The sequence below is a fragment of the Mycobacterium triplex genome (genome assembly GCF_000689255.1).
In the GTDB taxonomy this organism is placed as follows: Bacteria; Actinomycetota; Actinomycetes; order Mycobacteriales; family Mycobacteriaceae; genus Mycobacterium; species Mycobacterium triplex.
In genome coordinates this window covers 3,307,119-3,392,688 of sequence record NZ_HG964446.1, presented here as the reverse complement: position 1 = coordinate 3,392,688, position 85,570 = coordinate 3,307,119, and the positions used below count along the sequence as shown (strand labels likewise).

The following is an 85,570-nucleotide window of genomic DNA, read 5'->3' as shown; positions in this document are numbered from 1 at the left end:
TTGTGCATGCTCGCCAGCAAGCCTATCGATGCCGCGATCGCCATGCGCGGGGCGCGCGAGTTGTTCAAGGCGGGTCTGCGCACCCCGAAGGCGGTGCTGGCAGCCGATAGGCAAGCGATGATCAGCGCCTTCGGGCGCGCCCACTACGTGCGCTACGACGAAAGCTCGGCGACCCGCCTGACCGAGATGGCGCGGCGGGTGAGCGACGAGTATTTCGGCGATCTGCGCGAAATCGCCGAGCGCAGTCATCACGACACCGTGCACGCGAGGCGAATGCTGAAGGAATTCAAGGGCATTGGCGATACCGGCGTCGACATCTATCTGCGCGAGGTCCAAGACGTGTGGACGTGGGTGCGTCCGTACTTCGACGCCCGGGCCATGGGAATGGCCAAGAAGCTGGGGCTGCCCGCCGAACCGGCCAAGCTGGGCGCACTGGCACCGCGAGCCAACGCGCGGTTGGCCGCCGCGCTCGTCCGCGCGTCGCTGGACGAGGATCTGCGTCAGCGGATGGCCGGTTGACCGTCCGAATCGGAACCTCCGGGTGGTCCTACGACCACTGGGTCGACGTGCTCTATCCGCCCGGCACGCCGTCCGCGCGCCGGCTGGCCCGCTACACGGAGGTTTTTCGACACCGTCGAGCTCAACGCCAGCTTCTACCGGTGGCCGAAGGATTCGACCTTCACCGGATGGCGCGGCCGGCTTCCGCCGGGGTTCACGATGTCGGTCAAGGCGCATCGCGGTTTGACCCACTATCGGCGGCTGGGGTCCCCCGAACCCTGGGTCGAGCGTTTCGAACGGTGTTGGCAGCTGCTGGGCGATCGACATGGCGTGCTGCTCGTCCAGGTGCATCCAGAGTTGCAGCGCGACAAGTCCTCTCAGGCCCGCCTGGATTCGTTCTTGGATCGGGTGCCGGCATCGATCCGGGTGGCCGTCGAGTTGCGCCACCCATCGTGGAACGACCCTGATGTCTACCGGTTGCTGGAACGCCGCCGCGCCGCGTACGTGGTGATGAGCGGCGCGGGGCTGGCGTGCATACCGCGCGCCACCACCGATCTGGTTTACATCCGCATGCACGGACCGGATCCGCATCCGGTCTATGCCGGCTGTTATCCGGACCACGAGTTGCGGTGCTGGGCCGACCGAATCGCCGAATGGGACCGCGACGGCAGGGACGTGTGGATGTACTTCAACAACGACCTGGGTGGCCATGCCGTCCGCAATGCGCTCGCGCTGCGGGATCTGGTGAGCTAGCGCGGCGCGAGTAGGCTGGTAAACGCGACACGAACGGAGCGGCGATCATGGCCAGTTCGACTACATTCGTCATCGTCGGCGGCGGACTTGCCGGAGCAAAAGCAGTAGAAGCTTTGCGCGACAATGGCTTTGAAGGGCAAATCATTCTGTTCGCAGAAGAGGCGCGGCTGCCCTACGAGCGGCCTCCGCTTTCCAAGGAGTATCTCGCCGGCAAGAAGTCGCTGACCGACTTCACCGTGCAGAACTCCGACTGGTACCTGGACCACCAGGTCGACTTGAGACTCGGATCGCCGGTGTCCAGTCTGGACAGCGGCGCCCACACCGTCGGGCTTCCCGACGGCACCACAACGCGCTACGACAAGCTGCTGCTGGCGACCGGATCGGCCTCGCGGCGGCCCCCGATCCCCGGATCGGATGCCGACGGAGTCCACTACCTGCGCAGCTACGACGACGCCGAGCTGTTGAATTCCGTTCTGACCGAGGGGTCTTCGCTCGCGGTGCTGGGCGCCGGATGGATCGGGCTCGAAGTGACCGCGGCCGCTCGGCAACGCGGCGCGGAGGTGACCGTCGTCGAGGCCGCCAAGCAACCGTTGCTGGCCGCGCTCGGCGAGACGGTCGGCGAGATCTTCGCCAACCTGCATCGCGACCACGGCGTGCGGCTGCGGCTGCAAACACAGGTCGAGGAGATTTCCGCGACCGGCCTACGGATGCGCGACGGATCGACGGTGGCCGCCGATGCCGTATTGGTGGCCGTCGGCGCCAAGCCGAACGTCGAACTCGCCGAGCAGGGCGGGCTGTCGATGGGTGACGGCGGCGTGCTCGTCGATGCCTCGCTGCGCACCAGCGACCCGGACATCTTCGCCGTCGGCGATATCGCGGCCGCCGAACACCCGCTGTACCGCACCCGCATCCGCACCGAACACTGGGCCAACGCGCTCAAGCAGCCCGCGGTGGCAGCGGCCGGAATGCTGGGCAAGCCAGCAGAATACGCGGAGCTGCCCTATTTCTTCACCGACCAATACGACCTCGGCATGGAGTACGTCGGGCATGCACCCAACTTCGAGCGGGTGGTCTTCCGCGGCGACGTCGCGGGGCGCGAGTTCGTCGCGTTCTGGCTCGATGGCGACAACCGGGTGCTGGCCGGGATGAACGTCAACATCTGGGATGTGCTCGACGACGTCAAAGCGCTGATCCGGTCCAAGTCCTCCGTCGACCCCGACAAACTCGCCGACCCGTCCTCACCCCTCGCCGATCTCCTGAGCTGAAGCCGGCTCGAGTGGCACCCAGCCGTGGTCGATGACCTCCGGCGGGTGCTGTGCCTGCAGGCGTTCCCGTTCGGCGCGGCGGCGTTTGATCCGCAGCCGCGCATCGGCGGGCATGGTGACCAATTCATCGCAGGTCAGGTAGTACACGTCGTCGACAACATCGATCAGGTCAGCCGCGACCCGGCGAGATCCGAGCTCGCGCAACGTCATTCGAAGTTCATGTGTGAACCGCAGCGTGGTGTCGTGGGCAAGCTCGCGCGAAACCCGGGCGTTGGTGGCGATGCGCCGGCCCAGCGTCGCGGGCGGATCCGGCTCGCAGCGCTCGGCGGCCGCCTCGGCGGCGGCGGTCAGCAGCATCGCCGGGTCGTCGCTGAAGACGCGGCTGGCGAGCTCGCCGTCCCCGGGCCCGCGATGCCCGACCTTGGCGATCGCCGCATCCAGCAGGGCTGCGGTGGGGGGCGACAGCGCGCGGATGCTGGCGAGGTTGCCTTCCCGAGCCATCGCCTGCAGTGGTGGGTCGGCGCGTAGTGCGGCGCTGAGTTCGGCGATCTCGTCGGCGACGCGCTCGCTTTCCATGATCGCGCCCACTCCGGGTACCCGAGATCCCGGCGCGGTGTGCTCCAATGCCGCCGCGGTGATCCCGGAGTCGATCAACCACAGCGCCGTGAGAATCCAGCCTTGGTGAATACGGTCGCGCAGCAACCGGACTCGGACCCCAAGGCCCGCATCGGGCAACAGACTCAGCTGCGCGGCATCCCAATGCTCGGCATTCGCGGCGGCGCTGTAGGCCCGCGTATCTGCCTTGAGATGACGCATCAGACGCAGCGATCGGATCGTCGCGACCGCCTTGGCAACCGATCCGAGCGCTCCGTCCGCCAGCCGGGGCTGGCCGAACGGCAGCACGTCGCCGACCTGCGGCTGATCGACCAGCGCGCGCTGAACCAGCGCCTGGTCATCCCAGCCGAGCAACTGATGGGCGGCGACGACGTTCGCCGACACCCCGACGTAGGGCCGGTGGCCGAACACCGCGATGGCCCTGCTGCCCCATTCGTCGTCGATCACACCGCCCAGCGTCAACGCCTGGCCCATCACCCGGCTGGCGGTGCGCAGTCCGCTCAACTGAACATCCAGGGTTATCGGGGTCAGCGGCCCGGGCAGCGCTTCGCTGAGGCCGTCGGTGGCGAACACCGGGAACCGGGGGTCGATGCGGTCGTCGAACTCGCCCTCGACGCCATCCGGTGCGGCGCTGCGCAACTCGTCGGACGGCGCGGGGCGCGGCAGAACTTCCACCGGAAGCGCCATCTGTGCGCCGTGGTTCGTCGCGCCGGCGGCACCGAGTCTGCGGCCGACCAGCCCCCGCGCGGTGTCGGTGAGGGCATCGAATGCCGGCCAGCCGAACTCGAACTGCCAATCCTCTTGTGCGGCAACAGTGTCCATTGTCGGAATCGGTGTCGGCCAGCCGCGGATTCGATGGTTCCGGGACCGGGGGTCGACGGCGCGCAACAGCCGCCACGCGGTCACCACGTTGGTGGTGTCCGGCGTGGCCAGATCCACCACGCCGGTGCGGTCGGTGTCGAGCGCCAAGACCAGGAAGCGCACCAGATCGTCGAGGTGCAGCACCCGCATCGGCTGCGCAGAGACCTTGGTACGCAGCACGGTGGCCACCGTGCGACACACCATCCAGTCGAGCTGGCGGCCCACCGGCGGTGCGACCCGGATGATCAGGCTTGGCCCCAGGCTGGTGGACACCAGGTCCTCCGCCGGCTCGTAGACCTTCGGGGCGCCCGCGGCTTGCGACACGAACAGCAGCCGGGCACCCGCGCGTCCGGCCGCATGCGTCACATAAGCCAGGCCGTTGATGCCGGCGCTGTGGGGTGCGTCGGGCTCGACCGGGGCCAGATGAATCACCGCGTCGGCTTCATCGGCGAACTCTTGCAGGATCGGGTCGCTCAGTGATGCGCGGACGAACCCGACCGCCGGGTCCAGACGGGCGTCGGGGTACTCACTAATGCCGGTGACCGAATGTCCGGCAGCAATGAGCTGCCGTGCAACCAGCCGCCCGATTGTGCTGGTGGCGTCGGTAACCAGGATGTGCACCTGGGCTCACCTCCCCCAACGTCCCCTTCGACAATATGCGCGCCGGTATCGCTACGCGACTGTAACGGCGATAACAGTGCTGTTGGCCTGGTCTTTTATTCCCGCCCGGCTCACCGCAGCGTGGCGTTGCCGTCCGCGGTGACGGCAACCTTGGCGCCGCCGATGTCTTCACCAACGGTTGCCGAGGCCGAGTCGGGATCGGCGATGACCGCCAGTGCCCGCGACCCGTCGGGTGTGCGCACAGCAACGAAAGCCTTCTCCGGCTGACCGTTGCGGTCGAACGGTGTCGTCCACGCTTCGACGGTGCCGACGCCTTCCCACTGCACCAACCCCTCCCGGGTCGGTTCCCGCTCCACCACGGATTGCGAATTCTCCCAACGGAATTCGGCCGGTGGTTCGGTGCTGTAGACGCCGAAGCTGTGCTTGGTCAGGTAGCCGCCGTTGGCGGTGATCAGGGCCCGCCGCCCGGGATTAGCCACCAGCAGTTCGGCCACGGTGGCAATCGAGTGCATCACGTAATTGCTCCACGGGCCGCCGGCGAACGTCAGGCCACCGGTGACGGTCAGCGGACGGGCGGGGTCGTCGGTGGGTAACCCCAATTCGGCGGCCGCCACCTGCACCGCGGACGGAAAGCAGGAGTACAGATCGACATAGTCGACGTCGTCGATGCCCAGGCCGGCCAGCTCCAGCGCACGGGCGCCGGCGATCCGGATGGCCGCCGACCGGTGCAGTTCGTGGCGCTCGGCGATCGAGGGCGTGTCGTACGCGTCGGTGCCGGCGTGCGGGTAAACCCACTGATCTTCCGGGACGCCGAGGCGCTCGGCCTGCTCGACCGACGTCAGGATCAGCGCGGCGCCCTGATCGACCATGTTGTTGGAGTTCATCAGCTTCGGATAGGGCCAGCTGATCATCCGGTTGCGCGGGCCGGGCTGCGAGATCTCCGCGGCGGTCGCCGGCTCGCGGATCCACGCGTGCGGATTACCGACCGCGACGGCGTTGAAGCGCGCCCACAGCTCCCCGATCCGGTTGCGGTGGGCGGAGACCGACTCGCCGTTGGCGATGCGCAGGGACTGCTCGAACAGCGGATAGACGTACGCCGGGCGGTCCAGCCGGATTTTGATCTCGGCGTCGCCGGCCATCGGCACGTCCTCGCCGCTGACTTGCGCCATCGGCACGGATTCGTCCTGGGCCGTCCACTCCAGCCGGGCGCCCTTGGCCCTCAGGCCGCGCCGGGTGCGCCAGGTTTCCGCGCCGGTGAGCAGCACCACGCCGGCGCGCCCCCGCTGGATGTCCAGGCAGGCCTGATTGAGCAGCGTCTGCGGCACGTTGCCGCCGACCGGGCTGTAGAGCGTCGTGAACTCCCTCGCGCCGATGCTGTTGCCGACCAGGAGTCCGGCGTCGCGGTAGGTCGCGGACAGCACGTTGACCACCCGGACGGAGTCGACGGCCTCGAGCACCCGGGCGTTCGCGGCTTGTCGGGCCGCGGCGACCATCAGGTCGACGGGCTCGACCGAACGTGTTTCCGGGTCGATCTCGTCCCGGTGGTTGACCTGGCCATAGCCGATCAGCACCGGTGTTGTGGGGTCGACGGGCATGGGAACGAACTTATCGTGGCGGTGCCGCGGCCTCGAACAGCACGTGCTCACAGAGCAGCCGGTCGATCTCCTCGGTGCCCATCCCGAGCAGCTTCACGCAGAGTTCGCGGGTGTCCTGACCGGGCAGCGGCGCCGGACGTTGTGGGGCCGGGGGGATGTGGTGGAACGGCGCCGGTCCGGTCTCGGCCGGCAGCGGCCGCTCGACCAGCGGATGCACCATGTCGCTGAGCAGCTTGCGCTCGACCAGCTGCGGGTCCTGCAGGACGTCCGGTGGTCGGTTCATCGGGCCGGCCGGAATGCCGGCCGCCTGCAGCGCCGCGACGGCTTGTGCCGGGTGCTGCGCGCTGGTCCAGGCCGAGACCGCCTCCACCAACTCCGCGCGATGGGCCGTCCGCGACTCCCCGGTCGCGAACCGCGGATCCTCGGCCAGCTCAGGCTGCCCCAAAAGATCTGTGAGACACCGCCATTCGCTATCCGCTCGGATGGAGATGACACACCATTCGTCGTCGCCGGCGCTCGGGTAGACCGCGTGCACGCTGGTGTCGTCGCAGACCTCGGCGACGCCGGCCCCCACCGCCGCCTGCGCGACGTACAGGGTGTCCAGCTGATTCATGACGACCTCGGCCTGCGAGATGTGCACGTGAGCCGGCGCGCCGGTCCGATCGCGCCGGATCAGGGCGGCCAGCGCGGCGATCGCGGTGACCCGCCCCACGATGTGGTCGGGGAAGATCGTCGTCGCGTCGTAAAACGCGTGCCGGGCGCCGGCGGCGCGCGCCTCTTCGGACGCTTCTTCGGAGGTCCAGAGACTGGTCACGCCGGTGGTCGCGCGGACCAGCGGGCCGTAGCCCATTCGCCTGCTCCACGGCCCCCGGTTCCCGAATGCGCTGCTACCCGCGAGCACGATCCGGGGGTTGATCTCCCGCAGGGTGTCGAACGAAAACCCAAGCGAGGTAAGGGTTCCCGGCTTGAAGTTGGCGAACACCGCGTCGGCTTCGGCGACCAGTCGGCGGAAGATCTGTTTGCCCTGCTCGCTGCGCAGGTCCAGACCCAACGCCAGGTGGTTGCGGTGCGTCCAGGCGAACGACTCGCTCATCACGGCGCCGGCCCGCGATTGCCGCAGCCCGTCGGGATAGTCGGCGCTTTCGACCTTGATGACCTGGGCACCCAGGTCGCCGTACAGCCGGCTCAGCTCGCCGCCGGCGACGATCACGCCCAGGTCGAGAATCCGCAATTTCTGGAACGGATACTCGCCGGCCCGGCCCGACGGTGCGGCCGTCACCGGGTCGGCCAGCCAGCGCGGCTGGTCGGCGCCGGCGGCCGGGGCGGGCGTGCGGAAGCCGCAGCGTTCGTCGTCGACCACGAAGTATCCGGTGGGCACGTCGGTGCGCACCCCGGGAACCAGCTCGGCATGGGTGATCGCGCCGACGGCCTGGAAGTGCTCGGAAGCCAGGATGCGCGACGGCGTCAGCACCGCCGAGATCGGCACTCCGTGCGCCTGTCCCTCGGCGACCAGCTCCTTCATGGTCTTGTCGGCGAACAGCGCGTCGACCAGCACGCTGAGCTGCGGCCACGCGGCGAACCGGGCGCCGAGCGTGTCGAACTTCGGGTCCTGGAAATCCTGCGGCTCCCCCAGCCAGCGGCGCAGGCCGCGCCACTGCCGCGGCGCCATCACGCAGAGCCGGACATAGCCGTCCCGGCACGGACAGATCGGGTAAGGGTCCTGATTTTTCGGGCGTCCCCGCCACGCGCTGGTGCGCTGCCCGGCGGTGGCCTGCCCGTGCGCGCCGAACGCCGGGTCCAGCGCCATGACCACCGCGTCGAACCGGGAGAAGTCGATGTAATCGCCTGTGCCGCAACGTAATTTGTTGTAGTACGCGACGAGTGCGGCCCAGGCGGCCTGCACGGCGGCGGTGGCCGAGGCGATGCCGTCGGGCGGCAACACCGGGGTGCCGACGGTGGGTCCGGACCGCGACAGCGCACCCGACATCGCGAACAGCACCGGGTCGGTGGCGCGCCACGACGAGCGCGGACCGCTCGCCCCGAAGTCGGTGATCGACAGCACGACCAGGTGCGGGTAGCGCTCGGCCAACTCGGCGGGCGCGGTCCCGAACGCGACTGCCCCGCCGGCGGCGTCGACGACGATGTCGGCGCCCTCGGCGAGGTCGAAGAAGGTGCGCCGGTCGTCGTCGTCGCGCGAATCCAGCACCACGCTGCGCTTGTTCGCGTTGTGCACGGCGAACGGGATGCTGGCACCGGCCAGCGTCGGCCGGTGGTGGCGAGCCGCGCTGCCGCCCGGCGGCTCCACCTTGACGACGTCGGCGCCCAGGTCCGCGAACAGGCGGGTCACCGTGTCGCTCACGCCGGCGGACAAGTCGAGAACGCGCACCCCGGCGAGCAGCCTGTCAGCCATGCGCCCACCGTACCGCCGCCAAAAGCATGGCTGCTCAACCTGGTTCGGATACCGGACGCCGACCGGCTACGCTGCGGAGTTTGTTGTCGGACATACGGGAAGCGAGATATCGGGTTCGTGAGTGCGCACTTGAGTTACGTCGAAGCCCTCTTGGTCGGCGCGGCGCAGGGTGTGACCGAACTGTTTCCGGTCTCCAGCCTCGGCCACTCGATCTTGGTGCCGGCGCTGATCGGCGGCCAATGGGCCCGCGACTTGGACGTCTCGGCACCCAAGTCGCCGTACCTGGCATTCCTGGTGGGCCTGCACGTCGCCACCGCCGCGGCACTGCTGGTGTTCTTCCGGCGCGACTGGCTGCGGGTGCTGGCCGGATTCGTTTCCTCGGCGCGGCACCGCCGCATCCGGACGCCCAACGAGCGGTTGGCCTGGCTGCTTGTGGCCGCCACCATCCCGGTGGCCCTGGCGGGCCTGTTCGGAGAAAAGCTGTTCCGCACCACGCTGGGCAAACCGATTCCCGCAGCGGCCTTCTTGCTGCTCAATGGAATCGCTCTGTACGCCGCCGAAGTGCTGCGCCGCCGCGCCGACTCGCCGGCGATCGCCGATGACGAGCACGGCGGAAAAGCCGTGGACAACCGGCTCGCGCAGCTGCCGTTGGGCCGTGGTGTGCTGATCGGCTCCGCACAGATCCTGGCGCTGCTACCCGGCATCAGCCGATCCGGCATCACCATCGTGGCGGGCCTGTGGCGCGGCCTGTCCCACGAAGACGCTGCCCGCTTCTCCTTTCTGCTGGCCACGCCGATCATCCTGGCCGCCGGCGTCTACAAGATCCCCGAGCTGTTCGGCCCGCTGGGCGCCGGGATCGCCGGCCAGGTGCTGGCCGGCAGCCTCGCCTCGTTCGTCTGCGCCTACCTCGCGGTCCGCTACCTCACCCGGTACTTCGAGACCCGCACCCTGATCCCGTTCGCGATCTACTGCGCGCTGTTCGGTGCCGGCAGCCTGGCCTGGCTGACCCTGGGCTAGCCTGCCCGCTCGGCTTCGGCTGAACGGCATCCGTCATTGTCGTTGCGTCGCCGGAAGCCGAGTGCTGTGCTGAGGAGATGGCAGACACCGCATCCATCGGCCGCAAAGTCCGGGGCAAGGTCATCGTGATCACCGGCGGCGCACGGGGAATCGGCCTGGCCACCGCGACCGCTTTGCACAACCTGGGCGCCAAGGTCGCGATCGGCGACATCGACGAGGTGAAGGTGAAGGAGTCCGGCGCGGCGATCGGCCTCGACGTGTACGGAAAACTCGATGTGACAGAACGGAATTCGTTTTCGGAATTCCTCGATGCGGTGGAGCGTCAACTGGGCCCGATCGACGTGCTGGTCAACAACGCGGGCATCATGCCGCTCGGCCGGGTCGGCGATGAGCCGGATTCGGTTACCCGCCGCGTGCTCGACATCAACGTCTACGGCGTGATCCTGGGCACCAAGCTGGCCATCGAGCGCATGGCCCCCCGCAAGCGCGGACACGTCATCAACGTCGCTTCCCTGGCTGGCGAGTCCTACGTCCCCGGGGCGGCGACCTACTGCGCCAGCAAGCACGCCGTGGTCGGCTTCACCGACGCCGCGCGCATCGAATACCGCTCGACGGGCATGAAGTTCTCACTGGTGATGCCGACGTTCGTGAACACCGAACTCATCGCCGGGACCTCCGGGGTCAAGGGCGTCGAAAACGCCGAGCCCTCCGACGTGGCCGATGCGATCGTCAGGCTGGTCGGTCGCCCGAAACCGCGGGTGCGCGTCACCAAGCTGGCCGGCGCGATCATCGCCTCACAGAAATTCATGCCGCGCTCGGTCTCGGAGGGCATCAGCCGCCTCCTCGGCGGCGAGCACGTCTTCACCGACGACGTCGATTTCGCGAAACGCAAGGCCTACGAGTCCCGCGCTCGCGGCCAGGAGTGACTTTCGCTCCTAGCGACGCTGCGCGGCGGCGCGGAGAATCGGGCAGGTGAGCCGGCAAACCCCGACAATAGCGCCCGAAGCACTCTCCGACGACGAACTCACCCTGATCGACAAGTATTGGCGCGCCGCCAATTATCTGTCGGTCGGGCAGATCTATCTGCTGGACAATCCCCTGCTCAAAGAGCCGCTGGTGGCCGAGCACGTCAAACCGCGGCTGCTGGGGCACTGGGGCACCACGCCCGGGCTCAACCTGATCTACGCGCACCTGAACCGGATCATCCGCAACCGCGACGCCAACGTCATCTACATCACCGGGCCCGGACACGGCGGCCCGGGCCTGGTCGCCAACGCTTACCTGGAAGGTACCTACACCGAGATCTACAGCGGCATCGGTGAGGACACCGAGGGGCTGCGAAAGTTGTTCCGTCAGTTCTCCTTTCCCGGCGGCATCCCCAGCCACGTCGCCGCGCAGACCCCGGGATCGATCCACGAAGGCGGCGAACTCGGCTACGCGCTGGTGCACGCGTTCGGCGCGGCGTTCGACAACCCCGATCTGGTGGTCGCGTGCGTGATCGGCGACGGCGAGGCCGAGACCGGTCCACTGGCGGCCGGCTGGCACTCGAACAAATTCCTCAACCCGGCCGTCGACGGCGCGGTGCTGCCGATCCTGCACCTCAACGGCTACAAAATCGCCAACCCGACCGTGCTGGCCCGCATCCCGCACACCGAACTCGAATCGCTGTTGCGCGGCTACGGATACCGGCCGATCACGGTCGCCGGTGACGATCCGGCCGCCGTGCACCGGGAGCTGGCCGCCGCGTTCGACGACGCGTTCGACGACATCGCCGCCATTCAGCGCGCGGCACGCGACGGCGATCAGACCGACCGCCCGGTATGGCCGATGATCGTGTTGCGCACTCCGAAGGGCTGGACCGGGCCCAAGGAGGTCGACGGCAAGCGCGTCGAGGGCACCTGGCGCGCACACCAGGTGCCGCTTGCCGAGACCCACGACAACCCCGCGCACCGCGCGCAGCTGGAAGAGTGGCTGCGCAGCTATCGGCCCGACGAGCTGTTCGACGGCGACGGCGCGCTGCGCCCGGAGCTGCGCGAGCTGGCGCCGAGGGGCCCGCGGCGGATGAGCGCCAATCCGCACGCGAACGGCGGCGTGCTGCTGCGCGAGCTGGACCTGCCGGATTTCCGCGACTACGCGGTGCCGGTCGAGAACCCGGGCGCGTCGATGCACGAAGCCACCCGTGTGCTGGGCACCTTCCTGCGCGACGTGATCACCCGCAACCCGGACCGCTTCCGGCTGATGGGGCCCGACGAAACCGCCTCCAACCGGCTGTCGGCCGTGTTCGAGTCCACCGACAAGGTGTGGCTGTCGGAAACCGAGCCCGACGACGAGGGGCTCGCGGCGGACGGCCGCGTGATGGAGGTGCTCTCCGAGCACCTGTGCCAGGGCTGGCTGGAGGGCTACCTGCTGACCGGGCGGCACGGGTTGTTCAACTGCTACGAGGCGTTCGTGCACATCGTCGACTCCATGCTCAACCAGCACGCGAAGTGGCTGTCCACCAGCCGCGAGCTGCCCTGGCGGCAGCCGATCGCGTCGCTGAACTACCTGCTGAGCTCGCACGTGTGGCGCCAGGACCACAACGGCGCCTCGCATCAGGACCCCGGCTTCATCGACCTGGTCGCCAACAAGCGCGCCGAGATCGTGCGGGTCTACCTGCCGCCGGACGGCAACACCCTGCTGTCGGTGGCCGACCACTGCCTGCGCAGCCGCGACTACATCAACGTCATCGTCGCCGGCAAGCAACCCGCCCTGGCCTACCTCGACATGGACGACGCGGTCGCGCACTGCACCCGCGGCCTGGGGATCTGGGAGTGGGCCAGCACCGCCAAAGGCGAACCCGACGTAGTGCTGGCGTGTGCCGGCGACATCCCGACCCAAGAGGCGTTGGCCGCCGCCGACATCCTGCGTCGCGAGCTGCCCGACCTGGCCGTGCGGCTGGTCAACGTCGTCGACCTGATGCGCCTGCAGCCGGACTCCGAGCATCCACATGGGTTGCCGGACCGGGAATTCGACGCGTTGTTCACCCGCGACAAGCCGGTCATCTTCGCCTATCACGGCTATCCGTGGCTGATCCACCGGCTGAGCTATCGCCGCGCCAACCACGCGAACATCCACGTGCGCGGGTTCAAGGAGCGCGGCACCACGACGACGCCGTTCGACATGGTGATGCTCAACGATCTCGACCGCTTCCATTTGGTGATGGACGTCATCGACCGGGTGGACGGCCTGGCCGGCCGGGCGGCGCTGCTGCGCCAGCGGATGGTCGACGCGCGGCTGGACGCCCGCCGCTACACCCGCGTGCACGGCGAGGACGACCCGCGGATCGCGCACTGGAAGTGGGAGTCGATCTGACCTGGGCGGCAACCACGCGCAGGTAAACTCGGCGGCGATGTCTGAGCCCGTTGCAACCGCTTTCGATGCCGTTGACCTCCACCCGGTGGTGTCGCAGTTGTCGGCGCTGCACCGGCTGCGACTGTATTTCGACATCGGCGTGGTCGTCGCCGTGCTGGTGGGAACGAACCTGATCGCGCACTTCACCACGCCGTGGGCGAGCGTCGCGACGGTGCCGGTGGCCGCCGTCGGGTTGGTGGTCTTGATGCGCGCGACCGGTCTCGATTGGGTCGACCTCGGGCTGGGCCGCGAGCACTGGCGCTCCGGGCTGGGTTACGCGCTGGCCGCCGTGGCCGTCGTGGCGTCGGTGATCGGCGTCGGAGTGCTGCTGCCGATCACGCGGCCGATGTTCCTGAACCACCACTACGCGACGGTCTCGGGCGCGCTGATCGCCTCGATGGTCATCATTCCGCTGCAGACCGTGATCCCCGAGGAGCTGGCCTTCCGGGGCGTGCTGCACGGCGCGCTGCATCGGGCGTGGGGATTTCGCGGCGTGGCGCTGGTCGGTTCGTTGCTGTTCGGCTTGTGGCACGTCGCGACCTCGCTGGGGCTGACCAGCAACAACGTCGGGTTCACCCGGCTGTTCGGCGGCGGGTTCGTCGGGATGGTCGCCGGGGTGACGCTGGCGGTGCTGGCGACGGGCAGCGCGGGGTTCGTGTTCAGCTGGTTGCGCCGGCGCAGTGGCAGCCTGATCGCGCCGATCGCGCTGCACTGGTCATTGAACGGGTTGGGCGCGTTGGCCGCGGCCCTGGTCTGGCATCTGTCGACCTAACCGCTAGGCCAGCAGCACCGCGGCGCCCGCGATGCGCCCGGCGGCCAGATCGCTGAGCGCCTGATCGGCTTGATCGAGTGCGTATTCCGGCGTCGTCACCTCGACGCGATGGCGTCCCACGAAGTCGAGAAATTCCCGCGCGTCGGCCCGGGTGTTCGAGGTGACCGAGCGAATCTGGCGCTCCTGGAACAGGTGACGCTGATAGTTCAGCGCCGGGATATCCGACAGATGAATCCCGGCGATCGCCAGCGTGCCGCCGCGATCCAGCGCTTCGCAGGCGGGCGGCACCAGCTCGCCGACGGGGGCGAACAGGATCGCGGCGTCCAGCGGGACCGGTGGCGGATCCGCGGCCCCCTGCGCCGAGGCCGCACCAAGTTCGAGCGCCAGTTCCCGGGCCCGCTCACCGCGGGTCATCACGTGCAGCTCGGCCCCTTGGGCCAACGCGACCTGCGCGGTGATGTGCGCGCTGCCGCCGAAGCCGTAGATGCCCAGCCGGCCACCCGGCGGTAGCTCGGCGCGCAGCAGCGAGCGGTATCCGATAATGCCGGCGCACAACAACGGCGCGAGCTCGCTGTCGCTGTAACCGCCCGGCAGACGGTGAGCGAAAGCCGCTGGCACCGTTGCGAATTCGGCGTATCCACCGTCGGCATCCCAGCCGGTGTAGCGGGACTGGGGGCACAGGTTCTCGTCGCCACGCCGGCAGTACTTGCACACCCCGCAGGTGTGGCGCAGCCAGGCGATGCCGACCCGGTCGCCTACTTTGAATTCGTCACCGGCGTCCGTGCCGACCTCTGAGCCGACCTCGACGACTTCCCCGACGACTTCGTGGCCGGGGGTGACGTGCTCGCGATGCACCGGCAGGTCGCCCTCGGTGACGTGCAGGTCGGTGCGACACACCCCGCAGGCAAGCACAGCCACCAGCAATTCCGAGGGCGCCGGTCGCGGCACCTCGGTGGTCACCCGCTGCAGCGGGTCGGTGTTCATCGGGCCGGGCCGGCGCACCCGCCACGCGTTCATCGTCGCCGCCGAAGCCATCACCCCATCATGCCGCTGCGCCTCGTCGATGCGCAGGGGCCCAAAGACCTTGTCTCTACAACGTCTTGGTGCGGGAGGTGGCGAACTTGTAGATCAGCAACAGGATCACCGCGCCGACCAGCGCACCCAAGAATGCGTGGTTGATCGGAGGGGTGATCTTGAAATGGTGAGGCGGGAAAACCACGCTTCCGAGCGTGCCGCCGACGTACGAGCCGACGATGCCGAGCAGCGCGGTTGCGACCCAGCCCATCGGCCTGCTTGCCCGGCACCAACAGCCGCGCAACCAGGCCGACGATCAGACCCAGGACGATCAGCCAGATGATGTGCATGACCATGACCGGCTTCTTCTAACTGGCAGAGGGACGTGGCCGTATACCCCGTCGGAGCCGACTCGACCGTCTCGGCGAAATAGCGTTTCTGCTGCCGGAATTCGGCTCAAGCCGGAGACCAGCAGCCTGCCCGCGGACCACCGCTCGTCATTTGCCACAGGCGGCTTCAGCTCTTGCGCACCATCCCGACGATCCAGAGCAGGATCACCGAGCCCAGCAGCGCGGTGAAGAAGGTGAAGATCCAGCCGCCGGCCGCGGTGTCGAAGAAGAAGCTCAGCAAGAAGCCCCCGATCAGTGCGCCGACGACACCGATCACGATGTTCATCAAGATTCCGGACCCGGACCCTTTCATCAGCTTGCCCGCGGCCCACCCTGCCAGGCCGCCGATGATGATGTAACCAATCACGCCGACGCTCGTCGTTGTGGTCGATCGGGCCAGATACTCGGCTGTTGCCATGACATCCATGCGAGTCTCCTTGCGATTCGGCTGCCAGAGCTCAGCCTAGAATTCCGGGCTGTCGTAGCGGTATACCCCGTTTGTGGCTAGGCAGTAAACGATGTCTGCTGCGGTGCCGGGCTCGGAGTCGGAGTGACCTCGCTCGCGGGCGCCTGGGCCGGCGCGGGGGCTCCCGGAGCCGGTGGCGGAGCGCCTGGAGCCGGCGCGGGAGCACCCGGAGCCGGCGCCGCCGGCGGCGCGGTGAAGGGCAGGATCGACTCGGCCAGCGCCTTGGCCCCGACCTTGTCCACCGGGTTGTTACCGGTCCCCAGCCACACCACGAACCAGCGCTGGGGCGGTCCGGCGGTCGCCGCATTCGGAGCGCTGACGACGCCCGTCCAGATCTGGCCGTTGGGCTTGCTGGCATCGCTGAACTTGACCTCGTAGAACGACGAGCTGCCGGTGATCCCGTTGGCACCGGTGAGCGGGCCGGATTCCTGATTGATCCGCGTGCCCGGATACGGCATGAAGAACTCACCCATGTCCGAGCCCAGCCGGACGGCGGCCTTGGCGTCATTGGCTTCTGCACTGGCATAAAGCTTTTGGTCCAGGCGACCCATCACAATGCGCGTGTCGTTGGCGACCGGCGCAGGCTGACCGGGCTGCGGCGGCGGACCGATCATCTTGCTGAGCAGCGCCGAGCCGTAGTCGAGGTGCGACGCGTCCGACTCGGCCCAGCCGCCGGGTAGCAGGTAGCTGAACCCGCCGACGGCGTTGGTGATCCGGGCGGCGTTGGGGTCGACGGGCGGTGGCGCAGGCGGCGCGTTCGGATCGACCGGCGGGGGCGGCGGCGGAACCGGCGCGTTCGGGTCACCCGGTGCCGGTTGCCCCGCGGGTGCCGGTGCGCCGGGCGCGGGCGCGGCGGTGGTCGGCGCGGGTGCCCCGGCCGGGGGCGGCGCGGTGGTCGTTGCCGGAACCGGAGTCGGGACCTCGGGATCGGCGTTCGCGGGGGCCGGCAACGCGAAGGTGACGGCACTGGCACTGGTCACCGTGGCGATCGCCAGCGTCGCCCACAAACCTTTGCGACGTGTCGAGTTGGAGTCCACCTGATCCATGGCGACGAACCTACCGTGTTACCGCTGTGACGCAAGGGTGCCGTGCGGGCGATGCGAGGCGGTTTTCCCGATGTTGCCGGAGCGCAACCTGCGCGGAGTCCACGCAGTTCACCGCCGGTCGGGGTGTCGGGGTGCGGCCGGATACAGCGCCACTTCGAGCGCTTTGACCGAGAACCACACCCGCTCCCCGGGTGTCAGCCGCAGCTCGGCGGCGGCGTCGACGGTGATCTCGGCGGCCAGACCCGGGGCTCCGTCCGGCTGCTGTGCACCGCGTACCACGACGGCGGGTCCGCGAATGTCGAGTTCCGCGACGGTGAGGTCGACGCAGTTGCGGGGGCTGCCATGCGGCAGGTCTCGGTACACGGACACCACCGTCGGCGGGAACACCGCGATCGCTTCTTGGCCGCTGGTCAGCTCCGCGCCGAGATGCTCGGCCGGGGTTCCGTACCAGCGAGCACCGGAGCGGGTCCGCAGTGCGCCGTCCGGCCCGATGGTTCCGTTGACGAGGTTGACGCCGGCGATGCGGGCCCCGAAATGGCTGCGCGGCGCGGTGAGCACCTCGGGCACCGGCCCGACTTCGGAGATCTTCCCCGCCTCGAGCACCAGCGCCCGATCCGCCAGGGTGAACACATCCAGCAGGTCGTGGGTGATCAGGACGACCGCGCAGCCGCTGCGGGCGACCACCGTTCGCAACACCGCCCGGATGGCCGCTGCGGCACCGACGTCCAGGCCGGTCAGTGGCTCGTCGAGCAGCAGCACATCGGGTTCGGCGGCCAGCGCCCGCGCGATCGCCACCCGCTGCGCCTGACCGCCGGACAGCTGCCGTGGTTTGCGGTCGGCGAACTGCTCGGCGTCCACTTCGCCCAGCCAGCGCAGGGCCGTCTGCTTCTGCGTGGAGGAGCGGAGAAAGCCGCGACGACTATTCGGCCCGAACGCCACGTTGGCCGCGACGCTCATGTGCGGGAACAGCAACGGATCCTGCAGCAGCAGCCCGACCCGGCGGTCGTGCGTCGCCACGTCCACCCCGGCAGCGGTGTCGGTCAACACCCGATCCCCCAGCCGCACCACGCCCTCATCGGGGCGAACCAGCCCGGCGATCACGTGCAGGGCGGTCGACTTGCCCGCCCCGTTGGGCCCCAGCACCGCCAGCACCTCGCCGGCAGACACCGAGAACTCCACATCCAGCTGGCGGTCAGCCACGACCGCGCGAAGCTGCAACTCGCTCACCGGCTACCTCGCGTCTGTCCCGGTCAGCCGGCGCGCACCCAGGCCGAGTACCACCAGCGCGGCCACCGCGACCAGCAGAATCGACAGTGCCACAGCGGCATTCGCGTCGCTCACCCGTTGCAGGTAGATCTCCAGCGGCAAGGTGCGGGTGACGCCCTGCCGGGAACCCGCGAAGGTCAGCGTCGCGCCGAACTCCCCCAGCGAACGGGCGAACGCCAGCACCGCGCCGGACATCAGGCCCGGTAGCAGCAGCGGCAGGGTGACCCGCCACCACACCGTGCTGGGTCGTGCCCCGAGCGTGGCCGCAACTACCTCGTAGTTGGATCCCGCGGTGCGGGCAGCGCCCTCGAGGGAGATCACCAGGAACGGCAACGAGACGAAGGTCTGCGCCAGCACCACGGCGGTGGTGCTGAAGGCGATGCTGACTCCGGCCGCCTCCAGGTACTGCCCGATCAGTCCGAGGCGGCCGAACGCGTAGAGCAACGCGATGCCGCCCACCACCGGCGGCAGCACCAGCGGCAGCAGGATCAGCGGCCGCAGCAGCCGCACCAGCGGCGTCGTGCTGCGGGCCAATACCAGCGCCATCGGCACGCCCAGCAGCACGCACAGCACCGTGCTCGCGGCCGCGGTCTTGAGACTGAGCAGCAGCGCCGTCCTCGACGACGAACTGGTGATCAGCGACCAGAAGTTCGGCCAATCAACTTTGATCGCGATCGCCAGCAGCGGCAACACCACGAAGGCGGCGCCGGTGGCGGCGGGAACAAACACCCACCGGGGCAGATTCGTGGGTCGGCGCACGGTCAGGGTTTGGCGAAGCCGAACTGCGCCAGGATCTGCCGACCCGCGTCGGACGTCACCAGGGTCACGAACTTCTGCGCCGTCGCCGCTTGCGGCGCCTTCTTCAACACCCCGAGCGGATAGACGTTGACGGCGCCCGCGGCCTCGGGAAAGTTGACCGTCGCCACCTTGTCTTTTGCGCTCTTGGCGTCGGTGACGTAGACCAGCGCGGCGTCGGCCTGACCGGTGGTGACCTTGTTGAGGACGTCGGTCACGCTGAGTTCCTCGCTGACCGGGTTGAGGTGCACGCCGGTGCTGTCTTCGATGCGTTGGGTCGCCGCCCCGCAGGGCACCGGCCGCTGGCAGATCACCACGCTGATGCCCGGCTTGGCCAGATCGGCGAAGGAGCCGATGTGCTTCGGATTGCCCGGCGCCGTGACGATGACCAGGGTGTTGGCTGCGAAATTCGTCGGGTTCCCGGCCAGCAACCCGGCCTTGACGACGGTGTCCATCTGAGCGGTGTCCGCCGACGCAAAGACATCGGCGGTCGCCCCCTGAGTCAGCTGCGTGGCGAGTTCGGAGGAGCCGGCGAACTCGAATTCCACGCCGCTTCCCGGATTGTCGGCCTTGAACTGCTGACTGAGCTGGGTGAACGCGGGCTTGAGCGAGGCCGCGGCGAACACCATGATCGAACCCGGCGCGGACGACGACTGAGCGGGAGAAGACGACGGCGCCTTCGAACTACACGCCCCCACACCCGCGACGAGCAACGTGGATACCAACCCGGCCAGGACCCCGATCCGACGCATGGTCAGACCCTAGCCTGCGGTGGGTTAAGCAGTGACGACCAAACAGTTATCGAAAATTGTCCGCGCGTCGCGGCGTCCTTAGTTTCCCCTTAGAGCTACTGTCCAGTAACATTCGACGTAGATTGACGCCATACGCGCTGAGATCCCAGGCATCGGCCCTGCGGCGTGACACCATCGGAACCACGTTCACATCGCCGAGCAGAGCGTTACCGCTGGTGATTGCCAGGGTCTGGGTTCGATGTCGAACACGAGGAGGTCATGGCAGTGGAGGTGCTGGTCACCGGCGGCGACACGGATCTGGGGCGCACAGTAGCCGAGGGATTTCGCGATGGCGGTCACAGGGTGACCCTCGTGGGTGCGCGACGCAGCGACCTCGAGGTCGCCGCCAAAGAACTGGACGTCGACGCGATCGTCTGCGACACCACCGACCCGGCCAGCCTCGAAGAGGCTCGTGGGTTGTTCCCCCACCACCTCGACACCATCGTCAACGTGCCCGACAGCGGCTGGAGCGACGGCGACCCGCGCACCTACTCGCTGTCCGACACCGCAGCGGTGTGGCGCAGCTCCCTCGAGGCGACCGTGCTGTCGGCGGTGCTGACGGTGCAAGCCGTCGGTGACCACCTGCGCTCCGGTGGTTCCATCATCAGCGTCGTGCCGGAAAACCCGCCCGCGGCCAGCGTCGACGCCGCGATCAAAGCCACGCTGTCGAGCTGGATCTCCGGACAGGCCGGCGTTTTCGGGACCCGCGGGATCACGGTCAACGCGCTGGCCAGCGGCCGCAGCGCCCAGGCCGGATACGACGGCCTTTCGCGCACACCGCCGTCCGTCGCCGACGAGGTCGCCCGGTTGGCGCTGTTCCTGACGACCCCGGCGGCCCGGCACATCACCGGCCAGACGCTGCATGTCAGCCACGGCGCGCTCGCGCGTTTCGCCTAGAGCGTACGTTCTCGACGTCGGGGTCGGCGGTGTGATCATTAGTCTCGCCGCACATGGGTACACACCAGGTGTCATCACCACCGCCGCCGAAGCGCTGCGGCCGCTGTTCGGTATGTAACCGAGGTCGCAGTCAGCGTCGGACATGACGCGAATCACGTTGGTGCGACCAGCGGTAACGGCTTGGTGTGGTTGATTGCACAGGCTTACTACCTGGGTTTCGCGGCGGCGGGATGACTAGCGTTATAGCTAACTGAAACCGCGCACCACGACGCCCCACCAGGAGCATCCAAAGTAATGAGCCCTCAGCAGGAAGCTACAGCTGAACCGAAGCGACGACACCGAGTTGTCATCATCGGATCGGGATTCGGCGGACTCAACGCGGCAAAGAAACTCAAACGGGCCGACGTCGACATCAAGTTGATCGCCCGCACCACGCATCACCTGTTCCAGCCGTTGCTGTACCAAGTCGCCACCGGGATCATCTCCGAGGGTGAAATCGCCCCTCCGACCCGGGTGGTGCTGCGCAATCAGCGCAACGTCCAGGTGCTGCTGGGCAATGTCACCCACATCGATCTGGCCAACCAAACCGTGGTCTCGGAGTTGCTCGGCCACAGCTACGAAACTCCCTACGACAGCCTGATCGTCGCCGCCGGTGCCGGCCAGTCGTACTTCGGCAACGACCACTTCGCCGAATTCGCGCCCGGGATGAAGTCGATCGATGACGCACTCGAGTTGCGCGGCCGCATCCTGAGCGCCTTCGAGCAGGCGGAGCGGTCCAGCGATCCCGAGCGCCGCAAGAAGCTGCTGACTTTCACCGTTGTCGGCGCCGGTCCGACCGGCGTCGAAATGGCAGGGCAGATAGCCGAATTGGCCGAGTACACCTTGAAAGGCGCCTTCCGGCATATCGATTCGACGAAGGCACGGGTGATCCTGCTCGACGCCGCCCCGGCGGTGCTTCCGCCGATGGGCGAGAAGCTTGGCGAGCGGGCCAAGGCGCGGCTGGAGAAGATGGGCGTCGAGATCCAGCTGGGCGCCATGGTCACCGACGTGGACCGCAATGGCATCACGGTCAAGGATGCCGATGGCACCATCCGGCGTATCGAATCCGCGTGCAAAGTCTGGTCGGCCGGCGTGCAGGCCAGCCGGCTCGGTCGCGACATCGCAGAGCAGTCCCCCGCCGAACTCGACCGGGCCGGGCGCGTCAAGGTGCTGCCCGACCTGTCCGTCCCCGGGTACCCGAACGTGTTCGTCGTCGGTGACATGGCCGCCGTCGAGGGCGTGCCGGGTGTCGCGCAGGGCGCGATCCAGGGCGCCAAGTACGTCGCCAACGCGATCAAGGCAGAACTCGCCGGGGCCGACCCCACCCAGCGTGAGCCGTTCCAGTACTTCGACAAGGGTTCGATGGCCACGGTGTCGCGATTTTCCGCGGTGGCCAAGATCGGCCCGCTGGAGTTCAGCGGCTTCATCGCCTGGCTGATGTGGTTGGTGCTGCACCTGGTGTACCTGATCGGGTTCAAGACCAAGATCACCACGATGCTTTCGTGGACGGTGACGTTCCTGAGCACCCGGCGTGGTCAGCTGACCATCACCGACCAGCAGGCCTTTGCCCGAACTCGGCTCGAACAGCTGGCCGAGTTGGCGGCCGAGGCCCGCGAGGCCGAGACGACCCGGGCCGCCAGCTAGCCGACCAGCCGCTCCGCTTGCCACGTGCTCAGCGTCCCGCCACCGGCCAACGCCAGAACGGTTGATTCGCTCGGTGCCACCGTGGATTCTGTTGCTGGGTAGCATAATTCGCTGATCGTTGCCCGCGGTGCGGCAATGCCGTCGTCGGCGATCGACCCGGCGCCCAATTCCAGCCGGTGCCGCAAGAGCGGGCGATCCTGCCGGTCGGCCCATAGCGATCCCGACCAGAACCCGTCGCGCTCACCGCATCTGCCGATCTGTACCCGCTCGCGGAAGCGCACCCGGCCGTCGTCGCGCAGGACCAACACCACCGTCGACACATGCCGCGCATCGGCGGCCACGACCGTGGGCTCAAGATCGACGTCGAGACTTCCACTCACCTCGATGTCCCAATCGGCATGTGACGTCGACGTTTTCAACCCGGGCAGGGCTATGGTGGCGGCGGCGCTACGCAGCTTCAACACCGCGCCGGCCTCGACGACGATCCGGACGCTGATGGTGTCGCCGCCCAACGGGATGGCGGCCGCCGATACCAGGTGTACCGTATCGGGCGCGGTGCAACGGGCCTGGATGCCGCCGCTGCACTCGATGCGCGGAAACCGCTGACGCGACGCGACCAGCAAGACCTCAGAATGCATCGGCGCTCAGCTGGGTGCGCACCCAGGCCAGTACGCCAGTGGCGGCTGGGTCCTCGGTCAGCGACTGCAATACCGTCGGGCGCCCGTCGCGCACCGCGTCGGCGTCGCGTGCCATCACGTCGAGGTCGGCGCCCACCAGCGGAGCAAGATCAATCTTGTTGATTACCAACAGGTCCGAGTATGTCACCCCCGGGCCACCCTTGCGCGGCACCTTATCGCCCCCGGCGACGTCGATGACGAAGATCTGGACGTCCACCAGGCCGGAGGAGAAGGTCGCGGTCAGGTTGTCGCCGCCGGACTCGACCAGGATCAGGTCCAGCGCATCGTGGGCGGCGATCAGGTCGTCGATCGCATCGAGGTTCGCGGTGATGTCGTCGCGAATCGCGGTGTGCGGGCAACCGCCCGTCTGCACGGCCGCGATCCGGTCGTTCGGCAGCACCGCGTGCTTGCGCAAGAAGTCCGCGTCCTCGGTGGTATAGATGTCGTTGGTCAGCACCGCCAGCGACAGCTCGTCACGCAACTGCCGGCACAACGCGGCGACCAGCGCGGTCTTTCCGGAGCCGACCGGGCCGCCGACTCCGATGCGCAGCGGCTCCCCCGGCTGCCTGGTGCGCTTCGGCCGCTCGGCGTGCGGATGCGGATGGCTGTGGGAATGTGCTGGCATGTCATGTCTTTCAGGAGGCGAATAGGGGTCGCTCGCGTTCGGTGTGGCGCTGGGCCAAGGTGTCGAGCAACGGGTCCGACAAATCAGCCAGGCCGAGGCACGCCTGGGCGGCGGTGTGTTCGCACAGCGCCGCCAGCCGGAACGTCAGCGCCGCCACATCGGCCGGATCAAGGGCGAGCAGCCGCTGGGCCGCCCTAGCCGAGCCCGTCATCGTGGTGTAGACGATCGCCAGCGCGCTCTGCTCGGGGGTCAGGCCGCTCACGGCACCGATCCGCCCGGCCGCGACGGCAAGGTGCGGCTGTGGGCCGAGGTCGTCCCAGCTGGCATCGGGCCAGACGCGTCGGGCCAGCCTGGCCAACCCGCGGCCCTGGCTGCGCGACGCCTGTCGGGCCGCGGGTGCCGGGGTGCGCGCATCGGTCTCCTGATCGGCCTGCTCGGCGTCGAGCTGACCGCGGTGGACCGCCGCTGCGACCGATGCCGTCACCAACCCGTGGCTGCGAATCCTGCGGTGCAAGAACGCTTCTAACGTGTCCAGATTGCGCACCAGGCCGCTGGTGACGGCCTCCTCCACGCCACCGGAATGCACGTGGGAGCCGGCCGGCAGTCGCGAATCGGACAGGGTGAGCAGCGTCGCCAGTGCGGACATTTTCAGAACAGGAAATAGCGTTGTGCCATCGGCAGCGCGGCGGGCGGCTGCTCGTGCCAGACCTCGCCGTCGACGCGCACGGTGAAGGTATCCGGATCGACTTGAATGTCGGGCAGCGCATCGTTGAGCGGCAACGCCGTCTTGCCGATCCCGCTGGTGTTGCGTACTGCGACCAACCGCCGGTTGACCGCGATCCTGTCGGCCAGCCCAGCCTCGATCGCTTGTGGCGCAACGAAATGCACCGACGTGGCCGCTGCTGCCGCCGGCGCGGCGGCGAACATCGGACGCGGCAGCACCGGCTGCGGGGTGGGGATGGACGCGTTGGCGTCGCCCATCGCCGCCCAGGCGATCATGCCGCCCTTGAGCACCGCGTGCGGGCGGACACCGAAGAATTGCGGCTCCCACAGCACCAGATCGGCGAGCTTGCCCGGTTCCACCGAGCCGATCTCGCCGTCGAGCCCGTGCGCGATGGCCGGGCAGATGGTGTATTTGGCGATGTAGCGCCGCACTCGCAGATTGTCGGCGGCTCGAGGACCAGAGGGGTCGCCGGGCAGCGCCCCGCGACGGCGCTTCATCACATGCGCGGTCTGCCAGGTGCGCAGCACCACCTCTCCGATGCGGCCCATCGCCTGCGAGTCGCTTCCGATCATCGAGATCGCGCCGAGGTCGTGCAGCAGGTCCTCGGCGGCCATCGTCGACGGCCGAATCCGGCTCTCGGCGAAGGCCAAATCCTCGGGCACCTGTGGGTTGAGGTGATGGCAGACCATCAACATGTCCAGATGCTCGTCGAGGGTGTTGACCGTGTGCGGGCGGGTCGGGTTGGTGGAACTGGGTAGCACGTTGGGCTGGCCGGCGACCCGGATGATGTCGGGAGCGTGGCCGCCACCGGCGCCCTCGGTGTGATAGGTGTGGATCGAGCGGCCGGCGATCGCGGCCAGCGTGTCTTCCACGAAGCCCATCTCGTTGAGGGTGTCGGTGTGCAACGCCACCTGTACCCCGGCGGCGGCGGCGACCGTCAGGCAGGCGTCGATCGCGGTCGGAGTGGCGCCCCAGTCCTCGTGCAGCTTGAAACCCGAAGCGCCGCCGCGCAATTGCTCCCACAGCGCCTCTTGGTTGACGGTGTTACCCTTGCCCAGCAACGCGAAGTTCACCGGCCAACCGTCGAGCGCCTCGAGCATCCGGGCCAGGTGCCAGGAGCCCGGCGTCACGGTGGTGGCCTTGCTGCCCTCGGCGGGACCCGTGCCGCCGCCCAGGATCGTCGTGATCCCGGCCCCGAGGGCCTCGGACATCAGTTGCGGGCAGATCAAATGCACATGGCAGTCGACGGCGCCCGCGGTGACGATGCGGCCGTTTCCCCCGATGACTTCGGTGCTGGGCCCGACCACCAGATCCGGATGCACACCCGCCATCGTGTCGGGGTTGCCGGCCTTGCCGAGTGCGACGATCCGGCCGTCGCGAATACCAATGTCGGCCTTGATGATTCCCCAGTGATCGATGATCACCGCGCCGGTGATCACGGTGTCGGGTGCGCCTTCCGCGCGCGACACCCTCCCCTGGCCCATCGACTCGCGCAATACTTTGCCGCCGCCGAACACCGCCTCGTTCCCGGCCAATCCCGGTCCGCCGCTGCGGTCTTCGGTGATTTCGACCAGTAAGTCGGTGTCCGCCAGCCGGATTCGATCGCCGGTGGTGGGGCCGTACAGCTGGGCGTACTGTTGCCGAGACAGCTGCGTCATCAGCGGTCCAGCCGTCCGGGCGGGTTCAGGCTGAGCCCGTACACCTCGCGGCTCCCCTGCAGTGGCACTAGCTGAACATGTTGGGCCACACCGGGTTCGAAGCGAACCGCGGTGGCGGCGGGCACATCCAGCCGGTAGCCGTGGGCCGCGCCGCGATCGAACGACAGCGCCGAGTTGGCTTGTGGAAGATGGACGTGGCTACCCACCTGCACTGGGCGGTCGCCGGTGTTGAGGATTTGCATGTCCAGGCGCGGGGCATCCGCGTTGATCTCGATATCGCCGCTGCCGTACAGGATTTCGCCGGGAATCATGCGATCGGGTGGTGTACGGTGACAAGCTTCGTGCCGTCCGGGAACGTTGCTTCGACCTGCACGTCGGCCAGCATTTCCGGCACCCCCTCCATCACGTCGTCACGGGCGAGCACGTCGCGTCCGCTGGCCATCAGCTCGGCAACCGAGCGGCCGTCGCGTGCGCCTTCGAGAATGTGGTCGGTGATGACGGCGACGGCTTCGGGGTGGTTGAGCCGCAGGCCGCGGGCGCGGCGACGGCGAGCCAATTCGGCGGCATAGGACAGTAGGAGCCGCTCCTGCTCGTGTGGCGTCAGGCGCATGGTCTGAAATCCTGCCATGCCGTTGGGGGAACCGCCTGGCTCCGCTCAGCGTTGGCGAGGCTCGAGATTCTGCAGCCGCACCTGCCCGCGGGCGACGACCTTCTCGTCGTCGTCGGTGATGGTGACCAACCACAACTGCTGGCGCCGGCCGCGGTGAATCGGTTCGGTGACGCCGTGGACCGTTCCCGAGCCGATCGACCGCAGGAAGTCTGTGTTGTTGTTCACACCCACCACCTCGCCGCCGCCCTGGCTGGCCAGCCAGGTGTAGGCGGACACGCTGGCCATGCTCTCGACCATCGCGCAGTAGACACCGCCGTGGACCAGGCCCATCGGCTGCAGCAATTTGGGGGTGACCTCGAGCTGGGCGCGGGCGCCGTCGGGGCTGAGTTCGGTGAATCGCAGGCCCAGCTCGGTATCGAATGGTGCGGTGAAACCCGGTGGGATCACCGCGTCTGGCGACGTTGGCACGCTCTGTTGTCTACACCATCGCCAACGGTCGGTCGCGTAGAGCCGACAAAGAACAGGCGAGCCCCGTGCCCGGAGGCACGGGGCTCGCCGATCGAGTAGACCGGGGGTCACTGCAGCCCTCAGGACACTCCGGCGGTCTGTTTGGCTCGACCTCCTTGAGTATAGGCAAGGCTGTCCTAACTTTGCAAGGGGTAGTGTGTGAACCACGCAGACCGGGTGCACGTGTATCCACGGTCGGATGCCGATTTGGCCGGCTGTCTTTACGACTGCCGGTAGTAAGCCGGAGTACGCTGGTTTCAACGCTGATGGAGATGAACGAACTATGGCCAAGCTGACACGGCTGGGGGACCTGGAACGCGCAGTGATGGACCACCTGTGGTCCACACCCGAACCGCAGACGGTCCGCCAGGTGCATGAGGCCTTGTCGGCGCGCCGCGACCTCGCCTACACGACGGTGATGACCGTGCTGCAGCGGTTGGCCAAGAAGAACCTCGTATCGCAGATCCGCGACGACCGGGCGCACCGCTACGCACCCGTGCAGGCCCGCGACGAGCTGGTCGCCGGCCTGATGGTGGACGCGCTGTCCCAGGCCGAGGACTCCGGCGGCAGGCAGGCCGCGCTGGTGCATTTCGTCGAGCGTGTCGGCGCTGACGAGGCCGAGGCCCTGCGGCGCGCGCTCGCCGAACTGGAAGCAAATCAACGCAATACGCCATGAGCTGGCGCTAGACCGGCGCCCTGAGGGACACTAGTGAGGTGTCCGCGTTGGCCTTTACCTTCCTCGCGGTGCTGCTGATTGGTCCCACGCCAGCCCTGTTAGCCCGGGCGTCCTGGCCATTGCGCGCCCCGCGAGCAGCGATGGTGCTGTGGCAAGCCATCGCCGTGGCCGCCGTGCTCTCGGCGTTCAGCGCCGGTATCGCGATCGCCACCCGAATCCTCATGCCCGGCCCCGACGGCCGGCCCACGGCCAGCATCGTCGGGGCGGCCGGGCGGCTCGGTTGGCCGTTGTGGACGGCCTACATCGCCGCCTTCGCGCTGACCGTGCTGGTGGGTGTGCGCCTGGTGGTCGCGGTCTTGCGGGTCGCCATCGCCAATCGGCGCCGGCGGGCACACCACCGGATGGTGGTCGACCTGGTCGGGGTCGGGCACGACGCGGCCCTCGCGCAACCCTGTGCTCGCGCCCGTGACCTGCGCGTCTTGGATGTGGCCGAACCGCTGGCCTACTGCCTGCCCGGAGTGCGCAGCCGGGTCGTGGTCAGCGAAGGCACGCTGACCACGCTCAACAACGACGAGGTCTCGGCCATCCTGACTCACGAGCGGGCGCACCTGCGCGCCCGGCACGACCTGGTTCTGGAAGCGTTCACCGCCGTGCACGCCGCGTTCCCGCGGCTGGTCCGCAGCTCCAATGCGCTGGGCGCGGTGCAGCTGCTGGTGGAGCTGCTCGCCGACGACGCCGCGGTGCGTGCGGCCGGGCGCACTCCCCTGGCCCGCGCGCTGGTCGCCTGTGCGGGCGGGCGGGCGCCGTCGGGTGCGCTGGCCGCGGGTGGTCCCAGCACCGTGGTGCGGGTGCGCCGACTGTCGGGGCGCGGCAACAGCGTGATGCTGTCCGCGGCCGCTTACCTGGCCGCGGCCGCGGTTCTGGTGGTGCCCACCATCGCGCTGGCGGTGCCGTGGCTCACCGAGCTCAAGCGACTGTTCAACCTCTAGCGCGGCGCACGGCGAATCCCTTTGGCGGACCGGAACTCCGCTGTGCCACAGTGTGACGGAAAACGTTGCCCAACCTGAGAGGCGAAGACATGAGTTCGTCGAATTCCAAGACCGGCACCGCGCAGATCGGCGTTACGGGCCTGGCCGTGATGGGCTCGAATCTCGCCCGCAACTTCGCCCGCCACGGCTACACCGTGGCGCTGCACAACCGCTCGATCGCCAAGACCGATGCCCTGCTCAAAGAGCACGGCGACGAGGGCAACTTCGTCCGCTCGGAGACCATCGCGGAATTCCTGGATGCGCTGGAGAAGCCGCGCCGGGTGATCATCATGGTCAAGGCGGGTGACCCCACCGACGCGGTGATCAACGAGCTCGCCGATGCCATGGAAGAAGGCGACATCATCATCGACGGCGGCAACGCCCTCTACACCGACACCATCCGCCGCGAAAAGGCGATTCGGGAACGCGGGCTGCACTTCGTCGGCGCCGGGATCTCCGGCGGCGAGGAGGGCGCGCTGAACGGACCGTCGATCATGCCCGGCGGGCCGGCCGAGTCGTACAAGTCGCTGGGCCCGCTGCTCGAGGAGATCTCCGCGCACGTCGACGGCGTGCCGTGCTGCACCCACATCGGCCCGGACGGCGCCGGTCACTTCGTCAAGATGGTCCACAACGGCATCGAGTACTCCGACATGCAGCTGATCGGCGAGGCCTATCAGCTGCTGCGCGACGGGCTGGGCAGGTCGGCACCCGAGATCGCCGACGTGTTCGCCGAGTGGAACTCCGGCGACCTGGACAGCTACCTGATCGAGATCACCGCCGAGGTGCTCAAACAGACCGACGCGAAGACGGGCAAGCCGCTGGTGGATCTGATCCTGGACGAGGCCGAGCAGAAGGGTACCGGCCGCTGGACGGTGAAATCCGCCCTCGACCTCGGAGTGCCGGTGACCGGTATCGCCGAGGCGGTCTTCGCCCGCGCCCTGTCCGGGTCGGTGGCCCAGCGCAAGGCCACTACCGGGCTGGCCTCCGGCGATCTCGGCGAAAAGCCATCCGATGCAACACAGTTCACCGAGGATGTGCGCCGCGCGTTGTACGCATCGAAGATCATCGCCTACGCCCAGGGCTTCAATCAGATCCAGGCCGGCAGCATCGAGTACGACTGGAACATCACCCCCGGCGATATGGCCACCATCTGGCGCGGCGGCTGCATCATCCGCGCCAAGTTCCTCAACCGCATCAAAGACGCCTTCGACGAGAACCCCGACCTGCCGTCGCTGATCGTCGCGCCGTACTTCCGCGAGGCGATCGAGGCCTCGATCGACAGCTGGCGCCGCGTCGTGGTGACCGCCACGCGGCTGGGCATTCCGATCCCCGGATTCGCCTCGGCGCTGTCGTACTACGACGCCCTGCGCACCGAACGGCTGCCCGCCGCGCTGACCCAGGGCCTGCGCGACTTCTTCGGCGCCCACACCTACGGGCGCATCGACGAGGACCCGGGCAAACGGTTCCATACACTCTGGAGTGGCGACCGCAGCGAAGTGCCGGTCTAGCCAAAGGGGGCTCAGCAAGTGCGATGAAGTTTCTGAACGGCGACCGGCGGCCCGGTTACGACCTGACCTATAACGATGTCTTCATCGTGCCGAACCGGTCCGACATCACGTCGCGGTTCGACGTCGACCTGTCCACCAGCGACGGCTCCGGCACGACGATTCCGGTGGTCGTCGCCAACATGACGGCGGTGGCGGGACGCCGGATGGCCGAGACGGTCGCGCGGCGTGGGGGCCTCGTGATCCTGCCGCAGGACCTCCCGATCACGGCCGTCCGCCAGACGGTGGAGTTCGTCAAAAGCCGAGACCTGGTGCTCGACACCCCGGTCGTGCTGTCCCCCGACGACTCCGTGTCCGACGCGATGGCGCTGATCCACAAGCGGGCGCACGGTGCCGCGGTGGTGGTCTTCGAGGGCCGCCCCATCGGATTGGTCACCGAGGCGTCCTGCGTGGGAGTGGACCGCTTCACCCGGGTTCGCGACGTGGCCGTGTCGGACTTCGTCAGCGCCCCGCTGGGCACCGAGCCGCGCAAGATTTTCGACCTACTCGATCACGCCCCGATCGAGGTCGCCGTCGTCACCGCCGCCGACGGCAAGCTCGCCGGCGTGCTGACCCGCACGGGTGCGGTGCGCGCCGGCCTGTACACCCCGGCCACCGACGCGGTGGGCCGGCTGCGCGTCGGCGCGGCCGTGGGCATCAGCGGCGACGTCGGGGCCAAGGCCCGGTCGCTGGCCGAGGCCGGCGTCGACATGCTCGTCATCGACACCGCGCACGGGCATCAACAACGGATGCTGGACGCGATCAGCTGCGTGGCGTCGCTGGAGCTGGGTCTGCCGCTGGCGGCGGGCAACGTGGTGTCGGCCGACGGCACCCGGGACCTGTTGGGCGCCGGGGCCAGCATCGTCAAGGTCGGCGTCGGGCCCGGCGCTATGTGTACCACCCGGATGATGACCGGCGTCGGGCGCCCGCAGTTCTCTGCGGTACTCGAATGTTCCGCTGCCGCAAGGGAACTCGGTGGACACGTCTGGGCCGACGGCGGGATCCGCCATCCCCGCGACGTCGCGCTGGCGCTGGTCGCCGGGGCCTCGAACGTGATGATCGGGTCGTGGTTCGCCGGCACCTACGAGTCGCCCGGCGACCTGATGCGCGACCGCGACGACCGGCCGTTCAAGGAGAGCTACGGCATGGCGTCCAAGCGGGCCGTGGTGGCCCGCACCGCCGCCGACAGCGCGTTCGACCGCGCCCGCAAGGCGCTGTTCGAGGAGGGCATTTCCAAGTCGAAGATGGAGCTGGACCCCGACCGGGGCGGCGTCGAGGACCTGATCGACCACATCACCTCGGGCCTGCGCAGCACCTGCACCTACCTCGGTGCCTCGACCCTGGCGGAATTGCACGAGCAAGCCGTCGTCGGGGTGCAGTCGGCCGCGGGCTTCGCCGAGGGCCACCCGTTGCCGCTGGGCTGGTGATACCGGTCCTGCGGAAGGCACGCCGTAGCCCTTGAGCCAGATGTGTTCGCTACCATGTGAATCTCTGGTTCTGCCCGCCCGCAGCAATGCGCTGCGCGGCATCAAGCGAAAGGGATGACGTGCCGCAGGCACCCGTCCAGCCCGTCGGCTTCCGGGCGAAGCGGACACCCGCTCGACCGCCGTCTCCCGGGCCATCGCGATAGCCACGCCCTCATGAACCTCACCGTCGCCCTCGTCAGCGTGCTCGCCATCGCGGTGCTCATCTTCGGCAATGCGGTATTCGTGGCGGCCGAGTTCTCGCTGACCGCACTGGACCGCAGCACCGTCGAGGCCAACGCCCGCAAGGGCGGTCGACGCGACCGCTACATCCAGCGCGCCCAGGACCGGCTGTCATTTCAGCTGTCGGGCGCACAACTGGGCATCTCGATCACCACGCTGATCACCGGCTACCTGACCGAACCGATGGTCGCCGACCTGCCGCACCCGTGGCTGGATGCCCTTGGCGTGTCAGATTCGATGGCCGACGGGATCACGGCGTTCATGGTGATGGTGATCGTGACGTCGGTGTCGATGGTCTTCGGCGAGTTGGTGCCGAAGTACCTGGCCGTGGCGCGGCCGCTGTCGACCGGGCGTGCCGTCGCCGGGTTTCAGCTGATGTTCTCGCTGCTGTTCACTCCGGTGATCCGGCTGACGAACGGCGCGGCGAACTGGATCGTGCGGAAGATGGGCATCGAGCCGGCCGAGGAACTGCGGTCGGCGCGCTCACCGCAGGAGTTGCTCTCGCTGGTGCGCAGCTCGGCGCGCGCCGGTGCGCTGGATCCCGCCACGGCCGCGCTGGTCCGGCGGTCGCTGCAGTTCGGCGCCCGGACCGCCGAGGAGTTGATGACGCCGCGGTCGAAAATCGTGGCGTTGCAGACCGACGACACCGTTGCCGACCTGATCGCCACGGCCGCCGAATCGGGGTTCTCCCGCTTCCCCATCGTCGACGGCGATCTCGATGAAACCATCGGCATCGTGCACGTCAAGCAGGTGTTCAACGTTCCTCGGGCCGAGCGCGCCTCGACGCTGCTGACCACGCTCGTGCAGACGGTGCCGGTGGTGCCGTCGACCCTGGACGGTGACGCGGTGATGGCCGAGATCCGGGCCAACCCACTGCAGACCGCGATGGTCGTCGACGAATACGGCGGCACCGCGGGGATCGTGACGGTCGAGGACCTGATCGAAGAGATCGTCGGCGACGTCCGCGACGAACACGACGACGCCACACCGGATGTCGTGGCGGCGGGCAACGGCTGGCAGGTGTCGGGGTTGCTGCGCACCGACGAGGTGGCCGCCGCCACCGGCTACCGGGCGCCGGAAGGACCGTACGAAACGATCGGCGGCCTGGTGCTGCGCGAGCTCGGCCACATCCCGGTGGTCGGCGAAACCGTCGAGCTGACGGCGCTCGACGGAGACGGCCTGTTGGACAATGCAATTCGCTGGCAGGCGACGGTGGTTCGGATGGACGGCCGGCGGATCGATCTGCTCGAGCTGACCGAACTGAGCACCCGTCCGGAAACATCCGCGGAGCGCGGTCAACGATGAACGACGCGCTCGGAGTGCTGCTGGCGATCCTGCTGATCGCAACGAACGCCTTCTTCGTCGGCGCGGAGTTCTCGCTGATCTCGGCGCGGCGCGACCGGCTCGAAGCGCTGGCCGAACAAGGCAAGAAGCGAGCGGTCACCGTGATCCGTGCCGGTGAGCAGCTGGCTTCGATGCTGGCCGGCTCGCAGCTGGGCGTCACGGTCGCCTCGCTGCTGCTCGGGCGCATCGGCGAGTCGGCCGTCGCCAACCTGCTGCATTCGGCGTTCGGGCTGACCGGGATACCGCTGGCGGTGCGGCACACGTTGTCGTTCGTGATCGCGCTGGCCTTGGTGGTGACATTGCACGTGCTGCTGGGCGAGATGGTGCCGAAGAACATCGCGCTGGCCGGCCCGGAGCGCACCGCGATGCTGCTGGTGCCGCCGTACCTGGCCTACGTGCGGGTGGCCCGGCCGTTCATCGTCTTCTACAACAAGTGCGCGAACGCGATCCTGCACCTGGTGCGGGTGGAACCCAAAGACGAACTCGACATCACGGTCTCACCGGACGAGCTGAGCGCGATGATCGCCGAATCGGTCTCCGAAGGCCTGCTGGACCCCGAGGAACACACCCGGCTGACCCGGGCGTTGCAGATCGGCAGCCGGGTGGTCGGCGATGTGGCCGTCGCGCTCGACGACGTGCGGGCGGTGCCGGTGGCGGCCCCGGGGTCCGGGCCGACGATCGGCGACGTCGAAGCCGCCCTCGCGCAGACCGGCTACTCGCGCTTCCCGGTCGCGGCCGCCGACGGCCGGTTCATCGGATACCTGCACATCAAGGACATGTTGCCGCTCGGCGACGATCCGCAGACGGTCATCGATCTGTCGCTGGTGCGCCCGCTGCCGCGGGTGAGCATCACGTTGCCGCTGGCCGATGCCCTGTCACGGATGCGTCGCACCAACAGCCATCTGGCGCTCGTCACCGACGGCCACGGCGTGGTGGCGATGGTGGCGATGGAGGACCTGATGGAGGATCTGGTCGGCAGCATGCGCGACGCGCAGTGACGGCATCGGCCGGGCCCGCGCGGAAAAGAGGGCCCCGTCCAGCCCGTATGATTGAACGGCGCCGGTCCACTATGGGGCGAAGGGCAGGGTGCGGCGGCGGAACATGCGTTGCCAGAAGGCGCTCCCCAGGGCCCGTCGGGAAGCCCACGGCGAAGCCCGTCAACCGCACCGTGACCTGCTATTGCCGGTCCGGCGTAGGCGTTCGTTCGGGCCGTCGGCCGGTAGGCTGACGGCGTAGCTAGTTGGGGCCAGTCGGGAGACGAGTGGGACCAATGAGGCAACTATGGAGGAGAAAGATGACTGACCGCGTGTCAGCGGGGAATTTGCGCGTTGGCCGAGTGCTCTACGACTTCGTGAACAACGAGGCCCTGCCCGGCACCGATATCGACCCGGACAGCTTCTGGGCCGGCGTCGACAAGGTGGTCACCGACCTCACCCCGCAGAACCAAAGTTTGTTGAAGACACGCGACGAGCTGCAGGCCCAGATCGACAAGTGGCACCGGCAGCGCGTCATCGAACCGCTGGACCCCGAGGCCTACCGGCAGTTCCTCATCGACATCGGGTATCTGCTGCCCGAACCCGACGACTTCACCATCACCACGTCCGGGGTGGACGACGAGATCACCACGACCGCCGGCCCGCAGCTGGTGGTGCCGGTGCTCAACGCGCGCTTCGCGCTGAACGCGGCCAACGCCCGCTGGGGCTCCCTGTACGACGCCCTGTACGGCACCGACGTCATCCCGGAAACCGACGGCGCCGAAAAGGGCAGTAGCTACAACAGGATTCGCGGCGACAAGGTGATCGCCTACGCACGCAAATTCCTGGACCAGGCGGCGCCGCTGGCGTCGGGCTCGTGGGCGGACGCGACGGGCGTCAGCATCGAAGACGGCCAGCTGAAGATCGCACTCGGCGCGGAGACCACCGGGTTGGCCAGCCCGGAGAAGTTCGTCGGCTACAGCGGCGAGCTCGGCTCCCCCGACTGGTCGGTGCTGCTGGTCAATCACGGGCTGCACATCGAGATCCAGATCGACCCGTCCTCGCCGGTCGGCAAGACCGACGCGGCCGGCATCAAGGACGTGGTCCTGGAATCCGCGGTCACCACGATCATGGACTTCGAGGATTCCGTCGCCGCCGTCGACGCCGACGACAAGGTGCTGGGCTATCGCAACTGGCTGGGCCTGAACAAGGGTGACCTGGCCGAAGAGGTCAGCAAGGACGGCAAGAGCTTCACCCGCGTGCTCAACGCCGACCGCACCTACACCACGCCCGACGGCAAGGGCGAGCTGACCCTGCCCGGACGCAGCCTGCTCTTCGTCCGCAATGTCGGGCACCTGATGACCAACGACGCGATCGTCGACGCGGACGGCAACGAGGTGTTCGAGGGCATCATGGACGCGCTGTTCACCGGTCTGACCGCGATCCACGGCCTGCGGTCCGGCGACGCCAACGGGCCGCTGACCAACAGCCGCACCGGCTCCATCTACATCGTCAAGCCGAAGATGCACGGGCCCGCGGAGGTCGCGTTCACCTGCGAGCTGTTCAGCCGCGTCGAGGATGTGCTGGGCCTGCCGCAAGGCACGATGAAGGTCGGCATCATGGACGAGGAGCGGCGCACCACGGTCAACCTCAAGGCGTGCATCAAGGCCGCCGCCGACCGGGTGGTGTTCATCAACACCGGGTTCCTGGACCGCACCGGCGACGAGATTCACACCTCGATGGAGGCCGGTCCGATGATCCGCAAGGGTGCGATGAAGAACACCACCTGGATCAAGGCCTACGAGGACGCCAACGTCGACATCGGGCTGGCCGCCGGTTTCTCCGGCAAGGCCCAGATCGGCAAGGGCATGTGGGCGATGACCGAGCTGATGGCCGACATGGTCGAGCAGAAGATCGGCCAGCCCAAGGCCGGCGCCACCACCGCGTGGGTGCCTTCCCCGACGGCGGCCACCCTGCACGCGATGCACTACCACCAGGTGGATGTGTTTGCCGTGCAGAAGGAGCTGCAGGGCAAGAAGCGCACCACGGTCGACGAGTTGCTGACCATCCCGCTGGCCAAGGAACTGGCTTGGGCTCCCGAAGAGATTCGCGAAGAGGTCGACAACAACTGCCAGTCCATCCTGGGCTACGTGGTGCGCTGGATCGATGCGGGCGTCGGCTGCTCGAAGGTGCCCGACATCCACAACGTCGCCCTGATGGAGGACCGTGCCACGCTGCGGATCTCCAGCCAGCTGCTGGCGAACTGGCTGCGCCACGGCATCATCACCAGCGAGGATGTCCGCGCCAGCCTGGAACGGATGGCCCCGCTGGTCGACGAGCAGAACGCCGGCGACTCGGCGTATCACCCGATGGCGCCCGACTTCGACGACAGCATCGCGTTCTTGGCGGCCCAGGAGCTGATCCTGTCCGGTGCGCAGCAGCCCAGCGGCTACACCGAGCCGATCCTGCATCGGCGACGGCGTGAGCTCAAGGCCCGCGCCGGTGCCTGATACCGGTTGCCGGTATGGGTAGGCACAGCATGCCCGGGAAGTCGGCCGACGAGCCTTCCGACGACCCGACGACCAAGTTCACCGCCCGCGACCTGGTTTCCCGCTATCAAGAGGAACGCGACAAGCCCGATCCGCGCGACCTCGACGAGGACGACGACTACGGCGACTACCCGGACCCGGACGAGGATGACGACGCCGACGAGGACCTCGGGGACGACGACTACGCCGACGAGAACGGCTACGCCGCGCAGGGCCTCGACGACGAATACCCCGAATTTCCGTCTCGGCCGAAGAGTTCCGCGCCGCCGGAGGCCACGCCGGGTGACTTCGAGTCCGGTCACCGCGTGCTCGGCGATTGGCGGGGCGGTCACCGCAGCGCCGGCGGGCGACGGGGGGTGAGCATCGGTGTGATCGTGGCCCTGGTCGCGGTCATCGTCGTGGTCGGCACCGTCATCCTGTGGAGTTTCTTCGGCGACGTGTTGTCCCATCGCTCGCACACGGCCGCCGCGCGCTGTGTGGGGGGCAAGGAATCCGTCGCCGTCGTGGTCGATCCGTCGATCGTCGACCAGGTGCGGCCGTTCGCCGAAAGCTACAACTCCTCGGCCGGCCCGGTCGGTGACCACTGCATGGTGGTGGACGTCAGACCGGCCGGCTCCGACGCCGTCATCGCCGGTTTCGTTGGCAAGTGGCCGGCGGAGTTGGGTTCGCAGCCGGCGCTGTGGATTCCGGGCAGCTCGGTCTCGGCGGCGCGGCTGTCCGCGGCCGCGGGCCAGAAAACGATCAGCGACAGCCGTTCACTGGTGACATCGCCGGTGCTACTCGCCGTTCGGCCCGAACTGGCGCCGGCGCTGTCGAACCAAAACTGGGGCGCGCTGCCCGGCCTGCAGACCAATCCAAACTCGTTGGCGGCGTTGAAGTTACCGGCGTGGGGATCGCTGCGACTGGCGTTGCCGACGAACGGCAACAGCGACGCGTCCTACCTGGCCGGCGAAGCGGTCGCGGCGGCGTCCGTCCCGCCTGGCGCGCCGCTCACTCAGGGCGCCGCCTTACTGCGGTCGCTGACCAGCGGCCAGCCCAAACTGGCCGACAACTCGCTGACCGAGGCGATGAACGCGCTGCTGAAACCCGGTGACCCGGCAACCGCCCCGGTGCACGCGGTGATCACCACCGAACAGCAGGTTTTCCAGCGCGGTCAGTCGCTGCCGGACGCCAAGAACACGTTGGCTTCCTGGCTGCCGCCGGGGCCGGCGCCGGTCGCGGACTATCCCACCGTGCTGCTCAACGGGTCGTGGCTGTCGAAGGAGCAGACGTCGGCGGCCAGCGAGTTTGCCCACTTCATCCGCAAGCCCGAACAACTCGCGAAGCTGGCCAAGGCCGGTTTTCGCGTCAACGGCGTCACACCGCCGAGCAGCCCGGTGACGAGTTTCGCGGCCCTGCCGTCGACCCTCTCGGTGGGCGATGACGCCATGCGCGCCACCCTGGCCGATGCGATGGCTGCGCCGTCCAGCGGGCTGGCCGCGACGATCATGTTGGACCAGTCGATGCCCGGCGACGAAGGCGGAAAAACCCGGCTCGCCAATGTGATCGCGGCGCTACAGGACAGGATCAAAGCGCTGCCGCCGACCGCGATTCTGGGATTGTGGACGTTCGACGGCCATGAGGGCCGCTCGGAGGTCGCGACCGGCCCGCTGTCCGACCCGGTCAACGGCCAGCCCCGCCCGGCGGCCCTGGCGGCCGCGCTGGACAAGCAGTATTCGTCGGCCGGCGGTGCGGTCTCGTTCACCACGCTGCGCATGATCTACCAGGACATGCAGACGAATTACCGTGCCGGACAATCGAATTCGATTCTGCTGATCACCGCCGGACCGCATACGGACCAATCCCTGGACGGGCCGGGGCTGCAGAACTTCATCCGCACCAGCGCGGACCCGGCCAAGCCGATCGCCGTCAACGTCATCGACTTCGGCGCTGATCCCGACCGGGCCACCTGGGAGGCGGTCGCCCAGCTCAGCGGCGGCAGCTACCAGAACCTCGCGACGTCGGCCTCCCCCGATCTGGCCACGGCAATCAGCACATTTTTGAGCTGACGCTGCGGGTCTGCCGGCAATGAACGACGAGGGCGGCGACGACCTGGGCGTGCTGGCCGGTCGTCTGCTGTTCGCGGTGGAGGCCGAGCTGTTCCGCCGGCTGCGCGACGAAGGCTTCGACGACATCGTCCACCGCCATGGCGCGGTGCTGGCCTACCTGCGTCCCGAGGGTGTGCGTGCGACCGACCTGGCGCGGCTATCCGGCCAGGTGAAACAGGTGATCGGGGTGATCATCGACGACCTCGAAGCCCTGGGTTACGTCGTACGCAAGCCGGATCCGGGCGATCGTCGAGCCAAGCTCGTGGTACCCACCGCTCGCGGCCGCCGCCAGATGGCTGCTGCCGACGCGATCATGACCGACATCATGAACCGGCACGCCCGAAATCTCGGCGCCGCCAACTTCCACAGATTCCTTGACGACTTTCGGGCCGTCATCGACCACCAGCGCGCGACCGCCGGATAGTCAGGAATACTTACTAATCGTGACGGCGTTGTCTTAGTCACGATGCTCGGGGCGTGGGCATCGGAACGCGAGGGAGACGACACCGATGAACGAGTCCACCGGGATCCAACGCCGGCTCCAGCTCATGGATGGCAGCGAAGGCTCGCAGCGCGATCAGCCCAACGGCGAGCGGGCGCGGAAAGTCTCGGCGCTCGCCCAATTCCTGCGCAATCGTCGCGAACACCTTCAGCCGGCCGACGTGGGTCTGCCCAGTGGGGGCCGCCGGCGAGTCGCCGGACTGCGGCGCGAGGAAGTTGCCGCGTTGGCCGGTGTCAGCGTCGACTACTACCTGCGAATCGAGCAGGGACGCGAAAAAAGACCTTCTGATCAGGTGTTGGACGGTATTGCGCGGGCATTGAAGCTCGACGACGGTGATGCGGCTTATCTGCGGGACTTGGTGCGGCGCCCGCTCTCTGGAAACGGGTGTCCGAAAGATCTTGAACCGGAGATCTATTCGCTGATCAACGGTTGGCCCCTTACGCCGGTGCATATTCACGATTGCTCATTGAATTTGGTTGCGGCTAATCCCATTGCACGCGCTGTCTTTCCACATCGGGAACTGGGAGACAACACGCTGCGATCGCTGTTTCTGGACCCGTATACGCCGAACTTCTATCGGAATTGGGACAAATTGACGATGCGGGCCGTGTGCTGGCTTCGCGTTTACGCGGTGCGCAATCCGGACCCGGGTTTGACCGCGGTCATCGAGGAACTCCTGAAGAAAAGCGCGCGATTCCGGATGCTGTGGTCGCGCCCGGATGTCACGCACGCGAACAGCGGGAAAAAGAAACTCATGCATCCCCGGGTCGGACCGTTCACGCTGCACTTTCAGCACTTGACCCTGGAGCCGACCGGGCATGTGTTCGTTCCCTTCTGGGCGCAGCCGGGCTCGTCTTCCGAACGCGCTCTGCGGGAACTATCCGACGCAGCGGCGCCGAGGACATCGGGGGTGCGAGTCACCCAGGATGATTTCGGCCTGTTTCGTCAGGCGCGGGCGGCCGACGATTGACGTGTATTCGCGCCAATGACAACGACGAACGTCATCGTCGATCCGTTTGCCGCGGGCTTCTTCGGTCGTCTCGACGGCACGTATCGTCGGGTCCGTGGGGGACGATTCGTCGATTGCAATGACGCACCAATCCGATCGCAGTTATTCCAGGGGGTATTGGCATGCAATCAATCAAGTCGATCGACGTCAAAGGTCGGCGTACCCGCATTCTGATCGAAGGCGGTGCAGACCAGCCCCCGGTCTTGTTGCTGCACGGTGTCAGTCGCAGCCTGGAGGATTGGGAGACGCAGTTTTCGCCGCTGCGGCGGGCCGGCTATCGCGTGCTTGCTCCCGACTTGCCCGGCTCCGGATTCTCCGATCGCCTGCCCACCTCGACCACGCTGGCCGGACTCGCGCGGGGCGTCGCCGAAACTCTCGATGCGATCGGTGAGACCAGGCCGGCGCACGTGCTGGGCCATTCGTTGGGCGGTGCGGTCGCGCTGCAAGTGCTGGCCTCGTATCCCGACCGGGTGGCCACGCTGAATCTGGTCAGCAGCGCCGGATTCGGTTCCGGGTTGCATCCGATCCTGCGGCTGCTATCCATACCGGTCATCGGCGCCTTCGCCGCCCGTCACACCAACCGTGCGACTGCTCGGATGAATGAGCGACAAATCTATCGCGACCGGTCCTATGCGACCGACGAGCGCATCGATCGTGCCTTGCTCCTCGCGCGACGACCCGAGACCGGCACGGTTGTGCACGAGACCGCTCGATCGCTGGCCACCATCCGCGGCGTCAGACCGGAATGGCGGGATGAACTGATGACCGCGGTGTCCCAACATCGCCGTCCGACGTTGGTCGTGTGGGGTGATCACGATCGCATCCTGCCCGGCAGGCAGCTGGACGCGGCACGGCGATTGCTTCCGCACGCCCGGTTCAGTCTCTTCCGGGGGGTCGGCCACGCGCCGCATGTCGAAGCCGCGGAGAAGTTCACAGAGTTGACCCTCGATTTCGTTCGCCCCCACTCGGTTGCCTGCGCTTGATGTCGACGTGCGAGCCGCCAGCGCGACGCCATTGCGCCGGGCGGTCGACGCGGGATTCAGCGTGAAATAACCGGGGGTGCATCCCAATTGGCCGAGGAGACGACGTGACGAGGCGGACGGCGCTGGTGACCGGAGCCAACGGGGGCATCGGGTCGGCGGTGTGTGATCGGTTGCGTGCCGCCGGTGTCGCGGTGCGCACGATGGACGTGGCCGGACCCGCCGACGTGATCGTGGACCTGTCCGCCGACGAGATTCCGGCGGAGGCCACCGGGGATGTCGACATCTGCGTGTCGGTCGCGGGCGTCGTCGGCACCTTCGCTCCGGCGCATTCGATGTCGGCGAAGAAGTGGTCACGCGATATCGACGTCAATCTCACCGGATCGTTTCGCGTCATCCAGGCCTGCCTGCCGGGAATGCGGGAACGGCGCTTCGGACGCATCGTCGCGATCTCGAGCATGGCGGGTCAACTCGGATCCCCCGGCAAGGTCGCCTACGCGGCGTCGAAGGCCGGACTGCACGGGATGATACGAACCATCGCGATCGAGAATTGTTCGCTGGGTATCACCGCCAATTGCGTCCTGCCCGGCATGATCGCCACGCCACCGGTGCTGGCACTGCCCGAGGCCGACCAAGAGCGGATCAGGGCCGCGGTGCCCAGCGGACGATTCGGCCGTCCGGACGAGGTGGCCGATCTGGTCGCGTTCCTCGCGCGCGACGCCTCGGGCTACATCACCGCACAGGAGATCGGCATCGACGGTGGGCTGCAACTGAACTCACTGTATGTGGGTCCCACCCGGACGGGTCGCGCCGATGGTTGACGGTGGCATGGGGTCCGCGGCGCCGATCCAGCAAGCCCGTGGCGCGCCGCTGGACGTGGTGGTCATCGGTGCCGGTGTCAGCGGGCTGTGTGTCGCCCACCAGCTGCAGCGGGCCGGATTTTCCTACCGGGTGCTCGAGCAGGCGCGCGACCTCGGCGGAACCTGGCGCGACAACACATATCCCGGGTGTGGATGCGATATCCCCGCGCCGCTGTACTCCTTTTCGTTTGCCCAGCGGGCCAATTGGTCGCGGTTGTTCGCATCCCAGCCGGAAATATTGGAGTACCTGCACGAGGTCGCGGCGCAGCGCGGGGTGAGACAGCACATCGATTTCGCCACCAGGGCGATGTCGGCGCGCTGGCAGGAGTCTCGGCAATCCTGGACGGTGGAGACCTCGTCGGGGGCCGTGCTGGAATGTCGCTACCTGGTCTCGGCGACGGGGTTGCTGCGCCGCCCCCGCTATCCCGACATCGCCGGGCGTACCACCTTCGCCGGCAACGCGTTTCACTCTGCCCGATGGGACGACTCCGTCCCGCTGCGAGGCAAGCGCATCGCGGTGATCGGCAGTGGTGCCAGCGCAATCCAATTCGTACCCCGCATCGCACCAGATGCCAAGCAGCTCACTCTCTTTCAGCGCACCCCTGGCTGGGTCGTGCCGAAAGCCGATCGGACGTTCTCGCGCCGTCAACAGCAACTGCGCAGGTTCGCACCCTACCGCTGGTACACCAGGTCGCGGCTGTTCTGGATCCACGAGCGACGAGTCGACGGTTTCGTCGAGTCCGCCGCCGGGATGGCCGACGCCGAACGTCTGGCGCGACTGATGTTGCAGCGCAAGGTCACTGACCCGCAGCTGCGGGACGCTCTCACACCGGACTACGCAATCGGCTGCAAGCGCCTGCTGTTATCGAATGACTACTATCCGGCGCTGACCCGCGACAACGTTACCGTGGTGAGCTCGGCGATCGCCGAGATGACCGCCGGCCAGGTGAAGACCGCGGACGGGCAGTCGCACGATGCCGACGTCGTCATCTATGCGACCGGCTTCGACACTCAGTTCGCATTCTCCGACATCGAGATCGTCGGACGCGACGGCGAACGGCTGTCAGATCGCTGGCAGCAGGGCTCGTCGGCTTACTTGGGGACGACCGTGTCGGGGTTTCCCAACTACTTTGTCATGCTCGGCCCCAACTCGGGGCTCGGCCACAACTCGCAGATCTTCATGATCGAAGCCCAGGCGCGCTACGTCCTGAGCTGCCTCAAGAGCGCGCGGCGCCGAAAGCTTGGCGTCCTGACGGTCCGGCCGTCGGTCGAGGGAGCGTTCAACGACTGGCTACAGGGGCGTCTCGCCCATTCGGTCTGGCAGGCGGGCGGATGCCACAGTTGGTATCAGCATCCTGCCACCGGTAAGAACACCGCACTGTGGCCTTCCTCGGCAATTACGTTCTGGCGCAAGACACATCGCGTGCGGTTGTCGGACTATCACACCCGCCCCCGCATCGATTTGCGCCGTGCCGGCGCATTCGCCGGCGGAACGTGAACCTGCACCCTCCCCTCGCCCGTCGCGGCGCACCCATCGCGGGCCTACCATCGTGAGCATCGATGGAGGAGGGTCGGTCATGGGCCAGGAGTACAAGCCGGATTTCACTCCGGATCCTCGGTTGTACCCGTTCGAGTCGCGCTGGTTCGACAGCTCGCGGGGACGCGTCCACTACGTCGACGAAGGTGCCGGGCCGCCGCTGTTGCTGTGCCACGGCAACCCGACGTGGAGCTTCCTGTACCGCGACATTATCACCGCGCTGCGTGGCCAATTTCGTTGCATTGCGCCGGATTACCTGGGTTTCGGCTTGTCGGATCGCCCCGCCGGTTTCGGGTACAAGATCGACGAGCATGCCCGGGTGATCGGCGAGTTCGTCGATCATTTGGGGCTGGACGGCTATCTGACGATGGGCCAGGACTGGGGCGGGCCGATCAGCATGGCGGTCGCGGTGGAGCGCGCCGAGCGGGTGCGCGGTGTCGTGCTGGGCAACACCTGGTTCTGGCCGGTCGACGTGCTCACGACCAAAATCTTCTCCCGCGTGATGTCCAGTGCCCCAATGCAGAAAGCGATCCTGCAGCGCAACTTCTTCGTGGAGCGACTGATCCCCGCGGGCACCGCGCAACGGCCTGGGAACGCCGTGATGGAGCACTACCGCGCCGTTCAGCCCAACCCGGCCGCACGCTTGGGGGTGGCCGAGATGCCCAAGGAGCTGTTGGCCGCCCGCCCGCTGCTGGAACGGCTGAGCCGCGAGGTACCGGCCAAACTTGGCGCGAAGCCGACCCTGCTGGTGTGGGGCATGAAGGACTTCGCGTTCCGCCCCGGTCCGAGCCTCCCACGCATGCGCGCGACGTTCCCCGATCACGTCCTGGTCGAGCTGCCCACCGCCAAGCACTTCATCCAGGAGGATGCGCCCGACGAAATCGCCACGGCGATCATCAAGTGCTTCGGCTGAAACCTAGGCGGCATGCCTGGCCAGTGCGATACCGACTCGCACTTCGATTTCGCTGACAGTGATCGTGGGTGCCCGCGGTGGGGCGGCTGACCGGTAAGTCGCCCCCGTTGGCGTGGTGAATTCTGCTGTGTGAGTATGGTTTTCATCTGTGCTGGTGGTGACCCGCCAGCCGTCGGCCTCCTTGGTGTAGTTGCACCGTTGGCACGAGCCGAGACCGTTGGCCGCCGTGGTAGGTCCGGCCTTGGCCCAGGGCTGGGCATGGTCGCGATGCCGGATCGGCGCGTCGCAATAGGGTGTGCGACAACGTTGATCGCGCAACTCGATGAAGCGGGCCAGACCGCGCGGGAAGAGCCGCGCCCGTGACTCCATCGCCACCAGCGCCCCGGAGCGGGGATGGGCATAAAGCCTGCGCAGCGTCGCTCGGGAGCGCTGGTCGGCGACGGCGTTGGAGACCATTGCGCGGGCCACCGCGGCCGGAATGGGACCGTAGCCGCAGATGTCGGCCGGGGTGGTGGCCTCGCCCAGCAGTGTTTCGTCCGAGAGGACGAGGTTGACCGCTATCGGTGTGGGGACCGCCGCGTCGCGCCCGGTGACCCGCTCGACGAGGGTGTCTGCCATCACTTGTCCGCGCGAACGTCCGTCGGCGCGCATGTCGGCTGCGCGGCGCAGCGCCGCGTACACCGAAACTCCTTGGGCTACTGGCAATAACGCGGTCAGATAGGTCATCGTGTCGGGGGCCGGCCGGATCGTCACGGTGCGTTCATGCTCGGCCCTGGCGGCCCGTTCGACGACGGCATGAGGGTCCAGCCGGTAGGCGATTGCCTTGGCAGCGGCGGCCACTCGCGCATCGCCCATACCGTTCAGGCCGGCCGGCTCGGCGCACAACTCGGCATCCAATGTGCGACGGTCCTCGACGTCCAAACAGGCGCTCTCGCGCACGATCAGCGTGGCCCGCCACTCCGAGAGTGCGCCGGATTCGAGCGCCGCCAGGGTATGAGGCATCTCGTGCACCAGGGCTTTGGCGAAACCGAGATGTCGGCTGCCCCGGGCGGGCGAGTCCCGTCGGGCCAGCGCGATCTCGCTGGCCACCCCACGTCCGCGCTGCGCGGCGGGCATTCCCAGGGCCGCTTCGGTGCCGCGGCGCGCCGCGTCCAGGGCGGCCGCTGCCCGAGCCTGCCCCGCCGCGGCCGCGGACTTGACTCGCTCCAACTCGGCGATGCGTTCGATCAGCGCCGATTCGTCGGCCATCGGATCGACCGTCCCAAGGGTTTCGAACATACATTCGATCATAGCGGGGTCCACTGACGCGAGCTAATCGGCTGGATCGGAAGTTGTGGATAACTGCGGCCGTGCCTTAACAGTGGGTCGCGACCGACATCAACCGCGACGTGCGCCGACCTGCCGGGGTTGTCCGAACGGGCTGGCCAATTCGTACTCGAGCAGCTCGGGAAACGTCGCGCCGCGGCCCTAGTTGTACGCCTCCACCGGGGGACACGAGCACATCAGGTTGCGGTCGCCGTAGGCGCCGTCGATGCGACGCACCGGCGGCCACACCTTGGGCCGATAGCCCTTACCCAACGGATAGGCGGCTTCCTCCCGCGTGTACGGATGATTCCAGTCGGCGACCAGCAGGCACTCGGCGGTGTGCGGCGCGCCCCGCAGCGGGTTGTCATCGGCGGGCCACTCCCCCGCGGCGACACGATCGATCTCACCGCGGATCGCGATCATGGCCTCGCAGAATGCGTCGATCTCGTTGACGTCCTCGCTCTCGGTGGGCTCGACCATCAGCGTGCCGGCGACCGGGAAGCTCATGGTCGGAGCGTGAAAACCGTAGTCCGCCAATCGCTTTGCCACATCGTCGACGGTCACGCCGGTCGACTTGGTGATGCCGCGCAGATCCAGGATGCATTCGTGGGCAACCATGCCGTTCTCGCCGGTGTAGAGCACCGGGAAGTACTCGTCGAGCCGGCGGGCGATGTAGTTGGCCGAGGCTATCGCCGTCAGCGATGCCGCCCGCAGTCCGTCGGCACCCATCATCCGGATGTAGGCCCAGCTGATCGGCAGGATCGAGGCCGACCCGTACGGCGCCGACGACACCGGGTGCCCCCCGGGCAGCTCGGGTGCGTACGGGTGACCGGGCAGGAACGGCGCCAGATGCGAACGCGCGGCCACCGGGCCCACTCCGGGGCCGCCACCACCGTGCGGGATGCAGAACGTCTTGTGCAGGTTCAGGTGGCTCACGTCGCCGCCGAACTTGCCCGGCCGGGCCAGGCCCACCAGTGCGTTGAGGTTGGCGCCGTCGACGTACACCTGACCGCCGGCGTCGTGCACGGCCGCGCAGATCTCGGCGATGTCGTGTTCGTACACCCCGTGTGTGGACGGGTAGGTGATCATCAGCGCCGACAACCGGTCGGCGTGCTCGCCGATCTTGGCGCGCAGATCGTCGAGGTTGACGTCGCCGTTGTCTTGGCAGGCCACCACGACCACCCGCATCCCGGCCAGGGCGGCCGACGCCGCGTTGGTGCCGTGCGCGCTGGACGGAATCAGGCAGATGTCGCGGTGCGGTTCGCCGCGGCTGGCGTGATAGTCGTGGATCGCCAACAGGCCGGCGTACTCGCCTTGGGACCCTGCGTTCGGTTGCAGCGACACCGCGTCATAGCCGGTGATGTGCACCAGCCAACTCTCCAGATCGCTGATCAGGCGGCGTATCCCCGAGGTGTCCACCGCCGGAGCGAACGGGTGCAGCCGGGAGAACTCGGGCCAGGTGATCGACTCCATCTCGGCGGCGGCGTTGAGTTTCATCGTGCAGGAGCCGAGCGGAATCATGCTGCGGTCCAAGGCGATGTCCTTGTCCGCCAGGGTGCGCAGGTAGCGCATCATCGCCGTTTCGGTGTGGTACTGCGTGAAGGCGGGGTGGGTGAGGAATTCCGATGTGCGCGTGGCGATATCGATGCCGGAAGGATCGGCGGGCAACACCCCGAACGCCTCCAGGACCATGGCCACGTGGACGTCGGTGGTGACCTCGTCGCAGGACACCGACACATGGTCGGCATCGACACGCCAGAGATTGACGCCCCTGGCCTTGGCCTTGGCGAGCACTTCATCCGCGCGTCCCGGCACTCGTGCCAGCACGGTGTCGAAGTATGCCTCGTGCACCAGCGCCCCGCCCAGCGCCGCGGCGATGGATTGGGCGCGGCTGTGTACCCGGCGTGCGATGGCGGTCAGCCCGTCGGCGCCGTGGTAGCTGGCATACATCGCGGCCATCACGGCCAGCAGCACCTGCGCGGTGCAGATGTTGCTGGTCGCCTTGTCGCGGCGGATGTGCTGTTCGCGGGTCTGCAACGCCAGGCGATAGGCCGGTGAGCCGTCGCTGTCGACCGAGACACCGACCAGCCGGCCCGGCAGCTGACGGGCCTGCTCGGCGCGCGCCGCCAGATACCCGGCATGCGGACCGCCGAATCCCATTGGCACACCGAATCTTTGAGTGCTGCCGAACGCGACGTCGGCACCGATCTCGCCCGGCGGGGTGATCAACGTACACGCCAGCAGGTCGGCGCCGACCGCGACCAGCGCGCCGCGCTCGTGAGCCTCGGCGACCAGGGCGGACCAATCCGTGATCCGGCCGCTGGCACCCGGCAGTTGGGCGATGACGCCGAAGAACTCGCCGTCCGGCAGGCCGTCGCGCAGATCGGCGGTGACGATCTCGATGCCCAGCGGCCGAGCACGGGTGGCCAGGATGGCCGCGGTCTGGGCGAACACGTCGGTGTCGACCGCCAGCCGGCTGGCCGAACCGCGCGCGGCGCGGTGCATCAGCGTCATAGCCTCGGCGGCCGCGGTGCCCTCGTCGAGCATCGACGCGTTGGCGATTTCCAGCCCGGTCAGATCGGTGACCATGGTCTGGAAGTTCAGCAGCGCTTCCAGCCGGCCCTGGCTGATCTCCGGCTGGTACGGCGTGTAGGCGGTGTACCAGGCAGGGTTCTCCATGATGTTGCGCAGCAACACCGGTGGGGTGAACGTGTCGTAGTAGCCCTGCCCGATCATCGACACCGACACCGTGTTGGTGTCAGCCAGTGCCCGCAGTTCCGCGATCGCCTCGGCCTCGCTGGCGGCCGGCGGCAGCGCGCTCAGGCCCGGCGCGGCGCCGTCGTCGGAGAGTTTATCGAGGATGCCGGCCGGGACGGCCTTGGCGGCCAGCTCGTCGAGCGAGCCGACACCGATCACGTCGAGCATGGCATCGATCGCCTGGCTGTCCGGCCCGATATGGCGGGCTGCGAAAGTCGATTGATCGGACACGGGCACTCCTGACATCGGTAGAGGGACTATCGACCCTCTCCCTCTGTCCTTACCCAGTCACGGGCGCCTGAGAGATTCGGCGCGTAGTCCCCCCAAGCGCCTTTCCCCATCGGCGGGTGTGGCGCTTAGCGCCCCACCGCTTTCCAGAGGCATCGTTACCTTGGCGCGGTCCGGGTGCCTGAGAGGTTGACGGAGAGGTGCTGCTCCTTCGGCGTCCATGGCTGGCTGCCACAGAACTCTCCCGCGCGGGCGTGATGCAACGCTTAGTTTACCCGTGAGTGAAGCCCGGTACACGAAATAGCCCAACAATGCGTGTCGGGCTGTCGAACAGTGGATTACTAACCGATTTTGCGGTCCCGATGCTTGCGCCGCGAGGCCAGCTCGTCTTCGGGCGCCGCGATCGATTCGCCGCCGTCAGCCCGCTCACCTGGGAAGTCGGCGATCACGCCGGTCAACTCCCGCATGGCCCCCGACACCGCGATGCCGAACACGCCCTGACCGCCCTGCAACAGGTCGACGACCTCTTCGGCCGAGGTGCACTCGTACACGGTGGTGCCGTCCGAGAACAGGGTGATGTTGGCCAGATCCTCGACGCCGCGCTGACGCAGATGGTCGACGGCGACGCGGATGTTGTGCAGCGAAATGCCGGTGTCCAGCAACCGCTTGACGATCTTGAGAACCAGGATGTCCTTGAACGAGTACAGCCGCTGGCTGCCGGATCCGGCCGCACTGCGAATCGACGGCACCACCAGCGACGTGCGTGCCCAGTAGTCCAGCTGCCGGTAGGTGATTCCGGCGATCTGGCAGGCGCTCGGCCCGCGGTAGCCGACGAGTTCGTCGGGCACCGAATCGTCAGGAAACAGACCGGGCTGCACGGGTCCGCTGGCAACGGTGACACTCGGTTCACCGTGGGATGCGGCATCCGCCTGGTCAGCAAGATCCAGCTGTTCTTGACGTGGCTGGTCGCTCACAGTGGTTCCTCTCGCCGATCGCGCTCTAATCACTAGCTGCGTCCACTGGCTGCCGTTACAGCCGCGTTGGCCAAGGCCCGAGTGCTAGAAAGCTTACGCTGTCCAGTCGCTGCCGTGCCTTAACTTGTCCTCAAAGTATGGCCGTCGTAAGGGCAAGGGGCGTGCTATCCGTCAGGCGTGTCGAAATCACAGTGTCAGATGAGACGGATCCGTGATGTCGCAGTCCAGCTTAACGTCCCGATTGGCGGACTCAGGTCGCCTTGAAGTCGTCGGGCGACACGCTGTCGAGAAATTCCTTGAATTTCTCCACCTCGTCCTCCCGAACAGCGGTGTTGGACTCCTCGTCGCTCTCGTCGGGGATCAGCAGACCCGCCTGGGCCAAAACGGCCTCTTCGACGTAGATCGGCACACCGACCCGGAGCGCGATCGCCACCGAGTCCGACGGGCGCGCCGACACGGTGATGTTGCGGTCGAAGACGAGGTCGGCATAGAAGGTGCCTTCCTGCAGATCGACGATGCGCACCTCCTTGAGTGAATGCCCAAGTGCTGCAATGAGATCGCGAATCAGGTCATGGGTCAGCGGGCGGGGCGGCTCGACGCCTTGCTGTTCGAGGGCAATGGCGGCGGCTTCGGACTGTCCGATCCATATCGGCAGGTAACGGTCTCCGTTGGCCTCGCGCAACAACAGCACCGGCTGGTTCTGCGGCTGCTCGACGCGAATGCCGACAACACGAACTTCACCCATTTGTGTCTGCCCTCCGCACCTGCCGCCGACGTCCAAGCAATGACTGGAAGTCTAGTCCTCAGCGTCGCAGAACGTCGCGAACGGCGGACTTGATCAGCGATGTGTGCAAAGTAATTGCGAGCGCGGCAACCTCACGTGCCAGGTCGTCGGCGCGATCCCGGGCGCCGGCCTTGTCGGCTTTGATGAGCGGCCCCGCGATCTGGGCGATCAGATCGGACTGCCGGTCGGCGGCCGAGCGGAAGGCACGCAGATGACGCGGCTCGACGCCGTAGTCGGACAGCGCTCGCGCGCATTGCAAGATCACGACGGTGTGCTCGTCGAAGAATCCGCCCGGGCCGGTGGTGATCACCCCGGCCTTGAGCAGTGCGGTCAGCAGGTCCTCGTCGACGCCCGCGCGTTCCAGGAGGTCTTCGCGACTCAACCGGACGCGGGTAGGTGCCACCGCGGCCGCGGCGGATCCGGTCTCGGGTGCGGCATCGCCCTCGGCCACCGAAACCAATCGCGGTACACCATAAGGCGATCCGAACGGCGGCAGCTCGCCGTCGGGCTGAGCATCCAGCTGCGCCCGGATCACCTTCAGCGGTAGGTAATGATCTCGCTGCGCGGTGAGAATGAAGCGCAGTCGCGCGCAGTCGTAAGCGGTGAATCTGCGGTATCCCGACGCTGCGCGCTGCGGCGTCACCAGTCCTTCAGCCTCCAAGAAGCGAATCTTGGAAATTGTGACATCGGGGAAATCCGGCCTCAACAGGTCCAAGACCGCCCCAATCGACATCCCGGCCAGGGCCGGGCTATCGGGTGCGCTCACTAGCCTCCGGATCCTCCGTCGTCGTCACCTTTGGGTCCCGTCAGGAACACCAAGCGGAACTTGCCGATCTGTACTTCGTCACCGTTCGCCAGCACTGCCGAGTCCACCGGCTCGCGATTGACGTAGGTTCCGTTGAGGCTACCCACATCGACCACGTGGAACTCGTTGTTTTCCAACCTGAATTCGGCGTGGCGGCGGCTGACCGTGACGTCGTCGAGGAATATGTCGCTGTCGGGGTGCCGGCCGGCCGAGGTGATGGCCTGGTCGAGGAGGAAGCGCGATCCCGCGTTGGGGCCCCGTTTGACGACCAGCAAGGCCGAGCCCGCCGGAAGTCCTTCGACGCCGGACACCGTGCTCTCGGCGCCCGACTGCGCGGGTGCGTCCAGTTCGTTGAGGAAGTCGGCGCGGAAGACCGAAGTCGTCTCCACGGTGACTTCGTCAGAAGTCTGGTCGTCCTGTCTTCCTGAGTCCATATCCGTCACGCGCTGCTCCTCACTGGCCGCTGTGGCGTTGTCTGACCGGGCCGCTCGGCCGGCTTCCCACTAGGTGTCTGAACCCTGTATTGCCGATTACTTGCCTACTAACGCTGTTGTGTTGACCGTACCGCGCGGTGGTTCCGATTGCGCTAGCCACCGGCAGGATTGAACGCCGATCGTCCGGCCGACCCCCTGGCAGGGACATTAGCAACCGTCACTCGGTGAGCGTGCCGCGGTAGGCCTCGGCGTCGAGCAGCTCAGAAACGGCGGACTCCAACTCCGCGCCGTCCGACACCTGGATATCGACCAGCCAGCCGGCGCCGTAAGGATCGGAGTTGACCAGCTGCGGGCTGCCCTCCAGATCGCCGTTGACGGCGGTCACCTTGCCGGACAGCGGTGCGTACAAGTCGGATACGGATTTCGTCGATTCCACTTCGCCGAACGACTCGCCCGCGGTCACCTCGGTGCCGACGTCGGGCAGCTGGACGAAGACGACGTCGCCCAGTGCCGATTGCGCGAAGTCGGTGATTCCGACCCGCGCGGTGTCGTCACCGCTCCGGCGAACCCACTCATGTTCGGCGGTGTAGTGCAGATCGGGTGGGATATCGCTCACGGCAATCCTGTTCTGTTCGGTGTCTCACTTGACGGGCTGAGCGTATTGGTGCGGTTTTGGTTGTCGCAAGGTGGTCACGTCGACGCGTTCGCTCTGCTGCACGGACATCTTGCCGCCGACCCGTTTGATGCTGTCCTCGGCGCCGCCGGGAATGTTCATCGCCGCGGCCAGTGTGGGCGGATCGCCAATCGCCAGAATCGAATACGGCGGCGAGAGCGCCTTGGTGTCGATGGTCAGCGCACCTGGCGAGCCGACGACCCAGGTGTCGACACCGACCCGCACCGACTGGTGTCCGCCGTTGACCTCGATCGCCTCGGCTCCGGCGGCGCGCAACTCGTTGATCACGTCGAGCATGACCTCCGGTGATACGCCGGGTCCGGGGTCGTCGACGGTGACGGTGACGCCGGGCCCGGTCGCGCCCACCGCGCCGACCAGGATGGACAGCGCGGCCAGCCGGGCCTGCGCGCTTTGGATCGCGGCCTGGTCGGTGTTGCCGGACGCCTGCAACGAATTCAGCGTGTTCTGCAATTCGTTGACCTCGCCGTTGAGCGTGCCCTCGCGCTGTCGCAGCGAATCCAGCAGCACCAGCAGATCCGCGGGGCGCGCCGTGTCAAGCGAGTCGCCCGACCGGGTCTGGCGGACCTGGGTGACGATGGCGATGCCCAGAACCAGACAGAGCAGGACGGCCAGGGTTCCGAACATCAATCGGGATCGACCGCTGCGCAGCATCGCGGACAACCCGGTACGGCCAACCGCTCCGATCTCGGGACGTGGGCTGTGGGCGGGCAATTCGTGGCGACCGCGCTGCGCGACATCGTCGGCAGCGGGACTTTCGTCGGCCGCGCCGTCTGGCAGGTCCTGGCTCATGCCGTCACGCCCCGAACAGCCGCCGTCGCAGCGCGGCGGCATTGCCGAAGATCCGGATACCCAACACGACGATGATCGCCGTCGACAACTGGGTGCCGACACCCAACTGGTCGCCGACATAGACGATCAGGGCCGCCACAAAGACGTTGAACACGAACGAAATCACGAACACCTTGGGGTCGAAGATCCGCTCGAGGTAGGCGCGCAGCCCGCCGAAGACCGCGTCGAGCGCGGCGACGACCGCGATGGGCAGATACGGCTGCACGACCTCGGGCACGGCGGGATGGAAAACCAAACCCAGCACGATGCCGACCACAAGCGCCGCGATACCTATCATGCGCGATCTTTTCTCACTAGGGCCCAATCTGCTTGGCGAACTTGACTTCCCGGACCGATCCGGCCGGCAGCGAGAGACCGTCGGAGACGTTCACCGCGATGCCGACACCGTAGGAGACTTCCAGCAGCCTCAGACGCTGCAGTCCGGGGCTGTTCTCGAAGACGTCGCGCATCCCGTTCGGCGGCCCGACCGCCAGGATCGTGTAGGGGCTGCCGGTGGGGTTGTTGTCGACCAGGATCGCTCCCCCGGCCTGGCGGATCGTCACGTTCGGCCCGATCCGCACGCCGCCGACCGAAATCGCCTCGGCGCCGCTGGCCCACAACGAATTGACCACGAGCTGCAGATCGCGATCGAGGATGATTTGCCGGCTTCCGTTCACCCGTTGCTTGGACACATCGGAAAGATTCGGGCTGGCACCGGGATCGGTCACTTTCACGGTCAGGCCGGGGCCGATGATCGGTGTGCTGGCCGCGGCCAGGCCGAGGCTGTCCAGGCGGCTCAGCAGCCGCTGGCCCTCGGCGTCATCGGCCAGGGCGATGCGCTGAACGTCGTCGACCTTGCTCGCCAGCATGCTGCGCTGCTGAGCCAGTTTGGCGTCGGCATCTTCCGTCGACCGCACGCTTCGCGCCAGCAGTTGCTGAGCGGTACGCACACCCGGTTCGACCGACCGGGCCTGCGCGACCGCGGCGGCGAAGACGGTGGCGACCAGCATGGCCGCCAGGGCCTGCCAGAGCCAGGCGAAGATGCGCGTCTTCGTGCCCTGCGGAGTGACCTCGGCGGCGCGCCGCTGCGCGGCGGCGGCGTAGCCCGGATCCAGATGCTCGGACAGCAACGCCCGCAGCAGCGACGGCACCGGGATGAGCGTTGGTTGCGCGGCGGCGTGCGCGCTGCGCCCCGCGTTGGGGTCGTATCCGCCGAGCAGGCGATCCGGTTCAGCCATGCTCACCGACCTTGGGCATCCGGCGCATCACCAGAACCATCTGCACCGCGTACAGGACGAACGACCACAGGTAGGCGTACATACCCCAGATCAGAAAGCCCCAACCGCAAGCGCCGATCACCCGGCTCCACAACGCGTCCCACGTCCCCAGCAAAACGAGTGGGAAGCCGGACATCAAGGCGAACGTCGCGGCCTTGCCGACGTAGCTCACCGGCAACGCCGACAGTCCGCGACTGCGCAGCAGCGGCAGCGTGGCGGCCAGCAGCAGGTCGCGCGCCAGCAGGGTGACGACGAACCACCACGGCACGATCCCGCTCAGCGCCAGCACCACCGGCACGGTCACCATGTACAGCCGGTCGACGGCAGGGTCCAGCAGGACGCCCAGCCTCGACGATTGGTTCAGCGTGCGGGCGATCTTGCCGTCGGCCCAATCGGAGGCCCCGCTGAATATCAGGATCGCCACCGCGAGCGCGTTGGCGTGCGCGAACATCAGCACGTAGATGAAGACGGGGATGAGCGCCAGGCGCAGGACGCTCAACAGATTGGGCACTGTCAGCACCCGGTCTGGCGGAACCGGCTCCATGAGCCGTGACCTTAGCGGAATACGCCGGGCAGGCTCAGGGTCGACAAGGTGTCGTCGGACAACGGGTTGTCGTTGACCATGTAGGTCCACGTCGACGTCGGTCGTGCCAGCTTGGACAGATCCAGGCCGGGCTCCTCGTCGAGGACGTTGGCCGTCTCGAACGTCTGCTGAGCCGCCTCTATCGCGTCGGCGGCCAGTGACGCGAACGCATCGACCGCCATCCGGTGAAATTCGTCCAACGGGTTCTGCCGGCCCAGCGCGCGCAGATGGATGCTCTCGCGGATGTCGGCCAAATACGCCAGGTGATCGGCCCAGCCACGGTCCAGGTGATAGAGCATGATCTGCCGGCAGATCGTCTCGAGGCGCTCCTCCGAAATCTCCTCGGCCAGCTCCTCGTAGCGCTTCGGCGCCAGCTCGGCGAGCTCTTCGCGCGCAGTCGCGGTGCGTAGCAACGTGTTTCGGCGGTCCACGATGATGGCGCGCTGCTGGGCGATCAGCTGGTTGTAGCGCCAGGTGTTGGCGTGTACGTCCAGCAGCCGGCCCTCGGCGACGCGCTGCGCGTGATCGAGCAGCGCGTTGGTCTTCGGGCTGACGATCATGCCGTCCTCGTCGGTCTGCTCCGGCAACTTGTTGCGGTCGAGGTTGGCCGCGACGACGTCGTCCTCCCAGCTGGAGAAGAACACCGACGAGCCCGGGTCGCCCTGACGACCGGCGCGGCCGCGCAACTGGTTGTCCAGCCGCTCGGTGTGATGCCGGCCGGTGCCCACCACGTGCAGCCCGCCGAGTTCGGCGACCCGGTCATGGTCGGCTTCGTCGGACCCGCCCAGCCGGATATCGGTTCCGCGCCCGGCCATTTGGGTGGACACCGTGACCACGCCGTACTTGCCGGCCTCGGCGATCACCTGGGCTTCCTCGGCGTCGTTTTTGGCGTTCAGCACGACCGCGTTCACGCCGCGACGCACCAGCCGCTCGTGCAGCTCCTCGGATTCGGCCACATCGCGGGTGCCGACCAGCACCGGCTGTCCGGTCTCGTGCACCTCGACGATGTGCTCGACGATCGCGTCGTTCTTGGCCGCGGCCGTGATGTAGACACGGTCGGTCTCGTCTTCGCGAATGTTGGGAGTATTCGGCGGAATTGGTGACACCCCGAGCTTGTAGAACTGGCGCAGCTGCTCGCCGGCGGCCAGCGCGGTGCCGGTCATTCCGCATACCGTGGTGTAACGGTTGATCAGCGCCTGCACCGTGATGGTGTCGAGCACCTCACCGGTCTCGGTGGTCTCGATGCCTTCCTTGGCCTCGACGGCGGCCTGCAAACCGTCCGGCCAGCGCTGCAGTTGGGCGATGCGGCCGCGGGAGGCGTTGATCAGGTGCACGGCGTCGTCGCGGACGATGTAGTGCACGTCGCGCTGCAACAGCACGTGGGCGTGCAGTGCGACGTTCACCTCGGTCAGGGTGGTGGCGACGTGCTCCTCGGAGTACAGGTCGATGCCGCCGAGTGCCTTCTCGACCTTGCGCGCGCCGACGTCGGTGAGGTGCACGTTGCGGCTGTCGGAGTCGGTGTCGAAGTCCGTCTCGGGGGCGAGCTCGCCGACCAGTTTGATGATCTCCAGCCGCGGCGTTTCGCGGTGCGTGGTGCCGGCCAGCACCAGCGGCACCAGCGCCTCGTCGACCAGCACGGAATCGGCCTCATCGATAAGGGCCACATCGGGATTCGGCGATACCAGGTCGTCGACGTCGGTGACCAACTGATCCCGCAACACGTCGAACCCGATCTCGTTGACCGAGGCGTAGGTGACGTCGCAGCCGTAGGCCGCTCGGCGCTGCGCGCTCGTCGACTCCGCGGTGATCCAGCCGACCGTCAGGCCCATGGCCTCGATCAGCGGGCCCATCCATTCGGCGTCGCGGCGGGCCAGGTAGTCGTTGATGGTCACCACGTGGACGTGCCGGCCGGCGATCGCGTAGCCGGCGGCCGCGATCGCGCCGGCCAGGGTCTTGCCCTCTCCGGTCGCCATTTCGATCACGTCGCCGGCGAGCATGCGCAGCGCACCCAACAGCTGAACGTCGAACGGCCGCAACCCCGTTGACCGCTCCGCGGCTTCCCGGGCGATCGCCAGGAACTGCGAGATGTCCTCGGAGTCCGCGAGATCGTCGAGGTTGAGCAGCCCGGTCGCCTTGCGCAGCTGCTCGTCGGAGAGGCCGGCGGCCTTCTCGTCGTATTCAGACGAGTCGCTGACCTGCGAGAGGGAGCGCGAACGGTTCTTTTCGGTGCTTGCGCCCAGCAGTTTCCAGAATTTGCTGCTCAGGCGGCCAGGTTGGGTGCGGATGGTCTTTGGCACAGGTCAACGGTACGCGGCGACCTGCGCCAGACCCATCAGGCCAGGTTCGATCGGCGCGGATAGGCGATGCTCGGGTCGGTGAGCACGTTGACCACCGCGGGCAGGCCGCTGGCGAACGAGCGCTCCAGCGCGGGCCGGAGCTCGACGGGCGCCGACACCAGCTCGCCGTGGCCGCCCAGGGCGCGCACCACCTCGTCGTAACGGGTGCCCGGACGCAGCTCAGCCACCACGGAGTAGCCGTAGATCGCCTCCATCGGGTGCTTTTCCAGGCCCCAGATTCCGTTGTTGCCGATCACCGACACGACCGGCACCTGATGGCGCACCAGGGTGTCCCATTCCATACCGCTGAAGCCGAATGCGCCGTCGCCCTGCAACAGCACGACCTGCCGTTCCGGGTGGGCGAGCTTGGCCGCCAGGGCGTAGCCGGGGCCCGAGCCCAGACACCCGAACGGGCCGCTGTCCAGCCAGCAGCCCGCCTGATAGCTGTCGATCACCCGGCCGGCGTAGGAACCGAAGTCGCCGGCGTCGATGACCACGATGGCGTCGCGGTCCAGCAGCGGCGCCAGCTCGGCATACACCCGCATCGGGTGCAGCGGGATCCGCTCGTCGCCCAGGTCCGCGGTTTCCTGATCGCGGGCGCTGGTCTCAGCGGTCCGCAGCGCATCGATCCAGTCGTCACGGTCGGCGCCGCTCGGCCCGGACAGCGCCGACAGAATGCCCGTCAGGTCGCCGTACAGGCCCGCGGCGACAGGACGGGGGTGCTCCCGCTCGGGTTCGGACCGATCCGCCACGACGAGCTGGGTTTGGAGCCCGAACACCTTGCCGAAGCCGAGCCGAAAATCCATCGGCACCCCCACGACGAGGGCCACATCCGCCTCGCCCAGCGCCGTGGCCCGCGCCCGCGAGAACGCCAGTGGGTGGTCGGCGGGCACCACGCCGCGGGCCATCCCATTCATCAGCACCGGGATCCGCCGCTCCTCGGCCAGCCGCAGCAGCGCCGCCTCGGCGTGTCCCCACCACACGTTGGTGCCCGCCATGATCACCGGCCGCCGGGCGCTTGCCAGCAGGCCGGCCGCGCGGTCCAGGGCGTTGCCGTCCGGCGCCGCAGTCGGTGCGGCGGCGGTGAGCGCGCCGGGACGGCCGTCGTCCTCGGACACGGCGAACACGTGATCCATCGGGAAGTCGACGAACCCCACCCCCGACGGCGCGCCGACCGCGGCCCGCAGTGCCTCGTCGACCAGCCGGCCCGCGTCCTCGGCGGACTGCGCGGTGGCCGCGAAGCGGGCGAGCGGAGCCACGAACGGCACGTGGTCGATCTCCTGCAGCGATCCCATCCCCCAGCGCTGTGCGGGCGCCCGTCCGCCGAGCACCACCAGTGGCGACTGGTTTTGCTGCGCGGCGGCCATCGCGCTCATTCCGTTGGTGACGCCGGGACCCGCGGTCAGGGCCGCCACGCCCGGCACCCTGGTCACCTTCGACCAACCCTCGGCGGCGAACGCCGCGGTTTGCTCGTGGCGGGTGTCGATGAGTCGAATGCCCTCATCGCGACAGCCGTCGTACAGGGAGAACAGGTGGCCGCCGGACAGCGTGAAAAGGGTGTGGACACCGCTGGCTCGCAGGCGCCGGGCGATGAGTCGGCCGGCGTGGACAATCTGGCTGGACGGAGCGTCGATGCTCATCCTCGCAGCCTATCCGCCGGTCTCGGGTACCTTCGCGGGGAAGCATTCGCCACGAGGCTTGAGCAGGTTGCCTCGATAGCAAGGAGACGTCGAAGTTGGGTCCCACGCTATTCACGCCATCCATCGACTGGTCGTCGGCACTGGTGGACTCGCTGCAGTGGCTCGCCATAGCCTGGGCGATCGGCGCGGTGTGCCTGATCGTCGTGCTGGCCGCATTCCGGTTCTTCACGCCCTGGGGCCGGCAGTTCTGGCGGATCACCCGCGGGTATTTCGTCGGCCCGGACAGCGTCAAGGTCTGGCTGCTACTCGGGGTGCTGCTGCTGTCGGTGCTGCTCGCCGTGCGGCTCACCGTGCTGCTCAGCTACCAGGGCAACGACCTGTACACGTCGGTTCAGATCGCCGTCCAGGGCATGGCCGCCGGCGATGACACCGTCAGACAGTCTGGTATTCACGGCTTTTACATGTCGCTGCTGATTTTCAGCATTCTGGCCACGCTCTATGTCGTCCGATTCATGCTCGACATCTACATCACTCAGCGGTTCATCATCTCCTGGCGCATCTGGCTGACCGCGCACCTCACCGACGACTGGCTGGACGGCAAGGCCTATTACCGAGATCTGTTCATCGACAACACGATTGACAACCCCGACCAGCGTATCCAGCAGGACATCGACATCTTCACCGCCAATGCCGGTGGCACCCCGAACAACCCGGCCAACGGCACGGGCAGCACGTTGCTGTTCGGGGCCGTCAACGCGGTCGCGTCGGTGATCTCGTTCGCCGCCATCCTGTGGAACCTGTCCGGGGACCTGACCCTGTTCGGCGTCACGTTGCCGCGGGCCATGTTCTGGACCGTGCTGGTCTATGTGCTGATCGCGACGGTCGTCGCGATTTGGCTTGGGCGCCCGCTGATTTGGCTCAGCTTCAACAACGAGAAGCTCAACGCCGCGTTCCGTTATGCGCTCGTGCGGCTGCGCGACGCCGCGGAAGCGGTCGGCTTCTATCGAGGTGAGCGGGTCGAGCGGGCGCAACTGTGGCGGCGCTTCACGCCGATCATCGACAACTACCGCAAGTTCGTCCGCCGAACCATCATCTTCAACGGCTGGAACTGGTCGGTGTCGCAGGCGATCGTCCCGCTGCCGTGGATCATCCAGGCGCCGCGGTTGTTCGCCGGCAAGATCAACTTCGGCGATGTCGGCCAGACCGCAACGGCTTTCGGCAATATTCACGACTCGCTGTCGTTCTTCCGGAACAACTACGACGCGTTCGCCTCGTTCCGGGCGGCGATCATCCGATTGCACGGATTGGTCGACGCCAACGCCCAGGGCCGCGCGCTGCCCGCGGTGCTGGTCAAGCCCAGCCAGGACAAGGCGGTCGAGCTGGCCGGCATCGAAGTCCGCACGCCGGCCGGAGACCAGCTGATCGACTCGCTCGACATCGAGCTCGACACCGGCGACACCCTGGTGATCACCGGGCGTTCGGGCGCCGGCAAGACCACGCTGCTGCGCAGCCTCGCCGAACTGTGGCCGTACGCCTCGGGGACGCTGTGCCGTCCCGACGGCGACAACGCGACGATGTTCCTGTCGCAGTTGCCGTATGTGCCGCTGGGCAGTCTGCGCGGCGTGGTGTGCTACCCGAATTCGCCGGACGACATCACCGATGCTGAACTGCACGACGTGCTGACCAAGGTGGCGCTGGCCCCGCTGATCGGTCGACTGGACGAAGAGCACGACTGGGCCAAGGTGCTCTCGCCGGGTGAGCAGCAGCGCGTGGCCTTCGCCCGGATTTTGCTCACCAAGCCGCGGGCCGTGTTCCTCGACGAGTCCACCTCCGCACTCGACGAGGGGCTGGAGTTCGCGCTGTATCAGCTGCTGCGCAACGAACTTCCCGAGTGCGTTGTGGTCAGCGTCAGCCACCGCCACACCGTCGAGCAGCACCACGAACAAGAGCTGCAGTTGCTCGGCGGCGGCCGCTGGCAGCTCGGGCCGGTCGGCCAGGAGCCCGCGACCGTTTAGCGTCGGCCGGCCGCGTGCGTTCCGGCGCGGTGTCCTAACGCGCCTACGCACCCGCGGCTGACGCCGCGTGCGTTCCGGCGCGGCGGCCGAAGAACGAGCCCTCCCCCAGCTGCGTGCCGCTGGCGTAGCCCTTGCCGTCCTGGGCGATGTTGGACGCGCACGCCGCGACGGCGTACAGGCCGGGCACCACCGTGCCGTCTTCGCGCAGCACCTCCCCGTCCACCGAGGTGGCCAGCCCGCCCATGGTGAACCCCGAGTACATGGCGCGGCCGAGCGACAGATCAAACACCGCCCAGGGCCCATTGTCTTGTGGCGCAAGGTATTCCGGCTGCTTGTGGAAATCCGGGTCCTCGCCCTTGGCCGCGAATTCGTTGTAACGGTCCAGCGTTGCCGCGAGGTTGCCGCTGGGAATTCCCAGCGCGTCCTCCATCTCGGCGATGCTCTCGTAGCCATCGAGGAATTTGATCAGCGGCATCTCGGGCATTTCGGTGTGCGCCTCGTCGACGATCAGGTAGGCGGTCTGGTCGGGTTGCTCGAGCACGAATGCCGAGGTGCGCGAATGGTAGGAGTCCTCGGTGACGAAGCGCTTGCCGTCCTTGTTGACGATTACACCGGTCAGCAGCACCGCCGGCGGATACGCCGCCGCGGTGATGAACAAGTCGTCCATGTTCTTGGCGACTCCGCCCGCCGAGACGCCCATCCGGATGCCCAGGCCGTCGTCGTTGGGGTTGCCCAGGATGTAGGGCGCCACCATGCCGTGGTGCTTGGTTTTGCGCTCCTGGGCCAGTGCGGGAGTGTGCTCGGCAACCATCTCCGGGTTCATCGCGAAACCGCCGGCGGCAATGATGACCGACTTTGCCTTGACCGCACCGGTTTCGGTGAAATGCTTCCAGGCGACGCCGACCACGGCGCCGTCGTCGTCGAGGACGAGGTTGGTCGCCCCGGTCTCGTAGCGGACCTGCACTCCCAAGTCGGCGGCCCGCTTGACCAGCAGATCGATCACCATCGCCGCACCGCCCAACTCGCCGGGCACCGGCACGGAATGCCCGCGCGGTGCGGGCTTGGCCTGCTCGCAGAAGGGCCAGACCTTTTCGTTGCCGGTGTAGCTCAGGCCCTCGGTACCCGGCGGGACGACCACCTTGCCCGGGTAGTAGCTGCGCTCGAACTGGAAACCCAGATCCTCCAGCCAGTTGAAATGCTCGACGCTGCTGTCGGAGTACGCCCGAATCTTCTCGTGGTCGGGTTCGCGCGACACCGCGACCAGGTACTTGTACATCTCCTCGGCGGAGTCATCTTGCCCGGTGGCCTGCTGCACCGCGGTGCCGCCGCCCAGGTAGAAGTGGCCGCCGGCCATCGACGAGGTTCCGCCCGCCGCGGCGGCGCGTTCGAGGACCAGCACCCGTGCGCCGGCGGCCGCCGCACTCACCGCCGCACAGCCCCCGCCGATGCCGAAACCGATCACGAGCACGTCGACGTCGTCCGACCAGGACGTCACCGTGTTCGCGTTGACCGTTGCTGGTATCTCGGTGCCGCTCACCTTTGCTCCTGTTTGATGTAGTCGTAAAACGCCCTCATCTCGGGCGAGATGTACGCGATCTCCAAAAACGGCACACCCGCGTGTGGTGCTGCGAGGTAAGCGAATTGGATTCCGCCGGGCATCACGCCCTGCTGCACCACCTCGGCGCCGTGATCTGCGGCGTCGGCCAGCGCGGCCTCGAACTGTTCGGGGCTTTCGGCCTCCGTGCAGATGTGGTGCAAGCCCGGCCCACAGGCGCGAAGAAATTCACTATAGACGTTCTCCCCACGGACCGGTTCGATGAGCTCCAGCTGCATGTCGCCGAGATAGCTCAACGAGATGTGGGCGACAAAGTCGGCCGGCTTGCCACGGTAGCTACAGCTGTCGGGAGCAAAGTGCACGTCGGGTATCCGAACCCACTTCCGAGCGCCTAATAGGCCGGTGAGAGCCGTTTCGGTGGCATCGAGATTCTGGGTGACCCAGGCGATCTGTATCGGGGATCGAACTTCAAGCGTCATCGATTGGCAGGATAGCCCAGTCTGTCGGCGCCCAGAAAGGCCCAGAAATTCTTTGCCAAAATCCGGCGCTCGGCGCTCGGAATCGACGGGTGAACACGTTCTAATTCGCGGTCAATGCTGAGCGAGCATGTCCACCAGCAGCCCGAGCTGGGTGTTGAAGACGGCCTCGGGATCGGTCAGGGTGTCGGCGCCGTACTGCCCGAACACCTCGAGGCTGATGGCGCCGAGCACCCCGGCCCAGAACAAAAAGCATTTGGCGATGACGGCGTCGTCGCCGGGAAAGCCGAACTCGTGCCGGATCCGGGCGAAGTCTGACGACATCGGTTGCGGGACAACGGTATCGGTCAGGCGAATATCCCCGGTGGTGATCCCGGCGGCGATCGCGTCGAAGAGGGCGCCCACGACGCGGGTGCCGACTCCGACGGTGCGTTCCGCGGGGGCGTGATAACCGGGGACGGGGCTCCCGTACAACAGGGCCCACTGGGCGGGATGCTCGACGGCCCAGCGCCGCGTCGCCCGGGCGATGGCGACGACGTCGTCGCTCCAGAATTCGCCCATGGTGTCGCGGGCCCGGTCCACCGTGTTGGCCAGATCTGAATAGGCGTCGATCAGCAGCAGGGTGAGCAGTTCGTCTCGGCTGGACACGTACCGGTACACCGCCGAGGAGACCATGCCCAGGTCGCGGGCGATCGCCCGCAACGACAGCCCGGCGGCGCCGCGATCGGCCAGGTGGCGGCGGCCCAGCTCGACGATGCGCGCCTCGATCTGTTCCCGCGACTCCTGGCGTTTGCCCACGTCGCCAGTCTGACACAAAACGAGAACACCGCTCTTGCTTTCCGGCGAGTGTTGTGCCATTGTGACCAAGCAGGAGAGCACTGCTCTCAACTTTTCCCGGCCGGACGAGAGGATCCGCGATGTCCACGCGCTACCAAGAACCCAACCGGGCCGCTCGCGCCGGCAACGTCGTCATCCGCTGGCTCGCCGACCTCGGGATCAGCATCGCCGGGACCCGCTCGCTGCGCGTCCGTGGGCGCAAGACGGGAAAGCAGCGCGCCGTCGTCATCAACCTGTTGACCATCGACGGCGTGGACTACCTGGTCTCCCCCAGAGGCAACACCCAGTGGGCGCGCAACGTCAGGGCCGCGAGGGTCGTCGAAGTGGGACCGCGCTGGCGGCGGCGACGCCTGCAGGCCGTCGAGGTCGACGACGCGGCCAAGCCCGCGTTGTTGAAGCGCTACCTGGACAGGTGGTACTGGCAGGTCAAGGGCTACGTGGCCGGCCTGACACCGGAGTCCAGCGATGACGAACTCCGGGCCGGCGCCCCGTCGATCCCGGTGTTCGTGCTCAGGCCGGCTGACGAGCCTTAGCCGCCGTTGACCTGCCCGGCCATGTCCTGGTGGACCTGTTCGGAGGTGGACCGCCACGACACCGCCGCGGGAAAGTCGCCCCACATGCTGTTGAAGATCCCGACGATCTGTCCGGGGCCCGTGGCAGGAGCCAGATACACCGGGCCGCCCGAGTCGCCCGGATGGCTCTGGACACCGTGGGACATGGTGAACCAGCCGTTGTTCACGGCCTCGACGGTTCCGCAGGTTTCGCCGGTGGAGACGCCGAAGTGGCAGACCGCCTGCCCGGGCTGGACCGCGACGTTCGGGCTCGATACCAGCGGCCGTCCGCCCGGCAGGATGTTGTTCAGCGGGACATTGGGATCCAGCGCGATCACCTCGTAGTCGCTGATCGCCTGGTCGACGGCGACCGTCGAGCCACTGGGCGTGTCGTCGCGGAAGGTCGCGAGATGGCCGATGGGATTGCGGTTCTTGTCCGTGACGACGTTGCCGGTGCTGCGGCAATGTCCGGCGGTGTATGCGACCCGCGCGGCCTGATCGACGTAGCCCAGCGTGCACAGCCGGTTGTCCTGCAGGATCTCCATGCCCGGGGACACCACCACGGGGTCGGCGTGGGCCTTCGCGGGCGGCAATCCGGGCGTGCAGGCCAGTGCAGCAATTGCGGCGGCCAGTACGCGAAGTGCCATGCGATACACCATGGACGGACTCCGTTCCGTCAAGGTCGGCGCGTGCTCCGACCACAAGTTGAGATTACGTCGTTACTGTTTCGTCATCGGCCTTTTCGCGCCAGCCGGAGCCGGCGTTACAGCGACGAGGCCAGCCGGACGGAGTCGTCGGCCTGCGCGGCCGGGCGCGGAGTCCAGCCCGGCGGCCCGAAGACGTAGCCCAGCCGGTCGCGCAGCCGGCTCGCCGAGCGCCAGTCGCGCACGATCGCGACGTATTCGCGGGTCTGCAGGTTCCAGATGTTGAAGGTGTCCACCTGCTTGGTGAGGCCGTAATGCGGGCGGAACAGCTCGGCCTGGAAACTGCCGAACAGGCGGTCCCAGATGATGAAGATGCCGCCGTAGTTCTTGTCGAGGTACACCTTGTCCATGCCGTGGTGCACCCGGTGGTGTGACGGCGTATTGAACACGAATTCGATCGGTCGCGGGAGCTTGCCGATCCGCTCGGTGTGCACCCAGTACTGGTAGATCAGGTTCACCGAGAAGGCGAAGAACACCATCCAGGGCGGAATCCCCAACAGCGGCAACGGAATCCACATCAGGATCTCGCCGCTGTTGTTCCACTTCTGCCGTAGCGCGGTCGCGAAGTTGAAGTACTGGCTGGAGTGGTGAGCCTGGTGAGTGGCCCAGATCAGCCGCACCCGGTGGGCGATGCGATGGTAGGCGTAGTACAGCAGGTCGACACCGACGAGCGCGACGACCCAGGTGTACCATTGGTCTACCCGCAGGTGCCATGGCGCGACGTAGGCATAGATCGCGGCATACCCGAGCAGGGCCAGGGTCTTCCAGCCGGCGGTGGTGGCGATCGACACCAGCCCCATCGAGATGCTCGCCCACGAATCGCGGGTCAGATACGCACCCGACGCCGGCCTGGGATCCTCGGCGGCCTCGAGGTGTTCGAGTTTGCGCGCGGCGGTCCACTCGACAATCAGCAGCAGCAGGAAAAATGGGATCGCGAACAGCACCGGGTCCCGCATTTGCGGAGGTAGTGCAGCTAAGAACCCCGTGATGGCACCCACCCAGATAGATTACGACGGCCGGCTTCGGATGCCGGTCGGCCCCGACCGATTAGGTGGTGAGCGGGTGACTGCTGTGCTGGTAGTCGGCTCCGGATTCGCGGGTCTATGGGCAGCGCTGGGCGCTGCCCGGCGGCTCGACGAGCTCGCCGTGCGAACCGTCGACCTGACCGTGCTGTGCGCTACGCCGTTCCACGACATCCGGGTCCGCAACTACGAGGCCGATTTGAGCGCCTGCCGTATCCCGCTTGCCGAACTCCTCGACCCCGTCGGTGTGGCCCACGCCGTCGCCGAGGTCACTGGGATCGACGCCGGTGCGCGCACGGTGACCACCTCCGCCGGTGTGACGTACGGCTACGACCGGCTGGTGCTGGCGTCGGGCAGCCGGGTGCTCAAGCCCGCCGTGCCGGGGCTGCGGGACTTCGGGTTCGACGTCGACACCTACGACGGCGCCGTCGCGCTGCAGCGGCATCTGCAGCGGCTTGCCGACGACGCCCCCACACCCGCGGCGGCGACCGTCGTCGTGGTCGGTGCCGGGCTGACCGGAATCGAGACGGCCTGCGAGCTGCCGAATCGGTTGCGCGCGTTGTTCTCTGGCGGTCCCCGGGTGATTCTCGTCGACCGCAATCCGTTGGTCGGCTCCGATATGGGAGCTTCGGCCCGGCCGGTGATCGAGAAAGCGCTGTCGGACAACGGGATTGAGACCAGGACGGGCGTCGACGTCGCCGCCGTCAGTCGCAGCGGTGTGTCGCTGTCGTCGGGTGAAGAACTGGACGCGGCCACCGTGGTGTGGTGTGCCGGGATGCGGGCCAGCTCGCTCACCGAACAGCTGGGTGTCGGCCGCGACCGCTCGGGCCGGGTGCTCGTCGATGACTACCTGCGGGTGATCGGCGTCGAGTCGGTCTTCGCCGCCGGTGACGTGGCGGCGGCGCGCATGGATGACGAACACTTGTCGGTGATGTCGTGCCAGCATGGACGGCCGATGGGCCGCTATGCGGGCTACAACGTCATCAGCGACCTGTGTGGCGAACCGATGCTGCCCCTTCGAATACCTTGGTATGTAACCGTTCTCGATCTCGGTCCGGCCGGTGCCGTCTACACCGAAGGGTGGGATCGCGTGGTGGTCTCCACCGGCGCGGAAGCCAAAGCCACCAAGCAGACCATCAATTCCCGCCGCATCTACCCTCCGCTGACCGGTGTCCGCGCCGACCTGCTGGCCGCGGCCGCACCGCAGCTGCAGGCCCGCCCGTAGCCGTCAGTCGGACTGCGCTCCGTCACCGGCGTACCACTGCACCGCGCGAACGCCGGGTTGCAGCGACAGCTCTGCCACCAATCGCTCCAGCTTGGCCGGTGTATGACCATCCACGAGAAGGTGTGCGGTCAGCGTGATCTCGTCGTCGGCGGCCTGCCCGGTGTGGATGCCGCGCAACGTCAGGTCATTGCTGCTGGCGTGCTGGACCAGTTGGGCGCGGGCATACTTCTCGGATTTCGGGCGACAGACCGCTTGCACCAGGAAGGGTTGCCGGCCTTCGTCTTCCTCGGCGTCGTTGTCGTGGTCGATCACCCGGCCCAGCGGGCGCCCCACCACGTGGATGGTGATGACGACGAGGGTGGCGATCAGGGTGAAAATCAGGTTCCCGGAGGCGGCCAGAACGCCGATCGCGGCGGAGCACCACAGCGTGGCGGCGGTGTTGAGGCCCCGGACATTGACTCCCTCGCGCAGGATCACCCCACCGCCGAGGAACCCGATACCGGACACCACATAGGACGCGACCCTGGTCGGGCTGCTGTCCGGGGTGGCGACCGCGTACAGCACGAACAAGGTCGCCCCGGCAGCGACCAGCGCGTTCGTCCGCAGCCCTGCCCGGCGTGCTCGCCACTGCCGTTCCATGCCGATCAGGGCGCCGCAACCGACCCCGACGCCCAGCCGGAGCGCGAAATCGGCGACGCTCAGCGTCTGCGTCATAGCGGACTCCTTCCCCGGCGGCACCACCGCGCAGCCCCCGCGCCGCATGGGCCCAGCCAACCACGCTCAGGTGAACAGTAGATGGATCTCGGCCACATCCGTTCCCCGATGGCCATCTCCGCGCAACCTTCGCTACCCGGACTTGTTGGAGAGTTGCTGCGGGCAGTAGTACTTCGCCGCGATCCCAACGAACAGGGTGGCGTGATCCGTGGTCAATCCGGGGTTCTCGCGCTGCAGGGTGTGAACCAATTCCGGGCCGGATTTGCCCGCTCCGATCAACCCGCACACCGCCTTTGCGAATGCGACAGCCTGACCCGAGTCGGTGTAGGTGATACCCGCGCCGCGCACGGTCGCAAGGAAGCCGGCGTCGCCGGAGCCGCCGTCCGGATCGCCGTGGGCGGTCGCGGCCAGGCCGATCATCGCGGCAGCGCCGAGGAGCGCGAGGAGCGGTCGCACAGAGCAGCGCCCGTCCATCAGGCCTTCGAAAGTTGGTGCGGGCAATAGAATTTCGCCGAGATCATCGCGAAGTTCGATGCCTGTTCCATGTCCATTCCCGGGTTACGGCTTTTCACGTCGTGGAGCAGCTCCAAGTTGTCCTCGCCGTTGTTCAGGCATGAGCACACCGCCCGGCCCGCCGCGACGGCAGCACTCTCGCTCGAGAAGCTGAACCCGGCTTGGCGCAGTGCGGCAATGAAACCCGCGTCGTCACCGTTCGGTTCCGGAACGGGATCGGCATGGGCCGGTGCCGCGAAGGCGATCGCTGCGGCAACGCCAACTACCGTCAGTAGCCGTTTCATAACTCTTGTCCCCTAACCTGATTGCGCTTCATCGGACGGGATCACCTTGGACTTACCCTTTTTCAGATGCACCGCGTGGATGCCGGGTTTCTTGGCCAGCTGCTCGAGCAGCGCGTCGAGACCTTCCTGATCGACGTTGTGGTGCTGCACCGTTTCGGGCTTCTCCGATATCTGAGCGACCAGACGTTTCAGGTGCTCCGGTGAGTTCTTGTCCTTGAGATCCTTGAGCGGCGTCATGCGGTTGCGAATCCCGGCACGAACCACGGTGGGCCCTCCGGCTCCCATGGCGCTGCCCAGCATCCCGGCCATCCCCATCGAACTGAACAGGCTGCCCTCGCCGAGCGCGGCCGCGGGAATGGCCTCGGGCCCGGCGGCCGTCAAGGCGGCGGCCACCGTTCTGATCGCCGGGGTAGCCGAGGCCCAGCTGGGCGGAACCGTCAACGATCCGACCAAGGTGCCCCGCGCAAATCCGGCGGTGGGAGTGACCGCGTCGAACAGCGTGCCCCGGGTAAAGCCCAACGCGCCCAGACCGGCGCCGAGCGCGTCTTTGGGGAGTGCGCCGTAGGCAACCGGTGGCGCGAACTTGAGCCATTGCGACACAGGGAAGTTGATCAACAGTCCGATGTCGTTGAACTGCGTGGTCAGCCCAATCGGCACCTTCACGGCGTTGTACATGGCGGTGTAGAAATTGGCCCCGCCCGGGATGGTGTTCAGCAGATTTGTCCAGAAGTTCTGGTAGGCGGTGGCGATGTCGGCAAGACCCGCCAGCGGCCCGGTGGCGCCGCTCGCCGTGGTGGCCAAGTTGGTTGTTCCCGCCAGGTTGGATACCACCCTTCCGGTGGTGTTGCCGGCGGACTGGGTGAGCGCGGCGGCCTGCATCTGAGGGCCCTCGTCATTGGTGGTCTTCGGCGCCGGACTGAATTCCTGCAGTTTGTTGGTGGCCGTCGCCGAGGAGGCGAAGTAGGTGTCCATTGCCTCGCCGTCTTGGGCCCACATCTCGCCATACTGGGCCTCGGTGGCCGCGATCGCCGCGGCGTTCTGACCGAACATGTTGGTCGCAATCAGCTGTGCCAGCAGTTCCCGGTTGGCCGCGATGAGCGGCGGCGGCACGTGCGCGGCGAATGCCGTTTCGTATGCGGCGGCAGCTTGCGTCGCTTGGGCCGCGGTTTGAGCGGCCTGGGCGGCGGTTTGTTGCATCCAGGCCACGTAGGGAGCGGCCGCGGCCGCCATGGCGAGCGATGACGGACCCGCCCACGGACCGGTGGTCAGATTGGCGATGACCGACGAGTAGGCGGTCGCGATGGACTGCAATTCGGCGGCCAGGTTCTCCCAGGCCGTCGCGGCCGTCACCAGCGACTCCGCACCCGGACCGGCGTACATCCGACCGGAGTTGAACTCCGGCGGAAAGGCTCCGTAAAACATGTCGTTTCCCCTTACCTGGTGGCGAGCGCTTGGCTAGACGGTGTCGGGCTGCTGTGCGTCGTGTTCATCGCGGTCAGTCCTCCAGAGCCGGTATGACGATGATGGTGGCGGCGGCGGGGTCGGCCTCGGCGACGAGGCCGCCGAGCGTCGCCGCCGTCGCGGCATTGCCGCTCACCGAGTGGGTCGCGGTGGCGGCGACGGCGCGTCCGGCCAGGCTGGACAAGGCCATCTGGCTGAACACGCCTTCCTCCCCGACCATCGCGGCTGGGGCGGCGGCCGCCAGGTTGGTGGGCAGCGCCTGGGCCAGCGTTCTGATCGCCGGCGCGGCCTCGGTCCAGCCCTGGGGCACCGACAGGCTCCCGACGAGGGCCGCCCTACCCATCGACCCGGAGACCGGGCCGCCCGCGACCGAGGAGCTCAACATCGGGTGGATGCCGGCAGCACCCCTCATCAACGGCTCCAGTGCACCCTTGATCAGCTTCGGCCCGGACAGATACGCCGCGGCGCTCTGCCCGTTCTGACCCCAGGCGTACGCCTGGCCGAACGACAGGAACGGGCCACCCGGGATGGTCGTCCACGACTGCGGCGAGTACACCCCGGTGATGGCCGACCAGATTGTGTTCCAGTTGGTTACGGCGGGCGGCACCGTCAGTCCCGTCGACGGGTCGGCCGCGGCGGTGGTGGTCGTCGATGCGAGTTGGGAGAGCTGTAGGGCGGATTTGGTGCCCGACGTAGTGCTCGATTGGGCCACCGCGGCCGCTTGCATCCCCGAGCCGGCGTCGTTGGTGGTCTGCGGTGGCTCGGTGAACGGCTGCAGCTGCGACGCCGTCGCCGACGAGCCCGCATACCCGTACATCGCCGCGGCGTCCTGCGCCCACATCTCCATGTATTCGGCTTCGGTCGCGGCGATCGCCGGGGTGTTCTGGCCCAAGATGTTGGTGGCGATCAACGACGCGAGCAGAGAGCGGTTGGCCGCGATGACGGGTGGCGGCACCGTCGCCGCAAAGGCCGCCTCGTAGGCACCCGCGGCGAGCTTGGCCTGCATTCCCGCCTGCTCGGCCTGGGCCCCCGTCGCGCTCATCCACTGCACATACGGCGCGGCGGCCGCGGCCATCGCGATCGAGGAGGGGCCCGTCCACGGCCCGCCGGAGAGGCTTTGAATCGTCGAGCCATACAGCGCCGCTGTCGAGTACAGCTCGGCGGCTAACTCGTCCCAGGCCGCGGCGGCGGCGAGCATCGGCCCCGCTCCCGCACCGACGTACATTCGACCGGAGTTGATCTCCGGTGGTAACGCCCCGAAGTCCAACATTTTTTACCTCCGCTCCCTCATTTGGCCGCCATGGTAGGCGCGGTTTCACAGCCCTCGCCGCAAACGCGCCGCAGCTCTAATGAAATACATCGAATCCGCGCTGATTTACACGTGTTTAACGACAACTGCTCGCACGCTCCCGGTTACAAATATCGTCAGGATCCCCGCCCGGTCCTGATTCAGCCTTACGCTTCGATATTGCGATCATTATGGCTCGAATTTATTCGCGACGGGTTCCCGCCGGGTAATCGCAGTGTAAAAAAGAAATGTCATTGGCGTAATCGCTCATGTGAGAACTTGGACATCGCACAGCTAACACATTGTAGGACTAGAATAGCAGCATACAGGCAATAGTATCAATGCACAGCTACGGGATCGGAGGGATCCGTGATATTCGAAATACGGCGAATGCGGCCGCTGATCGATGCGATTCAGAGGATGTCAAGTGTTATTGCAAGCTATTGTTACGGACTCGATCTGGAGTGCTCTTGCATTCTGTCTCATTTCGGCTAATCAATTACTTTGAAGCGCAAAAGTACCGCAATGGCGCTCGTGTGCATTGAAATTGCGGATAGTCTCGAACCTGTCCCCGTTTTTATGTGCGACGGCAAGCGAAAAGGCGATCGATGTTTGCCAAATTAATGTCGGTTATCCGGAATTTTTGCTCGCAGACATTCGCGTGGCGGTAGATCTCCTGGAATTCCCGGCCCGGCTGAGCATTGAACGCCTGGTGCGCTACCGGCCCGGCAGCGGCCCAAAAGTCCCGCGCCGCAACCGCATCGCCCGTGCCGGGCACCAGCATGCCACGGCCGTCGCCGGTGCCGAATTGAAAGATAATGGTCATACCGAGCTCCCCTATATTTCACCTAACGTAAACATATGGAGCTGCCACGAGGCTTATTGACTTCTGCGGGTTTGCTGTGAGGCACAGAGCAACCACAGTCGGGTGGCTCGCGTAGCCAGTCGGCCCCCGGCCGGTGCTCGCTCGGTTAGCTGCCGCTACCGGAGCCGGGATTGGTGCCGCCGCTGTCGGTGGACAGCCGCTCGGGGCAATAGGCCATGGCGGCCGCCTTGGCGAACTTGGCGGCGCTGGCCATCGTGAATGCCGGGTTGAGATCTCGGATGTCTCGGATGATGTCCAGCTGAGACGTTCCGGAGTTGGCGAGGTCGCAGACCTTTTGGCCCGCCTTGATCGCGTGCTCCGGGTCGTGATAGGTGATGCCCGCGTTGTTAAGCGCGGCGAGGAAGGCGTCGTCAGCCGGGTCCGCGTGTGCGGGTGCGGCCAGGCCGATCAAGGCGGCGCCGCTCGCCAGCAGCGTTAATGCTTTCATCTGTGGCTAACCGGCGGCGGGCGGGCGTCCGATGACGCGCGGGCGGAACCCATAGATCGGGTCGGCGAACTCGTCCTCGTGCGATCCGGGAACGCCGGCCAGCGGCACCCCGGGCATGCCCATTGCTCCGGCCTCTTCCATCACCATCGGCGTGGCGGCGCCAAAGCTGTGGTACGCCCCGGCGCCCACCTGAGTCGTCGCCGAAACGGTGCTGACCGTTGCGCCGGTGGCGGCCCAGCTCGGCGGGACCGAAAGGGCTCCGACCAGACTCGCCTGCCCCACGCTGGCGGTGGCCGCCGCGCCCGGCAGGCTCGTCACCGACGATGCCAGCCCCGCGCTGTTGAGCCCGGCCGCCAGGTCCTCCAGCCCGGACGTGGTCGCGCCCTGTACGGCCGCGTTGGCAAAGGCCGTGGCGGCGGGATCGATCATCGTCGTCGGGTTCAGAATGCCGTTGGTGGTGAAGGCGTTGGACAGGCCGGAGACACTGTTGTTGTTGAGGAAGGCCCCCAGCAGATTCTCGCTATTGGGTTGATTGCTCAGCAGATTGAGCAGCCCGGAAAGTCCCGTGGTGTCGTCACCCGAGCCGGGCGTGAAGATGCTGTCCCCCGCTGCGGCGGCCAGGGCATTGTTGGCCGCGTCGGCCTGCAAGGCCGTTCCGTCCGTAGTGGTGTCGGATTGCGGTTCGCTGAACGTCGTCATTCGGCTCGCCGCGCGCGACGCGGTGCTGTAGCCGGTCATCGCGGAAGCGTCCTGCGCCCACATCTCGCCGTATTGGGCGTCGGCGGCCGCGATGGCGCCGGTATTTTGCCCGAAGATGTTGCTGGCCACCAGGTTTGCCTGCAAGGTGCGGTTGGCCGCGACGACCGGCGGGGGCACCGTCGCGGCAAACGCGGCCTCGTATGCGGCCGCGGCCGCATTTGCCTGTGCGCCGGCCTGCTCGGCCTGTACGGCGGTGGTGTTCAGCCACTCGAGATACGGCTGCACCGCCGCCACCATCTTCGCCGATGCCGGGCCGAGCCAGCCCTCGCTGACCAACGACTTGATGATGGCTTCGTAATCGGTAGCCGCAGAACGCATTTCAGCTGCCAGCGCATTCCAGGCGGCCGCGGCGGCCAGCATCGAACCCGACCCTGGACCGGCGTACATTTTTGCCGAGTTGACCTCAGGCGGCAAAGCCCCGAAATTCAGCATGACATCTCCTCCTGAAGTCTGTTATCCGGCGGCCGGTGGACGTGGCATGACAACGGGCCTAAACCCGTACCGTGGGATGGCCCGGCGCAATCGCTTGCCGGTCCCACCGAGCGGTCCGGCAACGGCGCCCGGCCCGCCCGCGGCCGGCGTCCCCGAGGACCCGATGTCACTGAGCCCGGTGACCGGCGCCGGGCCCTGACCCGCCGCGACCGTGGCTGCATTACTCCAGCTGGGCGGCACCGACATCGAACCCACCAGATGTGCGTTGCCTATCCCGGCCGTTGCGCCGGTCAGGCCCGCAGCCGGGACCGTGCTGGATGACAAGGCGGCGGTGGCGCTTTCGGCGCCGGCGCTGAAGTCGTCCAGCCCACCCAGCGTCGTGGCCGCCGTCTGCAGGAAACTGAAGCCTTCGACGGTCGAAACGATGGATTGCGGGTTGAACGGGCCGCCGGCAAGCGAACCGTTGAGGATCGAGTTGGCAAAGAAGTTGCTTTGCAAGAACTGGCCCAGGGCCGTGTTGTTGTTCCCGTCCAAAAATTGCGTCAGGTACCAATACAGGTCTCCCGGAGCCGGGGCGCCCACAGCATCGGTAGTGATGTCACCAGTCGAGCCATCGGCCGAGAAAGTCGACATCATCGACCGCGCGGTCCCAGCCGACGTGTTAGCCGCCTGGTTAACAGCCTCATTTTGTTCGGCCACCGCGTCGGGAGTGGTGTTGGTCTGCGGCGAGGTGAACGGCGTCATCTGCGCCGCGGACCGCGAGGCCACGGCATAGCCGTTCATCGCCCCGGCGTCCTGCGCCCACATCTCCATGTACTGGGCTTCGGTGGCCGCGATCGCCGGGGTGTTCTGCCCGAAGATGTTGGTAGCCACCAGGTTCGCCAGCAGGGTGCGGTTGGCGGCGACGACCGGCGGGGGCACCGTCATGCCGAACGCGGCCTCGAAAGCCGTCGCGGCCGCATTGGCCTGTATGCCGGTCTGCTCGGCCTGGGCGGCGGTGGTGTTGAGCCACGCCAGGTACTGCGCTGCCGCGGCCAACATGGAGGCCGAGGACGGACCGATCCAGCCCGCGCTGCTCAGCTCCCGAATAACCGACTCGTAATCGGTTGCCGCGGAGCGCATTTCGGCCGCCAGTGCGTTCCATGCCGCGGCAGCAGCCAGCAACGGCCCCGATCCGGGACCGGAATACATTCTGGTCGAATTGACCTCCGGCGGTAACGCCGCAAAATCCAGCATGGTTCCCCCTCGGCGCTCAGCAGGCGGCGGCTGTGTTGGCTGCCTCGGTAGCCGTACACGAACCGGCAGTGGTCTGTACGTTGACGAAGGTCATCGGAGTTCTCCTCAGGAATAAGGGTGAGCCGGAGACGCGACCCTTGCCGGGACATACACCGATTGCGCAGCGCGGGTAGGCGACTCGGTGCAAGCCGATACGCGAGAGCGAAGCCTTACTCGGCTCGAACGAAACGTCATCGATCGAGAATGGGGACTAATTTCGTTCTCACCTCCTTCAGGCCTGGGCACACCGAGATGCCATTATTCTGCACGAAGGAGTGAGGACGCCCGGCGCATTCGCCGAATCCGCACCCCTCTCATCAGAGCTTCGGCACCACACTGCGTATCCGGCCGACCAAAGCCAGAAGCCACTTGGGCTCAACCCTTAAGCCGGGAAGAGCTGTCCTGACCCTGGGCGTCTTTCGACGTTTCAGGTCAGTGGCCTGTATCCGTATGGAAGCCTCACCTAACGAGGTGCTTGCACACGCCATCGTGGCATCCGAGACAGAGCGAGTCAAGCTTGCTGCGAGGCGTTCGCAACAATTCACTGCGCCGCCACACCGATTCCATTCGGCGGCCCTGCGGCCGTGTTAAAACACGACCGCTAGCTCGACTTCTTCTCGGCGACCGCCGCGCTGAGACCCTCGAGTAAATCGTCGCCGGTGAGCTCCTTGAACCGGAGCAGCTGAAGCTCGGTGAATTCGGTGGTGTCGCTTGCCAGCACCGCGTCGAGATCCTCGTCGTCGAGACGGAAGCTCCGGTGGTCGCGGGCCTTCTCCACCACATTTCGCACGAAGCCGGCATTCCCGAGCGTGTCGATACCGCGAATCAGGTCCCCGTCTTCGGAGTAGCTCTCGTCTCGGTAGAACTTGGTGTACGACGGCAGAAGTGCCTCGGCCGCCTCCTCGGTGATAACGTCCTGGTTCTCCTGCCCCATCAGGCGGGTCAATGCGACCAGCTCGTCCGGGGTGTAGCTGAAGAACTCGATCACGGTCGAAAAGCGCCGTCGCAGGCCCTGGTTCACGTCGAGCATCTTGTCCATCGCCTTGGCGTAGCCCGCGCCGAAGACCACCAGATCGTCGCGATGGTTCTCCATGTACAGCAGCAAGGTGTTGATGATCGCGTTGCCGTACGGGTCGCCCTGCTGATAGCCCTTTTCGTGCAACGTGTGCATCTCGTCGAAGAAGACCGCTCCGCCCAGCGCGCCCTCGAGCATCTCCTCGGTGTTCTTCTCCGCGTCGGCCATGTAGCGACCCAACAGCTTGGTGCGGCTGGTCTCCACCACCACGGGCTTGCGCAGCACCGTCAACCCGCACAGCTGCTTGCTGAAAGCGCGTGCCACAGTGGTCTTTCCGGTACCGGGCGGCCCCAGCAACAAGGTGTGGCGCGAGGTGACGGGCACCGGGAGGCCCATCTTCGCGCGGGCCAGATTCACCTTGGTCGTGGACTTGATGAGTTTGATTTCGCGCTTCGCTCGCTCCATGCCCAGCATGGCGTTGAGCTCCTCGTCGCCCTCTTCCAAGTACTTGGCGGCCGTCTCGGCGTGCCGGGCCGCCTCGGCCTGGGCGCGGGTCGGTGCGCTGTCCGGGTCCCAGGGATCGGTTCGCGCCTCGATGGTTTCCGGATCGGTCAGCACCAATTGGTAGTTGGGGTTGTCCAGGGCCTCGCGAGCCGGGGCGAACTTCGGGTCCCGCGAGTACACCCGGCGCAGCACGTCGATGGCCTCTTCCTCGCGACCGAGATGCCGCAGGCACATGCCTTGGGTGTACAGGGCGACGTTGGCCGCGCCCGGTACCCGGTCCGCCTCGATGGCGTCGTGGCTGCGCCGGATCGCCTCCTCGAAGACTCCGAGCGACGCCAGCGCCGTGGTCGCCATCGCCGCGCCGGCGGCCTTCAGCTCGGGGTTACGCCAGATCTTTCCCTCCGGAAATTGCACGAGCACGTCCGGCCATCGCCCCGCGCGGAAGTAAAGAATCCCACGCACGTAGGCGATCAGCTCTTCGTCGATGGGCTGGCGGGGTTCGACGCGATCGAGCAGCTTGACGGCTTCCTCGAAGCGCTTCGCCTCCGCGAGCACCGCCGCGTAGGCGCACGCGAGCGACTCCACGGACAGCACCGCCAGCCGCAGAAACAGCCCGTCGGAGACGTCGGGATGGAACTGCATTTCGGTGACACCGAGCCGACGGGTTTCCCAGCCGAACGTGCCGACCGCCGCCCAGGCGCCGGCGATCACCTCGATGCCCTGATCACCTGCCAGCAGCCGGGCCAGCCAGGCGTCGCACATCGCCGGGTCCAGCGTGGTCGCGGTGGTGAACATCCGCAGCGCCACTTGCGGGTTATGGCTCGGCTGCAGCCCGTTGACGGAGATTCCCGACGCCAACAGGCCGGCAACCATTGCGTTACGGGCGTCCTCCGCCGTCAATTGCGGGCGGCTCATTGACCTGCGAGCAAGCGCTCAGCGCCCTCCCGTACCTGGCCGACCTGGAGCACTAAGTCGTCGTCCTCAAGGAGCCCCCGGGTGGGCACGACCAGCAGTGGGCGAGTCGTCGGAGCAGGCAGGCTGGCGCGTACCGCGGCCAACTGGCGGCCGGTGAGCCGGTTGAGGCCGGACGACACTCCCCTGGGCAGCCGGCTATCGCTGTGATAGCGCACCCAGCCCGACACCTCGGGATGGCCGTCGTCTGCGGTGAGCTGGATAGTCACCACGGTCGCCTCGGCGTCGGGCAGCCACAGCTCCTCCAGCGTCTCGGTGGTGATGTCCGACGGCGTCAGCCAGAAGCTGGTCGCGAAGCCGTTGAAGTGCTTGAGGTAGCGCCATCCCGGGCGGCTCCAGGTCGGTTCCAGATCGGCCAGCACGGCGCTGTCGACCTCGGCGATCTCCTCGGAGGTCAGCGGCCGGGGCGCACAGCCCGGTGCGTCCAGGTCCTGGACCAGCCGCTCCGTCGCCGCGACCAGCGTCGAAGCCAGTGAATCGCGGGCCGCCACCGCGGCGACATTGGCCTGCGGGTTCATCCGCAGCACCAGCCAGGTGCGCCGCACGTACGAGGCGGGCTGATCGCTGACCAGCCCCCATTCTTCGGGACCCAGCTTGTCGAGCTTGGACAACTCGGCGGCGTTTCCACCGCGACGCATTTGCACCGAGACGATGTCGATGCCGTCCAGGTTGACGTCGAACTGGCGCAGTCCGGAGGCAACCGATCGGACCAGCAGGCTGGCCGGCGGCGCGCTCTTCTGGCGGTGGTGGCGCGATGCATCGTCATCGCCGTCCAGGGCGATGACGGTGACCAGGCGGCCGTCGTACTCGCGCACCCCGACCTTGTCGCGCCCGTACCGGCGCTGGTAGTCAATTGCGGGCGTGCACCCCGCGGCCAGCGTGGTGCCCGGGTCGGCCGACCAGTCCCAGAGCCATCCGGCCAGGCCGGAGGTCACGGTCAGGCCGTGATGGGTGACCAGCGACAACAGCGTGATGATCGCCGAGATGCCGACGCCGACCCACCAGGCGATGTGGTATTTGCCCTGCCAGGAGTCGGGGCAGTGACTGGCGATCAACAGGATCCCGACGACGACCAAGAACACGACCGTGACTCGCGCCCATGACAAAGACAACCCAAACCTGCGCTGAGCCTTCATTGCTTTTACTGCTCCGCCCTTATTGTTGCTGCCTGCGGCGCTTCATCAACGTCGCGATACCAAATACTGCCCCGCCGATCAGTAGTGCTCCGGTCAGCCCCCCGGCCGCCACCCAGACGGGCAGCATGTCGCGGTGCGGCGGCGCCTTCGGCACGTTCAACGGTATCGACAGTTGCTGCGGGGGCTTGAGCGGCCCGTCGGGAATGTCCCAGGTCAGCGCCGCCACCGGGTCGATGACGCCGTAGCCGAGCTGGTTGTCGACCCCCCGGGCCGGCGCACGCGCGGAGCGCTCCAACCGGTTGATCACCTGATATGCGGACAGCTGGGGATACTTGGCGCGGACGAGTGCGGCCACCCCGGACACGATCGCGGCCGAGAAGCTGGTGCCGCTGGGAACCAGCAGCGAGTTGTCCGGCCCGTCGATCGCGTTGATCAGGCCGTCGTCTCGCGGCGAGAGCCCGATGACGTCGGTTCCGGGCGCGGCGATCCCCACCCACGGTCCGGCGACGCTCGACGGGCCCTGCCCGTTGGCGCCCTGGGTCTGCGGGTGACCTTCGGAATCCACCGCGCCGACGGTCAAGACGTAGTCGCTGAACCAGGAGGGCGTCACCACGGTGGTGACGGCGTTCCAGTCGCGCGGGTCTTTGGGCTTCAGCGGATCGAAGATCGGGTTCTGCTTGCAGTCCTTCTTGCTGGTGTCGCCGGCGGCGGCCACGATCACGGCGTTGCGCTCCACCGCCGCATACCGTACCGCCGCCCCCAGTGCGCGCTGGTCGACGATATTGCGTGCACTCATGCAGGTCACATCGGAAATGTTGATCACCGATGCCCCCAGGTTGGCGGCGTGCACGATGGCGCGTGCCATCGTCTCGACGCCGGAGATCTTCGCCGAGGTCTGCGGGTCCTCATCGCCGGTGTAGGCGTCCTTGAGGCCGAAGGCCTGGCTGGACTGGCGGATCGCGATGATTTCGACATCGGGGGCGATACCGCTGTAGGCGTCGGGTCCCGCCAACGGTGCCGGTGGCGGAGGCGGTGGTGGCGTCGGCGTCGGCGCCAGCGGATGCGGATTGCCGGCCTTGATCGTCTGCGCGCCACCGGAATACGCCGGGATCGTCACCGTGCCGCCGCCGTGGTTAGCGGCTCCGGGAGCCGCCGGCGCGGGTGGCGCGGGTGACGCGGGTGGCGGTGGCGGACCCGGCGGTGCTCCCTGCGGAGCTTGCGACGGTGAGGCCGGCGCAGGCGCAGGCTCCGACGGCGGTGGCTGCGGTGCCCATGGCGGCGGCGGCGGGCCCTCGGACGGCGGCGAGGCCGGAACCATGGTCACGGTCTGGGGCAACGGGGACAGGGTCACCGTCTGCGGCGGCGGCGCTTTCGGTGGCGCCTCGGTGGTGGGAATGGTGACCGGCTTGCGTGGTCCCGCCGCCGGCGGCGGGGCTGCGCCGTTTGCCGGTGCCGCACCGATCATCGACGCCACGATGGTGCCGTGGGCGTCGCAGTCGGACAGCCCGTCGCCGCCCATGATGTAGTCCCCGCCCGGAATCAGGTGCGGAAACCTGGAGTGCGGGGTGACACCGGTGTCGATGACGGCGACCTTGATCCCGGCGCCGCGGCCGAACTGCCATGCCTCCTGCAGGTTCAGCATGTCCATGTACTTCGGCTGCAGCTTGAAATTGGTGCCGGGTAGCACCCCGACCTCGGTGCAGTAGGAGTTCTGCTTCATCGGCGCCGGCGGACCCGGCGGACCGTCCGGCGGCACCGCCGCCGGGTCGATGATTGGCGGCGATATCGCGTACGCCGGCGGTAAGCCGGCCAGTGAACCCGACGTCAGCAGGAGTGCGGCTATCGCCGCACGGGATACGCGCCTACGCCACACCTTGCCGTTACCGGTACCGGATTGCTGCATAAACATTCATCAACCACAACGCCAGCGGGAAGATCGGCATCAGGCAGACGTATTCAATCCACTCCACAAACTTGCGGAATAGCGGGCTGTAGATGCTGTTCGGCACGACGGCGGCCGACACCAGACCCGCGGCGGGCAGCAGCACCAGGATCCCCACGCAGACCGACACCGACAGCGGCGACTGCAGTTCCAGTGCGTAGCGCACCACGACCGTCGCAACGATCATCACCGACGTCCCGGCCAGCGTGATCGCCTGCAGACGATCCACATAGGAGCGGCCGCGCAGCATCAGGAAACCAGCGCAGAAACCGGCCAGCAGCAGCGGCAGCCACCGCTGCCCGGTGTGCGGGTCGGACAGGCCCGCCAGCGAGACCACCATCAGCACGCCGAAGCCGACCAGCAGGCCCGACAGGAACGACCGGGCACGCTCGGCTTGCAGCAGCACGTCGCGCACCGACGCGGGCCCCTCGAGCACCGGCGGGCCGCCGCCGGTGCGGGTCACGGTGGTGGGCAGATCGGGCCGGGCCTCGAAGACCCAGCGGCTGGTGGCCGACGGGAAGACGGGCAACCGGATACCGGACAGCCGCCGGGCCATGGCCGGGGCGCATTGGTAACCGATCACGGAGACCAGCACGATCGTCGTCAGCATCGTCACGGCGCTGGTCATCGCGACCATCCGCGCCAGGGCCGCGATTGTCGCCAGCGAACTGACGGTGATGATCGCGGTATACAACCCGAGCCGACGCCCGGTGAATCGCAGCGCCAGTATCGCGGCAATCGTCAGAACGCCGAAGCCCAGCACTGCGTGCGGCGAGCCGACACCGCCGGGTGGTGCCGCGGCCGCGGCGACCGTCAGCGGTCCGAGGCTGCTCACCAGCATGATGTCGGCGACACGGCGATCGGCGTTCGATTGAGCGCGCATCAGCAGCATCATCGAAACGCCCAGCGCGACCGCGGCGATGACCGCGGCGTAGATCGTGGTCAGCCATGAGTTGTGGTGCCAGCGCCACCAGGCGAGCAAGGCCGAGGCGAGCAGGACGCCGCCGGCCACCATCGAGGCACCGACCTGTACGGCAACGACCGGGTCGATCGCGGCGAAGCGCTTGCTCAGGTTCTGCGAGACGGCGGTGGAAATGTGCTCGATGACCTGCGAGCGCTTCTCGGTGTCGGGGATGAACCGGATCCACAGACGGTCGCCGTCGAGGACGTCTTGCTCGGTCAGCGATTGGGTGGCCCGCAGCGGCGAGCCGTCGACCAGGCACAACGCCCACTTGCCGCGACCGGTCGCCTCCAGCGGAGTCTCGCCGAGCTCACGCAGGCGGGTGTTGACCACCTTCAGCAACGGGTCGGTCATCACCGAGACCGGGGCGTTGGCGTCCAGCAGAACGCCGATTTGGACACCCTCGCCGGCCATGATGCCAACTACGACTGCCCGAGGTTGTGAGACTCCCTCGATATCAGTCTGTGGCGCATCAGCTACCGCAGTCATCGGGCTGCACCCCCTGTCGTGGTGAACGTGTGGCTCCGGGTCGTCAGTCGCGCGGAGGGCTCTGTCGATTTACTTACCGAAGCTTCGGAAAGTAGTAGTTCGACGTTTTCCAATTCCATTTACCCCGCCTTGCGATTGATGAATCCGGTGACACTGACTTGCACATTTGCCGCTAATTATTAGAGCAGTATGACGCTTTTGTGGCCTGGTCGCACCCTGAGTTCAAAAGCGTTACACGCCTTAACATTTGATACTTCTCGTTACACCCGACTGTGGGTCTTCCACTCGCCGTACGGAAGTGTGTCGAGCACGGTCTTCACGCCCACTTGCACGAGCTGTGGGGTCGCGGGACAGATCGCCAGCCACGCCTCCCCCGAACCTGCGGTCCGCGCCTGCTGATAAAGCGCGATGCGGCCGCCCGAACCGTCCTTTAGCGACAGCACGGACGCGCTGGGGCCTTTGGCGTCGTCCCGGTATTGGCGCGCATACACAGCAACTTCGGCCGCCGGGTCCGAAAGTGCCTGTCCCAGCGCGGCGACGGTGGCGGCGCTGATGCCCATCCGACGCAGGTCGCCGCCGGAGAAAACGTTGAAGCCGGACTCTTGCCACGACTTGGTGGCCTCCAGCATGTCGTCCAGTGGCACGTTGACCGCGTTGATCGCGGCGGGTTCTGCGTGGTGAATCGACTCCAGGCCGTCCAGCACGAGGGCTGCGATCGACGCGCTGTCGGCGACGGCGACGTCGTCGACCGTGATGTCGGCGCCAACCCGAACCGCCGATACCCAGTGCTGGCCGCGTCGGGCCAGGACCACCCGGAACTCGTTGTCCGGGATGTCGCGCGAGCCCGGGGGCTGGTTCTCGTCGTCCACGACGCCGTACAGGAGCTTGCCCCGCGACAGCAGTGCGATGACTTCTAGATCCGGCGCGGCGAGCACTCGCATCCGTTCCGCTACTTCTTCGTTGACATCGTCGCCTACGACGATGCCCTGCTCGCGCATCACCTTCATGCCGGGGTGATCGTTGAGCCAGTCACTGCTATCGGTGGATACGTAGGGTCGGCACCGCAGCTCCGGAGCGACGTGGCGAATGTCCAGTAACGCCTGAAGCATCCAAAAGCCGTCAACGTTGACGGTGATGTCGGTGCGAGTGCTCTGTTGGTCCATCAGTACCCCAGACGGTCGTTGTACACGGTAACCGCAGGACGCGGCAGCACACCGAACGGATGGTGTGCTGCCGCGCCTGAAGTTTCGGGTGTCAGGCCCAGCTGGACCCGACGGCGCTGTCGGTGCTGGCCATGTTGTTGCCCGCGGTCTGCACCTTCTGCCCGTGCTGGTTGGCCTGCTCGTAGATCACCTGGAAGTTGCGCCCCAACTGGGTGATGAACTCCTGGCAGGCAACCGAACCGGCGCCACCCCAGAAGTCACCGGCGGCCAGCACATCGCGCACGATGGCCTGGTGCTCGGCCTCCAACGAAGCGGCCTGCGCGCGAATCAACGCGCCGTGCGCGTCCACGTCTCCGAACTGGTAGTTAATGCTCATAGCGTTTTCTCCTAATGTCTGAAGGTTACGCAGCCGTAGCTATAACGGCTAGTGGCTGAGGGCCTGCTGCGAGGCCTGCTCTTGCGTCTCGTAGTTGTTGGCGTCACGGATGAGTCCGTCACGCACGCCGTGGAGCATGTTGACAATGTTGTTGAACGCCTGGTTCATCTGACCCATGGTGTCGTACGAGGTCGCCTGGGCCTGACCACTCCAGCCCGCACCGGCGATGTTCATCGACGACGCCCACATCTTGCGAGCCTCATCCGACACCGTCTGCGCGTGCATCTCAAAACGGCCCGCCATCGCACGCATCGCGTGCGGGTCGGTCATAAAACGTGTTGCCATGTTGCCTTTCTCCTTAATTACTTGCGACTCGAGATTTTGTTGTGATGGACAGCGGATGGGCCGGAACAGTTACAGCGGTGACGTAACTGCCGAACCGAACACCTAAGGATGATCCCCCTCCTGACCAGCACCCACCGGCCCGTCTACTCGTGAGACGGTTTGCCCGACCGCTGGGCGACTGGCGTGACCCACGTCGATGTGGGTGTCCTTAGCCTCAAAAGAAGAAACCAGTTAGCCGGCGGCGGCCGCGTTGGCTGCTTCGGTAGCGGCGTAAGAGCCCGAGCTCATGGACAGCGTGTTCACGAACTGTTCGTGAATCGCAGTCGCCTGGGCGCTGACGGCCTGGTACATCTGCGCGTGAGCGGCGAACTGAGCCGCGGTGAGCGCCGAAACTTCGTCGGCAGCTGCCGGGACGACCCCGGTCGTCGGGGCCGCCGCAGCCGCGTTTTGGGCGCTAAGAGCAGATCCGATCCCACTGAGGGTGGCGGCTGCCGCGGCCAAAGCCTCCGGCTGTGTGGTCACGAACGACATGTTGTTTCCTCCTCCATAATCCCCAAACTCTCTGATGAGAGTAGATGACCGTGTTCGGTAAAGCCTGATCCGTGGACCGCCCGTTCGCAATTGTTCACGGAACGGTACGGCGAATTCACTTTTGGTAACGACACAGTAACAGCGTAAGGCCTCGTTTTGGGGGCCCTGAGCAGCGAAATCACCTGACTGGCACAGTCTGACCTCCATCGTTGTCGAAAGCCTGCTGGCAGGGGGGTTGTCGGGGCCCACGTCGACAGGCGCTGGAATAAAATCTCGTCGCCGGTAAATCGTCCGAACCGCAGCGACATAGCTAACGGCTACTCGCATTCCGGTGTGGTGCACGGACTTGTTTCGTCGCATGTCAGCTGGCAACTGTGCGCCTGTGCGAGTCAATGCAATCACCGTTCAGCAAC

76 protein-coding genes, 3 pseudogenes and 2 riboswitches are annotated in these 85,570 nt (G+C 67.2%); of the genes and pseudogenes, 27 read left to right on the top strand and 52 right to left on the bottom strand.

Annotated features, from left to right (window positions below; all coding sequences use genetic code 11):
• The 3 genes and pseudogenes from BN973_RS15655 to BN973_RS15645 all read left to right on the top strand — a co-directional run.
• A partial coding sequence (locus BN973_RS15655; protein ID WP_036469198.1) for a hypothetical protein occupies positions 1-519 on the top strand: 519 nt, incomplete at its 5' end.
• Positions 516-1,251 (top strand): annotated as a pseudogene (locus BN973_RS15650) (DUF72 domain-containing protein). The gene BN973_RS15655 and the pseudogene BN973_RS15650, both read left to right, overlap by 4 nt.
• Before the next feature lie 47 nt (positions 1,252-1,298).
• The gene (locus tag BN973_RS15645) at positions 1,299-2,516 is read left to right on the top strand and encodes an NAD(P)/FAD-dependent oxidoreductase (protein ID WP_036469195.1); all 1,218 of its coding nucleotides are present in this window, start codon (positions 1,299-1,301) and stop codon (positions 2,514-2,516) included.
• On the opposite strand, the gene BN973_RS15640 is transcribed toward BN973_RS15645, so the two are convergent.
• The 3 genes from BN973_RS15640 to BN973_RS15630 form a co-directional block, all read right to left on the bottom strand.
• Positions 2,490-4,613 (bottom strand): NAD-dependent epimerase/dehydratase family protein, encoded by a 2,124-nt coding sequence (locus BN973_RS15640; protein ID WP_036469190.1) that lies wholly within the window; start codon positions 4,611-4,613, stop codon positions 2,490-2,492. The two genes, BN973_RS15645 and BN973_RS15640, sit on opposite strands and share 27 nt — an antisense overlap.
• Positions 4,614-4,723: 110 nt before the next feature.
• The gene (locus BN973_RS15635; protein ID WP_036469188.1) at positions 4,724-6,208 is read right to left on the bottom strand and encodes an acetyl-CoA acetyltransferase; all 1,485 of its coding nucleotides are present in this window, start codon (positions 6,206-6,208) and stop codon (positions 4,724-4,726) included.
• Positions 6,209-6,218: 10 nt separating this feature from the next.
• A complete protein-coding gene (locus tag BN973_RS15630) occupies positions 6,219-8,618 on the bottom strand; it encodes a CaiB/BaiF CoA-transferase family protein (RefSeq protein ID WP_036469186.1) in 2,400 nt (799 codons plus the stop codon).
• Between the two features lie 117 nt (positions 8,619-8,735).
• On the opposite strand from BN973_RS15630, the gene BN973_RS15625 reads away from it, so the two are divergent.
• The 4 genes from BN973_RS15625 to BN973_RS15610 all read left to right on the top strand — a co-directional run bounded on the left by BN973_RS15625 (position 8,736) and on the right by BN973_RS15610 (position 13,797).
• Positions 8,736-9,635, top strand: a complete 900-nt coding sequence (locus BN973_RS15625; RefSeq protein ID WP_036469184.1) for an undecaprenyl-diphosphate phosphatase — start codon at positions 8,736-8,738, stop codon at positions 9,633-9,635.
• A gap of 77 nt (positions 9,636-9,712) precedes the next feature.
• Positions 9,713-10,561: an SDR family oxidoreductase gene (locus BN973_RS15620; protein ID WP_036469182.1), complete on the top strand. Its 849-nt coding sequence runs from the start codon at positions 9,713-9,715 to the stop codon at positions 10,559-10,561.
• A gap of 46 nt (positions 10,562-10,607) precedes the next feature.
• Positions 10,608-12,986 (top strand): phosphoketolase family protein, encoded by a 2,379-nt coding sequence (locus tag BN973_RS15615; protein ID WP_036469179.1) that lies wholly within the window; start codon positions 10,608-10,610, stop codon positions 12,984-12,986.
• A gap of 37 nt (positions 12,987-13,023) precedes the next feature.
• Entirely contained in the window at positions 13,024-13,797 is a 774-nt protein-coding gene (locus BN973_RS15610) for a CPBP family intramembrane glutamic endopeptidase (protein ID WP_051641281.1), read from the top strand.
• A 3-nt stretch (positions 13,798-13,800) separates the two neighbouring features.
• On the opposite strand, the gene BN973_RS15605 is transcribed toward BN973_RS15610, so the two are convergent.
• The 7 genes and pseudogenes from BN973_RS15605 to modA all read right to left on the bottom strand — a co-directional run bounded on the left by BN973_RS15605 (position 13,801) and on the right by modA (position 19,525).
• Positions 13,801-14,832 (bottom strand): zinc-binding alcohol dehydrogenase family protein, encoded by a 1,032-nt coding sequence (locus tag BN973_RS15605; RefSeq protein WP_036469175.1) that lies wholly within the window; start codon positions 14,830-14,832, stop codon positions 13,801-13,803.
• Positions 14,833-14,887: 55 nt separating this feature from the next.
• Positions 14,888-15,167, bottom strand: a pseudogene (locus BN973_RS15600) (GlsB/YeaQ/YmgE family stress response membrane protein).
• A gap of 160 nt (positions 15,168-15,327) precedes the next feature.
• Positions 15,328-15,627, bottom strand: coding sequence for a GlsB/YeaQ/YmgE family stress response membrane protein (locus BN973_RS15595; RefSeq protein ID WP_036469173.1), 300 nt, complete (start codon positions 15,625-15,627; stop codon positions 15,328-15,330).
• A gap of 77 nt (positions 15,628-15,704) precedes the next feature.
• The gene (locus BN973_RS15590; RefSeq protein ID WP_036469170.1) at positions 15,705-16,712 is read right to left on the bottom strand and encodes an alanine and proline-rich secreted protein Apa; all 1,008 of its coding nucleotides are present in this window, start codon (positions 16,710-16,712) and stop codon (positions 15,705-15,707) included.
• Between the two features lie 108 nt (positions 16,713-16,820).
• Complete coding sequence (locus tag BN973_RS15585) at positions 16,821-17,939, bottom strand: sulfate/molybdate ABC transporter ATP-binding protein (RefSeq protein WP_036469167.1); 1,119 nt, start codon at positions 17,937-17,939, stop codon at positions 16,821-16,823.
• A 3-nt stretch (positions 17,940-17,942) separates the two neighbouring features.
• Positions 17,943-18,737, bottom strand: coding sequence for an ABC transporter permease (locus BN973_RS15580; RefSeq protein WP_139830297.1), 795 nt, complete (start codon positions 18,735-18,737; stop codon positions 17,943-17,945).
• Positions 18,738-18,739: 2 nt separating this feature from the next.
• A complete protein-coding gene (modA, locus tag BN973_RS15575; protein WP_036469165.1) occupies positions 18,740-19,525 on the bottom strand; it encodes a molybdate ABC transporter substrate-binding protein in 786 nt (261 codons plus the stop codon).
• A 258-nt stretch (positions 19,526-19,783) separates the two neighbouring features.
• Between modA and BN973_RS15570 the strand changes: the two genes are divergently transcribed.
• From BN973_RS15570 to BN973_RS15565, 3 genes and pseudogenes are all read left to right on the top strand, one after another.
• Positions 19,784-20,461, top strand: coding sequence for an SDR family oxidoreductase (locus BN973_RS15570; RefSeq protein WP_036469163.1), 678 nt, complete (start codon positions 19,784-19,786; stop codon positions 20,459-20,461).
• 1 nt (position 20,462) lies between these two features.
• Positions 20,463-20,579 (top strand): annotated as a pseudogene (locus BN973_RS31710) (LLM class F420-dependent oxidoreductase); the annotation flags it as partial.
• A gap of 176 nt (positions 20,580-20,755) precedes the next feature.
• The gene (locus BN973_RS15565; RefSeq protein ID WP_036469161.1) at positions 20,756-22,144 is read left to right on the top strand and encodes an NAD(P)/FAD-dependent oxidoreductase; all 1,389 of its coding nucleotides are present in this window, start codon (positions 20,756-20,758) and stop codon (positions 22,142-22,144) included.
• Here the strand turns inward: BN973_RS15565 and BN973_RS15560 are convergent.
• Genes BN973_RS15560 through BN973_RS15530 form a run of 7 tightly spaced genes read right to left on the bottom strand, consistent with a single transcriptional unit; the run spans position 22,141 to position 26,906 of the window.
• Complete coding sequence (locus BN973_RS15560) at positions 22,141-22,782, bottom strand: urease accessory protein UreD (RefSeq protein ID WP_036469159.1); 642 nt, start codon at positions 22,780-22,782, stop codon at positions 22,141-22,143. The genes BN973_RS15565 and BN973_RS15560 overlap by 4 nt on opposite strands.
• On the bottom strand, positions 22,772-23,446 hold the full coding sequence (ureG, locus tag BN973_RS15555) for an urease accessory protein UreG (RefSeq protein ID WP_036469157.1): 675 nt from the start codon (positions 23,444-23,446) through the stop codon (positions 22,772-22,774). Before ureG ends, BN973_RS15560 begins: the two co-directional genes overlap by 11 nt.
• 10 nt (positions 23,447-23,456) lie before the next feature.
• A complete protein-coding gene (locus tag BN973_RS15550; protein ID WP_036469156.1) occupies positions 23,457-24,092 on the bottom strand; it encodes an urease accessory protein UreF in 636 nt (211 codons plus the stop codon).
• A 2-nt stretch (positions 24,093-24,094) separates the two neighbouring features.
• Positions 24,095-25,828 (bottom strand): urease subunit alpha, encoded by a 1,734-nt coding sequence (locus tag BN973_RS15545; protein ID WP_036469155.1) that lies wholly within the window; start codon positions 25,826-25,828, stop codon positions 24,095-24,097.
• Positions 25,828-26,139 carry an urease subunit beta gene (locus BN973_RS15540; protein WP_036469153.1) on the bottom strand — a complete coding sequence of 104 codons (312 nt, stop codon included), beginning with the start codon at positions 26,137-26,139 and terminating at the stop codon, positions 25,828-25,830. The genes BN973_RS15545 and BN973_RS15540 overlap by 1 nt, the downstream gene beginning before the upstream one ends.
• Positions 26,136-26,438 (bottom strand): urease subunit gamma, encoded by a 303-nt coding sequence (locus tag BN973_RS15535; protein WP_036472490.1) that lies wholly within the window; start codon positions 26,436-26,438, stop codon positions 26,136-26,138. Before BN973_RS15535 ends, BN973_RS15540 begins: the two co-directional genes overlap by 4 nt.
• Positions 26,439-26,483: 45 nt before the next feature.
• Positions 26,484-26,906 carry a PaaI family thioesterase gene (locus BN973_RS15530; RefSeq protein ID WP_036469152.1) on the bottom strand — a complete coding sequence of 141 codons (423 nt, stop codon included), beginning with the start codon at positions 26,904-26,906 and terminating at the stop codon, positions 26,484-26,486.
• 322 nt (positions 26,907-27,228) lie between these two features.
• On the opposite strand from BN973_RS15530, the gene BN973_RS15525 reads away from it, so the two are divergent.
• The 14 genes from BN973_RS15525 to BN973_RS15460 all read left to right on the top strand — a co-directional run bounded on the left by BN973_RS15525 (position 27,229) and on the right by BN973_RS15460 (position 44,654).
• Complete coding sequence (locus BN973_RS15525; RefSeq protein WP_036469151.1) at positions 27,229-27,621, top strand: BlaI/MecI/CopY family transcriptional regulator; 393 nt, start codon at positions 27,229-27,231, stop codon at positions 27,619-27,621.
• Positions 27,622-27,659: 38 nt separating this feature from the next.
• Positions 27,660-28,610, top strand: a complete 951-nt coding sequence (locus BN973_RS15520) for a M56 family metallopeptidase (RefSeq protein WP_036469150.1) — start codon at positions 27,660-27,662, stop codon at positions 28,608-28,610.
• 89 nt (positions 28,611-28,699) lie between these two features.
• Positions 28,700-30,157, top strand: coding sequence for an NADP-dependent phosphogluconate dehydrogenase (gene gndA, locus BN973_RS15515; RefSeq protein WP_036469149.1), 1,458 nt, complete (start codon positions 28,700-28,702; stop codon positions 30,155-30,157).
• 23 nt (positions 30,158-30,180) lie between these two features.
• A complete protein-coding gene (locus BN973_RS15510; protein WP_036469148.1) occupies positions 30,181-31,620 on the top strand; it encodes a GuaB1 family IMP dehydrogenase-related protein in 1,440 nt (479 codons plus the stop codon).
• A 213-nt stretch (positions 31,621-31,833) separates the two neighbouring features.
• On the top strand, positions 31,834-33,204 hold the full coding sequence (locus BN973_RS15505; RefSeq protein ID WP_036469147.1) for a hemolysin family protein: 1,371 nt from the start codon (positions 31,834-31,836) through the stop codon (positions 33,202-33,204).
• Complete coding sequence (locus BN973_RS15500; RefSeq protein ID WP_036469146.1) at positions 33,201-34,241, top strand: hemolysin family protein; 1,041 nt, start codon at positions 33,201-33,203, stop codon at positions 34,239-34,241. Before BN973_RS15505 ends, BN973_RS15500 begins: the two co-directional genes overlap by 4 nt.
• Before the next feature lie 296 nt (positions 34,242-34,537).
• Entirely contained in the window at positions 34,538-36,727 is a 2,190-nt protein-coding gene (locus BN973_RS15495; protein ID WP_036469145.1) for a malate synthase G, read from the top strand.
• 14 nt (positions 36,728-36,741) lie between these two features.
• Entirely contained in the window at positions 36,742-38,814 is a 2,073-nt protein-coding gene (locus tag BN973_RS15490; RefSeq protein WP_036469143.1) for a substrate-binding domain-containing protein, read from the top strand.
• Between the two features lie 19 nt (positions 38,815-38,833).
• Positions 38,834-39,277 (top strand): MarR family winged helix-turn-helix transcriptional regulator, encoded by a 444-nt coding sequence (locus tag BN973_RS15485; RefSeq protein WP_036469142.1) that lies wholly within the window; start codon positions 38,834-38,836, stop codon positions 39,275-39,277.
• Positions 39,278-39,401: 124 nt separating this feature from the next.
• A complete protein-coding gene (locus BN973_RS15480; protein ID WP_084163623.1) occupies positions 39,402-40,325 on the top strand; it encodes a helix-turn-helix transcriptional regulator in 924 nt (307 codons plus the stop codon).
• A 161-nt stretch (positions 40,326-40,486) separates the two neighbouring features.
• Complete coding sequence (locus tag BN973_RS15475) at positions 40,487-41,347, top strand: alpha/beta fold hydrolase (RefSeq protein ID WP_036469140.1); 861 nt, start codon at positions 40,487-40,489, stop codon at positions 41,345-41,347.
• A gap of 104 nt (positions 41,348-41,451) precedes the next feature.
• Positions 41,452-42,165, top strand: a complete 714-nt coding sequence (locus BN973_RS15470) for an SDR family oxidoreductase (RefSeq protein WP_139830298.1) — start codon at positions 41,452-41,454, stop codon at positions 42,163-42,165.
• Positions 42,158-43,702, top strand: coding sequence for a flavin-containing monooxygenase (locus BN973_RS15465; protein ID WP_198048936.1), 1,545 nt, complete (start codon positions 42,158-42,160; stop codon positions 43,700-43,702). Before BN973_RS15470 ends, BN973_RS15465 begins: the two co-directional genes overlap by 8 nt.
• 79 nt (positions 43,703-43,781) lie before the next feature.
• Positions 43,782-44,654: a haloalkane dehalogenase gene (locus BN973_RS15460; RefSeq protein WP_036469137.1), complete on the top strand. Its 873-nt coding sequence runs from the start codon at positions 43,782-43,784 to the stop codon at positions 44,652-44,654.
• 3 nt (positions 44,655-44,657) lie between these two features.
• Here BN973_RS15460 and BN973_RS15455 read toward each other — a convergent pair whose 3' ends face one another.
• From BN973_RS15455 to BN973_RS15395, 13 genes are all read right to left on the bottom strand, one after another.
• On the bottom strand, positions 44,658-45,932 hold the full coding sequence (locus tag BN973_RS15455) for an HNH endonuclease (RefSeq protein ID WP_036472485.1): 1,275 nt from the start codon (positions 45,930-45,932) through the stop codon (positions 44,658-44,660).
• A gap of 189 nt (positions 45,933-46,121) precedes the next feature.
• A complete protein-coding gene (gene gcvP, locus BN973_RS15450) occupies positions 46,122-48,947 on the bottom strand; it encodes an aminomethyl-transferring glycine dehydrogenase (protein WP_036472484.1) in 2,826 nt (941 codons plus the stop codon).
• Positions 48,948-49,103: 156 nt separating this feature from the next.
• Positions 49,104-49,201, bottom strand: a riboswitch (glycine riboswitch).
• An 84-nt stretch (positions 49,202-49,285) separates the two neighbouring features.
• Entirely contained in the window at positions 49,286-49,918 is a 633-nt protein-coding gene (locus BN973_RS15445; protein ID WP_036469135.1) for a MerR family transcriptional regulator, read from the bottom strand.
• A 250-nt stretch (positions 49,919-50,168) separates the two neighbouring features.
• Complete coding sequence (locus BN973_RS15440) at positions 50,169-50,663, bottom strand: bifunctional nuclease family protein (RefSeq protein ID WP_036469133.1); 495 nt, start codon at positions 50,661-50,663, stop codon at positions 50,169-50,171.
• Between the two features lie 58 nt (positions 50,664-50,721).
• Positions 50,722-51,468 carry a transcriptional regulator FtsR gene (ftsR, locus tag BN973_RS15435; RefSeq protein ID WP_036469130.1) on the bottom strand — a complete coding sequence of 249 codons (747 nt, stop codon included), beginning with the start codon at positions 51,466-51,468 and terminating at the stop codon, positions 50,722-50,724.
• Positions 51,468-51,941, bottom strand: coding sequence for a glycogen accumulation regulator GarA (gene garA / locus BN973_RS15430; RefSeq protein ID WP_407067594.1), 474 nt, complete (start codon positions 51,939-51,941; stop codon positions 51,468-51,470). The genes ftsR and garA overlap by 1 nt, the downstream gene beginning before the upstream one ends.
• Positions 51,942-52,158: 217 nt before the next feature.
• A complete protein-coding gene (gene gcvH / locus BN973_RS15425) occupies positions 52,159-52,557 on the bottom strand; it encodes a glycine cleavage system protein GcvH (RefSeq protein WP_036469128.1) in 399 nt (132 codons plus the stop codon).
• 24 nt (positions 52,558-52,581) lie between these two features.
• The gene (locus tag BN973_RS15420) at positions 52,582-53,424 is read right to left on the bottom strand and encodes a DUF881 domain-containing protein (RefSeq protein ID WP_036472482.1); all 843 of its coding nucleotides are present in this window, start codon (positions 53,422-53,424) and stop codon (positions 52,582-52,584) included.
• Positions 53,425-53,428: 4 nt separating this feature from the next.
• On the bottom strand, positions 53,429-53,761 hold the full coding sequence (locus BN973_RS15415) for a small basic family protein (RefSeq protein ID WP_036469126.1): 333 nt from the start codon (positions 53,759-53,761) through the stop codon (positions 53,429-53,431).
• Between the two features lie 16 nt (positions 53,762-53,777).
• On the bottom strand, positions 53,778-54,701 hold the full coding sequence (locus tag BN973_RS15410) for a DUF881 domain-containing protein (RefSeq protein ID WP_036469125.1): 924 nt from the start codon (positions 54,699-54,701) through the stop codon (positions 53,778-53,780).
• Complete coding sequence (locus BN973_RS15405) at positions 54,694-55,284, bottom strand: CDP-alcohol phosphatidyltransferase family protein (protein WP_036469123.1); 591 nt, start codon at positions 55,282-55,284, stop codon at positions 54,694-54,696. The genes BN973_RS15410 and BN973_RS15405 overlap by 8 nt, the downstream gene beginning before the upstream one ends.
• An 11-nt stretch (positions 55,285-55,295) precedes the next feature.
• Positions 55,296-57,620 carry an accessory Sec system translocase SecA2 gene (gene secA2 / locus BN973_RS15400; RefSeq protein WP_036469121.1) on the bottom strand — a complete coding sequence of 775 codons (2,325 nt, stop codon included), beginning with the start codon at positions 57,618-57,620 and terminating at the stop codon, positions 55,296-55,298.
• 35 nt (positions 57,621-57,655) lie between these two features.
• Positions 57,656-59,299 (bottom strand): acetolactate synthase, encoded by a 1,644-nt coding sequence (locus BN973_RS15395; protein WP_036469120.1) that lies wholly within the window; start codon positions 59,297-59,299, stop codon positions 57,656-57,658.
• A gap of 95 nt (positions 59,300-59,394) precedes the next feature.
• Between BN973_RS15395 and BN973_RS15390 the strand changes: the two genes are divergently transcribed.
• Entirely contained in the window at positions 59,395-61,314 is a 1,920-nt protein-coding gene (locus BN973_RS15390) for an ABC transporter ATP-binding protein/permease (protein WP_036469118.1), read from the top strand.
• 43 nt (positions 61,315-61,357) lie between these two features.
• Here the strand turns inward: BN973_RS15390 and BN973_RS15385 are convergent, their stop codons facing one another.
• The 3 genes from BN973_RS15385 to BN973_RS15375 all read right to left on the bottom strand — a co-directional run bounded on the left by BN973_RS15385 (position 61,358) and on the right by BN973_RS15375 (position 64,143).
• Positions 61,358-62,851 (bottom strand): FAD-binding protein, encoded by a 1,494-nt coding sequence (locus tag BN973_RS15385; protein ID WP_036469117.1) that lies wholly within the window; start codon positions 62,849-62,851, stop codon positions 61,358-61,360.
• Complete coding sequence (locus tag BN973_RS15380; protein ID WP_036469116.1) at positions 62,848-63,348, bottom strand: VOC family protein; 501 nt, start codon at positions 63,346-63,348, stop codon at positions 62,848-62,850. Before BN973_RS15380 ends, BN973_RS15385 begins: the two co-directional genes overlap by 4 nt.
• A 111-nt stretch (positions 63,349-63,459) precedes the next feature.
• Positions 63,460-64,143, bottom strand: coding sequence for a TetR/AcrR family transcriptional regulator (locus tag BN973_RS15375; protein ID WP_198048935.1), 684 nt, complete (start codon positions 64,141-64,143; stop codon positions 63,460-63,462).
• A 119-nt stretch (positions 64,144-64,262) separates the two neighbouring features.
• Between BN973_RS15375 and BN973_RS15370 the strand changes: the two genes are divergently transcribed.
• Positions 64,263-64,715 carry a nitroreductase/quinone reductase family protein gene (locus BN973_RS15370; protein ID WP_036469115.1) on the top strand — a complete coding sequence of 151 codons (453 nt, stop codon included), beginning with the start codon at positions 64,263-64,265 and terminating at the stop codon, positions 64,713-64,715.
• Here the strand turns inward: BN973_RS15370 and BN973_RS15365 are convergent.
• Both BN973_RS15365 and BN973_RS15360 read right to left on the bottom strand, forming a co-directional pair.
• Entirely contained in the window at positions 64,712-65,392 is a 681-nt protein-coding gene (locus BN973_RS15365; RefSeq protein WP_036469114.1) for an Rv1815 family serine proteinase, read from the bottom strand. The genes BN973_RS15370 and BN973_RS15365 overlap by 4 nt on opposite strands.
• Before the next feature lie 104 nt (positions 65,393-65,496).
• A complete protein-coding gene (locus BN973_RS15360) occupies positions 65,497-66,435 on the bottom strand; it encodes a sterol desaturase family protein (protein WP_036469112.1) in 939 nt (312 codons plus the stop codon).
• A gap of 64 nt (positions 66,436-66,499) precedes the next feature.
• Here BN973_RS15360 and BN973_RS15355 point away from each other — a divergent pair, with 64 nt between their 5' ends.
• Positions 66,500-67,684, top strand: coding sequence for an NAD(P)/FAD-dependent oxidoreductase (locus BN973_RS15355; RefSeq protein WP_036472480.1), 1,185 nt, complete (start codon positions 66,500-66,502; stop codon positions 67,682-67,684).
• 3 nt (positions 67,685-67,687) lie between these two features.
• Here BN973_RS15355 and BN973_RS15350 read toward each other — a convergent pair whose 3' ends face one another.
• The 17 genes from BN973_RS15350 to BN973_RS15270 form a co-directional block, all read right to left on the bottom strand.
• Positions 67,688-68,398: an MgtC/SapB family protein gene (locus BN973_RS15350; RefSeq protein WP_036469111.1), complete on the bottom strand. Its 711-nt coding sequence runs from the start codon at positions 68,396-68,398 to the stop codon at positions 67,688-67,690.
• 132 nt (positions 68,399-68,530) lie between these two features.
• Positions 68,531-68,854 (bottom strand): DUF732 domain-containing protein, encoded by a 324-nt coding sequence (locus tag BN973_RS15345; protein WP_036472479.1) that lies wholly within the window; start codon positions 68,852-68,854, stop codon positions 68,531-68,533.
• A gap of 17 nt (positions 68,855-68,871) precedes the next feature.
• Positions 68,872-69,195, bottom strand: a complete 324-nt coding sequence (locus BN973_RS15340; protein WP_036469110.1) for a DUF732 domain-containing protein — start codon at positions 69,193-69,195, stop codon at positions 68,872-68,874.
• Between the two features lie 12 nt (positions 69,196-69,207).
• Positions 69,208-70,617, bottom strand: a complete 1,410-nt coding sequence (locus BN973_RS15335) for a PPE family protein (protein ID WP_036469108.1) — start codon at positions 70,615-70,617, stop codon at positions 69,208-69,210.
• A 73-nt stretch (positions 70,618-70,690) separates the two neighbouring features.
• Positions 70,691-71,926 carry a PPE family protein gene (locus tag BN973_RS15330; RefSeq protein WP_036469106.1) on the bottom strand — a complete coding sequence of 412 codons (1,236 nt, stop codon included), beginning with the start codon at positions 71,924-71,926 and terminating at the stop codon, positions 70,691-70,693.
• Positions 71,927-72,521: 595 nt separating this feature from the next.
• Complete coding sequence (locus tag BN973_RS15325; protein ID WP_036469103.1) at positions 72,522-72,770, bottom strand: hypothetical protein; 249 nt, start codon at positions 72,768-72,770, stop codon at positions 72,522-72,524.
• 145 nt (positions 72,771-72,915) lie between these two features.
• Entirely contained in the window at positions 72,916-73,257 is a 342-nt protein-coding gene (locus tag BN973_RS15320; protein WP_036469101.1) for a DUF732 domain-containing protein, read from the bottom strand.
• Between the two features lie 6 nt (positions 73,258-73,263).
• Positions 73,264-74,448 carry a PPE family protein gene (locus BN973_RS15315; RefSeq protein ID WP_036469100.1) on the bottom strand — a complete coding sequence of 395 codons (1,185 nt, stop codon included), beginning with the start codon at positions 74,446-74,448 and terminating at the stop codon, positions 73,264-73,266.
• 21 nt (positions 74,449-74,469) lie between these two features.
• Positions 74,470-75,684, bottom strand: coding sequence for a PPE family protein (locus tag BN973_RS15310; RefSeq protein WP_036469098.1), 1,215 nt, complete (start codon positions 75,682-75,684; stop codon positions 74,470-74,472).
• A 341-nt stretch (positions 75,685-76,025) separates the two neighbouring features.
• Positions 76,026-76,201: riboswitch (M-box (ykoK) riboswitch) on the bottom strand.
• 123 nt (positions 76,202-76,324) lie between these two features.
• Positions 76,325-78,157, bottom strand: coding sequence for a type VII secretion AAA-ATPase EccA (gene eccA, locus BN973_RS15305; RefSeq protein ID WP_036469096.1), 1,833 nt, complete (start codon positions 78,155-78,157; stop codon positions 76,325-76,327).
• Positions 78,154-79,350: a type VII secretion protein EccE gene (eccE, locus tag BN973_RS15300; RefSeq protein WP_036469095.1), complete on the bottom strand. Its 1,197-nt coding sequence runs from the start codon at positions 79,348-79,350 to the stop codon at positions 78,154-78,156. Before eccE ends, eccA begins: the two co-directional genes overlap by 4 nt.
• Before the next feature lie 19 nt (positions 79,351-79,369).
• Complete coding sequence (locus BN973_RS15295) at positions 79,370-81,253, bottom strand: S8 family serine peptidase (RefSeq protein WP_036469094.1); 1,884 nt, start codon at positions 81,251-81,253, stop codon at positions 79,370-79,372.
• Positions 81,231-82,742: a type VII secretion integral membrane protein EccD gene (gene eccD / locus BN973_RS15290; protein ID WP_036469093.1), complete on the bottom strand. Its 1,512-nt coding sequence runs from the start codon at positions 82,740-82,742 to the stop codon at positions 81,231-81,233. The genes BN973_RS15295 and eccD overlap by 23 nt, the downstream gene beginning before the upstream one ends.
• Positions 82,743-83,002: 260 nt before the next feature.
• On the bottom strand, positions 83,003-83,905 hold the full coding sequence (locus BN973_RS15285; protein WP_036469092.1) for an ESX secretion-associated protein EspG: 903 nt from the start codon (positions 83,903-83,905) through the stop codon (positions 83,003-83,005).
• 91 nt (positions 83,906-83,996) lie between these two features.
• Positions 83,997-84,281 carry a WXG100 family type VII secretion target gene (locus BN973_RS15280; protein WP_036469090.1) on the bottom strand — a complete coding sequence of 95 codons (285 nt, stop codon included), beginning with the start codon at positions 84,279-84,281 and terminating at the stop codon, positions 83,997-83,999.
• Between the two features lie 48 nt (positions 84,282-84,329).
• The gene (locus BN973_RS15275; RefSeq protein WP_025735564.1) at positions 84,330-84,626 is read right to left on the bottom strand and encodes a WXG100 family type VII secretion target; all 297 of its coding nucleotides are present in this window, start codon (positions 84,624-84,626) and stop codon (positions 84,330-84,332) included.
• Positions 84,627-84,857: 231 nt separating this feature from the next.
• Positions 84,858-85,157, bottom strand: a complete 300-nt coding sequence (locus BN973_RS15270) for a PE family protein (RefSeq protein ID WP_036469086.1) — start codon at positions 85,155-85,157, stop codon at positions 84,858-84,860.
• Positions 85,158-85,570 lie beyond the last annotated feature (413 nt).

Bases quoted from the DNA above. Each gene is read 5' to 3' on its own strand.
- BN973_RS15645 (WP_036469195.1), top strand. From the start codon at position 1,299: ATGGCCAGTTCGACTACATTCGTCATCGTCGGCGGCGGACTTGCCGGA.
- BN973_RS15635 (WP_036469188.1), bottom strand. From the start codon at position 6,208: ATGCCCGTCGACCCCACAACACCGGTGCTGATCGGCTATGGCCAGGTC.
- BN973_RS15630 (WP_036469186.1), bottom strand. From the start codon at position 8,618: ATGGCTGACAGGCTGCTCGCCGGGGTGCGCGTTCTCGACTTGTCCGCC.
- BN973_RS15620 (WP_036469182.1), top strand. From the start codon at position 9,713: ATGGCAGACACCGCATCCATCGGCCGCAAAGTCCGGGGCAAGGTCATC.
- BN973_RS15610 (WP_051641281.1), top strand. From the start codon at position 13,024: ATGTCTGAGCCCGTTGCAACCGCTTTCGATGCCGTTGACCTCCACCCG.
- BN973_RS15605 (WP_036469175.1), bottom strand. From the start codon at position 14,832: ATGGCTTCGGCGGCGACGATGAACGCGTGGCGGGTGCGCCGGCCCGGC.
- BN973_RS15595 (WP_036469173.1), bottom strand. From the start codon at position 15,627: ATGGATGTCATGGCAACAGCCGAGTATCTGGCCCGATCGACCACAACG.
- BN973_RS15590 (WP_036469170.1), bottom strand. From the start codon at position 16,712: ATGGATCAGGTGGACTCCAACTCGACACGTCGCAAAGGTTTGTGGGCG.
- modA (WP_036469165.1), bottom strand. From the start codon at position 19,525: ATGCGTCGGATCGGGGTCCTGGCCGGGTTGGTATCCACGTTGCTCGTC.
- BN973_RS15570 (WP_036469163.1), top strand. From the start codon at position 19,784: ATGGCAGTGGAGGTGCTGGTCACCGGCGGCGACACGGATCTGGGGCGC.
- BN973_RS15565 (WP_036469161.1), top strand. From the start codon at position 20,756: ATGAGCCCTCAGCAGGAAGCTACAGCTGAACCGAAGCGACGACACCGA.
- BN973_RS15560 (WP_036469159.1), bottom strand. From the start codon at position 22,782: ATGCATTCTGAGGTCTTGCTGGTCGCGTCGCGTCAGCGGTTTCCGCGC.
- ureG (WP_036469157.1), bottom strand. From the start codon at position 23,446: ATGCCAGCACATTCCCACAGCCATCCGCATCCGCACGCCGAGCGGCCG.
- BN973_RS15550 (WP_036469156.1), bottom strand. From the start codon at position 24,092: ATGTCCGCACTGGCGACGCTGCTCACCCTGTCCGATTCGCGACTGCCG.
- BN973_RS15545 (WP_036469155.1), bottom strand. From the start codon at position 25,828: ATGACGCAGCTGTCTCGGCAACAGTACGCCCAGCTGTACGGCCCCACC.
- BN973_RS15540 (WP_036469153.1), bottom strand. From the start codon at position 26,139: ATGATTCCCGGCGAAATCCTGTACGGCAGCGGCGATATCGAGATCAAC.
- BN973_RS15535 (WP_036472490.1), bottom strand. From the start codon at position 26,438: ATGCGCCTGACGCCACACGAGCAGGAGCGGCTCCTACTGTCCTATGCC.
- BN973_RS15525 (WP_036469151.1), top strand. From the start codon at position 27,229: ATGGCCAAGCTGACACGGCTGGGGGACCTGGAACGCGCAGTGATGGAC.
- gndA (WP_036469149.1), top strand. From the start codon at position 28,700: ATGAGTTCGTCGAATTCCAAGACCGGCACCGCGCAGATCGGCGTTACG.
- BN973_RS15510 (WP_036469148.1), top strand. From the start codon at position 30,181: ATGAAGTTTCTGAACGGCGACCGGCGGCCCGGTTACGACCTGACCTAT.
- BN973_RS15505 (WP_036469147.1), top strand. From the start codon at position 31,834: ATGAACCTCACCGTCGCCCTCGTCAGCGTGCTCGCCATCGCGGTGCTC.
- BN973_RS15500 (WP_036469146.1), top strand. From the start codon at position 33,201: ATGAACGACGCGCTCGGAGTGCTGCTGGCGATCCTGCTGATCGCAACG.
- BN973_RS15495 (WP_036469145.1), top strand. From the start codon at position 34,538: ATGACTGACCGCGTGTCAGCGGGGAATTTGCGCGTTGGCCGAGTGCTC.
- BN973_RS15490 (WP_036469143.1), top strand. From the start codon at position 36,742: ATGGGTAGGCACAGCATGCCCGGGAAGTCGGCCGACGAGCCTTCCGAC.
- BN973_RS15485 (WP_036469142.1), top strand. From the start codon at position 38,834: ATGAACGACGAGGGCGGCGACGACCTGGGCGTGCTGGCCGGTCGTCTG.
- BN973_RS15480 (WP_084163623.1), top strand. From the start codon at position 39,402: ATGGATGGCAGCGAAGGCTCGCAGCGCGATCAGCCCAACGGCGAGCGG.
- BN973_RS15475 (WP_036469140.1), top strand. From the start codon at position 40,487: ATGCAATCAATCAAGTCGATCGACGTCAAAGGTCGGCGTACCCGCATT.
- BN973_RS15465 (WP_198048936.1), top strand. From the start codon at position 42,158: ATGGTTGACGGTGGCATGGGGTCCGCGGCGCCGATCCAGCAAGCCCGT.
- BN973_RS15460 (WP_036469137.1), top strand. From the start codon at position 43,782: ATGGGCCAGGAGTACAAGCCGGATTTCACTCCGGATCCTCGGTTGTAC.
- BN973_RS15455 (WP_036472485.1), bottom strand. From the start codon at position 45,932: ATGTTCGAAACCCTTGGGACGGTCGATCCGATGGCCGACGAATCGGCG.
- BN973_RS15440 (WP_036469133.1), bottom strand. From the start codon at position 50,663: ATGGGTGAAGTTCGTGTTGTCGGCATTCGCGTCGAGCAGCCGCAGAAC.
- garA (WP_407067594.1), bottom strand. From the start codon at position 51,941: ATGGACTCAGGAAGACAGGACGACCAGACTTCTGACGAAGTCACCGTG.
- BN973_RS15420 (WP_036472482.1), bottom strand. From the start codon at position 53,424: ATGAGCCAGGACCTGCCAGACGGCGCGGCCGACGAAAGTCCCGCTGCC.
- BN973_RS15415 (WP_036469126.1), bottom strand. From the start codon at position 53,761: ATGATAGGTATCGCGGCGCTTGTGGTCGGCATCGTGCTGGGTTTGGTT.
- BN973_RS15410 (WP_036469125.1), bottom strand. From the start codon at position 54,701: ATGGCTGAACCGGATCGCCTGCTCGGCGGATACGACCCCAACGCGGGG.
- BN973_RS15405 (WP_036469123.1), bottom strand. From the start codon at position 55,284: ATGGAGCCGGTTCCGCCAGACCGGGTGCTGACAGTGCCCAATCTGTTG.
- BN973_RS15395 (WP_036469120.1), bottom strand. From the start codon at position 59,299: ATGAGCATCGACGCTCCGTCCAGCCAGATTGTCCACGCCGGCCGACTC.
- BN973_RS15380 (WP_036469116.1), bottom strand. From the start codon at position 63,348: ATGACGCTTGAAGTTCGATCCCCGATACAGATCGCCTGGGTCACCCAG.
- BN973_RS15370 (WP_036469115.1), top strand. From the start codon at position 64,263: ATGTCCACGCGCTACCAAGAACCCAACCGGGCCGCTCGCGCCGGCAAC.
- BN973_RS15365 (WP_036469114.1), bottom strand. From the start codon at position 65,392: ATGGTGTATCGCATGGCACTTCGCGTACTGGCCGCCGCAATTGCTGCA.
- BN973_RS15350 (WP_036469111.1), bottom strand. From the start codon at position 68,398: ATGACGCAGACGCTGAGCGTCGCCGATTTCGCGCTCCGGCTGGGCGTC.
- BN973_RS15340 (WP_036469110.1), bottom strand. From the start codon at position 69,195: ATGAAACGGCTACTGACGGTAGTTGGCGTTGCCGCAGCGATCGCCTTC.
- BN973_RS15335 (WP_036469108.1), bottom strand. From the start codon at position 70,617: ATGTTTTACGGAGCCTTTCCGCCGGAGTTCAACTCCGGTCGGATGTAC.
- BN973_RS15330 (WP_036469106.1), bottom strand. From the start codon at position 71,926: ATGTTGGACTTCGGGGCGTTACCACCGGAGATCAACTCCGGTCGAATG.
- BN973_RS15325 (WP_036469103.1), bottom strand. From the start codon at position 72,770: ATGACCATTATCTTTCAATTCGGCACCGGCGACGGCCGTGGCATGCTG.
- BN973_RS15320 (WP_036469101.1), bottom strand. From the start codon at position 73,257: ATGAAAGCATTAACGCTGCTGGCGAGCGGCGCCGCCTTGATCGGCCTG.
- BN973_RS15315 (WP_036469100.1), bottom strand. From the start codon at position 74,448: ATGCTGAATTTCGGGGCTTTGCCGCCTGAGGTCAACTCGGCAAAAATG.
- BN973_RS15310 (WP_036469098.1), bottom strand. From the start codon at position 75,684: ATGCTGGATTTTGCGGCGTTACCGCCGGAGGTCAATTCGACCAGAATG.
- eccA (WP_036469096.1), bottom strand. From the start codon at position 78,157: ATGAGCCGCCCGCAATTGACGGCGGAGGACGCCCGTAACGCAATGGTT.
- eccE (WP_036469095.1), bottom strand. From the start codon at position 79,350: ATGAAGGCTCAGCGCAGGTTTGGGTTGTCTTTGTCATGGGCGCGAGTC.
- BN973_RS15295 (WP_036469094.1), bottom strand. From the start codon at position 81,253: ATGCAGCAATCCGGTACCGGTAACGGCAAGGTGTGGCGTAGGCGCGTA.
- eccD (WP_036469093.1), bottom strand. From the start codon at position 82,742: ATGACTGCGGTAGCTGATGCGCCACAGACTGATATCGAGGGAGTCTCA.
- BN973_RS15285 (WP_036469092.1), bottom strand. From the start codon at position 83,905: ATGGACCAACAGAGCACTCGCACCGACATCACCGTCAACGTTGACGGC.
- BN973_RS15280 (WP_036469090.1), bottom strand. From the start codon at position 84,281: ATGAGCATTAACTACCAGTTCGGAGACGTGGACGCGCACGGCGCGTTG.
- BN973_RS15275 (WP_025735564.1), bottom strand. From the start codon at position 84,626: ATGGCAACACGTTTTATGACCGACCCGCACGCGATGCGTGCGATGGCG.
- BN973_RS15270 (WP_036469086.1), bottom strand. From the start codon at position 85,157: ATGTCGTTCGTGACCACACAGCCGGAGGCTTTGGCCGCGGCAGCCGCC.